Here is a 114,016-nt window from a genome sequence, read left to right as displayed (position 1 = left end):
GGACCGCGGCCAGGCCTTGCGGCTCTGCAGCCAGCGCGTGCTGGGCCACCTGTTCACCGAGGAGGCCGAGGCCATGGCCCGGGCGCTGTCCGCGCTGGAATCGGCCACGCTGTGGCCTCAGCGCCAGGTGCTGCTCGGACGCTAGACTCGGTGTCGGCCGGCTGCCGTCAGGGCGCCGGCGGTGGAGCCCGGATGGAATGACGACGGCGGTGCCCGGCTCCGCGGGTCCGCCTGCGGAACGTGGGAGGCAGCATGGCCGGCGGCAGCCGCGAGTCGGGGCGTTCGGTCACGTCCCGCGTCCTGGCCATCCTTGAAGCTTTTGAACAATCCCGGACCGCGCTGAGCCTGACCCAGATTGCCGAGGGTTCCGGCCTGCCGCTGAGCACCACGCACCGACTGGTTGCCGAACTGACGGACTGGGGCTTCCTCTCCCGCGGCGCCAACGGCCGGTATCAATTGGGCATTCGCCTGTGGGAGTTGGCGCAGAACGCCGGCCGCCAATTGCGCGATGCCGCGCGGCCGTTCGTGCAGGACCTGTTTTCGCTCACCGGAGAAACCTCCCAGCTGGCCGTCCGGGAGGGCCATGAGGTGCTCTACATCGAGCGCATCTACGGAACCAAGCGCGTCCCCCGTGCCTCCAGGGTGGGCGGACGGCTGCCGATGCACGCCACCGCCGTCGGGAAGGTCATCCTGGCGTACGAGGAGGAATGGGTCCGCACCGCGTATCTGAACCGGCAGTTGGAGCGATCCACGGCCCACACCCACATTGTCCCCGGCCGGCTGGCCGAGGAGCTGGACCAGATCCGCGAGCAGGGTTATGCCACCACGCTGGAGGAAGTCCGGCTGGGCTCCTGCTCCATCGCCGTGCCGGTCTTCCATACCGGCAGGATTGGTGCCGGCCTGGGGCTGGTGCTGCTGACCTCCCAGGCCGGGACGATGACCCGGCACCTTCCGGCCCTGCGCGGGGTTTCGGCGCAGATTGAGCGGGCCACCGCGCATATCCCGCTTGAATCGCTGTTGGGCAGCCATGCCGCACGGAAAACCTGAACCGCTCGGGGCGCTGACGGCGCATCAACTGGGCCCGTCAGGCTAAGCAAGCAAGAGACGCTAAGCACTATTGGTTTCCACTCAGTGGAAGCGGTAGGTGTGCGTCACATGGTGACGTAGGCAACACTGGAGTCAGATCAACCCGCTGGTGTCGGAAACGGCTGCCGCGGGAGCCGACCCCAAGGAGTTCCAGATGTCATCCTCAACCGAAACGGCAGCTTGTCCGTTTGGCCACGGTGCCCAGGCCCCTGCCGGACACCACGGCTACGAGCCGTTCCAGATGAAGGACCCGTTCCCGGCCTATGCCGAGCTGCGGAACGAACAGCCCGTCATGTTCGACGAGCGGGTCGGCTACTACGTCCTCTCCCGCTACGACGACATCAAGGCGGTTTTCGACGACTGGGAAACCTTCTCCAGCGAGAACGCCCAGGCTCCCGTGCGCAAGCGGGGCCCGCAGGCCACCAAGATCATGGAAGAGGGTGGCTTCACCGCCTACTCGGGACTGTCCGCCCGCCGGCCGCCGGAGCACACCCGGATCCGGGCGGTGGCCCAAAAAGCCTTCACCCCGCGCCGCTACAAGGCGCTGGAACCGTTCATCCGGCAGAACGTGGTCGACCAACTGGAAGCGATGCTGGCCCGCCCGGAGCACCGCGGCGAACTGGTCAAAGACCTGGCCTACACCGTCCCGACGGTCACCATCCTGACCCTGATCGGCGCCGACGTCTCCCAGGTGGACACATTCAAGCGCTGGTCCGATTCCCGCGCGGCCATGACCTGGGGCGACCTGAGCGACGAAGAGCAGGTCCCGCACGCCCACAACCTGGTGGAGTACTGGCAGGAATGCCTGCGCCTGGTCCGCGTGGCCCATGAAGAAGGCGGCGACAACCTGACCGCCGACCTGGTCAAGGCCCAGCAGGACGGCGCGGAGATCAGTGACCACGAGATCGCCTCGATCCTGTACTCCTTGCTGTTCGCCGGGCACGAGACCACCACCACCCTGATCGCCAACTCGCTGCGCGTGCTGCTGGCCCGCCCGGAACAGTGGCAGCAGCTGGTGGAGGAGCCCAAGAAGATTCCGGCCGCCATCGACGAAGTGCTGCGTTTCTCCGGCTCGATCGTCGGCTGGCGCCGGAAGGCGCTCAAGGACACCGAAGTGGGCGGGCTCAAGATCCCGGAGGGCGGCGAGCTGCTGCTGCTGATGGGCTCCGCCAACCGCGACGGCGCCCGCTTCGAGGAGGGCGAGGAATTCGACATCTCCCGCGGCAACGCCCGCGAGCACCTGTCCTTCGGCTTCGGCATCCACTACTGCCTGGGCAACATGCTGGCCAAACTGCAGGCCAAGATCGCGCTCGAAGAAGTGGCGCGGCTGGCACCCAACCTGAAGCTGGAGAGCCCGGAGGGCATCGAGTTCCGCGAGAACATCTCCTTCCGCGTCCCCGAAACCGTTCCCGTTAGCTGGGAGGCCTGAACACCATGCACAGCAATGAATTCATCCAGTTTTTCGACGGCGGCGTCGAACCCAAGCTTGAGAACCTCGGCGGAAAGGGCGCATCCCTGGTCACCATGACCTCTGCCGGCATGCCGGTGCCCCCGGGCTTTGTGGTCACCACCGCCCAGTTCGACCGCTTCATGCAGGAAGCCGGCATCACCGGCCACATCAACCAGCTGCTGGCCGGCCTCGACCCCGAAGACGTTGCCCAGGTGGACACGGTGTCCGCCGCCATCCGCGAAGACATCTGTTCCCGGCCGGTTCCGGCCGACATGCGCGCCCAAACCATTGAGGCCTACGAGGACCTGATGTCCCGCTTCGACGCGCCGGTGCCGGTGGCAGTCCGTTCCTCCGCCACCGCCGAGGACCTGCCGGACGCATCCTTCGCGGGCCAGCAGGACACCTACCTGTGGCTCGAGGGATTCGCTGCCGTGGGCGAGCACATCCGACAGTGCTGGGCATCGCTGTACACATCCCGCGCCATCATCTACCGGCTGAAGAACAAGATCCCGGACGAAGGCCTGTCCATGGCCGTGGTGGTGCAGAAGATGGTCAACGCCAAGGTCTCCGGCGTCGCGATGACGCTGGATCCAGCCAACGGGGACCGCTCCAAGATCACCATTGACGCGTCCTACGGGGTCGGCGAAATGGTGGTCTCCGGGCAGGTCACGCCGGACAACATTGTGCTGGACAAGGTCACGCTGGTCTCGGTCTCGGAACACGTGGGCGACAAGCATGCAGAACTGGTGCCGGATGCCTCAGCCCGCGGCCTGGTCGAACGGGAAGTTGATGCCGGACGGCGCTCCCGCCGCTGCCTGACCGACGACGAACTGAAGGCCGTCGCACAGATGGCCAAGCGGGCGGAGAAGCACTACAAGTGCCCGCAGGACATCGAGTGGGCGCTGGACCACGACCTGCCCGACGGCGAAAACCTGCTGCTGCTGCAGTCCCGCCCGGAAACCGTTCACTCCACCAAGAAATCCGCTGCCCCCTCGGCAACGCCGGGTACCGGCGGCTACGCATCGGTGCTCGGTGCCGGCATCCCCTCGACCAAGGCCCCGGACACCCCCGAAAACTCCGCGTCCGGAAACCCGGACTCCGGCAACCCCGCCTCCGGCACGTCAGGCTTCAGCCTGGGCAGCATCACCGCCTCGCTGACGAAAGCCTCCATCTGATCGTTCCACTGCACTACCGTTCCACCGTTTCCACTGCGTCACCAGCAAGGTTCCACCGTTCCACCGAACCGCCCACTGAAGGCTCAGTGCAGAGCCCTCCACCGAAAGGACCGCAATGTCCATGAAGTCCTTCCCGAAGCCGTCCGAACTGCCGGTGCCTGCCGGCGCCGAGGGCTGGGAGAAGATCTACCCCTACTATCTGGTGTTCCAGGACAAGCTCAAGGAACAGGAAGACGCCAAGTTCTGGTTCTGTGACAGCCAGCACTGGCCCACCGTGTTCAAGCCGTTCGAGACCATCGGCGGTGAGTTCGCGGTCAAGTGCCTGGGCCAGTACAACGCCCGGCACCTGATGATCCCCAACGCCAACGGCATCGAGTTCCGCGTGCACCTGGGCTACCTGTACATGTCCCCGATCCCGGTTCCGGAGGACCAGATTGCCGCCCGCGTCCCAGAGTTCGAGCAGCGGGTGGGCCACTACTTCCAGAACTGGGAGGAACTGCTCAAGCAGTGGCATGTGAAGGTCCGCGGCACCATCGACGAGATGGAGACCCTCTCCTTCAAGAAGCTGCCGGACATGGTGCCGATGGACGACATCACCACGGGCAAGGCGATGGACGGCTCCGAGGTGCTGCTGGAGAACTACGACCGGCTCATCCAGCTGGCCTACCAGAACTGGCAGTACCACTTCGAGTTCCTGAACCTGGGCTACATCGCCTACCTGGACTTCTTCAACTTCTGCAAGGAAGTGTTCCCGAACGTCCCGGACCAGTCGATCGCCACCATGGTCCAGGGCGTGGACATGGAATTGTTCCGCCCGGACGACGAGCTCAAGCACCTGGCCAAGCTGGCGGTGGAGCTGGGCCTCCAGTCCGCCTTCGCCAACACCGACGACGTCGATGCCACCTTGGCCTCGGTCCGCGCCTCGGCGGGCGGCGAGCGCTGGATCGCCCGGTACGAGGAGGCCAAGGACCCGTGGTTCAACTTCACCGTGGGCAACGGTTTCTACGGGCACGACAAGTACTGGAACGAGCACCAGGAAATTCCGCTGGGCTACATCGCCGACTACATCCGCCGGCTGGACGAAGGCCAGAACATCATGCGCCCGGTCGCAGAGCTGGTGGCGGAGAAGGAGCGGATCGTGGAGGAATACCGCGACCTGCTCGAGGGTGAAAACCAGACGGTGTTCGACGCGAAGCGCCAGCTGGCCGCCACCGCGTATCCGTACGTGGAGAACCACAACTTCTACATTGAGCACTGGACCATGGGCGTCTTCTGGCGCAAGATCCGCGAGCTCTCCCGGATGATGCACGCCGAGGGCTTCTGGACCGAGCCGGAAGACCTGCTGTACCTGAACCGCAACGAGGTCCGCGACGCGCTCTTCGACCTGGTCACCGGCTGGGGTGTCGGCGCCGAACCGATCGGCCCCACCTACTGGCCGGAGGAAATCGAACGCCGCCGCGGAATCGTGAACGCGCTCAAGACCGCGCGTCCGGCGCCGGCGCTGAACACCCCGCCGGAAATCATCACCGAACCGTTCACCCGGATGCTCTGGGGCATCACCACCGAGCAGGTCCAGCAGTGGCTGGGCGCAGGCGAGGAAGTCGAAGGCGGTGGGCTGCGCGGCATGGCCGCGTCCCCGGGCGTGGTGGAAGGCTATGCGCGGGTGGTCCATGATTCCGACCAGCTCGCCGAGGTGCAGCAGGGCGAGATCCTGGTGGCCACGGTGACCGCGCCGTCCTGGGGGCCGATCTTCGGCAAGATCAAGGCCACCGTCACGGACATTGGCGGCATGATGAGCCACGCCGCGATTGTCTGCCGCGAATACGGGCTGCCGGCGGTGACCGGCACGGGCTCCGGGTCCACCACCATCAAGACCGGCCAGCGGCTGCGGGTGGACGGCACCAAGGGAACCGTACAGATCCTGGACGCTGAAGCCGAACCGGCCGTCGCCGGCCCCGGTGCGCACAGCCACAGCCACGTCTGAGCACCCTCGCCACTAAGGCGCTCCCAGTGCCGGGTCGGGGCGAGCCCCTTCTCGGGGCCCCGGCCCGGCACATCCCAACACGAAAGTTAGACCATGACACAGCCTCCACTGGACCCCGCAGCCACTCCCGACGACGGGAACCCCACCGCGGGATCCGGCACCCGGACGGTGCTGATCACCGGCGCCGCCGGCGGACTCGGCCGGGCCTTCGCCCTGGGCTTCGCGTCCCGCGGCTACCGGGTGGCGGCGGCCGACACCAACCTGGCCGGCGCCGAGAAGACCGCGGCGCTGGTCCGCGAAGCCGGAGCGGATGCCGAGGCCTTCGAAGCCGACGTCACCGACGTCGCCTCCACCGAGGCCCTCGCCCAAGGGTGCGCCGACTTCGGGCAGGGGAGCATCGACGTCGTGCTTAATAACGCCGCCATTTACGCCACGGTGACCCGCACTCCGTTCGAGGAGATCGACCCGGCCGAATGGGACCTGGTCATGAACGTGAACCTCAAGGGTCCGTGGCTGGTGACCCGTGCCGCGAGCCCGTACCTGCCCGACGGCGGCCGCGTCATCAACCTGTCCTCCGCCACCATCTACTCCGGCTCGGAGCAGTGGCTGCATTACGTTGCGTCCAAGGGCGGCGTGGTGGCGATGACCCGGGTGCTGGCCAAGGAACTGGGCCGGCGCAACATCACCGTCAACGCGATCGCGCCGGGCTTTACCCTCACCGAGGCCAGCTACGGGCTGATGGAGAACGCCGAGAACTATGGCGTGGACCGCGGCGCACTCAAGCGCGCCAGCCAGCCCGAGGACATTGTGGGCGCGGCGCTGTTCCTGGCCGGGCCGGACAGCTCCTACATCTCCGGACAAACCATGGTGGTCGACGGCGGCCGCCAGTTCATCTAGCACTGCAACCGAAAAGGAGAACCCATGCCTACGGTTCATTTCACCGACGCTGAAGGCGCCGTCCGCGACGTCGAAGGCAATCCCGGCGACTCGGTCATGGAAACCGCGGTGCGCAACGGCGTGCCGGGGATCGTCGCCGAATGCGGCGGCTCGCTGTCCTGCGCCACCTGCCACGTTTTTGTCCGCGAGGACACCCTCGACCAGCTTCCGGAAATGGAAGAAATGGAAGACGAAATGCTCTACGGCACGGCCGTGGACCGCGAGGACAATTCGCGGCTGTCCTGCCAGCTCAAGCTCTGCGAGGGCCAAGACATGTACGTCAGCACCCCGGAAACCCAGGTGTAGAACCATGGATACCACCACCACAACGACGGCGGTGCCCGCCGAGACGGCCGACGGTGCCGTGCGCACGGGGCTGCTGATCATCGGCGCCAGCCAGTCCGGGGTCCAGCTGGCCGTATCGCTGCGGGCGCTGGGCTTCGACGAGCACATCACGCTGCTGGGCGAGGAAGACCACCGGCCCTACCAGCGCCCGGCCCTGTCCAAGGAGTTCCTGCAGGGCACGGTGGAGAGCGAGTCGCTGATCTTCCGGTCCAACCAGTACTGGGAAGACCACAACGTGGCCCTGGTCAAGGGCGAACGGATCGAGCGGATCGACAAGGAGGCTGACGGCTCCGGCGTGGCCCACGCGGCCTCCGGTGCGGAGTTCCGGTTCCGTCGGCTGGCGCTGACCGTGGGTGCCCGGGCCCGCAGGCTGCAGGTGCCCGGCGCGGATCTGGCCGGCGTGGTCTACCTGCGCAACGCGGACGACGCGCTGGCACTGAAGGCCCAGCTGGGCGGTGTTCAGGACGCCGTGGTGATCGGCGGCGGTTTCATCGGGCTGGAGGCCGCCTCGAGCCTGCACAAGATGGGCAAGAACGTCACCGTGCTGGAATACGGGCCGCGGCTGATCGGCAGGGCCGTTGGCGAAGAGACCAGCGAGTACTTCCTCACCGCGCACCGCGGACGCGGTCTGGACATCCGGCTGAATGCCCGGATCCAGGAGCTCGTGCCTGCGGACGGCGGCGGCCGGGTGGCCGGCGTCGGGCTGGAGGACGGCACCGTGGTGCCCGCCCAGCTGGTGCTGGTGGGCATCGGCGTGGTGCCGAACACCGAGCTGGCCGAACAGCTCGGCCTGGAGGTGGACAACGGCATTGTGGTGGACCGGCACGCGCTGGCCTCCGATGGCACCACGGTGGCGGTGGGCGACGTGGCGAACATGCCGAACCCGCTGCCGGGCTCGCCGGAGGCCGAACGGATCCGGCTGGAGAGCGTGAACAACGCGATCGAACACGCCAAGGTTGCCGCGTACTCGCTGATGGGCCGGCGTGAGGACTACGCGGGCATCCCGTGGTTCTGGTCCAACCAGGCGGACCTGAAACTGCAGATCGCCGGGCTCACGCTCGGCTACGACCAGACCGTGGTCCGCCGCGACGAGGAACGCGGCAAGTTCTCCGTGCTGTACTACCGCGGCGGGCAGATCATCGCCGCCGACTGCGTGAACGCGCCGCTGGACTTCATGGCGGTCAAGAACGCCCTGGCCAAGGGCCAGAACATTCCCGCGGACGCCGCAGCGGATCCCGCCGTCGTCCTCAAGACCATTGCGACGGACGGCTGAGGCGCCTTTCCGGGCACCGCCGTACCCCTAGGAGACTTACCCATGAGCACCCCCGAGACACAGACCCCGGAGGCCCGCGGCACGACCCCCGCGTGGGCCGGAAGCCAGACCGATCCGGCCGACGACCCGCGCGCTGTGGCTTTTGCCGCCGCCCACCCGGTCCGGCCGCTGCCGGCCACCGGGACCGTGGACACCACGCCCATTTCCGTAACCCCCGCCGCCCTAGGCGGGCTGGACCCGCTCTGGCAGGCGGTGGTGCCGGAGACCCGCACCCGGGCCAACGACATCCATCTGCCGATTTCGCTGGCTTTTGCCGAGCGGCTGTGCCGGGCCTACCCGGAAGCGGACGCGGAACTGGTCCGGGTTGCCCTGGTGCTCCATGACACCGGTTGGGCGCACGTGGACGAGGAACGGATCCTCTCCGAAGGGTTCACCGGCGACTGGCGCAAGGCGGCCATCCGGTTCGAGCACGAGGCCGAGGGCTGCAAGGTGGCCCGCAGGGTGCTGCCCGATCTGGGCTACTCTGCGGAGTTTGTTGACCGTGTCTGCGAGATCATTGACGGCCACGACACCCGGCATGTGGCCTACTCGCTGGAGGACGCCCTGGTCCGCGACGCGGACCGGCTGTGGCGGTTCGACCACGCCGGCATTGCCGTTGCCGCGACCTGGTTCGGCATGACACCGGCCGTCTACACGGACCGGTTGGGCGAGGAGATCATTCCGGAACTGATCACCGAGGCGGCCCTGGCGATGGGAAGCGCAGACCTGGAGCGGTCCAGGGCGCTGCTGAAGACGGGAGTCATCCGATGACCACAGCGAACACCGCAGCCGCGGCAGCCGGGGGAGCCCCGGCGTCGTCCGCCGCCGACGGAGGGGCCGCCGTGCCAGCCACGGCACCGGCGCTGGCCGCCCGCGAGGCCCTGGACTTGCCCTACACCCATGTGGACGACGTGTTTGTTGACGGCGCGTGGGTTTCGGCCCGGGGGACCGGCCGAAATCCCGTAACGGACCCGGCCACCGGACAGGTGTGGGGATCCGTGCCGGACGGGACCGTCGAGGACGTCGACGCCGCGGTGGCCGCCGCCCGGCGGGCCTTCGACGCCGGCCCGTGGCCCAAGCTGGCGCCCTCCGAGCGCGCGGCGTATTTGCTGCGGATCGCGGACGAGGTGGAAAAGCGGGCCGGGGCGCTGTCCCTGACCAATACCCGCGAGAACGGCTCCCCGGTCTCCGAATCCTCCGGTGCCGCGGCCAACGCGGCCGGCATCTTCCGCTACTTCGCCACGCTCGCGGAGTATCTGGAACGCGAGGACGTGCGCCCGTTCCCGCGCGGCGGCGGCGAGTCGGTGGTGCGCCGCGACCCGGTGGGGGTGTGCGGGCTGATTGCGCCCTGGAACTTTCCGATCAACCTGATGGTGATCAAGCTGGCGCCCGCACTGCTGGCCGGCTGCACGGTGGTGATGAAACCTGCATCGCCCACGCCGCTGTCCTTCCGGCTGATCGTGGATGCCGTGGCCGCCGCGGGCGTGCCGGCCGGCGTGGTCAATCTGGTCACCGGGTCCGGGCGGCTGGGCGACACCTTGGTCAAGCACCCCGGCGTGGACAAGGTGGCCTTCACCGGATCCACCCCGGTGGGCCGCAAGATCGCAGCGGCGTGCGGGGAGTTGCTGCGGCCGGTCACGCTGGAACTGGGCGGCAAGTCCAGTGCCGTGGTGCTCGAGGATGCCGACCTGGACGAAATGTCCAAGGTGCTGGTGCGCTCCTGCATGCGCAACACCGGACAGACCTGCTACATCTCCACCCGCATCCTGGCCCCGGCCTCGCGTTATGACCAGGTAGTGGACATGGTGACCGCGACCATCGCCGCCGGGGTGCAGGGCGATCCGCTGGATCCGGGCACCGTTTTCGGACCCGCGGCCACCGAGTCGCAGTACCGGACAGTGCTGGACTATCTGGATTCGGCCACGTCGGAAGGCGCCCGCGCCACCACCGGCGGACGGGCTGCGCGGCTCGGCGGCGGACTGGAAGGCGGCTTCTTCGTGCAGCCCACGGTCTTCGCCGATGTCAGGCCGGAGATGCGGATTTCCCGCGAGGAGGTCTTCGGGCCGGTCATTTCCGTGTTGAAGTACGCGGACGTGGACGCCGCCGTGGCACTGGCGAACAACACCGAGTTCGGCCTGGGCGGCATCGTCTTCGGCCGGGACCAGGACGCCGGGCTCGCGGTTGCCGACCGGATGGATACCGGCTCGGTGGGCATCAACTTCTTCGCCTCCAACCACTCCGCCCCGTTCGGCGGCCGACACGACTCCGGCCTGGGCACCGAGTACGGGATCGAGGGGCTCAACGCCTACCTGAGCTACAAGTCCATCCACCGCCGCTAGGCCGCGCGCTCCACCGGCCCGGCCCGGCCCGTCCGGCCGGCGGCGCGGCTGTCCATGTTCAGCGATGACTGTCCACGTTCTGGGTGAACTGCCACCGTCTGACTAGGCATGATGCTTAAGCATCCGGTAAAACGTGGACAGTTGCCTCAGCGGTGAGCGGGTACCGGCACCCTGACGGCGCCGATGGCCGCTGAACCGGCCGGCGCGGCGCGGCTAGAGTTGAGGGATGCCGTCTTTCCGCGCCCAGTTGAACATCACCGGCCTGCGGCCCGGGAACCAGCCGGAAGCAGTCATGGAGGCCGCGGTGGCGGCGGTGGCTTCGGCGCATATCGTAGAGGCCAACCAGTTGGACGTGGTCGCCGGCGTCGCGCGGATCACCGTCCGGTTCACCGTTGACGCCAACGCCTACGCCGCCGAAAACCGCCAGGCGCTGCAAGCCGGCGCCAATATGCGGCATGCCGTCGAAGAAGTCGCCACCACGGCAAGGCTTGCGGTGTTGCGGCGCTCGCGCGGCAAATGGGCGCCCGTCGGCTGAGACCGTCCCGGGGCAGCGTCCCCGCAGAACCCGGCGTAGCCCCCGCAGAACCCTGCCGTCCCCAAGGGAACCCGGCCGGTGCCCGCAGAACCCTGCCGTCCCCAGTGGAACCCGGCCGGCCGTCGTCGTTGTTCTGCCTGATCAGTCCAGCGGTTCACCACGCCGCAGCGCGCGGCGTTCCGCGTGGCCCACCTGGAAATGGCGGGAGATGCCGCAGACCAGCACGAAGAACAGTCCGAAGCCGGCGGCCATCGCCACCGGAGCGGACTGCGGCTCGCCCAAAAAGCGGTCGTACGTCAGCCAGCCCAGCCCCCAGGTCAGGGCCAGCACGGTAGAGATCCGGCCGCGGCCGGTCATCGCCATCACAGCTCCGGCCAGGGAGACCACGGCCACCGCGATGACGGCCCAGAGCTCGCCTCCCCAACCCAACCAGTCGATCCCGCGGACGGTCAGCCAACTGCCGGCATTCAGGGCGGCCGCCAGCAGGACCCAGCCGGCGTAGAGGCCCAACGGCCCGTCCACCAGCAGCGCGTCCACCCGGTAGGGCGAGGGATAGCGGGACAAACCGTCAATGACCCAGACCAGCGCGGCCGCCAGCATCAGGATCAGGACCAGGGTCAGGCCGACGTTGCCAGCCTGCGCGGCCACAATCCAAGCGGCGTTGAGCAGCATCGAGGCTGCCACCGCCCAACCGATGGTGCGTTGCCGCTGTGACGCGCGGTCGGCCGGCCACCACTGGAAGATGGTGTAGCCGAGCAGGCCCAGATAGATCACGCCCCAGATGCCGAAGGCCCGCGACTCCAAGGCCAGCAGCGTGAAGTCCGGGGCAAAGGCACCGGAAGCGGCGTCTTTGATCGCGGTCCCGCCCAGCAAGCCGGCGCCGTGCATACCGGCCAGCAGGCAGAGCAGCAGCGAGGCGGTCACTGCGCATTGCCTGGCCAGGTCCGTCGCCAGTGCGGCACGGATGCTGAGAGCCAAGGGCTTCGCGGATTTGATGACGGGCTGGACCAGGTCAGTTTCCGGTTTCACTCGGCTCCTAGATCGGGGACAGGATTGGCTGCGGACTCGCGGACCGGGAGCGCGCTGCGGCCGCTATGGCGCCGTCGGAAGCCGATCACCATGGCGATCACCGAGCCCACCACTATGCCCACGCCTGTGCCGATGAGGACGTTGACCCAAAACGGGAACGCGGACACCCGCCCGGCGGCGAAGCCCAATCCGATCATCCACGTGGCCCACAGTGCTGAACCGGCGGCCGAGGCGAGCAGGAACGGCTTGAACGGCACATCTGCCAGCCCGGAGGCCGCCACCGCCGCCGTCCGGCCGCCCGGGATGAAGCGGGCCGCCACAACTGCAGCATAGGTGGAGGATTCGCCGGCTTTGCTCAGCGCCAGGGTGACGCCCCGATCGATCCTCCGGCCCCAGCTATAGCGATTGAGCCAGGTGTTGATGCCGCGCTGGAAGAGCAGGAACAGCAGCAGGTCGCCAAGCCAGCTGCCCAGCATCACGGCCAGGAACACCAGCGGCAAGATCAGTTCGCCGTTGGCCAGCAGCGTGCCTCCGCCGATCACCATGAATTCCGACGGCGCCGCCGGCACCGCGGCGTCGAGGATGACCAGCAGCAGCGTCATGGGATAGTACACCCACTGCAGCGGCCCCTCGGGAATCTCCATCCGCCCAATCTATCGGGAATTGTCACCCGGTGGCAGACTGGCAAACGTGGAGATCCGCATCCTCGAAGGCGACATCACCCAGCGTCAGGTGGACGCCATCGTGAACGCCGCCAATTCCAGCCTGCTGGGCGGTGGCGGCGTGGACGGTGCCATCCACGCGGCGGCCGGCCCGCAACTGCTTCAAGCGTGCCGCCGACTGCGCGCCACCGAGTTGCCGGACGGCCTGCCGCCCGGTCAAGCGGCCGCCACCGAGGGGTACTTCTTGCCGGCCAAATGGGTGATCCACACGGTGGGACCCAATCGACGCGCCGGCCAGACCGACCCGGAGCTGCTGGCCGGGTGTTTCCGGGAATCGCTGCGGGTCGCCGAGGGATTGCGCGCCGAGACGCTGGCCTTCCCGGCGATCGGAGCCGGCGTGTACGGCTGGGATGCCGAGACGGTCGCCCGCCGTGGGATCGGCCAGGTCCTGGCGTACGACGGCGGTGTGCAGGTGGTCGAATTTGTGCTGTTCTCTGCCGGGCTGGCAGAGACCTTCCGTCGGGTGCACCTGGAATTGTTGGGTTAGCCCTGCACCGTCCGCCGGCGGTCACGGCGGCGGGGAATCATTTCTCTCCCGCTGAACAGTCTGCTTAGTATTGACGCAAGCTGTTGATGGCCGTCGTTTTCGTTTCTGGGGGAGCTGCATTCGTATGGGGAGCGAATCGTACGGTTCGTCCGGCGCACTGACCATTCTCTGCAACGTGCCGTGTCGCCGGGATGCCGAGCGGGCCCTGACCCTGACCATTGTGGAGTTGCTGCCCAACCGGATCATCGCCCGCTTCCGCGGTGAGGATCCGCTGGTCCCCTGGCTGCTGGCCCGCGCGCAGATGTCCGCAGTGGATGACACCGGCCGCTGTTTCCCGCAACTGTACGAGGTCAGCGGGGACCGGGACCTGGAGGACATCGTCAGCGTCGTGTTCGAAGGCGCACCTTTGTCCGATGCCCGCACGCTGGCATTCCATGTTGACGGCAGGCGGGAGCCACTGGCTGTCATGGCGTTGGACCCGCTCGCCGCAGCTGGTGCCCGCAGCAAGACGCTGGTGTCGGGCTGAACTAGCCCGACGGGACGGTCGCTTTTTAACTACTCGGCTTAACTACTCGGTCGCGCCTCGGACCGCCCACTCGGACAGGTCCAGCCGGCTACGGTATTCCACCGGTTCGCCGCTGATCGGATCGGTGAAGGAGATCCCGCGGGCCAACAACTGCAGCGGCCGCCCGAAGTCGTCGGGCGCCTGGTCCAGCAACACCGGGTAGAAGGGGTCGTGCAGGATGCCGATGCCCAGCGTGGCCAGATGCACGCGCAACTGGTGGGTCTTTCCGGTATGCGGTTCCAGTTTGTAGTGGCCCATCCCGCCGCGCTGTTCCAGCAGTTCGATCCGGGTCTCAGTGTTGGGTTCGCCGTCGACCACTTCGGCCAGCAGGTAGGTGCGGGACTTGGTCATGCGGTTCCGCACCGTCTGCGGGAACCGGAGTTGCGGATCCACCGGCGCGATGGCTTCGTATTCCTTCTGCACCAGGCGCTTTTCGAAGAGCACCTGGTATTTGCCGCGGGTGGCGGGGTTGGTGGAGAAGAGCAGCACCCCGGCGGTGAGGCGGTCCAGCCGGTGCATGGGAATCAGATCCGGGATATCCAGTTGGCGGCGCAGCCGGACCAGCGCTGACTCCTGGATGTACGTGCCGCCGGGGGTGGTGGGCAGGAAGTGGGGCTTGTCCACCACCAGGACGTTCTCGTCCTGGTGCAGGATGTTGATCTCCACCGGCAGCCGCTTTTCGCGCGGCAAGGTGCGGTAATACCAAATGAAGGTGTGGGCATCCAGCGGAGTGGTCCGGCTGAGCACGGCGCCGCCTTCGCCCACGATCTCGCCGCGGTCGAACCGGTCCATGATGCCGTCCGGATCCACGTGGCCCCAGCGGTGCAGCATGTAGTCCATTGCCGTTTCCCACGGGCCCTCGCCGGGCAGCCGCAAGCGGGTGGCATTGACGCCGTCGCGCACCGGGAGCGGGGATTCCATCACCCATCAAGGGTACCGGCTGACTGGCACCCGCGAACCGGCGCTGCGACGGAACCGGCTCCACGGCGGAACCGGCACTGCGACGGAACCGGCTCCACGGCGGAACCGGCTCCACGGCGCCGGAACTGGCACTGCGACGGAACCGGCTCCACGGCGCCGGAACTGGCACCACGGCGGAACCGGCACGGCTCAGGGACAGCCGGTGATCTGATAGAGCTTCGCGTCGCCTTCGGAGTCCACCAGTTTGAAACCGTTGGCCTCGGTCAGCTCCTGCAGGCCCGGTACCGAGGATTTCTCGCCGGGATGGACGGAGCGGTTGCCGAAGTCCAGCACGTACTGCACGTTTTGTGCCTTCACGGCCGGGCAGACCGCCGGATCGGTCCGCATCTTGTCCAGTTTGTCCATGATGAGTTTGCCCTCCACGCTGGGGGACGTGGTTCCCGAGGGGACCAGCGCGGGACGTCCGGTGTAGGCGTAGGACAGTGAGGCTCCAGTCAGCGGATCGCCGGCGATCACCGCCCCTTCGGGCACCCGGTCTGGAATCCGCTTGATCAGCGCGAGTTCATCGATGCTCAGCAACTGCGATCGGTCCGAAAACCGGTACTTGGCGGCGGCCTCGGAGATGCCGCGCTGCACCGCGAACAGCGGTACCACCGCGAGGCTGATCACCACCAGCACGCCGGTGGCGGCGGGGCGGATCCACGAAGGCGCCTTCTTCTCGCGGCGGGCCAGCGAGGCCCTGAAGAAGGAGCGCGCAGTCCCGGCCAGCGCCACACCGCCGATGGATGCTATCAGCAGGCCGGCAACCGGAAGCATGGCGCTGATGCGGAAGAAATCGTTGTACCAAATGCCGGCCACCCACCAGCGCAGGGCGGGCATCGACTGCAGGTTACCGATCACGTACAGGGCGGCGCCCACGGCATACATGCCCAGCGCAAAGCGGTTTTTGCGCAGATTGAACACGACGGCGGCGCCCACGATCGTCAAGGCGGTCGCCAGGATGGAGATGGGCCGGCTGAGCGGCGAATTCAGCACCACTTCGCCCAGGGCCGCCGCGGCATTGCCCATGTTGTCCCAGTTGGTGCTGCTGCTGCGGGCAGGACGCAGGGTGATCCACAGCGCCACCAGCACCACCAGAAAGGCGCCGCTGCCCACCCAGGCGCGCAGCCGCCGTCGTTGTTCTGTGGCGCGCAGTGCCGGGTAAGCGGCCGCGACGACCGGCGGCACGGAGAGTGCCAGCAGTCCCATGATCGTGGCCGGATGGGACAGCGCCATGCCCGGCAGCAGCCCGATCAGCAGCAGTACGTTGCCTTCGGTGGACACGCGGGTGTGCACGCCCAGGCGGAGCAGCTGGAACACCACGCCCAAGGCGGCCGGAAGCATGGCGATGGAGAGCATGAACGGATAGACGACGCCGAATTCCAGCAGCAGATAGGGGAAGCTGCTGTAGGAGAGCGAGACCACCGCAGCGACCAGCAGCGGCATGGTGCGCTCGCCGGTGATGCGGCTGACCATGAAGAGGCAGCCGGTGCTCCAGATGCCGGTGATCAGCACCAGGTTGGTGATGTTGATGGCGGCCGCCGGCTGCAGCCCGGCGGTGATCATCACCAGCGAGACCACGTCGTGCCAGCCCGCCGGGTAGAAAACGCCGCGGTCCGTGGTGCCCAGGTAGCCCAGCGTCAGCGAGGAGGCGTTGCCCGAGTCGGAAATGTAGCGCAGCGCGTTGAGATGGAAGATGTTGTCGTGCGACTGCGCGATGTTGTCCGGGGCGCCAAAGATAAAGATCATCGCTGCGGCCAGCGGCACCGCCGAGACCGCCCAAGCCAGCGCCACCGAGCGCCAGGGCGCCGGGACGTTCGGTCTCTCGGGATCCCGGTGCAGGCGGTGGCCCAGGCTGCGGCGCAGCAGCCAGAGCATGGCGGCGACCAGCACGGTGACGGCCAGCAGTTGGGGCCAAGCCCACCGCAGGCCGATCAGGCGGCCGAGTTCGGCGGCGAGCACGATGGCGGTGACGCCAAACGGGCCGGCCAATGCCACCAGGGACAGCCGGCGCAAGCCGAGCACGGCGCCCCACAGCAGGCCGGGTCCGAAGACGAGGACGATGGCCACCAACACGGCCGGAATCGTCTGCAGCCAGCTCATGGGCCCCCTTCGTCTGTTGTCGTCACCATATTACGGTTCGTACCCCGCGGCCGACGCCGGTCCGGGCCGTAGGGCTCTGCACGGGCCGCGCGAGCGGGGCAGATCCACGAGGCCGGGGCAGGTCCGCGAGGGCGGGCAGCTCCGCGAGGTCGGGGGAGATCCGTGAGCGCAGACAGCTCCACGAGGCCGGGGGGGATCCGTGAGGGTAGGTAGCTCCACGAGGGCCGAGTAGATCCTTGAGTGCAGGCAGTTCGACGAGGTCGGGGGAACGCGCCGAGGTATCCCCTTGCAACCCCGGTTCGGACGCTAAGGGGTGATCTCGGCTCGACGGCGGGGGTAGTGGAGGGTGATCTCGGCGGCAGCCCCTGACCTCGGCGTAAAGGACCGCCAGGCGTGAAGGCCCAGAGGCCATCAAGTGCGCAGGCCCAGCATGCAATCAGGAAGCCAGCGGCTGGCAGTGCGGGCAGTAGTACACGTCGCGTTGGTCGGCGTCGGTATTGCCTTGGAGGTCGTGGACAATCGGTGTACCGCAGCGTCCGCACGGACGGCGGGCCCGGCCGTAGACCCAGAACGATTCGCCCCGGGCGGGCGACCCGATGGTGCTGCGCCTGCCGCGATCCTTGTTTACCTCCAGAAGTTGCTTGGACTTCAGCACCATGGCCGGGAGATCCGTCACCCGTCCCACCGGGGTGGACGGGTGCACCCGGGCAATGAAGCAGAGCTCACAGCGGTAGACGTTGCCAATCCCGGCGAGATTGCGCTGATCGAGCAGGGCCAGCCCGATCGGCCGGTCGGGCTCCTGACGGAGCCGGCGCAGGGCTTCGTCGGCGTCCCAATCCGGCCCCAGCAGGTCCGGGCCCAGATGCCCCACCAGCGTGTCCTCGTCGGCCCGCGACACCACGTCCAACGCGGCCAGCGCGAAGCCGACCGCCGTCGTCGTGCTGGTGGAGAGGATGAGGCGGGCCTGGAAGGCGGGTTTCCGCCAGCGCTCGCCGGGCTGGTAAATCTGCCAGCTGCCGTCCATGCCCAGATGTGAGTGTACGGTCAGCGCGCCGATCCGCATCAGCAGGTGCTTGCCGCGGGAGCGGATTTCGTCCACGGTCTGCCCGGATAGGTCCAGCGTGGCATAGCGCGGCACGCGGAAGTCGCTGCCCGTGAGCTCCTGCCCGGCCAGCGCCGCATGCAGGCGCCGGGCGGCACGCCAGACTGTGTCCCCTTCAGGCACGGAACCTCAGTCCCCGCGGGGTGGAATAGAAGCCGGCATCCATCAGCGCACGGGCCAGCGGCGTGTCCAGGATGGGGCCGCCGTTGACCTTCTCGACGGCCATCTTGTCCGCGGCGCCGCGCCGGATCACCTGTACCAAGGCCCGGCCGCACAAGGCCAACAACTCCTCGTCCTCGGTGAAGGCCAGCAGCGTCTTGCCCCCGCGTTCGGAATACAGAGCCAGCTCGCCGTCCACCAACACCACCAAGGCCCCCGCCTTCCGCCCCGGCCGATGGCCGGATTCCTGCGCCGGCCACGCCAAGGCCGCCCCGTAGGGATTGGCCGGGTCGGTCGCGGCCAACGCCACGGCCGACGGCGCCCGCTCGCCCAGCTGTGCATCGCGGCTGAAGGAACGCAGTCGGTCAACCGTGGGGGAGACGGCGAACTGGGCCGCCCCCAGATGCTCGATGAAGTAGCCGCGGCGGCAGCGACCGGTCTCCTCCAGCTTGCCCAGCACCTTGTACATCAGGCCGAAGCCGCCGGGCACCGATTCGGCGGCAACCGAGCCGCGGGTGACCACGCCGTAGCGGTCCAGTAGCAGTTCGGCGGTGGCGTGCGCCCGCACTGTGGGATCGGCCTCCGGGGCCGGCAGCAGGGACCACCGGCCGGCAGCGTTCGGCGGCGCGGTCCGGGAGTGGCCAGCGCCGGCGCCCGCGGCGGCGGCCCCGGTGCCCGGACGCAGGCCGGCCCCGCTCAGTCCGTGCATGCGTCCGATCCGTCCCAGCCGTGCCGACCGGGCCCGCGGCGGCGCGTTGCGCTGCCGGTGGGCCGTGGTGCCGCCGGCCAGCAGCGTCCGCACCGGGGCGAACGTGTCGTTGGTGATCCGGCCGGCCCAGAGCAAGTCCCACAGGGCGCTGACGACGGCGGTGTCCCCCGGCTGGGTGCCGTTGGCCGCCAGCACGTCGGAGAGCTGTCGGAAGAAGTAGGCGCCGCCGTAGCCTCCGGCTCCGGAGAGTGCGCTCAGCAGTTCGTACTGCAGCACGCTGGGCTCGAAATCGGACTGGGGATTCAGCGTTAGCGGGGCGGTGTCGGCCAGATGCAGGCTGATCCAGCCGTCGTTGCCGGGCATCGAGCCAGCGCCGGCGATCAGGATTTCGCCGGTGGCGGTCAGCTCGTCCAGCATGGCCGGCGCGTAGTCGGATACGCGCGACGCCAGGATGAGCGGTTCCCACGCCGACGCCGGGATAGGGACCCCGGAGAGCTGATCCACCACCGTGACCACGCCGTCCAGTCCGTGCAGCTTGGCCCCGACATTCTGCCAGGCCGGGAGGAACCGGCCGTAGGTGGCAGGGTCCACCGGTTCGACTTCCCGGCGCAGCGCCGCCAGCGACCGGCGGCGGATCTTGCGCAGCACCTCGACCTCGCACCACTCGGTTTGGCGATGGTCCGGCGCGCCGGTCGCAGCACGCTCCCCGCCGGCCAAGGCGCCGCCGTCGTCAGCATCCGGCGCGCCGCCGGGGCGGAATTCTCCTTCCACCACGCGGCCGTCCTTGAGCAGACGCTGCAACGCAGTAAGCACGACGGCGGGGCCAAGCCCCAGCCGGCGGGCGCACTCGGCGGCCGTGAACGGCCCGTGGGTACGGGCGTAACGGCTAACCAGGTCGCCGAGCGGGTCTGCCACCGGCTCGATGAAAGCCAGCGGCACGCCCACCGGCAGCGGAACGCCGAGGGCATCGCGCAGCCGGGCGGCGTCTTCCACCGCGGCCCAGCGCTCGACGCCGGCCACGCCCACCTTCAGGGCGCGGTTGGCTCTGGCCAGTTCGGCCAGCAGGGGCTCGACCTCGGTGGTCGATGGAGGCGCGCCAGCGCCGAGTAGAGACCCGGTCTCCACGCGCTCGCTGGCGCTCGCTTGGTCGACCACCGGTTCGCCTTCTTCGGTGGTCGATGGAGGCGCGCCAGCGCCGAGTAGAGACCCCGCTTCAGGAGGCTGGAGGCGGGCGGCGATCTCCGCCGTCGTGAGCGGTCCCAGTAGACGCAGCAAGTCCGCGATGCCTTCCGCGCCCTTAACCTTCCGGTCCTCGGTGAGCCGCTGCAGTTCCTGCTCGGTCTGGGCGATGATGCCCTCGTCGAGGAGTTCGCGCAATTCGGCACGGCCCAACAGATCGTTGAGCAGGCCCGGGTCCAGGGAGAGCGCGGCGGCCCGGCGTTCGGCCAGTGGGGAGTCGCCCTCGTAGAGGAAGCTCGCCACGTAGCCGAAGAGCAGCGAACGCGCGAACGGCGAGGGCTGCTGCGTGGTGGTCTCCACCAGGCGGAGCTCGCGGCGTTCAATGCCGGCAGCAATGTCCTTGAGCGCGGGCAGGTCGTAGACATCCTGCAGGCACTCGCGCACTGTTTCCAGGATGATCGGGAACGTTGGATACTTGCGCGCCACATCCAGCAGTTGGGCCGAGCGCTGGCGCTGCTGCCAGAGCGGGCTGCGCTTCCCCGGGTTCTGCCGTGGCAGCAGCAGCGCACGGGCGGCGCATTCGCGGAAGCGCGAGGCGAAAAGCGCCGAGCCGCCGACCTCCGCCGTGACAATCTGGTCCAGTTCCTCGGGATCGAAGAGGAACAGCTCGGCACCAGGCGGTTCGTCCTCCATCATCGGCACGCGCAGCACTATGCCGTCATCGGCGGCCATCGCGGAGCCATCCAGGCCGTAGCGCTGGTGCAGCCGCGCGCCGACGGCCAGCGCCCACGGAGCGTGGACCGGCATGCCGAACGGGCTGTGCAGCACCACCCGCCAGTCGCCGAGCTCGTCGTGGAACCGCTCCACCACCAGCGTGCGGTCGTTGGGCACGTCGTTGGTCGCCTGCTGCTGTTCAGTGAGATAGGCCAGCAGGTTCCCCGCGGCCCAATCGTCCAGCCCGGCGCTGGCCAGCCGCTCGCGCGCCGGTTCCTCCGCGGTGCCGGATAGTTCCCGGACAAAACGGCCCAGCGCCCGCCCGAGTTCCACCGGCCGGCCCAGCGAATCACCCTTCCAGAACGGCAGCTTGCCCGGCTGACCGAACGCCGGCGAGACCAGCACCCGGTCGTAGGTGATGTCCTCGATCCGCCAGCTGGTCGCGCCCAGCGCGAAGACGTCGCCCACGCGGGACTCGTAGACCATCTCCTCGTCCAGCTCGCCGACCCGCCGCCCGCCGCGGTTCTTCTGGTCCTCGGACCCCACCAGGTAGACGCCGAACAGCCCGCGGTCCGGAATGGTCCCGCCGGAGGTCACCGCCAGCCGCTGCGCGCCCGGACGGCCGGTGATGGTTCCGGCGAGCCGGTCCCAGACTATGCGTGGCCGCAGCTCGGCGAACTCGTCGCTGGGGTAGCGCCCGGCCAGCAGGTCCAGGGTGGCCTCGTAGGCGGAGCGCGGCAGCGTGGCGAAGGGCGCGGATTTGCGCACGATGTCGAACCATTCCTCCACATCGACGGCACCGAGCGCTGTGGCCGCCACGGTCTGCTGGGCGAGGATGTCCAGCGGGTTGGCCGGGATGAACAGCGGCTCGATCCGGCCGGCGAGCATCCGCTCCACCGTGACGGTGGTGTTGACCAGATCCTGCCGGTGTTTGGGGAACAGCACACCCTGTGAGGTTTCGCCGACCTGGTGCCCGGCACGGCCCACCCGCTGCAGGCCGCTCGCCACCGACTGGGGCGATTCCACCTGTACCACCAGGTCCACGGCGCCCATGTCGATACCCAGCTCCAGGCTGGAGGTGGCCACCACGCAGCGCAGCCGGCCGGACTTGAGGTCATCTTCGATCTCGGCGCGGGCCTCCTTGCTGACCGAGCCGTGATGGGCGCGGGCCAGTATGGTGTCCGCGCCGGACATAGACCCGGCCTGCGCCATGATCTGGGCAGGCGGCTTGGTCTGGATTCCGGCACCCGAACCGGGGCCTGAACCGGTGCCGGAACCGGGATTTGTACCGGCACCCGTACCGGCACCCGAACCGGGGCCTGAATCGGGGGCAGCGTCCCAGACATCGTCGCCCGCCTGGGACAGGGCCTGGCGTTCGCCCCAGATTTCGTTGAACCGGGCGGTGAGCCGTTCGGCCAGGCGGCGGGAATTGGCGAACACGATGGTGGACTGGTTCTCGGCGATCAGGTCGACGATCTTCTCTTCGACATGCGGCCAAATCGACGCAGGCTGGGCGCCCGGGCCCAGTTCTTCCTGGCTGGGCGAGGCCAGCGCCGTCATGTCCTCCACCGGGACCGTGATCGTGAGGTCCCACGACTTCTTGGCGGGCGGGGCGACAATCTCCACCGGTGCGTTGCCGCCCAGGAACCGGGCCACGGTATCCAGCGGCTCCACCGTGGCGGAGAGGCCGATCCGCTGGGCCGGCCGCGTCAGCACCGCGTCCAGCCGCTCCAGCGTGAGCGCCAGGTGTGCGCCGCGTTTGGTCCCGGCCACGGCGTGCACTTCATCGATGATCACGGTGTCCACCGAGGCAAGGGTCTCCCGTGCCTTGGACGTCAGCATCAGGAACAGCGATTCCGGGGTGGTGATCAGGATGTCCGGCGGATGTGTGAGCAGCCGGCGGCGCTCGTTGGCGGGAGTGTCGCCGGAACGGACGCCCACGGTGATGGACGGGGCCGGCAGTTCCAGCCGTTTGGCGGTCTGGGTGATGCCGATCAGCGGCGCGCGCAGGTTCCGTTCCACGTCCACGCCCAGCGCCTTCAGCGGGGAAATGTAGAGCACGCGGGTGCCGCGGGATTCCTGCTGGCCCCGTCTGCGCTTCGGCGCCGGCTCCGGGATGTCAAGCGGAAGCGCCGGCTCTGACTCCGCGGTGGAGATGAAGGTGTCCAGCGCCCAGAGGAAGGCCGCCAACGTCTTGCCGGAACCGGTCGGCGCCACCACCAAGGCGTGGGAACCGTGGGAGATGGCGTTCCAGGCGCCGGTCTGCGCGTCCGTGGGCGCGCTGAACGCTCCGGCGAACCACTCGCGGGTCGCCGGGCTGAAGCGTTCGAGCACAGACGTCGTCATACCGATGGTTTGAGCCTAGCGTCCGCCGCCGACAGCGTGCAGTCCCGGGGCGGCGGAACGGCGGTTACGGGGCCTGGAGCGTGCCCACCGTCATCAGCACCACCGAATCATCCGAGCAGCCGACGGTCTCCTGCTCGGCGATCAGCGAATCCTTGCGGTTCGGCGGGTACACCTTGACGCCCGCCACGTCTGTCAGTCCGCATTCTTCGCCGTAGTTCTGCGCGTTGGTCTGGCGCAGCTGCGCCACGGCGGTGCCGCCCGATTTCAACGTGACGGTAGCCTTTTGGGCGTCCGGATCCCGGTCAGCCGGAGCGCCGACCTGCTTGCCCTTGGCATCGACGTAGGAGACACCGGGGTAGCCGGCCAACGTGCAGGACTTGTCGCCGGTGTTGGTGAGCATCAGCGTGCGGTAGACGCTGCCAGCGGCGCCGCCGCCGGGTTCGGTTTCGATGGCAGCGGCCAACTGGCCGGCGCTGCAGGAGCCGTCAGCGGCGCCGACATCGGCGCTGTTGGTGGCCTCCGGCGACGCGGCGGCGCTTTCGGTTCCCGTGGCGATTGCGGTTTCCGGCGCTGGTGCAGAGGACGACGGCGATGCGCCGCCCAATGGCCCGGCGGATGCCGGCGCGGTGCCGGCTCCCGGGCCCGACTGGCCGCACCCGGCCAGCAGCAGGGCGGAGCCAACGAAGAGGGCCGCGGCGGCCGGCCTCAACCGGAAACGATTCATCATGCTCACATTAAACACCTCCGGCCGGTGGTCTGTCCGCAACGAACATCCCATCGGCCGGCGGCGGCACTGCATCTGGAAGGATCAGCCCTTCTTGCGCGTCCTGGCCAAGGCTGTCACGCCGGCCGCCAGGCCCAGTACGCCGGCACCAAGTCCGGCCCAGCCGGCCACCGTCGCCGCATCCGTGCCCGATGCCCCGGTGCCCGACGACTCGGCGGCCTGCGCGCCGTCGGAGGCACCGCCGTCGTGCCCTCCGTGGCTCTCGGCGGAGGCTTCGCCGATCACGAACGAGGGAGCCGGAGACTCCAGTTCATGCGGGTCCTGGCCCTCCGCCGGGAGGTCGGCCCAGTTGGTCTCGCCCTTCTCGCAGGTCTGCAGGACGGGGAAGGCCAGGGTCTCGCCGGCGGACTCGGGCAGCAGCACCTGCAGCTGCAGCGTGTCGCGCAGCCCGTCGGCCACCGGTTCCTTGGCGGTGTAGACAATCTGGCTGACCCGCTCGGTCACGGTGGCTCCGCTGTCCAGCGTCTTCGGCGTATCGAGGGTTTCACTGACCTTCTCCACGTCCCAGCCGGGGTGCACGGTGGGCGTGGCGTCGACCAGCTGGTCCGGCAGCGAGATGGCGATCTTGCTGGTCGGCGAGCCCTCGCAGCCGTGGGCGAAGCCGAAGGTCAGCACGGAGCTGCCGCCGGCGGCGTTGTCCTCCGGGGTGACATTGACATGCGCGGAGGCTGCGCCGGCGCCGACGGCCAGCAGGCCGGCCGTGGCTCCAGCGGCGAGGACGGCGCGGAGGGAAGTGCGATGGATGGTTTTCACTAGGGTGCCTTTCAAGAGGCGCTGGGCAGGTTGCGGCCACAGCACCGGAAGAAGTGGGAATTCACAGCGGGCCTCAGCCCGGAAGCGGAACATTCACCGGCACCGGTGGTCCGCGCAGCGGCACCACCGTGACCAGATACGCAGTGTGCAGGGGCGCCGGACCCTGGTCCGCGAGCGGCAGGTACGCGCGGACCGGTGCCGCAGGAACGGCGGGAAGCTGGACCAGCGGGCGCAGCCAGGCGGCCAGCGCCCAGAGCGCGGCCTCGCCGCGGGCCAGCATCAGCGCGGTCACGGCGGTTGCCAGCAGGTGGGCGGCGAGCATGCCCGGCGAATCTCCGGCGTGTGATGCGGCCACACAATCCAGTGCGACGGCGGCATGGCCGGCATGGCCCGCGTGGCCGGCGTGTTCGGCCGCTGGGGACGGCGCGCACTGGACCGTTCCGAACAGTTCAAAGGCCCGGTGGAGGGCCAGCTGTCCGCCGGCCAGGACCGCCAGGATGGTTGCCGGTTCCAGCCTGCGCCCGGCCAGGATCATCACCGGCAGCCAGGTCAGCGCGCCCAGTGCCAGTACGACGGCGGGGGGCGGCAAGGCGCCGGCGGCGGCGGTATGTGCCGCGGCGGCGAGGCAGAGCACGGCGGCGGCCACGACGGCCGACCGGCCGAAGCGCAGGGCGCTACCCATGGTCATTCATGGTGGTAGGGCCGTCCACCGGCAATCTCCTGGGCGCGGTAGAGCTGCTCCATGACGATCAGCCGGACCAGTTGGTGCGGAAAGACCAGTTTGGACAGGGACCAGACAAAGTCTGCGCGGCGGTGGACCGAGTCGTCCACGCCGTACGCGCCGCCGATGATCAGCGTGACGTTGCGGGAGCTGTCCAGCGGCTGCTGCAGGGTGCGCGCCAGCGTGGGTGAGTCGATGTTCTTGCCGCGCTCGTCCAGCAGGACCACGAAGTCGTTCGCGTGCTTGCCGGCGAGCTTGGCCAGCAGGGTCTCGGACTCTTCCCGGCGGGCGGCGTCATGCTCCCGGGAGGAATGCGGAATGGCCTGCCAGGTGACGTCGAAGGGCTTCTTCATCCGCCTTTCGTAGCGGTCTATTCCCTCTACCACCCACGACTCATGCTTGCGTCCGATGGTGAGGATGCGCAGGCTCATCCGTCGGCTGCCGGGAACTTGCGGACGGTCAGGATTTGCGCGGCGCGGCCCACCGGGCCTTGTTCATCGAACAATTCGGTGTCGGTCATGCCCACACCGCCGGCGCCGAAGGTGACCCGGGTGTCCAGACCGGTCCATTCGCCGTGCGGTTGGCGGAACAGGTGGATGGTCAGGTCCAGGTTGGGGAACATGTACTCGCGCGGGTCCTGCCGCACGGCCACGCCGTTCGCGGTGTCCACAATGCTGACGAAGCAGGCCAGCGGGTGGATGTCCTCGCCCAGCACCAACGGGTGCAGTGGACGCGCCCACACCGTGCGGTTGCCGGGCCCGCGGTCGGCGACGGTACGGAACTCCGTGGCGCGGATGAAGCCGCCGTCCCAGACGCTCTGCATCGGCGCCGGCGGGCAGTCGTCCGGACGCGGCAAGCCCGGATGGGCGGGACCGGCGACGTCCGCGGTGTCGCCGGACAGCAGCCGCCAGGCCTGGGCACGGATGGCGGTACGCCCCTGGGCCGTGAAAGTGGCCTCCAGCAGTTCGATGGTCCGGCCCGGGCGAAGCACCCGGGTCTGGATCTCGAACTCGCCGCCGTGGATGATGCCCAGGATCTCGAAGTTGATCCGGCCCATCACCATCTCCGCGCGGGGATGGTTGCGCAGCAGCTCGTGCACCATCAGCCCCGAAGCCGGGGCCATGTGCTGTTCGTGGTCGTTCCACGCACCTTGCGAATGCAGCGTGGAATGGAAGCGGCCGCCGTCCAGACGGACGTAGTACGCGTCCGGGACCGCACGTCCATCGGCGCCCAGGTGCTCAACGGCGGCTGTGGCAGTGGAATCGACCATGCCACCACTCTAACTAAATCCGAACGGCCCCCTGGGCATCCGGACTCTGCGGCCGTAGCGCTGGTCCCTAGCGCTGGTCCCTAGCGCTGGTCCTTAGGGCGGGGATCGGCGGGGGTGGCCGGTGCAGTAGGTTCGGCCGGGGCCGCCCAGTTCAGGATGCTCGGCGGCTGGATCGCAGCGTCACAATCCACGGGCTCAGGCTCTGCGGGCCGCTCCGGCGGGTCCTCGTCCTCGTCTTCCGCTTCGTCCACGGCGTCCTGATAGTCCCGCTCCGCTTGGCGGTAGTCCTGCACCGCTTCACGGTTGCCCGCCTGGCACTCGGCCAGGGCGTCGCGGTAATTGGCCTCGGCGTTGTCCCGCCGGGCGAAGAATGTCGAACGTTCCGCCAGTGCCTGCTGGTAGGCGGCATATTCGCTCCAGTAGTCGTCCCACTGCGCCGCGATCTTGTCCCAGGCCTTGTTCACCTTGGCCACGGCGGCGGCATAGTCCTTGTACTCCTTCACCTCCGTCCGATACTGGTCGTAGGCGGCCCAGTAGTCCAGCACGCTCTGCTGCCATTTTTCGACGCCGGCGGCCAGCTTCTCCTCCGCGGCGCTGGTACGTTCGCGGTTGGCTGCCGCAGCGTCTTCGGCGTCGAAAGGCACCGGGGCCATGCCGGTGAAACTCCAGCCGCAGCCCGGGCCGGCGGGGTCATCGGCCAGCACCCTGACCTTGGCCGCGGTGGCAGGTTCGTCCGCCGGACTCTTGGGCGGCTTGGGCACCTTGCGGGCCTCGGGCATCAGCGGCCAGACGGGATAGCTCGGCTCAGCCGCCGGGGTGGCAGCCTTGACCTTCAGCGTGGGAGCCGGCATCGGTACGGCGCGGTCGCCGGCGTCGGCCGGTGCCTGCGGGGGTGAAACAGAGCGGATGGCCACCGTGCTGGTGCGGGTGAACGGCTTGTAGTCGTCCGTCGACCAGGGGGAGCGGGCGGCGTCCTCGGCGTCGGACTTCTGGTCGGCGCAGACGCGTTCCAGCGTGCCGGCCAGGTTCTTGTCGAGTTGCTTAGCCAGCTTCCGCAGCTTAGCGTCCGCCTTACCCACCACGAAGGTCAGCACGTCCCCGCGCCGGAAGGTCACCACCTGCATGGTGCGGCCGCTCTTGTTGGTGTAGTCCCGGTGCGCCTGAACACCGGGTGTGTCCAGATCCTCGCCGTCGACGCCGACCGAATTCCCGGCACAATCGGACGCGTTATCCAGCAGGTTGTCCATTGCTTCGGCGCCAAGGCCGGCGGTGTAGGCGGCGCTGACCACCTGCACCCTCACCTTGCCCACCTTGAACGAACGCGCCAGCGCCACGGACGGCGCCGCCCCGCTGTCGCACGAATAGGGCACTGGCAGCGCCACTCCGCGCTGCAGCGGGCCGTCCGTCTTCCACTTTGCGGGCGGTTCCTCCAGCAGCGCGGTCAACGACGTGGACGCCGGGCTGTCCGCGAGCACGGCGCTGATCGCCACCGGGGATGCGGCCTCGGCCACCGCGGGCGCCGGTTCGCGGGGGAGGACCATGGGCATGCCGGACAATTGTAGGACCGCCAGTCCGGAGGCGGTGATGGAAGCCAGGCAGAGCGCGCCGACGGTCAGGGCCACAGTCGGATGCTTCTCGAAGATGGACATCGGGACTCCTACGGCTGTCCGGGGACCGTGATGGCGGTGTTGCTGCCGGCACTGAGCGTGATGGTCACTTCCTGCCGGAAGGCCAGGCTGCTGCCCGGCGGGGCCGACTGTTTTGTCACCACGTTCTTGCCGATTCGCGGATCCGGTTTGGAGGTCTTCTGCCCGATCACGGGCACCAGGTTATTGCGCAGCAGCGCCGTAATGGCCTCGTTGACACCCAGCCCGCGGAGATCGGGCATCGACCGCGACGCGGCCACGCTGCTGGTCAGCGGATCGGCCTCCGGCATCGGCTCGGCCGGCAGGCCCTTGTGGAGGCCCTCCATGGTGTCCTTCCACACCGGGCCGGCCAGCTCGGAGCCGGTGAGGTCTCGGAAGGTCTTCCCGTAGGCTTTCACCTTCTTCAGCGGGTGCTGCGCGCCGCCGCGCGGATCGCCCAGCCACACCGCCGTCGCATACTGCGGCGTGACGCCCACAATCCAGTTGGCGGCGAAGTCGTTGGTGGTACCGGTCTTGGCGCCGGCTTTGCGCCCCTTCGGCATGCCCAGGACGCCCAGGGTGCCGGCGGGGTTGAACGGTTCCTTGAGCGCGTCGGCTACCGTGGCCGCCACCGAGGGATCGATGGCCTGGTGGCAGCCGGCTTCGGGAACCGGGATCTTCTCCCCGGTGTCGCTGCGGATGCCTTCGGTAATGGTGACCGGCCGGCAGAGCACCCCGCCGCTGACGAACGTGGAGTAGGCGTTGGCCATCTCCAGCGGCGATATCTCGTAGGACCCCAGAGCCAGCGACGCCTCCTTGCCGTGCAGTTTCTTGGTGGGGATGGTGGTGATGCCCAGCTTCTCGGCAAGCTTGGCCACTTCCTTCACGCCGGTCCGCTCGATCAGCCGCACGAAGTAGACATTCACCGACGCGCGAACCGCCTGGTAGGCATCGATGTTGCCGTAGTTCTTGTTGCCGTAGTTGTGGAAACCGCCCGGCGGGTTGTCCAAGCGGGAGTAGTAGGGGCCGTTGGCCAGCAGCTTCATCCGTGGCGAGATTCCTTGGGACAGCGCGGTGGCCAGCACAAGCGGCTTCATCGCCGAACCCACTTGGAAGGGGCTGTCGGCGAAGACCACTTCGGTCTTGCCTTTGCCCTCGCCCCACGCGCGGTTCTGCACCACTGCGGCAATGTGCCCGGTGCCGGGTTCGACGACGGCGGTGCCCAGCGCTACTCGGTTCTTGTTGCCCATCGCTTTGCTCACCGCTTTTTGCGCCGCGGCCATCGCCTTGCGGTCCATCGCCGTGGTCAGGGTCATGCCGCCGCGGGAGAGCCGGTCCGCGCGTTCTTCCTGGGTCTTGCCGAACGCCGGATCGGAGAGGATTTCGTCCCGGACCAGGTCGCAGTAGAACGGGTAATCGGAATCGGCGCAGCCGGACGGCACGGAGCCCGGGTCAAGGCCGAGCCCGCTCTGCCGCGCCGTTGCGGCTTCGTCCGGGGTGATCGCCCCGCGCCGCTGCAGCACGTTCAGCACGGTGTTGCGCCGGTCAAGCGCACGGTCCGGGTATGTCATCGGATCGTAGTAGACCGGCCCCTTGAGCAGGCCGACGAGCAGCGCCGACTGCGGCAGGTTGAGTTTGTCCGCCGTCGTGTTGAAGTAGATCCGGGCCGCCGCCTGGACTCCGTACGCGCGGTGGCCGAAGTAGACGGCGTTGACGTACATGTTCAGGATCTGGTCCTTGTCCAGCCGTTGTTCCAGTTGGACGGCGTACTTGGCCTCGCGGATTTTGGCGTTGTAGGTCTCGCCCACCGCTACCGACTGCTCGGTTTCGTCCCGCGCGTTGTTGACCAGGATGTTCTGCACCAACTGCTGGGTGATGGTGGAGCCGCCTTGGCGCTCGCCGCCCAGGGAGTTGGTGACCATGGCGCGGGTGACTCCCATCGGGTCCACGCCATGGTGTTCATAGAACCGGGAATCCTCGGTAGACAGCAGGGTGTCCCGGAACGTCTCCGAGACGTGGTCCAGGTCCACGTCGATCCGGTTCTCACTGTAGAAGCGGGCGAACTCCTTGCCGTCCTTGTCCAGCAGGACCGTGTGCTGCGGCAAAGCGGTGTCCATCGGCAACTCGCCCGGCAGTTCCTCCCACAAATCGAGGACGGAATCAGTGGCTGCCGAGAGGGCGATCGCCCCCGGTGCCACCAGCGAGCCGGCGCTGAGTGCCACCACGGCCACTGCCCCGGCCCAGGCGACGAAACGCACCGCGGTGCAGTGCCGGCGGTCCGGTGCGCAAGGCACCATCAGGTCGTCGAGCCCTAGCGTGTCCTTCCGGCGGCGCCACCATGGTTTCGGTTTGCTGCGCAGGTGAGCGGCGTCCCGGTCAGGCCGCGCCGGTGCTTGCCCGGCAGCCGCTGCCCCTGCGTCCCGGTTGGCGTCGTCGCCCTCCGGATCGGCCATTGATTCGTCCACCTGCGGTCCCCCGTCCCCCTAAGCAGGCCCCCGGACGTCCCCCAACGCCACCGATCCCAACCTGCCGACGAATTACCTCCGGGAAGCCGCTTGATGCACGCCGCCGCAACCAGAGGTGGTCTTAGCGTACGGCTTAACAGCCGTGCCGCAACCCCTTTTTCGGGCGGTTTGCGATCGCTGCAGAAATGTGACGCGGATTACCTTTTGTGACTGATGTGAAAGGTCAGATGTGGCCCGAAAACGTTGACAGGGCCGCTGCCTGGTACTACGGCAGCGGCCCTGTCGGCGAGGGTGGGGCGGGTATTAGCGGCGTGCCGCCGGGCGGAGCGAGCGGGCCTCGCGGTAGGCCTTGACCGTGGCCACCTGGTCCCACACGGTGACCGCCCAGATCAGTACGACGGCGGCGCCCTGGTACCAGCCCGGCTCACCTCCGGTAGCGGTGAAGAGTGCAGGGTCGAGCACCTCCTGGCTCAGGAAAGCGATGGTCAGGAAGACGGCGAAGGCAGCGTCAGCCACGATCATCGTGGCGAGCATCGCCGTCGACCATCTGCCGGAGGTTAGCCGCCAGGCTTCGATCAGTGCGAACACCATCAGGAAGCCGAGGTAGGCCGGAATCCAGCCGTCCCACAGGGCCGGGTTCAGGAATCCGCCGTCGTCGTTGAGGTGGCCCACGTAGAAGAAGGAGGTCGGCAGGAAAGGCAGCAGTGCCATGACGGCAAGGATCACCAGCGAGGCGACCGGCTCCGGACGGGCGATCTCCCGGACGGGCCGCTCGCGGACCAGGTCATCAACACTCCATCCGGACCGGGTGGCCGGTGCTGTGAGTTGGGCCTTGTCCTTCTCCGGCAGAATGCGTTCGGCCAGCGCCAGTAGGACAGTGACAACGGCAATGGCGATCAGAACCGCCAGGACGCCGTTGCCGACCATCACTCCGATCATGCCGCCGACCGCTGGCTCCGGAGTTGCCAGGACATAAACCAGGGCGTTCACCGCTAGGGCGGAGGCTGCCACAATCGGCAGCAGCCACGCCATCAGCCGGGTGAAGACAGGAAAAAGTTCGGGCCCGATCAAATACCGCGGCGATTCGCTGTAGCGCAGGGCCAAGCGTGAGGGATCGCCGAGTTCTTCAAGGGCCGCCCGCTCGGCCGCTTCGGCGGAGGCGGGCGACGCGTATTCGTCCCCGCCGAGCCGGGCGTCGGCCATGTCGGACAAGGTGGCGGTGATCTCGCGGGCAATATCTGCCCGGCTGTTCTCGGGCAGGCGGCGCACCACCTGTGCGACATACTTTTCGGTCAGGGAGCTCATGCGGGATCGTCCTTCCACAGTGTGGTCAGGCTTCTGGTGAGGGCGGCCCATTCGTCGCGCAGTGAATCGGCCATCTGGCTACCGAGGTCGGTCAAGGTGTAGTACTTGCGCGGCCTGGCCTCGTCGGTGTTCCACTCCGCTTTGAGCAGTCCCTGTTTCTCCAGGCGCCGCAGCAGCGGGTAGAGGGTGTTCGCTTCGATCTGGAAACCGGCGTCGGCGAGGGTGCTGAGCAGTGCGTAGCCGTAACGCGGCGTCCGGCAGGCCGCTAAGCTCGCCAGGACGATGGTGCCGCGCCGCAGTTCCTGTTCGTGGGTGGCAAGCGTGGCGGCGTCGTCGGTGTCCATGTGTCACACCATAGCGTGTGACACACACTAATGCAACAGGTCCGCTGGTGGTCGTTGTCCGGCTGGCAGAGAGGTGCTGCCTGGATCCGGGCAGCAAAAACCCCGCCGGCCGTGACGGCTGGCGGGGGCATCTTGCGCGACTGTGCCCGCTAGACCCGTTGATGGACTGATACAGACCCTTCGGCCGTGACTTCAACGGGTTCTCCAACCCCCTGAAGGTAGACCAGGAATCCCTCGCCGTCCGCGCTCCGGCGGAAAGCAGCCAGGGCACCTACGTACTCGTCCCCGTTGGCGGTGGTCACCGAAACAACCCGGCCTATAGCGGTCGGCTTCAATGTATTGGCTGGGTTGGCCACTGTCCTACCTCCTGAACCCACGGATTTTTATGGACCAAGGCTACGCCCGTTATAGCGGGTGGAATCAGCCTGGTGGCGGGAGTTCCAACTCGGCCGTCCGCGGCTCGCCCCTCCGGAGGGTAGGGGCCCGGTGTGACCAATCAGATAGCGATCAGGCTGGACAGCACCGTCTGAGCAAGTGCTTCAATTAAAAGGAACTATTCGCGACGCCAGCACGAAACGGCGGGGGCCGAGCCGCCCGGATTTTGTGAGCCGGCCTGCGGGCCGGGCATCCTGGCTTATCCACAGGGCTATCACTACCTTCCCTAGGCCTTCGCGCGCCAGGAGCACCTCCATGGACTCGATGTACTACTACGACAACTACGGCCATACCCATACACGGCCCGCCCTGGTCCGGGTCTTCCCCGACGTCGCGCCCACTCCGCCGACTCCCGCCCCGCGCCGGTGGAATCATCCGGTCGGGCTCCTGCTCACCGCGATGGCCTGCGCGGTCGCGCTCACCTACATCCCGGTCCTTCCGCCCCTGATAGGGGTGTTCACCGGTCTGTTCGGTTTCGTCATTGCTGTCCTGAGCTTGGTCAGCCGGTGGTGGTGGTGGGCCGACAGCCGGGAACGTGCGGTTGCCGAGGGTGTGTGGGTAGCCCGTCAGTCCGGCTACAGGGCAGACGCGGACGGCGACCACCTGCGGTGGCTCGATCAGGACGGCAAGGTCAAGCGCGCGACGGTCGTCCCCGGCGACCGCGGCTGGAACCTGATGCTTTACAGTCTCGCTGCCGACGGCGCCCACCGTGGCTGACCGGCCGCTCTGGATCCCGGATCCGACGTCCCCGCTCCTATCACGAGGCTTTGAGAAACCGCGAGGAAATACAGACGCCTTCGCCACGCAGGTATAAAATTCCCCTAGAGAACCGAAGTGGGGCGGAAACGCCCGTTCGAAGCCGGTGCGAGAATGCCACGCTTTCGTTCTCGCCGCGATTCATGTCCTCCTGTCCGGCGACGCAATGAGCGCCGACGGCGGGTGCAACCGGCGGTTTGCGTAGCGAACCATCGCGGTGAGGACCGGCTTAGAGCCGGCTTCCTCACATATAGTCGAACACCTGTCATGGTCGAGGAGACTCCGGGAGCCTCGAGGTGCACGTCGATCGACTGGAACATAACTTCCGGTCGGCCCCTGAGCGAGGGCGCGGGGGAACGGCCTCTTCACCTTTGGACATCACATGCGACCTCTCGTCATTCGCAGTGCTATCGTCGCCGCGCTCGGCGGCCTGATCTTCGGTTTCGACACCGCCGTGATCTCGGGGACCACCGTAGCGCTCGCCCAGGAGTTCAACCTCAGCCCGGCGGGCCTCGGATTCACCGTGGCCACCGCGCTCATCGGTACCATCCTGGGCGCCCTGACTGCTGGGATACCGGCGGACAGGTACGGGCGCAAGAAAATGCTCTTCGTGATCGGCGCGCTGTTCGTGGTCGGCGCGGTGGGCTCCGCACTGGCTACGGACCAGATAATGTTCATCATCTTCCGGTTCCTCGGCGGTGTCGGGGTGGGCATGGCCAGCGTGTGCGCCCCGATCTACACTGCCGAGATTTCTCCGGCCGCCCACCGAGGGCGTCTGGTGGGCCTGGTCCAGTTCAACATCGTGCTGGGCATTTTGCTGGCGTATCTGTCGAACTTCCTCATCCGGGCAGCACTGCCTGCCGATGTTGCTTGGCGCTGGATGTTCGGTGTGATGGCGATTCCGGCGATCGTCTTCCTGCTCCTGCTGTTCACCGTGCCCGAAACGCCACGCTGGTTGATCAGTGCAGGCCAGGACCAGAGGGGCAGCGAGATCGCGCGCCGGCTGACCTCCACCCAGGCCGAATTCGACTTGGAGATCAGTGAGCTCCGCGCCTCGCTGGCTGCAGCCGAGAATGCCCCCAACGTCCCGTTCTTCACCGCCCAGCACCGCAGGGTCATCCTGATGGCCGTGGCCATCGCCGCGTTCAATCAACTGTCGGGCATCAACGCGATCCTGTACTACGCCCCCGAGGTGCTCATCAGGGCGGGTGCGTCCACGGACGCCGCCTTCCTGATGGCGGTGGCAGTGGGCGTGATGAACCTCATCGCCACCATGGCTGCGCTGGCAGTTATCGATCGGTTCGGACGGCGCCGGCTGATGCTGGTCGGGTCGATCGGCTACCTGGTCAGCCTTGGCTTCCTCGCCGCCGTGATGTTCTACTACGAGCCGGTCTTCACGCCTACCTCCAGCGTCCTCGTGCTGGTCGGCCTGCTGGTGTTCATCGCTGCCCACGCCTTCGGCCAGGGCGCAGTGATTTGGGTGTTCATCTCCGAGATCTTCCCCAACCGCATCCGCGGCCGCGGCCAGTCGCTGGGCAGCCTGACCCATTGGGTGTTTGCGGCAATCACCTCGTGGGCGTTCCCTCCGGTGATCGTGCTACTGGGCGGCGGCTGGGCCTTCTCGCTCTTCTTCATCTGCATGATCGGGCAGCTGATCTGGGTCCTGAGGGTAATGCCGGAAACCAAGGGCGTGCCGCTGGAAGAGATGGAAGAACAGCTCGGGGTCGCCCACTGGCGCACCACCGCCTGAGCAAAATATAGGAGGCAGCCCATGAAAAATCCCCAGGTCCTGTCCCTAGGCGAGGCTCTCATCGACGTGGTTCGGCACGACGGAAAGTCGGAGGAGCATGTAGGGGGTAGCCTGCTAAACGTCGGCTGCGGCTTGGCACGGTTGGGCCATGACACGACAGTTGGAACGTGGTTCGGTCGAGACAACAGGGGCGAGCGCATTGTCCAGTGGGCACGCGCCGCGGGCGCCCGGCTGCACGAGGGCAGTGACAGGGCCGAACACACCTCGGTGGCTTATGCGACGCTGGACGCCGCAGGCAGCGCGTCCTACGACTTCGACCTGACCTGGCAACTTCCTGCCCTGGAGGACCTCGACGCTGTCAACCACCTGCACACCGGGAGCATTGCGGCAACTCTCGAACCCGGTGGCAGCCAGGTGCTGCAGACCGTGCGCGCCGTCCGGGACCATGCCACCGTTTCCTACGACCCAAATGTCCGTCCCGCGCTGATGCACTCCCCGGAGGCCACGAGGCGGCGCATCGAGGAGCTGGTCTCGCTCTCGGACCTGGTTAAGGCGTCCGATGAGGACATCGAATGGCTCTACGCGGGGAAGCCGCTGCAGGCGGTCATACGACGCTGGCGCGACTTGGGGCCTGCCATGGTCGTGATCACCCGTGGTCCGTGGGGAGCATGGGCGGCATTGGGGTCGGACAGCGACATGCTGGTCGTGGACCAGATGAACGTCGAGGTCGCCGACACCGTAGGCGCCGGCGACTCCTTTATGGCCGGGCTCATCTCCGGGTTGCTGGACGCCAACCTGCTCGGCGGCAGCCAGGGACGCGACCGGTTTCGTCAGGCTCGCTGGGCCGACGTCCAACCGGCCCTCCACCGGGCCGTCGCCACCTCAGGCCTGACCGTCAGCCGGCCCGGGTCCTACGCTCCGGACCGGGCCGAGGTGCAGGAGATGATTGCCCACCCGCCGGCATTCGACGACTGACATGCGGGCGTAGATCGGCGCAACAGCGCGCAACCGATCGGAGCGCATCGTATTGGCGGTCGTGCGCCGGCGATCTTTGCGGAATCCCGGTACGCGGGAAGGTGTGCTTTCGTGCCTGAGTGGATCGTATTCCAGGTGGTGCGCCGCATCGCGATTCTCGGCACGGACACCGAGCGGCCGTCAGCCGACGTGAACCCACGGTCGTTTGGTGACGTCGTGTTCTGCTTCGCGCAGCACCTCGCGCGTCACGGGTGCGATCTCGCCCTCGCCCAAGAAGAGGAAACGCAGGAGGTTGATGACGGGGTTTCCCTCGGTCCAGCGGAAGTAGATGTGCGGCATCAGGCCGGTGACGTCCCTGATGTGAAGCAGCACGGAGGCGATCGTGTTCGGGACCACGGGCCCGTGCACTTCCAGGATGGGGTAGCCGTGCCGGATGACCCCGCGGACCTCCAGTGCTGTTTCGAAGTCGGAGGAATCGTCCACGATCACTTCCAGGAACAGTGCCTGCTGGTCCACGGGCAGGTGGCTGACCTCGATGGCCGAAGTTAGTTTGTCCCGGTAGGCATCGGCGCTCAGGCGCTGGGGCTCGTGGGCGATGATGCCGATGGGCCCTTCGTCGGCTTTCGCGACGAATTCCAGTGCCTGGCGGTCAAGGTGGACGTGGGTCGCGTGGAGTTCGAAGGAACGCAGGATCCGGGAGAGCAGCGAGATAACGATGATGCCCAGGATGAAGAAAGTGGCGATTCGGATGCCTTCGGGCCGTTCGAAGATGTTGGTGATCGTGGTGTAGATGAACACCAGCGCGATGGTCCCGAAACCGGCTGTTCGCCGGTGTTGTTGACGTCGGCGGGCCGAAAGCGTGACGGCGATGGCTGCGGAGGTCATCAGCACGAGCACGCCGGTGGCGTAGGCGCCGCCCTGGGCATCGACGTCGGCCTTGAAGAGATAGGTGATGAGGAACCCGATCAGAGTGAAAACCAGCACCAGCGGTCGCACGGCCCGGGCCCATTCGGGGGCCATTCCGTATCGGGGCAGGTACCGTGGGACAAGGTTGAGCAGCCCTGCCATGGCGGAGGCGCCGGCGAACCAAAGGATGGCGATGGTGCTCAGGTCGTATATGGTGCCGAAACCGTTCCCTAAGTATTCATGGGCCAGGAACGCCAGGGCCCGGCCGTTGGCTTGGCCGCCGGGCTCGAATTCCTGGGCCGGGATCAGGATCACGGTGGTGAAGCTTGTGGTGATCAGGAACGAACTCATGATGACGGCAGCCGTTGTTAGCAGGCGTCTGGCACCCTTGATCCGGCCGGCCGGGTTCTGCTCGGTGTCGCCGGCATGTCCACGGATCTGCGGCATCACGGCCACTCCGGTTTCGAAGCCCGACAGGCCCAGGGCAAGCTTTGGGAAAACCAGCAGGGCGATGCCGACGACCATCCAGGGACTGCCATGTGAAGTGGTCAGGGCGAGCCACCAGTTCTCGACGGCGACCGGATGGGTGAGAGCTTCGACTACTGTCGTGGCAACCACTACTACGTTCAGGCCCAGGTATATGGCCACCAGAGCCACGGCGACGCGGATGGCTTCCATGAAGCCGTGAAGGAATACCGCCGCCAGCAGAGCCAGCAGGAACAGCGTGACAGCAACGTTTTGTCCCTGCATCCAAGCCGGGGCCAGGGGATTTTGGATCGCGTGGGCCGTAGCATCGGCGGCGGAGAGAGTCATGGTGATCATGAAGTCCGTGGCGGCGAACCCCAGCAGGACCAGAACCAGGAGCTTCCCGCCCCAGCGCGGCAGCAGCCGCTCGAGCATCGCAATGGATCCCTCGCCCCGGGGACTTTCGCCGGCCACTCGGCGGTAAACGGGAAGGGCGCCGAGCAGCGTGACGGCCACCAGCACCAGGGTGGCCAGCGGCGAGATCACGCCCGCGGCAAGTGCGGCGATGGCCGGCTGGTAACCCAAGGTGGAAAAGTAGTCGACGCCCGTCAGGCACATCACCTGCCACCACGCATGCTTCTTCAGGTGAGAACCGCCCACCGCGCCCGGCCCCTGATGAGAGCCCTTGGCATCCTGCAGGCCGAACAGCAGCCAGCTTCTGAATTTCTCCCCGGCCCCGGGGCCTGGCGCCGAGGGATCCACCGGGGGAATGCTGAGCGTGGTCATCTGATCCTCTCCGCAAATCACAGCACCGCGGTCACGGCGGCGACAACATCGGCCGCTCCGTGGTCCGCGGCAAGTCTGCTGCTCCAATGACACCACCGGCTGGGCCGTGCCGTAGCGGTCCTTAACGCTTTCTTTATGCGGACCGGCCGGGTGACAATTCGGCGGAGCTCTCGGGGAATACCCGGGTGGCCGGGCCGCCCGCCGCCGTCCACTGGCGTCTCTGGAACGATTCCAGGAGGCGTATCCCGATTCTCGGCTCCCGCTCCGCCATCGACTGGACCGGATCACCACCAGCCTTGGGCCCTACCCGGAAGAGACTGGCAGGCCTACTGTAATGCTTACCCAAGACGAGGGAAAGGAACGAGGATGTTCACCTTGCAGATTGGCTATCCGGTCCGGGACTACGCGGAATGTAAGAGAGTCTTCGACAGCGATCCCGCAGGCCGCGCCGCGTCGGGCGCCCGGTCTGTCCGGGTATTCCGGAATACCGCTGATGACGGCATCGCCGACAGCCAGGATTCTGGAGGAGGTGGCCCGCGAGGGTCAGGCCGCGGGCTGACCTACTAATCGACCAGGGTGAACAGCCAGACTTCACACGCCAGGCAAGCTGCGCGGCGCTGATCACACCAACGATGCTCTGTCCTTGGGTAGGCTGCGGGCATGACGTTTCGTCCAGCTTTCGGTGCCTTGGCCGCGACCCTGCTCCTCTCGGTGACGGCCTGCGGCCCACTCGGGATGTCCTTGGATGCAGAGGATACTCAAGACCAGCGCGACCCCGAAGAGTGGGCGAACCAGCAGTTCGGCGAAGAGCAGTGGCGAGCGCCCGGCGTCCACCGCGCCTCCGGTGGCATTGGGCCCGGCGCGGGCCTGGAGTTCACGCCGGAGAAGGCAGGCTGGTACAGCATCGGGATGGTGTGCGAGGGCGCAAGCTCCATGACCGTAACAATCACAGCGGCAGACGGTGACCTCGGAACCGGGAGCACTGACTGCGGTTCCGAGGTCACGACCACCATGGAGTTGCCCGTCAGCAAGGTCACGATTGCGGTCGAGAATGCCGAGGCCAAGGGCCTGTGGGCCCTTGCAGTGGCGCCGGCCGAAGCTCCCTAGCTCACTCCGGCCTGATAGGTGGACCGATCCGCCTCGGCATCGCAGCGACGGTGCGGTGAGCGGTATCCGAACTCGAGGCACTGCACGGCCGATTGCAATTCGTTCGGAACCCGATGACTCAGCCCAGGACTGTCCCCCCTCCGGTGCCGGAGGGCTTGGGATCGGGCAGTCGCATCATGCGGAAGGAGATCAGGAGGCCAGTGGCACTGGCGAGGATCGGAATGAGCAGGCCTATCTGCAAGGAGATGGGCCGGGCCTCGGTGTTGATCCGGATGATTTCGGCCTGGATCTCCGGTGTCTGACCGGCGAGGAGTTCAGCGAGTTGGGTGTTGCTGAGTACCTGGGCATCTTCTTCGAGGACCTGCGCGACCTGCTGCTGCTCGGCGGGCGGGAGCACCGTGCTTGACGTCGCCAAGCTGGTGAAAATGATCGAGAGCGACGCGAGCATGATGGCCCCGGCGAAGGCGAGCCCGAACGAGAGGCCGAACGAGCCAGCGGCCGAGTTCACGCCGGCGGCTTCACTGACGCGCTCGTCAGAGATGGGGGACAAGGTGTAGTTGTTCAGTTGCGACACCAGTAGCCCGAGACCGCACCCGGCGATGACCATCGGGACCAGGAGCCACCAGCCGGAGTCCGCGCGGGGCACGACCGGCAGGACCGCGAGCAGCCCCGCCATCAGCAGGATGAAGCCCCACCTGATGATGCTGGCCGGCCGTCGCGCCCCCGACATTTTGCCGGCGAGCAGGGCGATTGCGAACATGCTGAGCGAGAGTGGCGAAATGGACAGTCCTGCCTGCAGCGCGTTGTACTCAAGCACCATCTGGAGGTAGATCGGCAGCACGATCATGGTGCCGCCGAGGGCAATCTGCTGGAGCATCTGCTGCGTGGCGCCCAACCGGAAGGCGTGCGACCGGAACAGTCCCGGGTCCAGGAGTGTCGGCTTATGAAGGCGCTCTCGCCGCGCGAGCCAATAGAAAAGACTGACCAGGCCGGCGGCACCGACGATGATGAGGGCACCGACGGCCTCCCCGCCTTCCTGCCAGACCAGAATGCCGAGGACGACGCCGCCCATACCCACCACGGAGAAGACCGAGCCCACAACGTCGAACTCCCGGGGTCCCGTATATGGTACGTCGTGAACGATCTTGATGCCGGATAGGACAACTGCGATGATGACGGCTTCCAGCAGGAAGGCAACGCGCCAGGACAGGAAGGTGGTGATGAAGCCCCCGAGCAGGGGGCCGACGGCGGCTGCGATCGCCGCCGATGCCCCGACAAGGGCATAGACACGGGTCCGGGCGTCTCCGTCGAAGTTGCCATGGATGAGGGACTGCATGGCGGGAAGCAGGAGGGAAGCGCCGAGGCCGCCGATCAGTGCCCAGCATATAAGGATCGGCACAATGCTCTGGGCCACTGTCATCGCGATGGCGCCGACGGCATACCCGCAGAGCCCCAGGATATAGGCGCGTTTGCGGCCGATCAGGTCTCCCACTTTGCCGCCGATCAGGATGAAGGCGGCGGACACTAGCGCTTCCAGCGCGATTGTCGCTTGAAGGTCGCTGACGGTGCTGTTGATGTCCTTGACTACGGCGGAGATCGAGACGTTCATGATCGACGTGTCGACAACGAGCACGAACATGGCCATCGCCAGCAGCAGCGCGAGTCTTTGGTTGAACGGCACCGGCTGGGCGCCGGAGTTTGGCGGATTCATCGTTGGCCGCCGGTTCCGCCCGCGATGTGTGGATTCATTTTTGGGGCGGACATGTCGCCTCCTCAGGCGTCGCCCCGGCAGGTTCACCGCCGAGGGGCCGGTCCCGCGCAAAACATACAATCAACACCCTACCGACGGCGGAAAGGTCTGAACAGAGACCAAGGATCCGCCTTGCAATGCCGGTGCGGACAGGGCGACACCAGTTTGCAGGTTTCAACGGACACCCAGGGCCTCACTGCAGCATCTGCCGCGTCTCTCGCCAGCATGCGGCACGAGGGCACGCGGCCCGGCTTTCGGGCCGGTCGGGATCAGGCCACGACGAAGAACTTCAGGAAGGGCGACCGGGTCCGCCAAATGGCCGTGGACCCGTCCGTGAAGGAGTAGACACCCCCCGCGACGAGCATGATCTTCCCACCGTCGGGAGTTTCCAATTCCGCCTCGTCCTCGATGACGTGGAATGAGTCGGAGTCGTGGACGTTGTAGGGGACCTCTGCGCCGTTCTCGCTCCCGATTCTCCACAGCCCCGACAACGGCATAACTTCTCGGCCCCGCATGCCAAGTTCAGTCTTCGGCCCGGGCCTCGGTGTCGGTGTCGGATTCGGCTTCTGCCTCAAGCCCGATCTCGAGCCCGATGGCGAAGCCGAGCGCCTTTGCGAGGTCACTGGCGGCCGCCACGACACGGGGCGTGCCGACGATAGGCGCAACGGCGATGAGGACACCCTGGACATCCTCCAAGGTGATGCCGACCTCCATCGCGCTACCGGCGTTGAGCAGGTAGGAGGCGGGCGGGGCATCGACTGCCACGAGTGCCGCGATCCGAGCCAGCATCAGCTCCCGAGAATCGAGGTTGGAGTGATCGAGTGATGCGGTCGTGATCTCGACGAGTGTGTCGAGGACTGGGTTTTCTTCTTCGGCCATGGTCATGTCTCCATCCGGTTGCGGTGTTGTGTGCAGAGGGACGCGACGGAACCGAACGCCGCGGCTCGGCCAAACCTATTCCACCCAAGGAGAGGACGACATCACCCGCGGGGGATGAAGCTCGCGCCAGCAACCCGGCAGCCTCCGAAAAGTCTGCCAACACGATTGACGGTCGCGCCCCAATTTCCGGTATCGGCGGGTTGCGAGAGCACGGGCTGGCGCCAACAGCCGGCATGGCCGTTGTGTACCGAACGATACTTTCGGTGGATGAGAGGAGCCCGCATGTCGAAAACCGCCGCCTGGTTCACCGCAGCCGAAGTGGCGGCTGCTGTTATCGCAGCGCTTCTCTTCCTCGCTTCGATGCGATACTCCGTGGCGCCCGTCGACCCGCCGCTGCCCGTCCCCGACTATGAGCTGCAAGCCATCATCGCCTATGCCGGAAGCTTGCCCGCTGTAGCAATTTTCGTCGCAACCGGCGTCGCAGCTGACAAGAGCATTGACCGATGAGGGGGCATCGGCGTGATCGGCAGAGCTGTCAAGCCATCGGGCGGAGCAGCAAGACTTGGGCCCGTCCTTTTCCTTATTTGGAGCCTGACCTGAAGCATCTGCAGAGGGGGAACCGCAAAGGGGCAGATGGTGTGGCCTAACCGCGGTAGAAGGTCATCGACGTCATCTCCCAGCAGGAAATCCACTTTAGTTTCTTAGACCGAACGCGACGGGCACAAGGAGAGGCAAGAAGTCCGAGCATCATCGGAGGGCCGCCGACGTTACCGACGAACCCGGCGTGCGCGAACACTCATGGCTGGGGAGACCCTGCGGTCGGACTCCTGATTTCATCCTGTTGCGCCGCCCGGCAAAGCTGTTCCTGCTGTTCTTGCGGTGACAACTTCTTCCAGGATTCGGTCTGGGCCCTGATCATGCTTTCGGGCATGCCCATGTCGCGCATTTCTGCCGGCGACACCACGACGCTGTTCTCCGCGCCGATCATGGTGCGCTTGTCCATGTCGGCACCAGGGCCAGTGGCATAGTCGGGTGAGCATGCGGCGAATCCCTCGTTCACCTCGCCGTTGGTGCCGGCCGCTGTCGGAGAAGTCGGCTCCGTACCTGGCAATGAGGGGGCGGAAGCCGTTGGCTCGATCGAGGGCTCGCTCAAAAGCGAACCCGCACCCACAACCATTCCTGCCGTCAATAGCAAAACAGTGGTCAGTCCGACCGATGACCTTTTCAAGCAGAACCCCCATGCATCAGGCCCCTGTTGACGTGAGCGGGGCGACCAGTATCACCATCAGACTACGACAGAGCGGCATATAGAGCCTCCGGCACCTGCCTCTGGTCAGCCTCCGGATACGGAGGGCGGGCGACAGCCCGTCCCGTTCCCGCGCCTGCTGATCGGCCGGCAGCAGAGCAGTTAGGCTGGCGCTCAACTGACATAGTCTCGTCAGTTTGGGCGGCGGGTACCTGCCGGGAGACGACATCGGAAAACTGCTGGGTCGTGCACCGGATCAGTGTCTCCGCGAGGAGACGTTTTACGTTCAGACTTTCTAGCATTGATTCGGCTTGCAGGCTTCGGGTATGGAGAAGGACGGGCGCCAGTCCGTCCTATTCCGTCTGCTTGGCCAGGATTGGCTCTAGCTTTCCGGGCTGCTGATTGATACTTCGCCGGTTTTCAGGGTCTGTCTCAGACAGTCTGCGATTCGCTGAGCATCTTCTGCCGTTGCTGATGCCACAAGTTTGATGCCCAAATGCGAGGAAGGCATGTCCGCAGATTGAAAGGCTTCTTCAATGCTTCGGTCATTCACGCATTGGTCGTAGGGGCCGGATCGCGGACCGAGCACGCCTACATGCCACCGGTTCGATGTCCCATTCGTGGCGCTCGGGTCGGCATCGGCACCACTGGCCCCGCATCCCGCCATGGACATCACGAGGACGCCCCATAGCATTGCGGCTACGACCCAACGTCTCATCGTTCCTCCTGGCCCGCCCGATGGAATGAACATACCCGACCGCTTTGCTGGGCCGGTGACGGTTAGGCCAGTGAATAGGCAACGTCCTAGGCGGCGCTCCTGTTGACGTTGCGGCAGCCGGACTGGATGGGAGGGGGTCGCGTAGCTCCAGCGGAACGGCCACAGCTAAGCAGTTGTCGGTTATTAACCTTTTGGAAGTTATTGCTTCGCAATCTCAGAACACTTCCGACCCAACCGCGGCGCCATTAGCGTGAGACAAACGTTGCTACACGGGACAGGGGCACCATGCGGACGCTGACCAGGTTGATTGCTGGCGCTGCGGTACTGCTGGCGATGGCCGGCTGCACCAGCGGACCAAAGCCGGCACCATCGGAACCTGAAGGTTCCGCCGGTTCGACTGGTGCTGTTTCAACTGAAGCCGCCGCCAGCGATGTCGAAAGCCTGGCAGCTCAATCGACCAACAAGCATCTGTTGGCCGAAAAGGACGGCTACAAGTTCTACTCCCTGGTGCCCGTCAACCCCGAGGACGGCCGCCTCTGCGTGGTCATCCAGAGCGAAGGGGGTGCCGAAGGTCGTGGGTGCAGCGACTCCACCCCTTATGTGGGCACGGGGGTCGAAATCACCAACCTCGTGGAAGCGAAATTGGTATTCGCCGGCTACAACGCCGGTAAGGACCTGGCCGAAGGCTGGCGCTACCTGCACAACAACCTGCTGGTACGCGGGTTGAATGATCCCAAGTCCAGCAGCTAGGCACTCGATCTTTACCGCGTCTTCAGTGCATTTTTAGTGCATTTCCACTGCGCCGCGGACGAACGTGCGGGTGAAACCCTGATCCGCTGACACCGCAGGGGGTCGCGCGGCGCCAGCGGAGCGACCAGCCAGATGATCTTCACATAGGTGGCGATTGCCTCTTTTTGAAGGGCCTCATGTCCACTCTTCGTCGGAGACGTGCACGAGATGCCATCCATCCCAGCCCGGATGCTTGCGCACCTCCAGCGTCCGCAGGGGCGAGGTCGAGGTGGCCCGTACCTGTAGGCGCCAGAATTCGACGTCAACAATGTTGCGCTGGCCGCGCCCGGCAGGCATGTTTGCTTCCCGCCAGTAACACCGGCTGAACCAATGCAGCGGCTGGGCCGCTACCGGCCAAAGCCGGCCCTGCCATCGCACTGCCAACGGCACGCCTTGGGGCGTGAAGCGAATTTCGACCGGCTCATTGAGCGTTCGCTGGCCCGTTTGTTCCTGTACCGCTGTCATTGGTCTTTGCCGTCCTGTCGCCCAAAGCCGTCTTCCGTACCTGATCGTTTCGCCGCCGCACCGCGGACGCCCACACCGGCACGCAGGGCCCCACAAGGGACAGATCGCTCTCGCGAGGAACAGAACAACGAGAGGTACGAGGACCATGACGGTTCCCCAGATCAACGACGACGATGACCGTGGACGCTGGGACGACGAGGGCCGGGCGAAAAACGAGCATGCCTCCACAGCACATTCACAGTTCCGCCACAGTGCGGGCGTATGGCCGGGCTCGACGGTGGAGCTATGACGAGTAAACTTGAAAGAGCTCACCGTAGCCACCATCGTGAAGCAGCAACTCCGGCAGCCTGACCCCCGGCCCATTCCGCCGCCTGTTCAGCCGTGCCTTCCCCAACTCATTCCTCCGCCACAACCCCTATGGACGAACAGGCAGACACTAGGGCCGACCGCCGGTGTTGAATCATTCTCGTCGTCCTGCTGAATGCCCGATCCTCACGATCTGCAGCCCAAACTTGCAGCTTCATGGGTTCATTTGGGCAGAAAAGCGTTGCTCACTAATCTGGGCTCTAAGGAGTTTTGTCCAGTGAAAAAGCACGTGGACGACCTGCAGGAAGCTCCCCGTTCCACAACTACGACGAATTCTCCGGTTCCCGCTGCACCCTCGGCTCCGGCGGGGAACGGCTCTCTAGGCATGCCGGCCACGGATGTGGTCGCTGACCTGGAGCGCCGGCTGTCGGGCATTCTCGCATCAGTGGTGAAAAAGGACGACATTCCTGTTGCCGCCAACTTTTTCCAGGACCTGGGTGCGGATTCGCTGGTCATGGCGCAGTTCTGCGCCCGTGTTCGCAAGCAACCGGACCTGCCGTCGGTGTCGATCAAGGACATCTACCAGCACCGCACGATCTCGGCGTTGGCCGCTGCCCTGGCGCCGGCGCAAGAGGCACCGGCGCCGCAGATGCAGTTGCAAGTCCGGCTGGCCGAGGTGCTGTCCGGTGTGCTCGGCGGCAAGCCGGTTCCGGCGGATAGTCACTTCTTCCAGGACCTGGGTGCGGACTCGCTATTGATGGCGCAGTTCTGCGCCCGTGTGCGCAAGCAGCCGGACCTTCCGAAGGTGTCCATGAAGGAGATCTACGGCAATCCGAATATCTCGGCACTCGCCGCGGCCCTGCAGGTTCCCCCGCAGCAGGACAAGCAGGAGGAGCCTTCGCCAGCCGTGGCGTCGGTGCCGGAGACAACGCCGCCGATGGACGCGCGGACGGGGGAGTACATAACGTGTGGCGCTTTGCAGACGCTCGTCTATCTCGGCTACTGCTTGGCTGCCGGCCTGATGGCGGCCGTGTGGTACCAGTGGGTGTTCCCGGCCGCCGGGCCTGGCAACCACGAATGGTTGGAGCACGGTATGAGCTTCCTGGAAATCTACCTGCGGTCGACGGCCTACGCAGCGGTGGTGTTCGTGGCCCTGTGCATCCTGCCCATTGCGGCGAAGTGGATCATCGTCGGGCGCTTCCGTCCCCAGGAGATCCGCATTTGGAGCCTCGCCTACTTCCGCTTGTGGCTCGTCAAGACTTTGATGCGCACTTCGCCCCTCACGCTGATGACCGGTACCCCGTTGACGACCTTTTACCTGCGGGCCATGGGCGCGAAGGTAGGCCGCAACGTCACGATCCTGACCAACCGGCTGCCGGTCTGCACCGACTTGCTCACCATCGGGGAGGGGACAGTGATCCGCAAGGACGTGCTCGCCAACGGCTACCGCGCCCACGGCGGTGTCATCCAGCTCGGTGCGGTGACGCTTGGCCGCGATGTCATCATCAGCGAGGGCAGTGTCCTGGACATCGACTCGTCAATGGGAGACGACTCGCAGTTGGGCCACCGCTCCTCCTTGTACACCGGCCAAGCCGTGCCTGCGGGCGAGCATTGGCACGGTTCCCCGGGCAGGCGTACAGATGTGGACTACAGCAGGGTCGAACGGACACCCTACCGTCCGTGGCGCCGGGGATCGTTTGCCGCGACCCAGCTCGTCGCCGCACTCGGACTGGGCCGCATACTGGTAGGGCAGGCGGTGATCCTGTTCGTTCTGGCAGATCCGAACGTGGCGGCGCTCCTGGAGACGCAGGCTCTGGCGTTCACCAGCTGGGTCTTCTACGGCGACGCTCTTTTCTACGCCGGCTTGACCGTCTTTGGCGGGACGGTCGTTGGGCTGCTCCTGATCACGACCGTGCCACGGGTGCCCCAGCTCGCATTGAAGCCGGACACGGTGTATCCGATGTTCGGGCTGAGGCATGCCGCCGAGCGGGCGGTGGCGAGGATGACCAACAGCCGCATGTTTCCATCGTTGTTCGGCGATAGCTCATACGTCGTGAACTACGTGCGGGCCCTCGGCTACAAGCAGGGCACGGTCCAGCAGACCGGATCGAACCTGGGCACGATGTTCAAGCACGACAATCCGTTCCTGTCGGAGATCGGCACCGGCACGATGATCGCCGATGGGGTGTCGTTCATGAACGCCGACTATTCGGCGACTTCGTTCAAGCTCAGCCGGACGTCGGTCGGCGCGCGCAACTTCCTGGGCAACTTCGTGCTCTACCCGGCCGAAGCCAAGACCGGGGACAACTGCCTGTTGGCGACCAAGGTCATGGTTCCCATCGACGGACCGGTCCGCCACGACGTGGGCCTGCTCGGTTCACCACCGTTCGAGATCCCACGCTCGGTCCTGCGGGACGCCGTTTCCGAAGAGCATGCGGACCGCGCCACATTCCGCCGTGACCTCGCGGCCAAGAACAGGCACAATCTGCGTTCGATGGCCCTCTTGATGCTTGTCCGCTGGGTCCTCGCGTCGCTTGCAATACTGGTGTCGTTTGCCGGCCTCGAACTGTCGGACCAATTTGGTCTCCTGGCCCTCAGCGGATCGTTCGTCGTAATGCTCGTTGTTGGCGTGCTGGCCCCCATCGGCATCCAGCACCTCCTGCTCGGGACCCGGCGGCTGAAGCCTCAGCTCTGCTCCATCTATCACCCGTACTTCTGGTGGCACGAGCGGTACTGGAAGCTGCAGGCCAATAGCCGATACATGTCGATCCTTAACGGGACCCCCTTCAAGCCGCTGGTATGGCGTCTGCTTGGCGTGCGGATTGGCTCCCGGGTGTTCGACGACGGCTGCGCAATCCCCGAGCGGACACTGGTGACGATCGGCTCCCGCTGCACACTGAACGTCGGCACCCTGATCCAGTCCCACTCCCAAGAGGACGGGATGTTCAAATCCGACCACGACGTCATCGGCGACGACGTCACGCTGGGCGTCGGCGCACTGGTCCACTACGGCGTAACCATCGAAGACCGCGTCGTCGTCGCCGCCGATTCCTTCGTGATGAAGGGATCAACGCTCACCCTAGGATCCCTGTGGGGTGGCAACCCGGCCCAAGAGGCCCGTGCCGCCACTATGTCCACCTCCGCCGCTCTGGAGAGGCCTCTTTCATGAGGTCCTTTAAGTAGTTGGCTGCACAATCGCCGGCGAAGTGAAGCTCCGGGTCGGCTAAGGTGCACCCTGGGCACTTTCAGCCGACCCGGGACAACATCATTGAACCGGATGCGGGTTTCATTCCGTGGAATACGACGGTGCGCAGCCGATAGTGCCCCCAAGCTGCGATCACCTGTAGCCGAAACGCCACCTCAGCGACATCATCCGGACCGGCCGAGCCGTTTGAAGCTACTTCCAGCCCGGATCAGATGCTCCGCACGGCCGCTGATTGGCGCTCAGGCTGCAATCGGTAGCGCGCGCTGTGAGCCGTCGACAGCTGAATCACAGGTTGGTCACAGCCTCTCACAACAGAGCGCCCCAATGATTGGGTGCAGGCGACCCGGTGGCCCTCGGCGGGTTACTTCGAGTCCCATCGCAAAGGAAATAACCATGAAGGCAGACAACCAGCCAGCCGGCCGCGTTCCGGCACTCCGAGCAGTTTCCGTGGTTCGTCCTGGGCACGGCCGTGGTAACCGTCGTGTTGGCCTCGCTGGTAGTCCTGTGGTTCACCCGGATAGAAGCAATGGTTTTCCGACTGCTGGCGTCGCTGTAACCATTCCGACACCGCTGCCGCGCAGGTACTATTCGAGACAGGCCGCAGGAGAACGACTGATTGTTTCGCAGCCGGGCCACGTCCTACCAGTTTAACGACGACCTGTGAGAGAAACAGCCGATGCGGAATGTCAAGGTACCGCCCTTCCCGTCGACGGCTCCGCAGCTGGCCCAGGCCGGGTCGTCCCAGATGGGGTGGTCCTGGGCGGGAGCCAACACCAGCGGGTCTGTGGCTGGATCCGGCGCAGCGCAGCGTCGGGGACGAGGCCCACATCGTGGCAGCCCGCTTAATTCCTGGCCGCTGCGCGCCAAACTTCTGCTGGCCACGCTGACCCTGCTGGCCATCATGTCCGCAACGGTGGGGGTTGTCGGGTATGGAGTCATGAGTGTTTATCTGACCGGTCAGTTGGACCAGCAGCTCGAGGAAGCCTCAAACCGCGCCATCCGCTTCGGGATGCTATATCGCGGAGCGCCTGAGGCGGACTCCCGAGACCTGCTGAACATTCCCGCACAGGGCGCCGGCACCCTTAACGCCCGTATCCGCGACGGTGAGGTCAGGCGCGCCGGGCTGCTCTCGGCAGACGGACGCAGGCAGGATCTGCCTGCGGCGGATATTGCGATCCTCACCACCTTGGCGGTAAATGCGCCGCCGACTGACGCCCCGCTCTCTGTCGGCGAATACCGTCTGGTTGCCGACAGAGACCCGGAAGACGGCAGCAGCATCGTTACCGGACTGCCCCTGGCGGGCAAGGAGAACACCCTGGCTTCCCTGACGGCCACAACCGTGATCGTGTCCGGCGCGGGGCTGATCGCCACGGGGCTGCTGGGCATGGTCATCATCCGGCGGACGCTGCGCCCCTTGGAGGACTTGTCCGCCGTCGCCACCCAAGTATCGGAGCTTCCGCTGGATAAGGGCGAAGTGGCCCTGGCCGTACGTATCCCCCCGGATGCGGCCCTTCCGGTCACGGAGGTGGGCCGGGTAGGTCAGGCATTCAACCTCATGCTTGACAATGTTGCCAGTGCCCTTACAGTGCGCCAACAGAGCGAAACCAACGTAAGGCAGTTTGTGGCCGACGCCAGCCACGAGCTCCGGACACCGCTGACCTCGATCCGGGGATACTCCGAGCTGCTCCGGCTCACGGAGAAGCTCAGCCCGGAGGGCCGGCTGTCCTTGGAAAGGGTCGAGTCCGAGTCCAGGCGGATGACGTCCCTGGTCGAGGACCTGCTGCTGCTGGCGCAACTGGATGAGGGCCATCGGCCGCAGGAAAGCGAGGTCGACCTGACCCAGGTCGTGATCGAATCCGTCAGCGACGCCCAGGTTACAGCTCCCGCCCATGCCTGGCGGCTGGAACTGCCAGAAATGCCAGTGACCGTGCGCGGGGACGAGGGCCAGCTCAGGCAGGCGCTCATCAACCTGCTGGCCAACGCGTACCGGCACACCGATCCCGGAACCTCAGTGGTAACCTCCCTGTCCCAGGAACCGGGCGGCGGCGCCGTCGTCACTGTCGCCGACAACGGACGCGGCATTGCGCCCGATTTCATCGACCGGATATTTTCACGCTTTACCAGGCCGGATGCGGCCCGCTCGGGAGGAACGCACGGACTGGGTCTGTCGATCGCTGCGGCGATTGTCGCTGCGCACGGTGGTCGCATTGGTGTGCGCAGCAGGCCGGGTGAAACCGAATTCACCATCCGCCTTCCCGGTCCCGAACCGGGTCTCCGGCCCACAATCCTGCCGGATACCTCCTGACCAGGCCGGCGCTCTTGACCGGCATCCGGAACCGCGACGGTGAAAGGCATGCACATGAACGAAAACCCCGCACACTCCTTTGTGGACAGCCTCCCCCGGCTGAGGCACCCGGATGGAATGCCGATACGCGCACTCGTAGTCGATGATGAGGCAAGTCTCGCCGAGTTGGTCAGCCTGGGCCTGCGGATGGTCGGCTGGGACGTGTCCGTGGCGGCCGATGGCGACGCGGCTATCCGACTCGCCCGCGAACGCCGCCCCGATGTCCTGGTGCTCGATGTCATGATGCCCGGTATCGACGGAGTCGAGGCGCTCGGCCGGATCCGTGCCTTCGCACCGGACGTGCCCGCGCTGTTCCTCACCGCCAGGGATGCAGTGCCTGACCGGATCGCAGGTCTGGCCGCCGGAGCTGACGACTACGTAACAAAGCCCTTCAGCCTGGAAGAGGTGATGCTCCGGCTGCACCGGCTTGTCCAGCGATCTGGCGCAGCCGCGGCGGATAGCTCGACGTTGGTGGTCGGAGATCTGACCCTGAACCTGGATACCCGGGAAGTCATCCGCGCAGGGGAGGACATCCAGCTCACCACCACCCAGTTCAAACTGCTCCGGTTCCTCATGGAGAATCCCCGTCGCGTGGTGAGCAAGGCGCAGATTCTGGACCGGGTCTGGGACTACGACTTCGGCGGGCAGGCCAACGTTGTGGAGCTGTACATTTCCTACCTTCGCAAGAAGATCGACGTCGACCGTGAGCCGATGATTCACACCGTCCGCGGTGCCGGCTACGTCATCAAACCGGCAAACTGACTCCGGCGTCGGCCCTGTATCTGCCGGCCGTACTTTCGAGGACTTTTGAGTACGCCACTGAGTCACTCGTCCCATTGAAGTGGCGATGCCCCGGAATGGCCCAAAATCAATCCACGCCGCGTTAATGCCTCTGTGCGCGCCACTCTGTTGGGCAAAGAGCGCGGACAAAGCAAGCCACAGATCTTTCACAGCCGGCTCATAGTCAGACTGCTTACGGTCGGATCAGCAGGTCGGGAAACAGTCCGTGACCAACGTCGACTGATGGGAGGGGTGCCAAACAGTGTCTAATGACAATCTTCCCGCGACAGGTACTATCACCACGTTGGTGATCCGTGTCTGGCATGAAGCGATCAACGACGGCTTTCGTGCCCGAATGATCGCCACTTCACGTCGGGGCAAGAGTTCGGTGATTGTGGCGACATCGGATCCCGGACATGTATTGAGCGCGGCAGCTGAATGGCTCTCTGGCCTTCAGCCAGAGGCAACTGCATCTGCCTTTCCTGGACACAGCTTCTCCTCGGACTCAGTTCCGAAATAACAACCCCTCAGACGGGGAACGACTTCGATACGAAATCCGGCGCGGTCCTATGGGGTGACTCCAGCGCAGGCTAGTTTATTTAGTCGGACTGCTTGCTCAGCGCTGCCCAGGCTTGGAAACCGCCGATGAGGTCGGTCGCCCGGGTCAGTCCCAGCCGTTGCAGGGTGTGTGCAGCGAGGCTGGAGCTGTAGCCCTCATTGCAGACGACGACGATCCGCCGAGCTTGGTCGTCAGCGATCGGTAGCCGGTGGGGGCTGGAAGGATCGAGCCGCCACTCGAGAACGTTTCGGTCAATGACGACCGAACCCGGAAGATCACCGTCGCGGTCACGCTGATCGGCCGGTCGGGTGTCAACAACAAGGGCGCCCGCTGCCATCTCCCGCTCAAGATCCGAGGCGTGAACACGCTCGAGCCCGCTGCGGCTCTCAAGTAGTAATTGGTTGATCGTCAGAGTCCTGGGGGAATCGCTGGGATCTAAACTGCGCTGGCAGGTCGCGGCGCCGTCGTCGGAGATAGGACACTGCTTCACCGTTTTCCTCGCTTTGCCTGCTGATCGGTCGGTCGTTCCACTATGAAGCGAAATGATGAGCTACTTTGGTCGTCAATTTCAAGGGTATGGAGGGAGTCAGGTCAACGGGAGATGCGATCGAGACTCCAGGTTGGGCACCGAACCCTAGGGTTCTTTGGTGACTCCATTGCCCCACGAAGCTGTACGGGCAATATCCTGGCCAGCCTCAAGCAACCGCCCGTCTCGCGACGAATCCCCTCACCGGTGAGCCTTTCCCGCCGTCGTTGCAGTCCTGTTCCATAGCTTTTTCACAGTTTGGCCACAGTAGGGTCCTATGGCCCGGCCCGACAGTGGAGGTATTGCAAGCAACCCTGCTAGATCCCATCGTCCGCACCATGGTGTAACAACGGCTCCGGCCGCCGGTTCCGCTGCGGAGTCGACGGCGGCCGGGTCTGCCAAACAAGCGACCTGCGTCCAAGACGCAGGATTGGGGGAGTCGACATGCGACGTGCAGAATCCGTTCCGCAGCGTTTCCAGAACCATCCTGATCGAGGCACCCGGCTATGGGCCGTTGCGCTGTGCGCGGTACTGGTCGGCGGCGTTGCCGCCTGTTCGGACGAGCCGCGGCCGCCGGTGCAGGTGGATACCCCGCCGGACCCGTCTTTCGTGCGGGAAGTGGTAGATCCCAGTGGGCTGAGGCGGCACTTGGAGGCGCTGCAGGCGGCGGCAGATGCGAACGGCGGGAACCGGGCCGACGGCACCGGGGGCTACGAGGCATCCGCGGCGTACGTCGAGGAGCAACTTCGTGCGGCGGGGTACGAGCCGCGGCGGCAGGAGTTCAGCTACGGCCGGCGCAACCCCGTGGATGCGTTCAACATCCTGGCCGACACCGGCAGCGGCTCAGGGGGCGTGCTGGTGCTCGGCGCGCACCTGGATTCGGTGGAGGAGGGGCCCGGACTCAACGACAACGGCAGCGGGGTCGCCGCAGTGCTCGAGGTCGCGCTGCGGCTCGCGGAGCAGGGCGCCGTGTCGCGGGACCGGATCCGATTCGCGTTCTGGGGCGGTGAGGAAGACGGAATGCACGGCTCGGAACACTACGTCGAGGAGCTCTCCGGCGCGGAGGCCGCCGCGCACGTCGCGTACTTGAACGTGGACGTGGTGGGCTCGCCGAACGGGGTCGTGTTCGTGTATGACGGCGACGGCTCGGACAGCGAGGAGGCCGGGCCCGAGGGGTCGGGCGCCGTCGAACAGGCCTTCCTCGACATCCTGAGCGCCGAGGGGGTCGAGGCGCTGCCGTTTGGGTTCATCGAGGATTCGGACTACGACGCGTTCGTACAGGGCGGCATCCCGGCCGGGGGCCTGTTCACCGGCGACGCGGGGACCAAGAGCGAGGCCGAGGCGCTCACGTTCGGCGGGCAGGCCGGGGACCAGTACGACGAGTGCTACCACCAGGCCTGCGACACCATCGACAACGTGGACATGGCCGTGCTGGAGCAGATGACCGAAACGCTCATCAGCGCGACCGTCTCGCTCGGCGGCATCGAGGACGGCCTCGCCGAGGGCGCGGCAACGGGGGAGGGCGCCGGCTGAGCCGCTTGCACGTGCGGGTCCTCGGCGGATGAGGATGAACAGATCGGCGTGCCCGAAGGATCTGTACTAAACACCAGCGTGTCCAAATTTCTGGCGGCTGTTCCGCAAACACTGGGAGTCACTAACCGGCCAGGCGATAACGATGAGCGCAGGGCTGGGTTTCAGCTGCATTCTTGAAACTCATCCTCGTGCCGACTCCCGCGGGAGACTCCTTGTCGACTGGCTGGACGGCCGGATGAGGATGCGCCCCCTCGCCTCCGACAAATAGCTGGCATGGACTGGAGTCGGTACGGCTTCAACTGGTGAAAGCACCGAACCTGCGGGCTGTCCCCGAATCTCTGTTACTGCTGCGTCACTGCTGTGTAGTCTTGAAGACAAAGCAAAGGCCCCGGTTCCCTTTGTTTACAAGGGAACCGGGGCCTTCTCAGCTGGCGGTGACGGTGGGATTTGAACCCACGTTGGCTGTTACACCAAACAACATTTCGAGTGTTGCACCTTCGGCCGCTCGGACACGTCACCAACGCGTCAACTTTACCCGCTGTTGGCCCTGAGCCCCAAAACGGTCCGGCGGGACGGCTGAATCAGAGCGGGAGATCGCCGCGGTGGCCCGCAAAGAAGGCTCGCAGCATGGCGGCCGACTCTTCGGCCCGGACGTCGGGGTAGACCTCCACCCAGTGGTTCAACCGCCGTTCCCGCAGGATGTCGAAGACGCTGCCGGCGGCGCCTGCCTTTTCGTCCCAGGCGCCAAAGACCACCCGGGGGATCCGGGCCAGCACAATGGCGCCGGCGCACATGGCGCACGGTTCCAGCGTGACCACCAAGGTGCAGCCGTCCAGCCGCCACGTTCCGAGCTTGCGCGCAGCGTCCCGAATGGCCACCATCTCGGCATGGCCGGTGGGGTCGTGGAGCGCCTCCCGTTCGTTGCGTCCGGAACCCAGCACCTCGCCGTCGGGCCCCACCACCACCGCGCCGATCGGGACATCGAAAGTGTCCAGCGCCAGGCGGGCCTGGTCCAGGGCAAGGCCCATCCAGTGGTGGTGCTGCGGATCAATCGGGCCCATGGCACCATTCTGGCAGGCCGAATGTTTGTCCCTGCTATCCGGCTGCCGGTAGTTTTGTGGAATGCGCGTACTCGAAGTGGACCATCCTCTTGTTGCCCACAAACTCACCGTTCTCCGCGACAAGACCACTCCGTCGCCCGTCTTCCGCCAACTCACCGAAGAGCTGGTGACCTTGCTTGCCTATGAGGCCACCCGTGAAGTCCGCACCGAGCCGGTGGAGATCGAGACACCCGTAACCCGGACCATCGGCACCGCTTTCACCAAGCCGACCCCGCTGGTGGTGCCGATCCTGCGCGCCGGCCTCGGCATGCTCGAGGGCATGACCAAGCTGGTGCCGACCGCCGAAGTCGGTTTCCTGGGTATGGCCCGCAACGAGGAAACCCTGGACGTGATCACCTACGCCGAACGGCTGCCGGCCGACCTCACCGGACGCCAGGTGTTCGTGCTGGATCCGATGCTGGCCACCGGCGGCACGCTGCGCGAAGCCATCAAGTTCCTCTTCGCCCGGGGCGCCGCCGACGTGACCTGCATCTGCCTCCTCGCCGCACCCGAAGGGCTGCAGGCGCTGCGCGACGAACTTGAGGAAACCAACGTCTCGATCGTGGTGGCCTCCATCGACGAGAGGCTGAATGAGAAGGCGTACATTGTGCCCGGACTCGGCGACGCCGGCGATCGGCTCTACGGCGTGGCGGGCTGACCTCGGCCCGAAATCGCGGCGTCTGCAGACGCTGCTCGGCCCCTGCCCCACGTCCGCGGCTGCTACGCGACATATGTCCACATTTTGGACACCTTGCGAACGCAAGCGTTTTCGTTCTAACCCGCCCTCCAGACGGCCACAGAGCCTCTTTCGTGAATATTTATGCGGCGAAAGCCTGAAGCAATCACTTTGGATTGATATTTATTCACCCCGGATGGTGTGATCCCTCGCACAAAAGTGCCGGTTCGTCTCAGTATGTGAGATAAGCAGGCTTATATTACTTGCACGTAAGCTTTGTTACGAGGAAACTCATGGTTGTGAACAACAACGCAACAGCATCTGCAGCCGCAGCCTTCAGTTACGGGGTGTCTCCCGGCGGACTGATGGACTGTTGCCGAATGCAGGCCTAACTCACCACCCCTCGAGTTATCCAGGCAATTCAACTGTCCAACGGCGGGCGCCAGAAACACATCCCGTGCGGGCATGCCATGCATTCGCGCCGCGATGACGGCCATTCACACATGAGGTTCTCAATGTCAGTTTCATCCGGATACGTCCACATCTCCGTCCGTAACGCACAGAACCGTGCGGCCGCCGCCCAGCGTCAGGCCGCCGGAGCGCACCAGCAGTTCGCCGGACAACCGCACCACCAGGGGGAGCAGCAGCCCTACCGCGTGCTGCGTGCGGTTCCGGGCCAGTACGACGCCGGCGCCGCCAACCCGACCACGGCACCGACTCCCGTGGTCACCCCCAATGGAATTCCAGGTCCGCAGGCGGTCTCCAACGACACCGTTGCCCGCGGGTTCGTTCTCTATGTGGGCCTCGACGAGGAAGCCGCCGCTGCCCAGGGAACCACGCTGAGCAAACTGGCCGCCCAGGTCCGCGCCTATGTGCAGTCGCTTGCCGCGGATGCCCAGACCCACGGGGCAGTAGCCCTGGCCCCGGTCGACGCGCCGGGCGAAAACATCGACGTGGTCCGCCAGGCCCTTGGTGACCCCACTGTCAGCCGCCGTCCGCGCACGCCGGCGGTGGAGATCCAGCGCCAGCCGCAGCAGGCTTCGCATGCCAGCCGGCCCAGCGGTGTGCTGATCGATCTGTCCCGCCGCGAGGTGCACCTGGACGGCGAGACCCTCAACCTGACGTTCAAGGAATTCGAGCTGCTCAACTACCTGGTGGAGAACGCCACCCGTACCGTGGGCCGCGAAGAGCTGCTCTCCGGGCTGTGGAAGAACGCCGAGGAAGTTCCGAACGAACGCACCATCGACGTGCACATCCGCCGGCTTCGGTCGAAGCTGGGCCGCTTGGCCAACACCGTGCGCACCGTGCGCGGCCAGGGCTACCGGTTCTACGAGCATCCGGAAGTAGTCGTCTGGGCTGCGCCGGAGTACTCGATCTAGTTTTCCCACCTTCGCACCCCGGCTCCCGGATTCCCCGGGAGCCGGGGTGTTTTTTGTCCCCTCACCACTCGTGGCCGCTCCGGTCGCCGGGGCTAGAGACCGTATTTTTCGAGGAGGCGGAGCCAGACTTCGCTGATGGTGGGGTAGGAGGGGACTGCGTGCCAGAGGCGGTCCAGCGGGACTTCGCCGACCACGGCGATGGTGGCCGCGTGCAGCAGTTCGCCGACGCCGGGGCCGGCCAAGGTCATGCCCACGATCACCTTGCGCTCCTCGTCCACCACCATCTGCGCCCAGCCTTGGTAGCCGTCGGCGTAGAGCGAGGACCCGGCGACGGCGATTGGCAGCTCGGTGGTCGAGATGCTCAGCCCGCGCTCCCTGGCTTGGGCTTCGGTCAGGCCGACGAACGCGACCTCCGGATCGGTGAAAACCACTGAGGGAACCGCCGCGTCGTCGGCCGTGCTGGCATAGCGGCTCCACGGTTCCGGATCGCCGTCCAGTTCGCCGGCCGCGCGGGCCGCGATCGCCTCTCCGGTGGTGCGTGCCTGGTATTTGCCCTGGTGAGTCAGCTGCGCCTTGCCGGCCGCATCGCCCACCGCATAGAGCCAACCACCGTCCACGCCGGGGACCCGGCCGCTGGCGTCCACGCCGAGATGCTTTGGATCCAGTCCCAGCCCCTCGAGGCCGAGCCCGGAGAGGGCCGGATGCCGGCCGCTGGACACCAGCAGTTTGGCTCCCGTGACCGTGTCCGCCGTCCCCGTCTCCCCGTCCGCACCCGCCGCAGTCAGCGTGAGGGTGACGCCGCCGTCGTACGCGTCCGCACGGGAGCTCGCGGTGCGCAGGCGGATCCGCACCCCGTCGCGGCGCAAGCCGGCTTCCACCAGCCGTCGGGCCGGTTCGGGAAACTTCGCCAGCAAATCGCCGCGGGCCACCAGCGTGACGTCGGTGCCCAGCCGGGCATAGGCCTGGGCCAACTCGCAGCCGGAGACGCCGCCGCCCAGCACCAGCAGGCTCTCCGGGACCTCCCGCGCAGAAGTGGCCTCGCGGGTTCCCCAAAAATCGATCGCGTCCAACCCGTCCACCCGCGGCACCGTGGGGACGGATCCAGTGGCCAGCACGACGGCGTGGCGCGCGGTAATGCGCGTCTGCGTCCCGTCGTCGTCCGTGACCGTCACCTCACGCGGACCGCTGAGCGCGGCGGTGCCGCGGATCAATTCGATGCCCGCCCCGTCCACCCACTTCACCTGGGAGGAGTCGTCCCAGTTGGAGGTGAACGAATCTCGGCGGGCCAGCACCGCGTCGGTGTCCAGGCTGCCGGTCACGGCCTGGGCGGCGCCCTGGACGCTGCGGGCCGCCTGCAGCAACGTGCCGGGACGCAGCAGGGCCTTGGACGGCATGCAGGCCCAATAGGAGCATTCGCCGCCCACCAGTTCCGATTCCACCAGAATGGTTTTGAGTCCGCCGCTGGCGGTGCGCTCCGCCGCATTCTCGCCGACCGCGCCGGCACCAATCACCACAACGTCCGCTTCACGTGTTTGCTCAGGCATGTGCCGAGCCTTGCACCGCGGCGTTGCGGTGGCAAGGGGGCTACTACACTCGTGGTGTGAACGACCACCACCTGAAGAAGCTGATGATCATGCGCCACGCCAAGGCCGCGTGGCCGCTGGGGGTCGAGGACCACGAGCGGCCGCTGGCCAAGCGCGGGCACGACGAGGCGCCGCTGATCGGACGCTGGATGGTGGAGCACAACTCCATCCCGGACTTCATCCTGTGCTCTTCGGCGCTGCGTACCCGGCAGACCTGCACCTGGGTGTGCAACGAGCTGGGCGAGAAGGCACCGACGCCGATGCTCTCGGACGAGCTGTATGACTCGCCGGGGGCGCGGGTGCTGTCCGAGATCAACCAACTGCCGGACACGATCACCTCGCTGCTGGTGGTGGCCCACATGCCGGCGGTGCAGGATCTGGCGATGCGACTGGCGTCGGTGGAGTCGGACGAGGAGGCCGTAATGGACATGGCCACCCACTACCCGACGTCCGGCCTGACGGTGCTTCAGCATGCCAAGAGCTGGGCCGAACTGGACGGACGCGACGCGGCGGTCACCAATTTCGTGGTGCTGCGCTGACCGGACCCAATCAACTGCGCAGATAACGCCCATTCCTAGCGCTGAAAAGGGCGTTATCTGCGCAGCCGAATTTCAGAGGGGCAGTGGCGCAGGTCAGACACGGACGCGGCGCAGCTTGTCCGGGTTCCGTACCAGATAGATTTCCCGGACCAGGCCGCCGTCGATCCTGAAGCTCGCCACCGTATCCACCGCGCCGTCAGCATCGACCGCGACCAGCGCAGGCAGCCCGTTGACCTCGGCCACGTGCAGTTGGACCGGGGTGTCGGGTTTGCTGGTGACGCCGAGCAGGAAGCGAAGCACCTTCTCCACCCCCAGGATGGGCCGCAGCGCCGCCGACTTCTGCCCGCCTCCGTCGCTGGTGAGGACGACGTCGGGTGCCAGCAGTCCCAGCAGCGGCTCGACCACCCCGGTGCTGGCCGCGCGCAGGAACTGCTCGGTAATCCGCCTGTGCAGGGCCGGATCCACCTGGTTCCTGGCCTGCCGGCTGGCCACGTGGGCGCGGGCGCGCGACATTAGCTGCCGCACGGCGGCCGGAGAGCGGTCCAGCGTGCTGGCGATCTCCGGCGCCGGATAACCGAACACCTCGCCCAGGATGTAGGCGGCGCGCTCCAGGGGTGAGAGCTGTTCCAGGACCACCAGCATGGCCAGCGAAACATCGTCGGCCAGCACAGCGGCCTCGTCGGGTGCAGGGGATGCCGTCGTGCCCGGCGGGCTGCTGACCGGTTCGGGCAGCCATGGGCCCACGTACTCTTCCCGACGCCGCTGCTGCGTGCGGATTTGGTTGAGCGCCAGGTTGGTCACCGTCCGCAGCAGGTAGGCGCGCGGCTCCCGGACCTCCTCGAGGGGGACCTCGGCAAAGCGCAGCCAGGCCTCCTGGACCACGTCTTCTGCGTCCGCCGCGCTGCCCAGTAACCGGTAGGCCGCCCCAAAAAGCAGCCCTCGGTGTTGTTGGAACACGTCAAGGTTGGGCTCCGTCGTCGTCACTTCAGCCTCCAATGCTGCACGTTTCCTTAAAGCCCTGGCTCGTCAGGCCCATGGCGGCATTCACTCTGGAACGCTGGTTCTCCACGCCAATCAGGTACGTCAGTTCGGCCAGCTGCGCCGGGCTCAGGTTTTGCCTCAGCCTATCCACAAGTTCATCGGTGACGGTCGGCGGCGTGGCCGTCATGGCTTCGGCATATTCAAGTACGTCGCGCTCCGCTTCGTTGTACACGGTGGCCGTGCGCCACTGGGGGACGGACCGAAGCTTGGCCGGATCAACGCCTTGGTGGTGATACTCCCAGTAGCCAAAGTCCATGCACCAGCTGCACCCGACCGCGGCGGAGGCGCCCATCACGGCCAGCGCGCTCAGCGTGGGTGGGACGGATCGGAACTTGCCGACGGCGGTTTCGTGCCGCAGCCAGGCGAACAGCACCCGGCGGTTGTGCATCATGGCCAGGCCGGGATCCAGTACCTTGCCGTACTTGTGCCTGCTGTAGCCGGTCATGATTCGCAGGAACAGGCTGGGCTCGTGGTCCAGCGGGATGCGTGCCATGTGGTCCTCCTCGTCGCTTCCCCGTGAACTGGGGGTTTCAAGGAAGACACCGTAGGGCCGGTCCGGTGTGACATCGCCGCAAAGCGGGCATAAAAAATGCGGCCCGGTCAGTGACCGGGCCGCATCATGTGGTGCGCCCAGAGGGATTCGAACCCCCGGCCTTCTGTTCCGTAGACAGACGCTCTATCCAGCTGAGCTATGGGCGCTTGGCCTCGCGGCCGGATACAACTGTAGCGTGTTTACCGGGCGGTCGCCAAATCGAGGCGCGGGTGCCCGGCTCCGGCCCGGAATTCCGGGCCTTTGGGGTCCTGGGGCCCGGCCGACTCCGCGAGAACGCCATATGAACTAGACCGGTCTATATGACCTTAATCACATATTTGACGGCGGTCACATCTAAAATCCGCGGATTCGCGGGGCTCAACCTACTCGACCCCGCCGAGATGGGTTCACGGGCCCCCGACTGGTCTAGCCGGTGGCCCATAGCATCGATACACACCACTGGCCCAAGAAAGGGATGAGTCATGGGCGATACAACGCGTCAGCCGGTTCTTGAGGAAACACTTGGGGACGCCCCAACTACACATGCAAAGCTTCTGGCCTGGGTTGCCGAAGTTTCCGAGCTGACGCAGCCCGACTCTGTGTATTGGGTGGACGGCTCCGAAGAGGAATACGCACGTCTGACCGACCACCTGGTCGAGGCCGGAACGCTGCAGCGATTGAACCCGGAGCTGTTCCCGAACTCGTTCGTCGGTTCTTCCGACCCCAAGGACGTGGCCCGCGTTGAAGAGCGGACCTTCATCTGCTCCGAGAAGGAAGCGGACGCCGGGTTCACCAATAACTGGATGGACCCCGCCGAGATGAAGGCGATCCTCCGGGAACGCTTCGCCGGCAGCATGCGCGGACGCACCATGTATGTGATCCCGTTCGTGATGGGTCCGCTGGACGCCGAGCAGCCGCAGTTTGGCGTGGAGATCACCGACTCCGCCTACGTGGTCGCCTCCATGCGGATCATGGCCCGGATCGGCACCGACGTGCTGCGCAAGATGGAAGCCGAGGACGCGTTCTTTGTCCCCGCGCTGCATTCCGTCGGCGCCCCGCTGGAGCCCGGCGAGGCGGACGTCGCCTGGCCGTGCAACGAGGAGAAGTGGATCGTCCACTTCCCGGAAGAGCGCTCCATCTGGTCCTACGGCTCCGGCTACGGCGGCAACGCGCTGCTGGGCAAGAAGTGCTACGCCCTGCGTATCGCCTCGGTGATTGCCCGTGACGAAGGCTGGCTGGCCGAGCACATGCTCATCCTCAAGCTCACCAGTCCGGAAGGCAAGGCCTACAACGTTGCGGCCGCCTTCCCCTCTGCTTGCGGCAAGACCAACCTGGCGCTGCTGGATCCCACCGTCGAAGGCTGGAAGGCCGAGACCCTCGGCGATGACATCAACTGGATGCGCATCGGCAAGGAGGGCGAGCTGCGAGGCGTGAACCCGGAGTACGGCCTGTTCGGCGTTGCACCGGGAACCGGCTGGGGCACCAACCCGAACGCCATGCGCGCCATCGCCAAGGGCAACTCCATCTTCACCAACGTGGCATTGACCGACGACGGCGGTGTCTGGTGGGAGGGCATGACCGAGGAAGTGCCGGCTCACCTCACCGACTGGGAGGGCAACGACTGGACGCCGGATTCCGGCCGCCCCGCCGCCCACCCGAACTCGCGCTTCTGCACCCCGATCTCGCAGATCGACATGCTGGCCCAGGAGTACTACAGCCCGGACGGCGTGGAGATCCACGCAATCCTCTTCGGCGGCCGCCGCAAGACCACCATCCCCCTGGTCACCCAGGCCCGCTCCTGGACCAACGGCATCTTCATGGGCTCCACGCTGTCGTCGGAGACCACCGCGGCCGCATCCGGCGCCGTCGGTGTGGTCCGCCGCGACCCGATGGCCATGCTTCCCTTCATCGGCTACAACGCCGGCGACTACCTCAAGCATTGGGGCACCATCGAAGCCAAGGCCAACCCGGAACGACTGCCCAAGGTCTTCCTGGTCAACTGGTTCCGCCGCACGGCCGACGGCGGCTTCGCCTGGCCGGGCTTCGGCGAGAACTCCCGCGTGCTCAAGTGGGCCATCGAGCGCATCGAGGGCACCGCGGATGCCAAGGAGACCCCGATCGGCTACATCCCGACCGGGGAGTCGATCGACCTCACCGGACTGGACATGACTCCGGAGCAGGTGGAAGAAGCCGTCAAGGTGGATCCGGCCGAGTGGAAGGAAGAGCTCAAGGGCATCGAGGAGTGGTACGCCCGCTTCGGCGACGCGCTGCCCGCCGAGCTGGCCGCCGAACTGAAGCAGCTGCAGGCCCGCTTCGCCTGAGCGAATAACCAGCGGCCTCCCCGGAGGCCCACGGATGAGACCCCGCGCCGATGCGCCGGGGTCTCATCCCTTTTAACCCGCATCCCGCGCGCCATCTGATCGTCAGGACCTTTGCGGTCTAGACCACCGAGGCGTGATGGTGTCCGCGCTGCAGGCGGGGGCACCCGTTCCCGCATCCGGACACCAAAAAGCCGGCGGGCCGGTGGCTTCCGCCGGACCGCCGGCTGGGTGTGGCATCGCAGCCGCCGCACCCCGGGAGAAAGGTGAAAGGGAACTCCCGGGATGCTTTCGAGGTAGCCGGCCTTGATCCGGCAGCAGGTGCCTTAGTTGGCCGAAGCCAGCCACAGGTCCGGGCCGAAGACCTCGTAGTGGACCTTCGTGGCAGGGATGCCGGCGTCGATCGCCTGGCTGCGGATCGACTTCATGAACGGCAGCGGACCGCAGACGTAGACCGATGCGTCGGTCGGCAGCACCACATCCTGCAGGGTCATGAAGCCGGCGTTGAAGCCTTCGGTCGGCTCTTCCAGCCAGAGCTGGAGGTTGGCACCGTCCAGCTTCTCGACGTCCGCGGTCATCTGTTCGCGCAGGGCCCACGCGTCCAGGCTCTTCTCTGCATGCAGCACGATCACTTCGCGATCCGACCCCTGCATGGCCAGCAGCCGCAGCGCGGAGGCCGACGGAGTGCAGCCGATGCCGGCGGTGGCGAAGACCAGCGGCCCATCGCCGTCGTCCAAGGTGACGTCCCCGTAGGGGTTGGACAGCTCCAGCACGTCGCCCACCTGCACGTCGTTGTGCAGGACCGGGGAAACCTCGCCGCCGTCGTCGCGCTTGGTGGTTAAGACACGGCGGGTGGTGGATTCGACGTCCGAGCTGAGCGAGTACTGCCTGACCTGGCGCAGCCCGTCTGAAAGCGTGACCTTGACCGAGACGAACTGGCCCGGCACCGCAACGGTGGCGCGGGTGTCGTCGGCCGGTTCCAGCACGAAAGTCATGCAGCCGATGCCAGCCGGGTTCTTCTCCACGACCTTCCATGGGGTCCACATCTTGTCATTGGCCTGCCGCGCGTAGAGGCCCTTCTCCAGCTTGATCAGGGCGTCGGCCATCAGCCAATAGACCTCGGTCCAGGCTTCGGCGATTTCTGCCGTGATCACGTCGGCCAGCTCTTCGGCAATCGCTTCGAAGAGGTACTTGTAGACGATCTGGTACTGGTCCTCGGTGATGCCCAGCGAGGTGTGCTTGTTGGCGATGCGGCTGAGCATTTGCTCCGGCACCAGGTCCGGGTTGGCAACCAGCGCGGAGGCGAAGGCCGCGATCGAGCCGGCGAGGGCTTTCTGCTGCTCGCCGTTGCGCTGGTTCGCGCGGCTGAACAGGCCGTCCAGCAGTTCCGGATGGGCGGCGAACATCCGCGAGTAGAAGTTGGGGGTGATGCTCCCGAGCCGCTCGCCGACGAGGGGCAGGGTGGCTTCGATGATGGGGCGGGATTTCTCCGAGAGCATTGCTACTCCTTGCTGAGGGAATCGTTACGAGATCAAAGTAGCACCGCAAATGCCGATTTAAATCCATATTTCTACGCATCGTAGAAAAGATCGGCGGAACAGTGCGGATCAGGCCGGCCGACGGGTGAGCAAGGTCACAAACACCGGCTCCATTTGTGACTGGTGCGGCAGTGCTGACACCACTACGGAGTCGAGTTCGCGGTAAAAAGCTTCGCGCGCCCGGCGCAGCGCCCCGCGCAGCCCGCAGTTGTTGTTCAGGGGGCAATCGCCATGGGCGGACTCGCAATCCACCAGGTCCTCGCGCGCATCCAGGGTGCGCAGCACGCCGCCCACCGTCGCCGCCCGTCCGGCTGGGCTGATCCGCACGCCGCCCGACCGGCCCCGCACCGCCTCGATGAGCCCCATCCCGCGCAGCTTCAGCACAGCCTTGCTGACGTGGTTGTACGGCGTTCCGACGCCGTCGGCAATGGCCTGCGTGGTCATCAATTCTCCGTCCGGGGCCGCGGAGAGCAGCATCAGTGCCCGCAGGCACACATCGGAGAAGGCATTGATACGCATGCTTGCAATATTAGCCGTCCGCTCTTGACAAAAGCTGCGGCTGTGCCGCCAGTCACGGGGTGGGCGCGTTGGCGCGGTGGCGTCAGGCGCTTGTCATGACGACGACGGCGGAGCGCGGCAGGCTGCTCAGCCCTCCGCCGGTCCGGCTTCTTCGGCGGGTTCCTGATCGGGCCAGACGAGGCGTTCCTGCGGATCCACGAAGGGGTCCGGGTAGCTCCACTTGCCATCGTCGTCGTGATGGTAGGGCTGGATGGCGGAGACGGCTACGCCCGAGGAATGCTCCACGGCGATCTGGATCGCGTCTGCGTCCTCTTCGGGCAGGAAGATGTCGCTGATTACCGCGACGGCGCGGAAGTCGCCGCGTTCCTGCCGGAGCGTGGCATAAAGATCCTCGATCATGCCGTCCACATTGACCTCGTCCGCTTCGGTTGCCTCCGCGTCGAGGTCATCGGGGGAGACCACCACCAGGCGCAGTCCGCCGTCGCGCGTGGTGACCAGCGCCGCGGGCAGGAACGCTCCGTGGTCGGCCAACTGCTCCTGCGCCACGCCCAGCCCGGTGCCGAACAGGGTGTCGATATCGGCAAGCACTTCGGACGGAATGCCGTCGCGCCACGACGCACTCATGCTGCTTCCCGGACCCGGGCCAGGACGTGTTCGCGGAGGGTGTTGAGCAGGGCCGGGTTGGTGGCCTCGGCGTTCAGGCGCAGGAACGGTTCGGTGTTGGAGGGGCGCAGGTTGAACCACCAGGATCCGTTGTCGGCAATCACGGTGGTGCCGTCGAGGCGGTCCACGTTCACTCCTGTTCCCGCGTAGGCGGTGGGGCAAGTGGCGGCGGTGGCGGCAGTCCCGCCAGCGGCCGGGTGGGCGGCCAGCGCGGGCGCAAAGTCGGCCAGCACGCGGGCGACGGCGGCGGCCTTGTCCTCGACCTGCGAGTTCAATTCGCCGGTGGCGTGATAGGGGTCGTATTCGGCGGCCAACTCGGACAGCGGCGCCCGCTGTTCGCCGAGCGCGGCCAGCACATGCATGGCGGCCAGCATGCCGGTGTCGGCGTTGTAGAAGTCACGGAAGTAGTAGTGAGCGGAATGTTCGCCGCCGAACACAGCCTTTTCCTCCGCCATGTGCGCCTTGATGAACGAGTGGCCCACCCGGGTGCGCACGGCCCGGCCGCCGGCGGCGGAAATGGTTTCGGGTACGGCGCGGGAGGTGATCAGGTTGTGGATCACGGCCGGGTGCTCTTCGCCGGCGGCCTGGGCGCGGGCAATCTCCCGGCGGGCCACCAGTGCGGTGACCGCCGAGGGGGAGACCACGGTCCCGGTGTCGTCGATGACAAAGCAGCGGTCGGCGTCGCCGTCGAAGGCCAAGCCGATGTCCGCCCCGTGCTCGCGGACTGCTGCCTGCAGGTCCACCAGGTTTTCCGGTTCCAGCGGGTTGGCCGGATGGCTCGGGAAGGTACCGTCCAGCTCAAAGTACAGCGGCACAATCTCCAGCGGCAGCGCCGGCAGGAAGCTGTCGCCGAGCACAGCGGGTGTGGTCATTCCGGCCATGCCGTTGCCGGCGTCGACCACCACTTTCAGCGGGCGGATGCCGGTCAGGTCCACCAGGGAGCGCAGGTACCCTGCATAGCCGGAGAGCACGTTGGTTTCGGCGATGGTCCCCGTTTCGGTGCCGTCGGGAATGCCGGTTTCCAGGTATTTCTGCGCGCGGTCGCGGATCTCGAACATGCCGGTGTCGGAGGAAACCGGCACGGCGCCGGGCTTGGCCATCTTCATCCCGTTGTACTGGGCCGGGTTGTGGCTGGCGGTGAACACCACGCCGGCTGCGTCGAGGGATCCGCAGGCATAGTAGAGCTCGTCGGTGGAGATCAGTCCCAGCATCAGGATGTTGGCACCCCTGCCGGCCGCGCCGTGGGCGAACGCGGCAGCGAATTCCGGCGAGGACGGGCGCATGTCCCCGCCCACCAGCACCGTCTGCCCGGCCAGGGACAGCACGTCCACAAAGGCCGCCCCGGTCGCCTCGACGGTTGCGGCGGTAATGGTCTCGCCCACGATCCCACGGACGTCGTAGGCCTTGAAGGACAGGCCAAGATCTATGCTGCTCACCCCACCAGCTTATAAGGGGCTCCTGTGGAAAAGGGACAGGTTGTCAGCTGCGGCTGGAATACTGGGCAGCATGGCTGAGCGGATCGACGGGACAACGGACATGGCGGCGACGGACATGGCGGCGACGGACATCGCGGCGACGGACATCGCCACACTGGAAACGGCGGCGGCCGGGCCGGACGGCGGTGCCCTGCGCCAGGAGGCCACGGCGCTGCTGCGGGCCCTGGTGGGCCATGACGCGGCGGAGTTCCACGACGGCCAGTTCGAGGCCGTGGAGGCGCTCGTCTCCGGCGGACGCCGGGCCCTGGTGGTGCAGCGCACCGGCTGGGGCAAGTCGGCGGTCTACTTCGTGGCGAGCCTGCTGCTGCGCCGGCGGGGCGCCGGTCCCACGCTGATCGTCTCGCCGCTGCTCGCGCTGATGCGCGACCAGGTGGCCGCTGCCGAACGCGCCGGCGTGCGGGCCGCCGCCATCAACTCGGCCAACCAGCTGGAATGGGGGCAGATCCAGGAGCAGCTGGCCGCCAACACGGTGGATGTACTGCTGGTGTCGCCCGAGCGGCTGAACAATCCGCGCTTCCGGGACGAGCAGCTGCCGCAGCTGGTGAGCAGCTCGGGCCTGCTGGTGATCGACGAGGCCCACTGCATCTCCGACTGGGGCCACGATTTCCGTCCCGACTACCGGCGGATCCGGGACCTGATCGGCCAGCTCCCGGACCGGGTGCCGGTGCTGGCCACCACGGCCACCGCCAATTCGCGCGTGGTCCATGACATCGAAGAGCAGCTCGGCGTGCGTTCCACGGGGGAGCACGACGGCGGGGTGCTCACCATCCGGGGGCCGCTCGCCCGAGCCTCGCTGCGGCTGGGAGTGCTCCGGCTGGCCAGCCCGCGTGCCCGGCTCGGTTGGCTGCTCACCCATCTGAATGACCTGCCCGGCAGCGGAATCATCTACGCGCTCACGGTCTCCGCCGCCGAGGACACGGCCCGGCTGCTGCGTGAGGCCGGCCATGAGGTGGCCGCCTACACCGGCCGCACCGATCCCGCCGAGCGGGAGCAGGCGGAGGCGGCGCTGAAGGAGAACCGGGTCAAAGCGCTGGTGGCTACCAGTGCACTCGGGATGGGCTTCGACAAGCCGGACCTGGGCTTCGTGGTCCACCTAGGTGCACCGAGCTCACCCGTGGCCTATTACCAGCAGGTGGGGCGTGCCGGCCGCGGTACCCCCAACGCCGATGTACTGCTGCTGCCCGGCACCGAGGACCGGGACATCTGGGAGTACTTCGCCACCGCATCGATGCCCAACGAGGGGACCGCCACCGCGGTGCTGCGCGAACTCGCCGCGCCCGGCACGGTGCTGTCCACCGCGGCGCTGGAGACGCTGGTGAACCTGAAGCGGTCCCCGCTGGAGCTGCTGCTGAAGGTCCTGTCCGTGGACGGCGCGGTGCGCAAGGTCAGCGGCGGCTGGGAGGGAACCGGCCAGCCCTGGGCCTATGACGCGGAACGCTATGGGCGCATTGCGCAGGCCCGGGTGGCCGAACAGAACGCCATGCTGGACTACGAGAACACCTCCGGCTGCCGGATGGAATTCCTGGCCAGCGCGCTGGACGACCCGGCCGCTGCTCCGTGCGGGCGCTGCGACAACTGCGCCGGGTCGTGGTACTCGGACAGCATCGCGGCCGAAGCCACCGAGAGCGCCGGCGCCGCCCTGCAGCGAGCCGGCGTCGAACTGGAGCCGCGGGCCATGTGGCCCAGCGGGATGGACAAGCTGGGCGTGCCGGTCAAGGGCAAGATCCCGCCGGCCGAGGCCAACGGCAGCGGCCGGGCGCTGGCACGCCTGACGGATCTGGGCTGGGGCGGGCAGTTGCGGGAGGTCTTTGGCACCGATGCTCCGGACCGAGAGGTGCCCGCCGGCATGCTCAAAGCCTGCGTGCAGGTCCTGGCCCAGTGGGGTTGGGCGCAGCGGCCGGTGGCCATCGTGAACGTGCCGTCGCGGAGCCGGCCGCTGCTGGTGCAGTCGCTGGCCCGCGGCCTCTCGGACATTGGCCAGTTGCCGTATCTCGGCGAACTCGCTGTCCCGCACGGCGGCCCCCGCAGCGGCCCCGGCGGCAACAGCGCCTTCCGGCTGGCCGATGTCTGGGACCAGTTCCACGTCCCCGACGGCGGTGAAGCATGGCTGGCGCAGAATCGAGGCCCCGTGCTGCTTGTCGATGACCTCGCCGACAGCCGCTGGACCCTCACCGTGGCCGGCCGCGCGCTGCGCCTGGCAGGGGCGGAAGCGGTGCTGCCCTTCGTGCTCGCGCTCAAGGGCTGAACCCTCCTCGTCGGCACGAGGCGCCGGAGGTGCAAACGCGCCGCCGGCGCATGCCACGTGCGGTGGAATATCGTGGTGCCATGACCAGCCGGATAGCTGCCATAGCCATCGACGCGGTTCGCCCCCGGGTGGTGGCCGACTTCTGGTGTGCCGTCCTCGGCTGGCACGTTGTCGAAGAGGAGGACGGCTTCATCAGCATTGCGCCCCAGGATGCAACATGGCCCACCATCGACGTCGCGCCGGTGCCTGAAAGCAAGACCATCAAGAACCGGCTGCACTTCGATCTGCGGGCCGACGGCGTGTCCACCGCGCAGGAGCTTGAGCGACTGCTCGCCCTGGGCGCCCGGCGCGCGGAAGTGGGCCAGGACCCGGACGTCAGTTGGGTGGTCCTCAGTGATCCCGAGGGCAACGAATTCTGCCTCCTGTCCCGTTCCGTCCAGGACGTCGAAGACCAGGAATGACCTCGGCGCCATGACCTTGGGTGGGTGCCGACGGCGCCGGCACAATCCCATAGATCCAGTGAAGGCGGCGGCACGTTGACGATTGGCCTCGCCGGGGCCACAATCACATCAGCACGCTCAGCCTGGAACGGCCCTGACCACTAGTGCTGGTGTGTTGGTGGCGGTTCCTGGCATCAAAGGGAGGTCGCCGGGCATGGCCGAGAAGATCGTCAAGCACCTGAGCGTCGAGGAGCGTGCATCCCAAGGCAAGGAATGCCGCCAGAAGACGCCCGTCTCCAGCCACACGGACTGGGTTCCCGCCGCCGACCGACCCGATCCCATTGCACTCCTCGAGGAACAGAACCAAACCAGGGAACAGGACCTCGTGCCGGTGCGCCACGGCCGGATGCTCGCCTCACCGTTCACGTTTTACCGGGGTGCTGCCAAGATCATGGCCGCCGACCTGAAGGACACGCCGCGGGCCGGCCTGATCTCCCAACTGTGCGGGGACGCCCACTTGTCCAACTTTGGCGTGTTTGCCTCGCCCGAGCGAAACCTGCTGTTCGACCTGAACGACTTCGACGAGACACTTCCGGGGCCGTTCGAGTACGACGTCAAACGCATGTCCGCGAGCTTCACCATCGCAGCCCGGAACAACGGGTTCAGCAAGGACGAAACACACGACGTGACACTCACGGCGGTTCGGGCTTACCGCGAAGCGATGGCCCAGTTCGCGCAAATGGGCGACCTGGACATTTGGTATGCACGCCTGTCCGAGGAGCAGTTGGTGGAAGCCATCGACCTGGCCGCGGCATCTCAAAAGGGCAAAGCCCTCAAGAAGGCAGCCAAGGGCATGGGAAAGAAGGCCCGACAGGGCCTCGCAAAGGCCCACGCTCGAGACAGCCTGCATGCACTCTCCAAGCTCGCCGAGCTCGTGGACGGGAGGTACCGCATTGTCAGCCAGCCACCCATAGTCATTCCCGCACGGGACCTGCCAGCTTCGTATGGCATGTCTGGCGATGAGGTCCAGCACCTGATTCGTGAACAGCTCCGGTCCTACCGGGCCACGCTGCAGGACGACAGGCGTCACCTGCTGGAACAATTCGAAGTCATCGACATCGCCCGCAAGGTCGTGGGCGTCGGCAGTGTCGGTACGCGGGCGTTTATCGCCTTGCTCCAGGGCCGCGACCAACAGGATCCGCTTTTTCTCCAGGTCAAGGAAGCTACGGGATCGGTGCTCGAGGACCATTTGCCGAAGAGCAAGTTCCGGCAGCCGGGCGAGCGCGTGGTGCAGGGGCAGCGGATGATGCAGGCAGCCAGCGACATCTTCCTGGGCTGGACCAAGGGCGCGCAGGACAACCGGTACCTGTATTGGCGCCAACTGCGGGACATGAAGGGTTCAGCCGTGGTGGAAGTGATGAAGCCGCGCGGCCTGACGTTCTATGCCAACGCCTGCGGCTGGACACTGGCACGCGCACACGCCCGATCGGGTGACCCGATCGCGATCGCCGCCTATCTGGGCAAGAGCACCAAATTCGACGTCTCGATCACCGATTTCTCCGAGCGTTACGCGGACCAGAACGACAAGGACTACCAGGCCTTTACCGAAGCGGTTCGGACCGGCCGGCTCGAAGCGGTCGAAGGCGTCTAAGAGGTTCCGCAGGACCGTGCGGGCCACGTTCAATGCCGCGCCATGTGTCCCCGCCACTTCCAATGTATCGCGCAGAAGGGGGCTTGCGGCAAGGCCCCCTTCGTGCCCCAAACTAGCTCGGATGTGCCCGGGAAGCGGTGTACGGAAAAGCGTGGAGAGGCGGTGGTTGCGGTGGCCGCTGTGATCGTTGCGGGAAGCGGTCCGACCGGGATGATGCTCGCCGCAGAGCTGACCCTGGCGGGAGTGGATGCGGTGATGGTGGAACGCCGCGCCAGTCCGGAGTTGGTGGGCTCGCGTGCGGGCGGGTTCCACTCGCGGACCATCGAAATCCTCGATCAGCGCGGGATCGCCGACCGGTTCCTCGCCGAGGGGCAGCGCGTCCAGGCAGCGTTCTTCGGAAACACGAAGCTGGACGTGAGCGACTTTCCTACCCGGCACCCTTACACGCTTGGCCTATGGCAGAACCATATTGAGCGGATCCTGGCCGGCTGGATCGAGGAGCTGGGCGTGCCGGTCCAACGGGGGCTCGTGGTGGCGGGTTTCGGCCAGGACCACAGCGGGGTGGATGTGCAGCTCGCCGACGGCGGCCTGATGCACGCGCAGTACCTGGTCGGCGCCGACGGCGGGCGAAGTACGGTCCGGAAGGCAGCCGGCATCGAGTTCCCCGGTTGGGATGCGACGAGGAGCAGCCTGATCGCGGAAGTGGAAGTGACCGGAGAGACGCCGCTGGGCGCGCGCATCGACGAGGTGGGGATCCACGGGCTGCACCTGATGGAGGACGGGCGAACCACGCGGGTGATCGTGACCGAGAAGGAACTTGGGCCGGCAACCGAGCCCACCCTGGCCGACCTCGCCAAGGCGCTGACCGAGATCTATGACACCGACTTCGGGGTCCACCATCCGAGCTGGATTTCCCGGTTCACCGACGCCACACGGCAGGCCGCCGCCTACCGCAGCGGCCGCGTGTTGCTGGCCGGCGACGCCGCGCACATCCATGCTCCGTCCGGCGGGCAGGGAATCGGGCTCGGCATCCAGGACGCCGTGAACCTCGGCTGGAAGCTCGCCCAGGTGGTCAAGGGCACGGCGCCGGACAGCCTGCTGGATACCTACCACGCCGAGCGGCACCCGGCCGGAGCCCTCGCGCTGAAGCACACGATGGCGCAGTCGCTGATGCAGCGGGCCGACCCGCGGATCGGCGCGTTGGCCGATACGGTGGCCGGACTGTTGACGATCGACGAGGCAAGGAAACAGGTGGCCGGGCTCATTACCGGATTGGACGTCCATTACGACCTCGGCGAAGGGCACCCGCTGCTCGGGCGGCGGATGCCCGATCTCGACGTCCTCACCGCCAACGGCCCGCTGCGTGTTTTCACCTTCCTGCACCAAGCCCGTGCGGTACTGCTCAACCTCGGCACGCCGGGCAGCATCGAATTGGGTCCGTGGGCGGATCGGGTGCAGTTGGTGGATGCCACGTACGACGGCGAGTGGGAGCTGCCGGTGATCGGCCCGGTCGGCGCCCCCGCGGCCGTGCTGATCCGGCCCGACGGGTATGTCGCGTGGACGGGAGACGGGGCTCAGCCCGGGCTTCAGGAGGCACTGGCCAGTTGGTTCGGGCCCGCGCGCTAACACCCCTCACGCAAAAACTCCCCCGGTTTCCCGGGGGAGTTGACGCGGAGACGGGGGGATTTGAACCCCCGGTCGAGTTTAACCCCGACCCTTCATTAGCAGTGAAGTCCATTCGGCCGCTCTGGCACGTCTCCATACGCTATTGCTAGCCACACAAGACTACCCAGAACCAAGGGTCAAGAGCAAAACCGCCGAACGGCCTAACTTCTCAGCGCCCGCCACAGGAAGGTGTGCGAGAGCGCCTGCAACCGGGCGGTTTGCTTGTTGTCGCTGGCGCCGGCGTGGCCGCCCTCCAATGCCTCGTGGAACCAGACGTTCTCCACACCCAGCTCCAGCATCCGCGCGGCCATTTTCCGTGCCTGTACCGGGCCCACCCGGTCGTCCGAGGTGGCGGTCCAGATCAACGCATCGGGATACTCGGTGCCCGGCTGGAGCAGGTGGTAGGGCGAGAAGGTGCGGATGAACTCCCACTGGGCCGGATCCTCCGGGTCCCCGTACTCGGCAATCCAGGAGTAGCCGGCGGAGAGCTTGGTGTAGCGGGCCATGTCCAGCAGCGGCACCCCGCAGGACACCGCGCCAAACAGGTGCGGGTAGCTGGTCAGCATGTTGCCCACCAGCAGGCCGCCGTTCGATCCGCCCGCACAGCCCAGCCGCTCCCGCCGCGTGACGCCGCGGTCCATCAGGTCCTGCGCCACCGCGGCGAAGTCCTCGTAGGCCCGGTGCCGGTTGGCCTGCAGCGCCGCCCGGTGCCATCCCGGACCGTACTCGCCGCCGCCGCGGATATTGGCCACCACGTAGACACCGCCGCGGCCGTCCGCGGTGCGCTGTTCCAGCCATGCCCGGCCCACGGTGCCGCTGTAGCCGGGTGTCCTGGCGATCTCGAACCCGCCGTAACCCGAGAGCAGCACGGGATTGCCGCCGTCGTGCTTGAGGTCTTTGGGCGCCACCTGGAAGTAGGGCACCTGGGTGCCGTCCTTGGACGTGGCGAAGTGCTGCTGGACCTCGTAGGCAGAAGCATCAAAGTACGACGGCGAAGCCTTGACTTCCGCTGCCGGCCCGCCGATGGTGCCGCGCGAGAGGGTGGACGGCGTGAGGTAGCCGGTGGCCACCAGCCAGTAGTCGTCGGAATCCTCGTCATCCACCGCCGAGGCATCCACGGCGTGCAAGGCCGGGCAATCCTGCAGCTCCGAGGCGGACCAGCCGGCCGCCGGATCAAGCACGCGCACCTGCGAGGACACATCGTGCAGCAGGTTCAGCAGCAGGTAGTTCATCGTCCAGCTCCAGGACTGCAGCGAGGTTGCCGCATCCGGGGCGAACAGCACCCGCACGCTGCGGTCACCGGCCAGGAAGGCCTCCAGATTCGCGGCCAGCAGCGAGCCCGCGGGGTGGACGGTGCCGCCGAGCTCCCAGTCGCCCTGCGGCCTCATCAGCAGCCACTGGTAATGGATGTCCACGTTCACATCGGTGGGCACGTCGATGGGCAGCCAACCGCCGTCGCGCCGGAGGTAGGTGCGGTAGTTGAAGAAGTCGACGACGTCCACCGCCACGTCGCGTTCGAAGCCGGGGGTGGAGTCGTGGCCCACCTGGGCCAGCATGTGGTCCTCGGGGACGGCGAAGTATTCTTCGGCCGCAGCGGGAGACTGGCCGCGTTGCAGGATCCGGCTGGTCCGCGGGTAGGAGGACGTGGTCAGCGAGCCGGGGCCGAAGTCGGTGCCCAGCAGGATCCGGTCCTGGTCCAGCCAGGAGACGTAGCTCTTGGCTACCGGGATGTCGAAACCTCCGGTGACGAAGGCGCGGTCCTCGACGTCGAACTCTCGCAGCCGCACGGCGTCGCCGCCGTCGGGCGAAAGCCGCAGCATGGCCCGCCGGTAGCTGACGCCGTCGGCCGGCCGCAGGAAGGCGGAGCCGGCGTAGACCCACTCGATGCCCTCGGCCGCGGCCAGCGCATCCACGTCCAGCAGGATCTCCCACGCGGGGGAGTCGGTCAGGTAGCTCTCCCAGGTGGTGCGCCGGAGCAGCCCGCGGGGATTCGCCTTGTCGCGCCAGAAGTTGTAGTAGTAAGCGCCGCGCTTGGTGACGGCGGGGATCCGGTCCTCCGCGTCCAGGACCTCCAGGATGCCGGCTTCCAGTGCCGTGAACTGCCCGTCCACCAGCTTGTCCTCGGTGCGCCGGTTCTGTCCCTTCACCCATTCCAGCGGCTTCTCACCGTAGATGTCCTCTAGCCAGATGAAGTCGTCCTGGGGCAAATGCGTGCTGTCCTGCGCGGGATCTTGGGCCATGCCTCCATCCTAGGCATGCAGCCGCGGCCGCTCCGGCGCCCTCGCGGCTGAGAGCCAGCGCCATGACCTCCGGGCGGAGCCCGCTGTCTCCGACCTGCGTTACGTTGTCCTCCGGCCGGAGCGCTCGCCGGGCATTGACCTGCGGGGCTTGTGACCGATCGGCGGACAGTATGCGCCACATCATCCTCCACTGGTAAGCAAAGCTGGCGCTGCTTCGCTCCGATGGGCCGGGACCACTGGGGTCGCCCAAGCAAGCAAAAGGAATGCTGGCCCTTCCACGACGAATGTGGCGCCCACTGTACAAGCGGGGGAGTTTGGCGCCCGCCCACTGTACAAGCGGGGGAGGATTTCGCTCATTGTCCAAGCCGACGAATGTGGCGCCCACTGTACAAGCGGGGGAGGATTTCGCTTATTGTCCAAGCCGGGGAATGTGGCGCCCACTGTACAAGCGGGGGAGTTTGGCGCCCGCTAGCCAGGCCTCGACCAGGTCGCGCGGTCCCAGTTCCCTTCCGCGAGGCAGCCCAATCGGGTTCCCGCGGCCGGGCCCGGCCCCCGCCCGACCGGCCGCCCGGCAGGCCGTAGGCTAGAAAGCGTGGATAATCCGGGCATTTTTCGAGTAGCGATCGTGGGCGCCGGCCCGCGGGGAACCTCCGTGTTGGAACGATTGTTGTCCAACCAGCAGGCACGCGGCGGAGCCCGGCTGCGGATCCATCTGGTGGATCCGTTCCCGCCCGGGCCGGGGCATGTCTGGCAGCCCGGCCAGTCCCGATTGTTCCTGATGAACACGCCCTGCCTGTTCCCCACGGTGGTGCCGGCACCCGGGACCGAGCACGTGGGACCCGAGCCCGTAGCCGGGATGACTTTCGAGGCCTGGCGCTCCGCGGTAGCGGCCGGCAGTCTTCCGGAGGTGCCGCCGGACGACGCCGAGGAGGCGGCGGCGCTGGGACCGGCCGATTTTCCCAGCCGCGCGCTCTATGGGCGCTACCTGGCCTGGACCTTCGCACACCTGGCCTCCCGAACCGGAGCTGATGCCTCGCTGACCGTTCATGCGGCGGAAGCCACCGGCCTGGCCCGGCACGACGGCGGGTGGCAGCTTGAGCTGAGCGACGGCACCACCCTGCCGGCTGACGCCGTGGTGCTGGCGCTGGGGCATGTGCCTGCTGCGCTGAACCCTGAGCAGCAGCAACTCCAGGATGCGGCGGCGCGGAATGGCCTGCACTACCTGGCGCCCAATGTGCCGGCCGACGTGGACTGGGGCCGGCTCCCGCCAGGGCGCACCGTGTTGGTACGCGGAATGGGCCTGAACTTCTTCGACCTGATGGTCCAAGTGACCGAAGGCCGCGGCGGCCGGTTCGTGCCCGCAACGGACAGCGAGCCGCTGACCTACCTCCCGTCGGGAAAGGAACCGCGGCTGGTGGCCGGGTCCCGGCGCGGCACCCCCTACCGGGCGAAGGCCAGGATCAAGAGCTACATACCGGCGGGCGTGGAGCTGCGGCACTTCACCACGCACGCGGCCCGCCTGTTTGCCGAAGCCGGCGTGCAGCCCGGCTTCGACCACGACCTGTGGCCCATGCTGCACCGCGACGTTTATTGGACCTATTACTCCACCCTGGCCCGGGTGGCACCGGAGTGCCTGAAGGTGGCGCCGCAGGAGCTGCTGGCAGGGCTGGACCAGTTGCTGGCGGAGAAATTGGAGCCAGGAAACCGCACGCTGCTAACGCGGGTTCGGGCGTACCTGGCCGAGCGGGTCAGCGAGGACAGGTTGCTGGACGTGGAGGCGTTGGCCAAGCCCTTCAGCAGCCGCAAATTCAGTTCCGCAGCGGAATATCAGCAGGCGGCGCTGGACTATCTGGACGCCGACGCGGAGGGCTCTGCGCGCGGCACCGAAGATCCGCTCAAGATGGCAGTCGGGGCCCTGAACGCCGGCCGCTCGCTGCTCAAGAAGATTGTGGCCGACGGCGGGATCACCGAGGAATCCTGGCTGGCGGAGTTGCGCGGCTGGTTCGAACCGCTGGTCGAGGGGCTGGCCAGCGGACCGCCGGCCCAGCGCATCGAGCAGTTGGCTGCCCTGGCGCGGGCCGGCATCGTCCAGTTTGCGGGCCCTGAGCCGGTGTACCAAGTGGATCCGGACACCGGCCGCTTCCGGGTCACCTCGCCGTGGGTCGACGGTGCCGAATACAGCGCCGCCTACCTGGTGGAGGCGATGATGCCGGCCAACCGGGTGGCGCATAACCGGTCGCCGCTGCTGCGCCGGATGTTGGAGGACGGCCTGGCCAGGCCCAAGCTGATGATTGGACCCAACGGAGCGCCGGTGACCGGCTCCGGCCTGGACGTCACGCAGCCGCCGTACCGTCCGCTGGACCGGAACGGGCAGCCGGTCCAAAACCTGTACGTGATCGGACTGCAGCTGTCTTCGGTGCAGTGGGGAACGTCCATTGCCGCCGAAGCCGGAGCCTCCGGCGAGACCGGCGGCCGGACGTTGCAGGACGCCAACCGGATAGCCCGCGCCATCTTGGACACAGCCGAGACCAGAAGCCTGGCCGAGCCGGCACAGGCGGGCACCGCCGTCGTTGGCAGCGGGAGCAAGGGCCGCTGACGCAGCCCTTCCCCGGAAAAGGCCGCTGCCGCCGCCCTTGCCGGCGAACAAAACAGGCCCTCCCGGGTGGGGAGGGCCTGTTCGTCTACCTGGGTACTAGCGCTTGTTCCCGCCGTTGCCGCGGTCCTTGTCCATGTCCAGGCCCACGATGATCGGATCGTGGTCGCTGGCCCGGAAGGGATCCGGGGCGTAGAAGTTGGTGGCGTTGTAGTTGTACCGGCTGTACTCCAGCGCGATCGATTCCACCGAGTTGATGTTCCAGATGTCGGCGCCCTTGACCTTCGCGTCCGCTGCGGGCGAGGCGAAGATGTAGTCCAGCGAGCCGACCATGCCGCCGAAGCTGTAGCTGTGTTCGCCGGTCTTGGCACCCTGGTCCACGTAGCCGGCCTTGGTGAGGACCTTGATCGGGTCCTCCTTCGCGTAGGAGTTGAAGTCGCCGGTTAGCAATACCTTGCCGGTCCGGAACTTCTCCTGCATCTCCTCCGCGAAGTCCACCAGCGAATGCGCCTGTGCGGTGCGGGCTGCATTCCAGGCGCCCTGGCCGTGGTCGGCGTTCTCGCCCGAGTTCGGGCCGGAGCCCTTGGACTTGAAGTGGTTGGCGATCACGACGAAGGTATCCGAGGGTCCGTTCTTGGCCTTGAACGCCTGGGCCAGCGGCTTGCGCGCGTTGGCGAAGGCTTCGGTGTCGTTGTGGATCACCGACTCCTGGACCGTCTTCACCTCGTCCTTCTTGTAGATGAAGGCCGTGCGGATGAAGTCCTCATCCGCCAGCGCCGGCAGCTCCTCCGGCGAGCGGACGTAGTCCCAGCCGCCGTGCTGAGGCCCCTTGCCCGAGTGCTTTCCGTTGTGGCGGGTGTCGCCCAGATCCGCATTCAGTGCCTTGGTCAGCGCGGCCAGGCCGGCGTCGCGGTCCTTGCCGAACTGGGCGGAGTTCTCGATCTCCTCCAGCGCCACGATGTCCGCGTCCAGCGCGTTGATGGCTGCCACGATCTTGTCCTGCTGGCGTTCCAGGTTCTCCGCGTCCCAGGCGCCGCGGGCATCGCAGTTGCGGGCCGTGATCGGGTTGCCGTCGCGGTCCGTGAAGGAGCCGCATCCCGCCACCTGGTCGCCGGTGGTGCTGAAGTAGTTCAGCACGTTGAACGAGGCCAGCTTCACGCCGCCGACCTGTTCCGGAGAGTCGGTGCGGGTGTTCCGGAACGACGCCGGCTGGACGCTTTCCGCGTTCTCCACCGTCAGGTGGTTCAGCGGCTGGAAACGCCAGAGATCGAACCGGTAATCCAGCACCACGTTGGTGGCGAAGGTGGCCGGGGAACCCACCCGGACCGGATCCTTGGCGGACAGGTAGGGCAGCGGGATGTCCTTGTTGGCGTCCGCGCCCAGGTAGTTGACGCTCGAGCCGTCGTCCAGCGTGACGGCCAGGGCGGCGTTCTTCTCCGTCTCGGCCCAGAACTCGTCCGAACCGTAGGCTCCGACGGCGGTGGGCTGCACCAGCGCGGAGTCCCCGGCGGCAAGCCCGATCTCGCCGTACTGGTTCAGGGCGAAGTTGTCGGTGACGGTGAAGCCGCCCTGGGGGCTGAGCAGCATGCCCTCGAACTTCTCGCGCTCCGCCTCCGTGGCCGGCCAGCCGATGGCAGCTGCCTTCGGCGCCTCCGCGGCCTCCTCCAGGACGGTCAGTCCCTCGGCGGAGACGGTGATCTCGGTCAGGCCGTGGAACTCGCTGACCTTGCCGGAAACCTCCACGAAGTCGCCGGCCTGCACGTCACCGACGGTCTCAGGGGAGTAGACGAACACGGCGTCCGACGCGGTCCGGTCGCTGGTGTTGGTATCGCCGCCGGTACCTTCGGTCTGCAGGTAGTAGCCGTCGAAGCCGCCGGTGGCGTAGGCGGCGGTCACCACGCCGCGGGTGGTCACGGTCTTGCCGGCCAGCGGGGACTGCGTGCCCGTGCCCTGGATTTCGGCGATGGTGGCCGCCTCCGGCTCCGGATCACCGCCGCCGTTGCCCTCGCCGGAACCCTGCGGGGTGATGTCTTGGCTGAGGCTGAAGTCCGCCGCGTTGTTGTTGGTGTCGGTTCCGTCGGCGCGGTTCATCGACCGCACGTCCGTGTTGTTCCTCGGCGACTGGGCCGCTTCGGTCTCGAAGGTGTTCGAGGTGCCGTAGCCCAGCAGGTCCACCACCGTGCTGCGGTCGACCACCGAACCGGTACCCAGATCGGCCACCGCGCCGGCCTGGTTGGCCAGCACCAGGGTGCCGTTGGTCCCGGACGGGGCCAGGCTGGTCACCAGGTCCGGTTCCGGCAGCTCCTCGCCGTTGGCACCGTTGGAGTTAGCCTGCACCAGGTAGTGGCCGCCGGCTTCAATGCTGCCGGACAGCGCTGCCACTCCGGTGGGGTTTCCGGTTCCACCGGCCGAGCGGTACTGCAGCGACCAGCCGTCCAGGCTGATCTCGGCGTCGGTGGGGTTGTACAGCTCGATGAACTTGTTGGTATAGGCAGCGCCGGCGCTGCCGCCGGACAGGTAGGCCTCGTTGATCACCACATGATCGCCGCCGTCGCTGCCGCCGGCCTCGATGGCGGACGGCAGCCGGAAGGTGGTTCCGGATGCCGCGGCGCTCAGTTCGAAGTAGCCGCCGTCCAGCGCGGAAGGAGCGGTGAACTCGATGGAGGCACCGCCGTCGGCCACTGGGAAGGTGCCCAGTTTGGTACTGGTGCCGGCAGCGTCAACGTACGCGAGCGACACCTCGGTGTTCAGCGGAGCGCCCAGCGACGTCAGGTCCAGCTTGGCTAGCTGCACGCTGACCTGTTGGCCGGGTCCGATGGATTCCGGTGCCCCGGTGACCTGCACGGTGCGGCGGGCGAAGTCCGGGGAGAGCGGGCTGTTGTCCTGGAGGTAGTCGATCCAGGCGTCCCGGTCCACCAGGCCGGAGTCTCGGGTGTCCGCGCCCTTGGTGAAGATGTGGAAGTTGTCGCCGCCCTGGGCCAGGAAGCTGAAGGTGCCCACCCGGTAGCCGCGTTCCGGGTCCAGCGGTTCGCCGTTGACCCAGACGCCGGTGATGCGCTCGCCTTCGGGCAGCGCCGCGTCGTAGGTGTAGTTGACGTTCTTGCTCAGGCCCAGCTGCAGGTAGGCGCGGCTGGGTACCTCGCCGGCTGCGGTGCGCTGCCACTGCTGCTCCAGCAGGGTCTTGACCTGGGCGCCGGTCAGCGTGGTGGTCCACAGGTTGTTCAGGAAGGGCAGCACCCCGTTGGCCTCGGCGTAGGTGACCGTGCCGTCGGGCGCGTAATAGAGCTCGTTGCGCAGCCCGCCGGGATTCACCACACCGATGTCAGCACCGCCGCGTTCGGTGGAGGCGAGGGACGTCAGCAGCGAATCGGCCACCAGGTTGCCCAGCGTCGATTCGGAGCCGCGGTCGTCCCGGTCCGGCGCCGTATCCGCGTCCGGCCCGTCGGGCAGGAAGGCGGTGGTGATGTCGCCGGTGACCGAGCCAACCGGCTGAGCGCCGACTTCCTCGGCGTTATCCAGCGCGGCCTGGACAATCGAAGATACTTCGGCCACCCGCGGATAGGCGGACACCAGCTCCCCATCGGCGGTGCCGGTTCGCGGCACGACGGCGGCGGTGTGCGTCAATACCTCGTCGGCCTCGGCGTCGTAGCTCAGCTGGACCTGGCCGATGTTCGCGCCGTAGGAACCGGTCTGGACCACGGGCCGGGTCTTGCCGTCGGTACCCGGAACCGGGGCGTCGAAGCTGTAGGCCTGGTGCGTGTGGCCGTTAAAAATGACGTCCACGTCCGGGCTGGTCTCGTTGACAATCCGGTTGAACACGGCGCTCGCCGCCACGGCGCTGGCCAGGTCCGCGTTCGTGTTGGCGCCCTCGTGGTAGGACGCCATGATGACGTCGGCTTCGTCGCCGGCGCCGTCGGTCAGCTGGGCCGCCACCCGGTTGACGGCGTCCACCGGGTCGCCGAACTCCAGATCCGCGATCCCGCCAGGGGACACCAGCGAGGCAGTCTCCTCGGTGACCACGCCGACCACGCCGACGGTCACGCCGTTGACCGGGACCAGTTCATACTCGGGCAGGGCCGGTTCGGTGGTGCCGGCCCGGTACACATTGGCGCCCAGCTGCGGGTACTTGGACGCCGGGGCCACGCGGTCCGTCAGGTCCGCGAAGCCGCGGTCGAACTCATGGTTGCCCACCGCCGTCGTCGCCAATTCCAAGGCGTTGAGTACATCGATGGTCGGCTGGTCCTGCTGCGTGGACGACGCAAAGACCGAGGCCCCGATGTTGTCTCCGGCGGAAGTGAGCAGCGTTCCCTCGGGGTTCTGCGCCCGGAGTTGTTCCACGGTGCCCGCGAACTTGACCGTGTTCGCGTCGATCCGCCCGTGGAAATCGTTGATGCTCAGGAGGTTGAGGTCGACCGGATCGGCCGCATGCGCGGGCAACGCCGCGAAAGGCGCCGCCACCAGGCCTGCGGTCAGGACCGCGGCCAGCGCGGTCTTCGGTGATGGAGTAGCCATGTGGCCCTATCTCTCAAGGTGGAAGTGATGATCCGCGCACCCAGGGAACGGCTGCGGCACGGCTGCACGGTGCAAGCACCGCTCCCCAGTTCAACTGGCAGGGATGAACGGGAGGTTACCCGAGGACCAGAAGCAGCGGAACACTTCTATGAAAGAACAGCTTCAAAAGGGGTGAAACGTTCGCCAGGCCATGACAGGAAGGGCCGTGACCGTTGCGCAGCGGGACGACGGGGGCCGAGAGAAGGCCGCAACGCCTGGGTTTAGCCGCTGGCAGCGGGGCGCGAGAGATGGCCGCAACGCCTGGGCCTAGCGGCGGCGCAGCGGGGGCCGACTGGGTTTAGCGGCGGCTGTCCTTGAGCGTACCGGTGGTCGGCTCGCCCTTGGCGCCCACCAGGCAGAGCAGTTCACGGTCCTGCTCGCCGCTCCAGCTTTCCTCGGTGGGGTTCAAATGGATCAGCTCCAGCGCCGAGTCGTCGTAGGGAATGCCGGCGAAGGCCTTGAACTCGGCCAGGCAGAACTCTTCGGCCTTGGCGGCCACTTCCGTGTCGCCGGGAAAGTCGCCGTCGGGCAAGTTGCTGGCCGCGAACGCCTCCAGCTCGTGGGGCTGATCGCACGGCACAAACTCCACCTCGGTGAGGCGTTCGGCGCGCGGGTTGTTCAGGCAGTCGCCCACCTTGATGGCGTACGCGCCGGCGGAAGCGGCTTCGGTCACCGCACCGGATTCATCCCGCGGCGGTTCCTGTGCGTCGCCCAATCCGCAACCGCTCAGCGCTGCCAAGAGGACGACGACGGCGGCCGCCTTGAGTGGGCGGCGGCGGACGGGCGCGGACTGGCTGGGCACGGGGTCTCCTCGGGCTTTTGATGCAACGGCTCCTAGCCGAGGTTATACCGGCGGCGCGGGGGAGGCAGAATGCACGCCCGTCTTGTCCGGCAGGTCGCCGCGTCCTCATGCCGTGCAAAAGCAGCAGGTGTCCGGGCCTCACGGCCAAGACACCCGCTGGTGAAGCGGAAGGTATGGGATTTGAACCCATGAGACGGGGTTACCGCCTACTGGTTTTCAAGACCAGCTCCTTCGGCCGCTCGGACAACCTTCCTCACCTTGTAGTCTGACACGGAGGGGCGTACCCGGGCAAAGCGCGCATCCTCAAGGTTTCTGCGTCCCGGACTAGGTGAGCGAGGCTGGCATGAGAGCGGTTTTTTACGAGGGAGCAGGCGGCCCCGAGGTCCTGCGGCTGCGGGAGACTGACGCCCCGCAGCCGGCGGAGGGCGAGGTAGTAATCGATGTGGCTGCCGCAGGGGTCAACCGCGCCGATGTGCAGCAGCGCATCGGCGTTTACCCGCCGCCGCCGGGCGCGTCCGAGATCCCGGGCCTGGAAGTGTCCGGCCGCGTGTCCTCGGTAGGTGCCGGCGTTACCGCGCCACGGGTCGGCGACGAGGTGTGCGCCCTGCTGGCCGGCGGAGGCTACGCCGAACAGGTTGCGGTCCCGGCGGGCCAAGTGCTGCCGGTGCCGCGAGGCGTGGACCTGGTGACGGCCGCGGCGCTGCCGGAAGTGGCGGCCACGGTCTTCTCCAACCTGTTCATGACCGCGGGCGTGCAGGCCGGCGAAACCGTCCTGATCCACGGCGGGTCCGGCGGAATCGGCACCATGGCGGTTCAGCTGGTCGATGCTTTCGGAGCGGTCCCGGCGGTGACGGCCGGCAGCCAGGAAAAGCTCGACGTCGCGCGTGAACTGGGCGCCGAGGTGCTGATCAACTACCGCGAGGAAGACTTCGTGGAGCGGATCAAGGAGGCCACCGGGGGCCGCGGCGCGGACGTCATCCTGGACGTCGTGGGTGCCAAGTACCTGCAGCGGAACGTGGACGCCCTCGCCACGTCCGGCCGGCTGGTCGTGATCGGCCTGCAGGGCGGGGCCAAGGCGGAGCTGAACCTGGGCCAGCTGATGGCCAAACGCGGTGCGGTCATCGGCACCACCCTGCGGGCCCGCCCGGCGGAGGAAAAAGCCGCGATTATGCGTGCGGTTGCCGAGCACGTCTGGCCGTTGGTGGTCTCCGGGGACGTCAAACCACAGGTGCACCGCACGTTTGCCTTGGCGGACGCTGCGGCCGCCCACGAGTACTTCGATTCGGGCGCCCACACCGGCAAGATCCTGCTCACCACCTCCTGAAACGGACGGCTCCGTTCCCTGTAGACGGCGGCGCTGCTACGGTGCATCGTTAATAGCATCGGCGTTCCACGAAGGGGGAGCATCATGAGTGAGAAATCCACCGGACCCCTGCCCGGGCAGTCCGGCAATGATCCGGATTCTGACCTGCTGGTCCAGGACCCCAACCTGCCGCCAGTAGCGCTGGATCCGGCCGCGGATGCCGAGCAACACAAGTGGACGCCTACCAAGATCGTTGTCTGGGTAGCCATCGCCCTGCTGGGCGGCGTGAGCTGGAGCATGCTCGCCTTTTCGCGTGGTGAAACGATCAATGCGATTTGGTTCGTCTTCGCCTCGGTGTGCACGTATTTCATCGGCTTCCGCTTCTATTCCAAGTTCATCGAGAACAAGCTGACCCGCCCCAACGATCGGCGCGCAACGCCGGCGGAGTACAAAGCGGATGGCAAGGATTACGTGGTCACGGACCGCCGCGTGCTCTACGGCCACCACTTCGCCGCCATCGCCGGCGCCGGTCCGCTGGTCGGTCCCATCCTGGCCGCGCAGATGGGCTACCTGCCCGGCACGCTGTGGATCATCGTCGGCGTCGTCCTGGCCGGCGCCGTGCAGGACTACCTGGTGCTGTTCTTCTCGATGCGCCGCGGCGGCCGTTCGCTGGGCCAGATGGCGCGTGAGGAACTCGGCCGCGTCGGCGGCACGGCTGCCCTGATTGCCACCCTGGCCATCATGATCATCATCGTGGCGATCCTGGCCCTGGTGGTCGTGAACGCCCTGGGCGAGTCGCCCTGGGGTGTCTTCTCGGTCACGATGACCATCCCGATTGCCCTCTTCATGGGCATCTACCTCCGCTTCCTGCGGCCGGGCAAGGTCAGCGAGGTCTCCATCATCGGCTTCGCGCTGCTCATTGCCGCCATCATCGGCGGCGGGGCGATTGCCGATACCGGGTGGGGCGCGGCGATCTTCACGCTGGATAGGACCACCATCGCCTGGGGCATCATCATCTACGGCTTCATCGCGGCCGTGCTGCCGGTCTGGCTGCTGCTCGCGCCGCGCGATTACCTCTCCACCTTCATGAAGATCGGCACCATCCTGATGCTGGCACTGGCCATCGTGCTGGTCCGGCCGGAGATCACCGTCCCGGCCTTCAGCGAATTCGCCAGCCGTAGCGACGGACCCGTCGTCCCCGGTTCGCTGTTCCCGTTCCTGTTCGTCACCATCGCGTGCGGCGCGCTCTCGGGCTTCCACGCGCTGATTGCGTCCGGCACCACACCAAAGATGCTGCAGAAGGAGAAACAGAGCCGCTTCATTGGCTACGGCGGAATGCTGATGGAGTCGTTCGTGGCCATCATGGCGCTGGTCGCGGCCATCTCGATCGACCGAGGCATCTATTTTGCGATGAACTCATCCGCAGCGGCGACCGGTGGCACGGTGGAAGGCGCGGTGGCCTTCGTCAACAGCTTGGGCCTGGCCAACGTGAACCTGACGCCGGACATGCTGACCGAACTGGCCCGCAACGTCGGCGAGGAGTCGATCGTGTCGCGGACAGGCGGCGCTCCCACCCTTGCCGTCGGGCTGTCGCACATCATGCAGGGGCTGATCGGCGGCGTGGCGATGATGGGCTTCTGGTACCACTTCGCCATCATGTTCGAGGCGCTGTTCATCCTCACGGCCGTCGATGCCGGAACCCGCGTCGCCCGCTTCATGCTGCAGGACACCATCGGCAACGTCCTGCCGAAGTTCAAGAACATGTCGTGGCGCCCCGGTGTCTGGATCTGCACAGCCATCATGGTGGCTGGCTGGGGGTACATACTGATCCTGGGTGTCACCGATCCATTGGGCGGTATCAATACGTTCTTCCCGCTCTTCGGCATTGCCAACCAACTGCTGGCTGCCATCGCGCTCGCGGTCTGCCTGGCTATCGCGGCCAAGCGCGGAGCGTTCAAGTACCTGTGGATTATCGCGCTGCCGCTGGCCTTCGCCTCCGTGATCACCATCTGGGCTTCCATCCTGAAGATCTTCAGCCCGGACATCAAGGTGGGTTACTGGGCCAACAACATCGCCAACCGCGAGGCCCTTGCCGCTGGCCAGACCAGCTTGGGGAACGCCAAATCGGTAGAGGAAATGGAGGCGGTGGTCCGCAACACCGCGGTGCAGGGCACGCTGTCCATCATCTTCGTAGTCCTGACCATCATCGTCATTGGAGCCGCCCTCATCGCCACCTTTAGATCCTGGCGGCTGGGCGGGGAGCCTTCGCACGAGGACCCGGCAGTGGTGTCCGCCACCTACGGGCCGGCGGGACTGTTTGCCAGCCGGCCTGAGAAGGAGCTGGAGAAACAATGGAACGCACTGCCCGCAGCGACCAGACGGGAACATGATGTCGAGCGTTAACTGGCCCCAAGCGCGGCGCGGCTGGCACCGCTTCGCCTGGTACTTCAAGGGGGTCATGGGCGAGCACGCCTACCAGGACTACCTGGAGCACCACCGGCGAGCACATCCCGGCACCGAGCCCATGAGCGAACGCGAGTTCTGGCGGGACAAGACGGACCGGCAGGAGAACAACCCGCAGGGCCGCTGCTGTTGACTCGAAGTACGACGGCGGTGCCCGCACCTGGGTGTTGGTCAGCAACGGTCCGGTGCGGGTACCGTTGCGCCTGCATGGCTTGGGCCCCGAGGACGGGGATGGCTGGCGGCCAGAGGGCAGGGCGCCGGTGCCCGGTAAAAAGTTGCGGCACTCCGCTGGGGAACAGGAAGGGTCTGCCCTGCGGCGGATGGCTGTCTCTGGCAAGATAAAAACATGAGTGAAGAGCAGACGTCGCAGCCCGAAGAACCGGTCATCGTCGGCGCACTGTCCGGCCGGAGCCAGGAAGGCGGCGAGCCGCAGCCCGAGGACGGCGGCATCGACGCTCCGCGGTCCAGCCGCGGTTCCAAACTTGCCGATCTGGTTGACGAACCGGCCAAGGTGATGCGGATCGGCACCATGGTTCGCCAGCTGCTGGAAGAGGTGCGCAGCGCCCCGCTGGATGACGCGGCCCGCACCCGCTTGGCCGAAATCCACGAGCGGTCCGTCAAAGAGCTCGAGGACGGACTGGCGCCGGAGCTGATCGAGGAACTGCACCGCATCAACCTGCCCTTCACCGACGATTCCACGCCCTCGGACGCCGAGTTGCGCATTGCCCAGGCACAGCTGGTCGGCTGGCTGGAAGGCCTGTTCCACGGGATCCAGACCGCCATCGCAGCCCAGCAGGCGATGAATCAACAGATGGCCGCGCGGATGCAGATGCGGCAGCTGCCGCCCGGCACCATGATTGCGCCAGGCGTTGTGATTGGCGACGACGGTGAACCGCGCCGCGCTCCCGGAGCCGAGGGGGAGAACGCCGGCCAGGGCGGCGAACGCCATGTCGGTCCCGGGCAGTACCTCTAGGACCGTGGCGCTCTTCGGCGCTGCCCGGCAGGCCCGCCGGGACGACAAGGACCTCGGCAAAGGCATCTGGCGCCGCGCGCACGACCGCTTCCGGCGAGCCCTGGAGCGCTACCATCAGATCCTCGAGGGCGTGCAGGACGACGGACTGTACGGCGAACTGCTGCCGATCGCCAACCAGGTGGCCGAGCTGCTGCCCCGGGTGCGCGACTGCTGTGTGGCAGCGCAATCCATGCACCCAACCGACGGTTTGGACATCCCGGGCGGCCCCCTGGCCGAGGTGCACCGAAGCCTCTCCAAAGCCGGCAACTCGCTGGCGGCGACCGCGCAGGCAGCAGCCATGACCAGGCTCGGCGGCACCCAAGGCTATGAAGTCGGGGTCGAGAACGTGCGCCGCCACGCCGCCGTCGTCCTGTCCGATCTTGCCGAGGCGGAGCGCCTGTTGGCTGGCCTGGGGCGCGGCGGCGCAGGGAAGCGTTAGCCGGCATCAGCCCGGCGCGCCATGGCCTCCTGAGTCCGGGCGTGCCATCATGTTGGCAATCAGGTGCCAGTGTCGACGGCCCGGTTCCGGGCGGAACGGACGCACGCTCATGGCCTACGTCAAGCATTTCGACGATGTGGGAGAAGGGGATCTTGCCGCGGTCGGTGGCAAGGGCGTTGGCTTGGGCGGCCTCATTCGGGCCGGGGTGCCAGTGCCTGCTGGATTTGTGTTGAGCACCGCGGCCTACGCGGCCTTTGTGGAGGCCAATCACCTTGCGGCGGGCATCCAGGAGCTGGCCGCCCTTGGACCGCAGGCGGCGATGCAGGACTACCAGCAGGCCTCGGATCGGATCCGTACCCTGTTCACCGGCGGCACCATGCCGGCCGAGGTCGCCGCCGAACTCGGCGCCGCCTATCAGAGTCTCGGTCATGGGGATGCGGCGGTGGCGGTGCGTTCCTCCGCCACCGCGGAGGACCTCGCCTCGGCCAGCTTCGCCGGCCAACAGGATAGCTACCTCAATGTGCACGGGAGGGAGTCCCTGGCCACGGCCGTGACCGGCTGCTGGGCTTCGCTGTGGACGGCCCGCGCCATGGCCTACCGCGCGCGTGAAGGCATCGGGCCGGCGTCGGTGCGCCTGGCAGTGGTCGTCCAGCGGATGATCGGGGCCGACGCGGCCGGGGTGATGTTTACCGCTAATCCGGCCAACGGGCGCCGCGACCAGATCGTGATCAGTGCCGCCTGGGGCCTGGGCGAATCAGTGGTCAGCGGAACGGTCACCCCCGACAACATCGTCGTCGACGCGGTGACGGGCCACGTGCTCTCGCGGCGGACAGCGGATAAGGACGTCATGACTGTCTACGCGGAACAAGGCACCCGGGTGCAGCCGGTGCCGCAGGAGGGCCGCAGCCAGCAGGTGCTGGATGATCCGGAGGCGGCCGCCCTGGCCCGCTACGGCGCACAGATCGGGGATCACTTCGGCGCGCCGCAGGACATCGAGTGGGCTCGAACGGGTGACGGATTCTTCTTCCTGCAGTCCCGGCCCATCACGGCGCTGCCGGAGCCCGCGGCCGACCCCCCGGACAGCTGGCCCGTGCCCTACCGGAACGGGCTCTACTTCCGCGCAAGCATCGTGGAACAGCTGCCGGACCCGCTCTCGCCGCTGTTCGCCGACCTGATCGACGGCGCCGTGTCCCGGTCGCTCAGAGTCCTGATGGGCGAGGCCGTGGGCAAGAACGTCATTCACGACGGCGACGTTGGGCTGCCCACCGTCAACGGCTACGCCTACTACTACTACCGCAATCGGGCGATGGTGCGGATGTTGGGCCGGACACCGGCCGCGATGGCGGCACTGGTTCGCGGCAAAGCACACATGGGAGTCACCGGGTGGCGCGAATTCTCGCACCCCCGCTATGAGCGGATCGTTGCGGACTGGTCGGCGAAGCTGGTAGGAAAACTGTCGGGAGCGGAACTGCTGGAGGGCGTGCAGTCCTTGGTGGATGCCTGCGCCGTGTACTACACGGCGGTACAGTCCATCATTCCCATCGCCGCGACCAGCGAAATCTCCTTCCGGGCGTATTACAACAAGGCCGTCCGCCGCAAGGAAGATCCTCCCGCCGTGACGTTCCTGCTGGGCTATGAAAGCGAACCCATCCGGGCGGAAAAGTCTCTCTACGACCTCGCAGCCTGGGCCCGCGGGGTGCCGGGCCTGGCCGCGGCGCTCCTGGGCGCATCGGCAAAGATGCTGGCCGACGCGCAGCGCACCGGGTCCCCTCCTGCCGGGGTGGACCCTGCACTGTGGCTGCAGTGGCAGCCGCGGCTCCAGGCCCACCTCGACCGGTTCGGCCACACGGTCTACAACCTTGACTTCATCCATTCGGTGCCGGCCGATGATCCTACCCCGCTGCTGGAAACGGTGAAGTTCTACCTGCGCGGCCAGGGCCAAGACCCGCACGAACGGCAGAGAATGTCAGCAGCCCGCAGGGAAGACCACACCAACCGCATCGCCGCCCGGCTCGGACGGACCCGCAGGGGCGCCGCGTTCCTCCGGTTGCTGCGGTGGGCGCAGAAAGCCGCACCCATCCGCGAGGACGCCTTGGCCGACGTCGGCCTGGCCTGGCCGCTGATCCGCCGGATGCTGCTGGAGCTCGGACAACGGCTGGTCGAGGCGGCGGTGATTGCCGAGCCTGCCGACGTGTTCTGGCTGCGCCATCGGGAACTGGCCAGCGCCGTCGACTTCGGCCTGGCCGCACCACGGACCCGGGAAGCCCCGGAAAACTCGGGAATTCAGAGCGTGCCCGAGCAGCCGGACGTACGGGCGGTAGCCATTACCGGAGCAGACCGCCCCGTCCGGGCAGACGCCGTCGAGGAGCGCAAGATGCTGTGGCGGGGCCAGCTGAAAGCCGCCGCTCCGCAAATGCTGCCCGAGAGCAGGCTGATGGAACGAGCCTTCGGGTCAATGATGCCCGCGCGGTCCCAGCAGGCCGACGGCATCATCAAAGGGATCGGAGCCAGTCCCGGCCGGATCACCGCTGCCGCCCGGGTCCTGGCTGGGCCGGAGGACTTCGGCCGGATGGCGCCCGGGGACGTCCTGGTCGCCCGCATCACCACTCCCGCCTGGACGCCGCTGTTCGCGATGGCCTCGGCCGTGGTCACCGACGTCGGCGGCCCCTTGAGCCACAGCTCCATCGTGGCCCGGGAATACGGCATCCCCGCCGTGCTCGGCACGGGGGTGGCCACGCAACGCATCACCAGCGGCCAGCGGATCCACGTCGACGGCGACGCCGGCACCGTCACCACCGAACACCCGCCCGCCACTTAGAGGGCATTAGATGCCGGCGGACGGGGTGTGCGTTCGCCGCATTTCCTCGGTGATGGCAGGATTGCGCTCCGCCAGGTGGGCGATCACGTTCTGCACGATGTTGGGCTGCTTGTTCTGGCTGAGTTTAGCTCTCGCATCAAAGCGTTCCACGTGCATCCGCAGCCCGACGGTTCCCTTGGCTATGCGGCGGGTTCCCTGCTCGTCTTCGCTGAGGTGCCGGCCGCCAGGGTGATGCTGCTCAAAGTGGTCAGTGAGACGGGTGAGCACTTCGTAGTTCTCGTCGTCGGTAAGGATTTCCGGAGTTCCGTAAAGATGCGCGGTGACGTGGTTCCACGTGGGTACCAGGTCACCGGGTGCGTACCAGCTGGGCGAAACGTAATCATGCGGACCTTGGATGATGACCAGAATCTCGTGGCTGCCAAGCTCGTGCAACGCGTCGTCGGGGCGGCCGAAGTGACTGACGATGGTGATCTCGTCACGGTCCTCCTCAAGCAACACGGGGTAGTGGGAGGCAACCAGGCCGTTGCTTGTCGCGGACACGAAGGTGGCCCAGGGGCTGTTCCGGATCAGCCGCTTGACCTCGTCGGGGTCCGTCATCAGGTAAGCCGGGGTGTGCCGCATCGGGGACTCCTTTCGGGTAAGGCGCCGGCAAACAGTAGCTAGGATCAAGGTATGGGGGAGCATGCGGATCCGTACAGGAGAGTCCGTCGTCGGCGCTGGACTCTAGGGCTGATAGCAGTCTTCATCCCCGTACTGGCGCTGCTCCATGGAACCCTTTTCAACCGCTGGTACCTGACCCCGGGCCTTGCCGCCGAGGCGTTTGGCCATGCAGGACTCCCGGTGACGAAAGCCCTTGATACGACCAGCGAAGAATGCGGCGCGCACCTCCGATGCAGGGAGGCCCTTCAAGCTCAGGAGTTGTCCATCTACCAGTTCTGGTTCCGTGAGGACGCCCGGGAGTTTGCCGAATCCCTGGGCGCGTCCGCTCACCAGTCAGATTGGATCGTTCTTCGCTACGAGGACGCAAACAACAACGAACCCAGCGAGCCATCTTACGCAGGCATCATCGATGGGATGTGGACCAGCAACTGAGCGCACCGACATGCTGACGCCCCGCTCTTTGAGCTGAGCAAGCAGTCGCTCATAACCGATGACCGAAGCGGAGGAGATTGCCGTCTGGATCTATGTGCGCGCCCTCACGGATTCCGTAATCGGTATTAGTGGGTTCGACGTTCGTGCCACCTGAGACGCTGGACCAGCGTCGCCACACGGTGTCCGCGTTGCTGACATCCAGATAGGCGCAGCCCGCCGTAGTGCGCGGGTCATGGTCCGGATTGCGCGAGACATGCAGTTCGACGGGTCCCAGCGCTGCAAATCCGTAGTCCTCGTCATGGGCTTCGACGTCGAACCCGAGGTTGCGATAGTGCTCCAGCCATTGCCTCAGATTGGCAGTCGAGAACACAGGCGCTATCGAGCGCAGGATTACCGTCTCCTCAGCGGCGCCGGTGTGGTTTTCCTTCATTCCCCGATGCTCACTGAGGGGACGCGACGCGTCAAGTTTCCGCACCGCACGCGGCCCCGGCAACCAGAGCCATCAGCGGCGAGTGCTGGCAGACATGGAAAAGCCCGTCACATCGCTGTGACGGGCTTTGCGCTGGAGCCCCCTGCCAGAATCGAACTGGCGACCTTTTCATTACGAGTGAAACGCTCTACCGACTGAGCTAAGGAGGCGGGACGCTGCACCGTTGCCGGGCTGAATCCACGAAGAACCACTATATGGGAGCCGTGGCGGGCCGGTCAAAACGGACCGGACCGCCGTGGCCTAGGAGCAGACGGTGCCGTCGGCAGGCAAGGTCCCGTCGGCGAAGTAGCCGTCCACGGCCTCGCGGATGCAGGTGTTCCCGCGCCCGTAGGCCGTGTGTCCCTCGCCCTCGTAGGTCAGCAGCGTGGCCGACTGCAGTTGCGCGGCCATCGATTCGGACCACTCATAGGGGGTGGCAGGATCCCCGGTGGTGCCGACTACCAGGATGGGGGCGGCGCCCTCCGCGTGGATCGGGGCGCGTTCACCCGTTGGTTCGTACGGCCAGTCCCGGCAGTTCGCCCCGCCGAAGGCCAGGTAGCGGCCGATGGTGGGGGAGGCCTGCTCCAGTTCCTTGGCGTCCTGGCGCATGCCGGCCAGATCGGTCACCATCGGGTAGTCCAGGCAGTTGATCGCCATGAAGGCGTCCGTGGTGTTGTTGGTGTAGTGGCCGTCCTGATCGCGTCCGGCCCCGGCGTCGGCCAGCAACAGCATGCTGCTTGGATCGCCCCGGAACGCGGTGGTCAGGGCCTGGGTCAGGACCGGCCAACTGGCGTCGTCGTACAGCGGGACCAGCAGGCCGGACACAAAGGTGCCCACGGGCACCAGGCGGCCGTCGGGCGCGGTGAGCGGGCTCTCTTCGACAGAGCGGATCAGATCCCTCAATTGGCCGACGGCGGTGTCCACACTGCCGCTCATCGGGCAGCCGGCATTGTCCAGGCAGTACGCCGTGTAGGCGTGGATGGCATCCTCGAAAGCGGCCGCCTGGCCCAGCGTGACCTGCTCGTTGCTCAGCGCGGGATCCAGCGCGCCGTCGAGCACCATCCGTCCCGTCCGTTCCGGGAAGAGCCCGGCATAGGTGGCGCCCAGGAACGTGCCGTAGGAGAAGCCCAGGTAATTCAGCTTTTCATCACCGACCACTGCGCGGAGGATGTCCATGTCCTTGGCTGCGCTGACCGTGTCCACTTGGCCCAGCACCGGACCGGTCTTCTCGGCGCACTTGGCCGCGAGCTTGGCGGCGTCCTCGATGGCACGCTCAATATCAGCATCCGAGTCGCGGTTGTAATCCGTCTCCCGGGCCTGATCGCGTTCGGCATCGGTCTGGCAGGTGACCGGAGCGGACCGCTGGACCCCGCGCGGGTCGAAGCCCACCAGGTCGTAGTCGCTGCGGAGCCGCTCGGAGAACATCGTCTGCAGGCCGTCGCGCAGCAGGTCGTAGCCGGAGGCTCCGGGACCGCCCGGATTCACCAGGATGGACCCCTGGGCGGAGCCGCCGGCGTCGCTGCGGATCGCGGCGATCTTGATTTTCTCGCCGCCGGCGTCCGCGTAGTCCAGCGGCACGTCAATGTCGGCGCATTCCAAACCGTTTTCGCAGGGCTTCCAGTCAACGGCCTGCGTGTAGAAAGGCATCAGCTCTTCGGCCACACCGTTGGTCACCTGGGCCGGATCCGCGGGCTCGCGCGCCTGTTCCGGCGCGATGACCGAACAACCGGTGCCCAGCAGAAGGACGACGGCGGCCAGCACCGCCGCAGCGGAATGGCGCAGCTGTGACGAGGGGTGCCTGTGGCTGGTGCTGGGCATGCGGGCGGCTCCTGGGTAGTTGCTGCGGGCGAAGTCCCGGTGGGGACTCAGAGCAGGCTGACGGCCATGGCTTCCATGGCCAGGACGGGGGCAACGTTGGTGCCCAGGCGCTGCCTGGCCTGGGCGATGGCGTCCATCCTGCCCAACGTCTGTTCGGGGGTGGATCGTTCCGCGTAGCTGGTGAGGTCCTGGCGCAGGTATTCGTTGACCAGCTCGGTGCCCGTTCCCAGTTGCACCGTGAGCACGTCGCGAAAGAAGGTGCTCAGGTCGATCAACACCCGGTCCAGCGAGTCGCTGAGGCTGCGCTTGGCGCGGCGTTTCTGGTCTTCTTCCAGCCGCTTGAGCTGGCTGCGGATGGCCGGCGGCATGGCGCCCTTTTCCGGTGCACCCAGCGCGATCAGCAATGCTTCGCGCTCGGATTCGTTGCGCTGTTCGGAGGCGGCCGCGGCGTCGGCATTGGAAATGTCCACCAGCTCGCCGGCGGCGGTGACGGCATCGGCCACGCCGCGCAGCCGCAGCGGCAGCCGGACAATCGTGTCGCGTCGGTGGCGCGCGTCGGCGTCGGCGGCCAGACGGCGGGCCACACCGATGTGGCTCTGGGAGACCCGGGCGGCGAAACCGGCCAATTCGGGATCGGCGCCGTCCCGGCGGACCAGCAGCGCCGCGACGTCGTCGGCCGGCGGAATGCGCAGGCTGACCGGGCGGCAGCGCGAGCGGATGGTGACCAGCACGTCCGCCGGGCTGGGAGTGCACAGCATCCAGATGGTCCGCGGCGGCGGTTCCTCGATGGCCTTGAGCAGCACGTTGGTGGTGCGTTCGGTCATCCGGTCCGCGTCCTCGATGATGATCACGCGCCAGCGTCCCGAGGACGGCTTGTCCTGCGCCTTGCCGACCAGCTCGCGCATCTCCTGGATGGAGAAGGTCACGTTCTCGGTCGCCACCAGGGTGGCGTCCGCGTTGGAGCCGGCCAGCACCGTGCGGCAAGCGTGGCAGGTTCCGCAGCCGCGCTCGGCCGGATCCTGCTGTTCGCACAGCAGCGCGGCGGCGAAGGCCTTGGCGGCGTTGCTGCGACCGGATCCGGGTGGGCCGGTAAACAGCCAGGCGTGCGCGGGGCGTTCGGCTGCCGCCGCGCGGCTGAGCTGTTCGATCACCGCACTCTGGCCGGGCAAATCGGACCAGACGCTCATGCGATCAGCTCCTGGACACGGTCCATGATGGCCGCGGTGAGTTCTTCCCGTCCGGCGCTCGCGTCCAGGACCAGATATTTCTCCGGGGCAGCTCCGGCCAACTCCAGGAACGCCCCGCGGATCCGCGAGTGGAAGTCGTCGGGTTCGGACTCCAGCCGGTCTTCGGCGGCGTCGCCGGCCGTGCGGCGGTCGCGGCCCTGCTGCGGGGCGACGTCCAAGAGGACGGTCAGGTCCGGCAGCAGCCGTTCCGTGGCCCACAGGTTAAGCTCCCGGACTTCCGTCAGGCCGAGTCCGCGTCCGGCCCCTTGGTACGCCACCGAGGAGTCGATGAACCGGTCGCACAGCACCACGTCGCCGCGTTCGAGCGCCGGCCGGATGACCTGTTCAACGTGGGCGGCGCGGGAGGCGGAAAAGATCAACGCTTCGGTGCGGGCATCAATCTGGCCGTGGCCGTGTTCGAGCACCAATGCGCGCAGCTTCTCGCCGACGGGCGTGCCGCCCGGCTCGCGGGTCCGGAGCACCGTGCGGCCCATGGCCCGCAGGCGGTGTTCGACGGCGCTGGCCTGGGTTGATTTTCCGGCCCCGTCCCCGCCTTCGAATGCGATGAAGAGGCCGCTGGCGTTGGCGGGCTGGCGGTCGGAACTCACCTGATTAGCCTAGCCGGAATCGTCGGTGCACGCGGGACGGTCACAGTTAGCGTGTGGATCACGGCCGGTACTAATCTGCTGTCATGACCGACGCCTCCTCCCGCGACCTACAGCATGCCGCGCATCTTGCTCCGGACACCGTGGTGGTGTCTGCCGGACGGCCGCCCCGTGACCACGACGCCCCGGTCAATCCGCCGGTGGTGTTGTCCTCCACGTTCTTCGGCCGCGGCGAAGTGGTCCAGGGGGACCGCGCGTACGGGCGGTATTCCAACCCCACTTGGGACCCGTTCGAAGAGACCTTGGCCGAGCTGGAAGGCGCCGCGCTGCCCGGCCTTGTTTTCGCGTCGGGCCTGGCCGCCGTCTCGGCCGCGCTGTCGCTGATTCCGTCCGGCGGCGTCCTGGTGATGCCGAGGCACAGCTACCAGGGCAGCCTGGCCATGGCCGAGCAAATGGCCGAGCGGGGCGAACTGAAGCTGCGCACGGTGGACATTGCGGACACCGCTGCAGTAACGGCTCAGCTGGGCGGCGCCGACATGCTGTGGCTGGAAAGCCCGACCAACCCGATGCTCGAGATCGCCGAAGTGGAGGCGCTGGCCAGCGCCGCGCACCAGGCCGGCGCACTCGTGGTCGCCGACAATACCTTTTCCACCCCGTTGGGCCAGCGTCCGCTGGCGGCGGGGGTCGACGTCGTGGTGCATTCGGTGACCAAATATCTGGCCGGCCATTCGGACGTGGTGCTGGGCGCCGTCGTGACCTCCAACGAAGAGCTGCGCTCTAAGCTGCTGGTGCACCGGTCGCTGCACGGGGCCATCGCCGGACCGTTCGAGACCTGGCTGGCGCTGCGCGGCGTGCGGACCATGGCGCTGCGGATCGAGCGCTCCCAAGCCACCGCGGGTGAGCTGGCGCGCAAATTGCAGCAGCACCCGGCCGTGGAGGCCGTGCGGTACCCCGGCCTGCCCGAAGATCCGGGCCACGCCCGTGCCGCCGCCCAGATGGATGGCTTCGGCTCCATCATCGCCATCCAGGTCAAGGGTGGTGCCGCCGCCGCGGACAAGGTCATCGACGCGCTGCAGCTGTGGCTGCCGGCAACGTCGCTGGGCGGGGTCGAATCCCTGATCGAGCGGCGCCGGCGCCATGTCAACGAGCCGGAAAGCGTGCCGGAGAACCTGCTGCGGCTGTCGGTGGGAATCGAGAACCCGGCAGACCTGTGGGCGGACCTGGAACAGGCCCTCACCGCCGCCGACGTGTGAGGCTGCCGAAACATACCCCCACCAGTTAGGCTTAAGGCGTGCAACTTGCCTACGACATCCAGTACTGGCTCTACATGGCCCTGGGGCTGATCGCCCTGGTTATTGAACTGTGGGCGCTGGCGGACTGCGTGGGCCGCAAGGCAGACTATTTCCAGGCCGCGTTCAAGAAGACCAAGGGCTTCTGGGTAGGCGTGCTGGTGGCCGCCACGGCAGTAGGGGCACTGGCCGCACTGGGGGCCGGCGGCCTGGGGACGTGGATGATCTTCCAGCTGGCAGCCGTGGCCGCTGCAGGCGTCTACCTGGCGGACGTCAAGCCCGCCCTGATCGAGGTCAAGGGCGGCGGATCGGCCTACCCCTGGTGAGCGCCGCGCCAGCCTGATAACAGGCGTGCTCCCCGCTCCTGCGGAGGGAGCGACTGCGTCACGCCGAGGGCGCGACGGCCCGCCACGCCACGGTGACCTCGCCCAGGCGCCAACGCGAGGGGCCATCCAAAACAGGCCAACCGGCGTCGTGCATTGATGTGCACATGGCCAGCCAGCGCTGCCGGTAGCCGAACGCTGCCAGCGGTGCCGCGTCCGCCCACGCCCGGTCCAGCGCCTGAAGGTAGCGGTGCACTGGCTCGCCCGGGATGTTGTGGTGGATGAGGGCCTTGGGAAGCCGCTCGGCCACCTCCGACGGACGGGCGAACGCGCCGAAGCGCAGCGAAATGCTCAGCGAGAGCGGGCCTTCCGGGGCGACCGCGATCCACGTGGCCCGGCGCCCGATCTCATCGCAGGTGCCGTCGATGAACAGCCCGCCGGGTGCCAGCCTGGCGCGAACCGTGTCCCACGCTGCGCCGAATTCGGATTCCGGGTACTGCCGCAGCACGTTGAACGCGCGGACCACCGCGGGCCGGCGGCCGGATACCGGGATTTCGAACCCGCCCTGGCGGAAGCTCAGGCCCGGACGTTCCAGGGGCTTGGCGACGGCGACGCGGGCCGGCTCGATCTCAATGCCGATCACTTCCACATCGGCGCGCACCCGGCAGAGGCGCTGGTGGAGTTCGACGGCGGTGGTTGGCGCTGCCCCATAGCCCAGGTCGATGACCAACGGATCCGCGGCCCGGCGCAGGCGGGTGGCCTCTGGGCCAGCCAGCCAGCGGTCCATCCGTCGCAGCCGGTTGGGATTGGTGGTGCCCCGGGTGACGGTTCCGATGGGTCGGCGGACCGGCCGGGTGGCGGTCGCGGACGTCTGGGGCACGAGAAAAAAGAATAAGGGAACCGCGGCCCGCCAGATGCCGCTGCGGGGCTGATTGTGCCGAAGCTCACGGGGGAATTTCCTCCACGCTCCGGAGACATCCGGCAGCGTAACGTCCCGCCGGAGCCGCCGGTGCCGGGGCGGTACTCCGCTAGGATTGCAGCCATGACTTCCACTTCGAAACACACGCTGGTCCTGTTGCGCCACGGGCAGAGCGACTGGAACGAAAAGAACCTCTTCACCGGCTGGGTCGACGTCCCGCTGACCGATCTGGGACGCAAGGAAGCGCACCGCGGAGGCGAGTTGCTGGTCGAGCACAACCTGCTGCCGGACGTTCTGTACACTTCCCGGCTGAAGCGCGCCATTGTCACCGCCAACATTGCGCTGGAGTCTGCGGACCGCAGCTGGATCGATGTCAAGCGCAGCTGGCGGTTGAACGAACGCCACTACGGTGCCCTGCAGGGCAAAGACAAGGCGCAGATCCGCAACGAGTTCGGCGAGGATCAGTTCATGATGTGGCGCCGCTCCTATGACACCCCGCCGCCCGCCTTGGACGACGCCAGCGAGTGGTCGCAGGTCAACGACCCGCGCTACGCGGATCTGGGGGACAACGTGCCACGGACCGAGTGCCTCAAGGACGTGCTGGATCGTTTCCTGCCGTACTGGGAGTCGGACATTTCGGTGGACCTCGCAGCTGGCAAGACCGTGCTGGTGGCCGCGCACGGCAACTCGTTGCGCGCGCTGGTCAAGCACTTGGACGGCATCAGCGACGACGACATCGCCGGGCTGAACATCCCCACCGGCATCCCGCTGGTGTACGAACTGGACGAGAACCTGAAGCCGGTCAACCAGGGCGGCACCTATCTGGACGCCGACGCCGCCGCGGAAGCCATCCAGGCCGTGGCGAACCAGGGCAAAAAGTAACCGCGACTTAAACCGGAAGGTCGGCTCCCCGCGGGGAGCCGACCTTCCGGTTTAAGTCTGCGCCTAGACGGACTGGCCGTTGGGCCGCCACTCGCCGGTCACCAAATAGGTCACCTTGCGGGAGACCGAGACGCCGTGGTCGGCGAAGCGCTCGAAGTAGCGGCTGGCCAGCGAGACGTCCACCGTGGTCGGTCCGGACGAGTCCCAGGCCGGATCGGCGATGGCCTTGAAGACGCCGGCGTGCAGTTCGTTGACCCGGGAGTTGATCATGTCGATCTCGGCGGAAAGGTCCAGGTCGCGGGCCTCGAGGAGTTCGGTCAGCTTCTCCGAGATCGCAATGTCCTTCTCGGCAAATTCGCGGAACGTCCCGCGCATTGACTCGGGGATCACGGGGTCCGGGTAGCGCAGGCGGACCAACTGGGCGATATGCCGGGCAAGGTCGCCCATCCGCTCCAGCGAGGTGCTCATCCGCAGTGCGCCCACAATCATGCGCAGGTCGGAAGCGACCGGTCCTTGCAGCGCCAGAATGTCGATGGAGCGCTCGTCCAGATCCGTCTGGAGGAAATCGATCCGGGCGTCGGCGGCAATGACTTCCTGGGCCAGCTCGATGTCTGCAGTATCGAGCGCAGTGGTTGCCTTTTGCATCGCCTCGGTGACCAGCCGGGAAATCTCGACCAGCTGTTCTCCGACTTGATGGAGCTCGGCCTGGAAAACCTTGCGCACTGGCGTCCTTTCGGTTGTGTTCGTGAGCATACGGGACCTAGCATCCCATTCGCATCACACCTTGTCAGGCTGTGGTTAACTATTACGTCGCCTCAGGTGAACGTTAGTTGAACGGACCTGCGATTACTACTGGATGCGCCTGAAGCTGGGCGGGGCTGCGCCTAAGCTAGAGGCGTGGACCCACTGACTATCGGCTTGCTGGCAGGCCTCATCGGCTTGGCGCTGGGCAGCTTCGGCGTGCTCGCGTTCGGCCTGAGCGACCGCCAGCGGCGACGGCTGCAGGAAGTTGCCGAGCCTACGCTGCCGGATGGCGCCGCCGAGGTGCTGTCCGTCGTCGGCCGCGCCTATGTAGTGGTGGACGCGATCGACGGCGTGGTGCGCGCCAGCCCGGCCGCCTACGCCTTCGGGCTGGTCCGCGGCCACACGATGGTGCACTCCGAACTGTTGGGCCTGACCGCCCGGGTGCGCCGCGACGGCGTGATCGAAGAGCGGCAGCTTGAACTGCCGCGCGGCCCGCTGGGCCAAGGCACCATCGTGGTGCAGGTGCGGGTGGCACCGATCGGCGAGGAGTACATCCTGCTGCTGGCCGATGACCGGACCGAAATTACCCGGACCGAGGCGATGCGCAACGACTTTGTGGCCAACGTCTCGCACGAGCTGAAGACTCCGGTCGGCGCCATCTCGCTGCTGGCCGAAGCCATCGACGACGCGGCGGACGATGCGGAAGCCGTGCGGCGCTTCGCCGGCCGGATGCACAAAGAGGCACGCCGGTTGGGCGCGCTGGTGCAGGACATTATTGAGCTGAGCAGGTTGCAGGGTGCGGACGTGGTGCAGGGCGGCACCGAGGTGGACCTCAACGCAGTGGTCGCCGAAGCCGTGGACCGCAACAAGCTCACCGCGGAAAGCCGCCACATCGAACTGTCGGTCGGCGGAAACATTGGCGTACCGGTCTACGGCGATGCCGAATTGCTGACCACCGCCCTGCGGAACCTGATCGACAACGCCATCCGATACGCCCCGGAACGAAGCAAGGTGGGCGTGGGCCTGCGGGTGCGCGAAGGCCTCGCGACCGTCTCGGTGACCGACCAAGGCCCGGGCATCACCCCCGACCAGCAAGACCGGATCTTCGAGCGCTTCTACCGCCTCGACGACGCCCGCTCGCGGCAGACCGGTGGAACAGGCCTAGGCTTGAGCATTGTCAAACACGTCATCTCCCAGCACGGCGGGGAAGTATCGGTGTGGTCGCAGCCCGGGCAGGGCTCCACCTTCACCGTGCGGCTGCCGGAAATGGAGCAGGAAGACGGCGGCGCCACTGAATCCGTGGAGCCGCGTACGCAGGGCGCCGGTGTGGCGCATGAACAAGGAGTCGGTGCTTGACCCGCATTCTGGTCGTCGAAGATGAAGAGTCGCTGAGCGATCCGTTGAGCTATTTGTTGGGTAAAGAAGGCTTCGAAGTCGAAGTGGTGGACAACGGCCTGGACGCCATCGTGGCGTTCGACCGGGCCGGCGCGGACTTGGTCCTGTTGGACCTGATGCTGCCGGGACAGTCCGGAACGGAAGTATGCCGACAGCTGCGGCAGCGTTCCACGGTCCCGGTCATCATGCTCACCGCGAAGGACTCGGAAATCGACAAGGTCGTGGGACTCGAATTGGGCGCCGACGACTATGTCACCAAGCCCTATTCCTCGCGCGAGCTGGTGGCCCGGGTGCGGGCGGTACTCCGCCGCCAGGGCGAGCCGGAGGAGTTGGTGCCGAACACCGTTTCCTCCGGCCCGGTGCGGATGGATGTGGAACGGCACGTGGTCAGCGTGGACGGCGAACCGGTGTCGCTGCCGCTAAAGGAATTCGAACTGCTGGAGATGCTGCTGCGCAACTCCGGCCGGGTCCTGACCCGCGGTCAGCTGATCGACCGGGTGTGGGGCTCCGACTACGTCGGCGACACCAAGACCCTTGACGTGCACGTCAAGCGGCTCCGCAGCAAGATCGAGCCCGATCCTTCTGCGCCGCGATACTTGGTCACCGTTCGCGGGCTGGGTTACAAATTCGAGCCGTAGGCCTACCCCGCTAGAGAACCAAAAGGCCGGGCCGCTTCCTGGAAGGGAAGCGGCCCGGCCTTGTCTGTCTATGTCTGTGGGATCAGGCGCCGGCCTGATCGGTGGGCTCCTCCGACGGCGCCGGGGTTTCCGTCGGCGCGGCGGATTCGGTCGGTGCGGGGGTGGGAACGTAGCTGCTGTACTCCGGCAGCGTGCCGTCCAGAACAGGCACCCGCACGTCGGCGGATTCGTTGTTCACCCGGACGGTGACATTGGCCAGGGCGCCCGGAGCGGCTCCGGGACGGTCCACGGTGGTCTCGTTCGCCTCGTCCTCGAAGCGGATCTGCCCATCGGCCGGAACGGTGACGGTGGCGGTGGTGCCCGAGCCCGTCAGGCTCAGCTGTACGGGGGAGTCCGAGGTGTTCACCACGGTACCGAGGAGGCGGCCGGTGGAATTTTCGTTCTCGGCGACAACCAGCAGGTTGCGCAGCCCGATGGGGCCGACGTTGGCCACAATGCCGTCGCTGGCCGAGTAGGACTTGGTGGTGGCCTGTTCATTGATTGCGCCGCATCCGGTCGATGCGAGCAGGGTGAGCGCGGCGGCGCCTGCTACAAGGGTGCGCTGCACACGGTTCTTCGGCGCAATCTTCACGGCAGAAACTCCTCAGTATCAATCAGGTGCGGTGCTGCAGATCTAGGCAGCTTGCCTCGCCTAGCCTACCGGCAAACCGGTGAAAAGCTGGATTCGACGTTTGTAAGAATCCGCTCAAATGCACCAAATCGACGATCCGTCAAGGGGGTCGGGGGCTGTATTTTAGCCCGCAGAAGGGCCGTCAGCCCCGCAAACTCGCGGAAGTGACTGGATTATCCATGGTAAACTAGAGGTCGGGAAAGGGGATACTACACATGGTATTTGAGGTCGGCGAGACGGTTGTTTACCCTCACCACGGTGCAGCAAAGATCGAAGAGATCAAAATGCGCACCATCAAGGGTGAAGAGAAGATGTATCTCAAGCTCCGGGTTGCCCAGGGCGATCTGACTATTGAAGTTCCGGCGGAGAATGTGGATCTGGTCGGGGTCCGCGATGTGGTGGGCAAGGAAGGCCTCGAGCATGTGTTCGATGTGCTCCGTGCCGAGTTCACCGAAGAGCCGACCAACTGGTCCCGCCGTTACAAGGCGAACCTGGAAAAGCTGGCCTCCGGCGACGTCATCAAGGTAGCGGAAGTTGTTCGCGACCTGTGGCGCCGGGACCATGACCGCGGCCTCTCCGCGGGCGAGAAGCGGATGCTGGCCAAGGCACGGCAGATCCTGGTTTCCGAACTCGCGCTGGCAGAGAAGACCGACGAAGACAAGGCAGCAGAGGTCCTCGACGAGGTCCTCGCCTCCTGATTGTGCTCCAAGCGGCCGGCGTCCCGAACGGGATGCCGGCCGCTTTTTGCTTGCCGGCGGACGGCCCGCGCCGCCCGATTAGGCTAGGGGGATGGGCACAGCACAGGCATCAGTAGGCGTGATCGTAGTAGCGGCGGGCTCCGGCACCCGGCTGGGCTACGGCCTGCCCAAGGCTCAGGTCCCGCTGGCCGGCGAACCGATCCTCGCGCATGCACTCCGGGGCGTCCTGGCAGCCGGGGTCGCAGCACGGATCTGCGTGGCCGTTCCCGCCGGGGATACGGTGCTGCGGAAGCTCTGTGCCGGCTTTGCCGCGCAGCATCCGGACGTAGTGATTTCAACGGTCGACGGCGGTGCCTCCCGGGCGGCCTCGGTCGCCGCGGCGCTGCGCGGACTGGGGGACGGCGTCGACGCGGTCCTGGTGCACGATGCCGCCCGGGCACTCACCCCGCCCGAGGTGTTCCAGCGGGTTGCGGCCGCGCTGGCGGCCGGCGCCCGCGCCGTCGTTCCTGCGGTAGCGGTGGTGGACACCATCAAGACGGCCAGGCCGAGCACCGGTGCGGAGGCGGATATTGCCCCCGAAAAGGTGGCGGCTACGGTTGACCGCGCGCACCTGCGGGCCGTGCAGACGCCGCAGGGCTTCGATGCCGCGGCGTTGGCGCGGGCGCACGAAAGCCTGGCCGGCCTGGGGCCGGGAGAGGCCGACGGCATCACCGACGAGGCACTGCTGATGGAACGCGGCGGCGTGGACGTCATGCTGGTGCCCGGGTCAGCGCAGGCCCTGAAGATCACCACGCAGCTGGACCTGGCCGTGGCCGAAGCCCTGCTGGCAGCCCGCCAGCCCCGACGCATCATGGAAGGCTGATTGTGCCCGACTTCCCGTATCCCATCCCGCGCACCGGAATCGGTGTGGACGTGCACGCTTTCGCCACCATGGCCGACCCTCAGCCGTTGTGGCTGGGCGGCCTGCTGTGGGAAGGGGAGCAGGGCCTGGCCGGGCATTCCGACGGCGATGCCGCCGCGCACGCGGCCGCCGACGCGCTGTTCTCCGCGGCCGGGGTCGGCGACCTGGGCACGCACTTCGGCACCGACCGGCCGGAGTACGCGGGCGCTTCCGGCGTGCGGCTGCTCTCCGAGGCTGCCCGGATTGTCCGCGAGGCCGGCTTCGAGATCGGCAATATTGCGGTCCAACTGGTCTGCAACCGGCCCAAGTTCGGCCCGCGCCGGAGCGAATCCGAGGCTGTACTCAGCGAGGCAGCCGGCGCACCGGTCAGCGTTTCCGCCACCACCAGCGACGGGTTGGGGTTCACCGGCCGTGGCGAGGGGATCGCGGCGGTGGCCACCGCCGTCGTTGTTTCCGTCCGCTAGGGGCCAACACCGGACGGATTGCCGGCTCCGTGCTCCGCGCTGGGGCGGTGCGCAACGGGGCTCAACGGTTCGCACCGGTACCGCGGGCGCGGCTACGCTAGAGCGGTGAGCCTGAGATTCTATGACACCGCCACCGCGCAAGTCCGCGATTTCGTCCCGCTGGTCCCGGGCAAGGTGGGGCTCTATTACTGCGGCGCCACGGTGCAGGGGGATCCGCACGTGGGCCATATCCGCTCGGCCATCGCGTTCGACCAGCTCACCCGCTGGCTGCGCTACAGCGGCTATGACGTCACGGTGGTGCGCAACGTGACGGATATTGACGACAAGATCCTGGTCAAGTCCGCCGATTCCTTCCGCCCGGACGCCGCCGAGGACCCGATGGTGCCGGTCCCGAACGAGCCCTGGTGGGCGCTGGCCTACCGCTATGAGCAGGAGTTCGCCAAGGCCTACGACGCGCTGGGCGTGGAACGGCCGACTTACGAACCGCGCGCCACCGGCCACATCCCGGAGATGCACCGGCTGATCCAGCAGCTGATCGACCGCGGCCACGCCTACCCTGCGCTGGACGACTCCGGCGACGTCTACTTCGACGTGCGTTCCTGGCCGGAATACGGCTCGCTGACACACCAGCGGATCGAGGATATGCAGGCCGCGCCCGACGCCGGCCCGCGCGGCAAGAAGGATCCGCGCGACTTTGCGCTCTGGAAGGGGCACAAGGAAGGGGAGCCGGAGACCGCCAGCTGGGCCAGCCCGTGGGGCGCCGGCCGGCCGGGCTGGCACCTGGAGTGCTCGGCCATGGTCACCAAGTACCTTGGCACCGAGTTCGATATCCACGGCGGCGGGCTGGACCTGCGGTTCCCGCACCACGAGAACGAAGTGGCGCAGTCCCGGGCGGCCGGTCAGGGCTTCGCCAACTTCTGGATGCACAACGGCATGGTCACCTTCGAGGGCGAGAAGATGTCCAAGTCAATCGGCAACATCATCACGCCGGCGCAAATGCTCCAGGACGCCAGGCCGCTGGTGGTCCGCTACTACCTGGGCCAGGCGCAGTACCGGTCCGCGCTGGACTACAACCCCGGTTCGCTGGTGGAAGCGGCCGCCGCGGTGGAGCGGATCGAAGGCTTCATGCAGCGGGCGCTGAAGTTCCTCTACGGCGAGCAGTTCGGGTTCGTAGTGACCGAACGCGTGCCGGAGGCGTTTGCTGCCGCGATGGACGACGACCTCAACGTGCCGCAGGCGCTGGCCGCGGTGCACGAAACGGTCCGCGCCGGCAACACCGCGCTGGACGCCAAGGACAAGGAAGCGGCCACCCGCGCGCTGCATCAGGTCATGGCCATGACCGACGTGCTGCACATCAACCCGCTGGATCCGCACTGGCATTCCGGCGGCGCGGACACCGCCGCGCACCAGGCCCTGGACACGCTGGTGCGCGCCCAGTTGGAGGAGCGCCGTGCGGCCCGGGCGGCCAAGGACTGGTCCCGTGCCGACGCCATCCGCGACACCCTGGCCGAAGCCGGAATCGTGGTGGAGGACTCGGCCGAGGGCGCGAGCTGGAGCCTCGGCTGACGGCAGCCGGCACGGTTGGCGGTACCCTTTAAGCTAGACGGTTCCCGTCTGGCTAGCCGGCCACCCCCGGTGTGCGCCAGCGGGAACCCACCTTCCCCAACACCAAAGGTAGTTTTCGATGGCCAACAAACCTCGCCCCGGAGCGGTGCGCAAGTCCAAGAAGGGACCCACCACAGGAACCGGCGGCCACGGGCGCAAGGCGCTCGAAGGCAAGGGGCCGACGCCGAAGGCCGAAGACCGCCCGTACCACAAGGCGTACCGCACCAAGCAGCTCTCCGAACGCTCGGCCGCCAAACACCAGGGCGGCCAGCGCACCGCCGCCCGCCGGGGCAAGACCGCCGGCGAGATGGTGACCGGACGCAATTCCGTGGTGGAAGCCCTGCGCGCCGAGGTGCCCGCCAAGGCGCTGCACGTGGCAGTCCGGATCGAGATGGACGACCGGGTCAAGGAATCGCTGAAGATCGCCGCCGAACGCGGCATCCCGGTGCTGGAGTCGCACAAGACCGAACTGGACCGGATGACCGACGACGCCGTCCACCAGGGCCTGGTCTTGCAGATCCCGCCCTACGAATACCAGGACGCGCTGGAGTTGGCCGAGGAAACCATGGCCAAGTTCAAGAAGGGGTACATCAACAATGCCCCGCTGTTCGTGGCACTGGACGGGATTACCGATCCGCGCAACCTCGGAGCCATCATCCGCTCCGCGTCCGCCTTCAGCGGCCACGGCGTGGTGGTGCCCGAGCGCCGCTCCGTGGGCATGACGGCCTCCGCCTGGAAGACCAGCGCCGGCGCGGCCGTTCGCGTCCCGGTGGCCAAGGCGAACAACCTGAACAACACGCTCAAGGCCTTCCAGCAGCTGGGCATCTTCGTGCTGGGCTTGGACGGCGAGGGCGACGTGTCGCTGCCCGACCTGTCCCTGGCCACCGAGCCGGTGTGCCTGGTCGTCGGTTCCGAGGGCAAGGGCCTCTCCCGGCTGGTCCGGGAGAACTGCGACCAGATTGTCTCCATCCCGATCGATTCGGCGATGGAATCGCTCAACGCCTCGATGGCCGTGGGCATCAGCTTGTACGAGATATCGCGGCAGCGCGCCCGCTAGGAGCAGGTGGACCGTTTGGCCCGTCACGCCAAGAGCATTTCCCCCAAGCTGCCGGTCCGCCCGCCACAGCTTTCCCGGGCCTTCCCGCTGGGGGTCAGCGCCACGGCACCGGGGATGCCGGCGATCCCCGGTGCGGTGAATGTGGCGGTGTTCGCCCCCGGGCACGCCACACTGGACGTGCACTTCCAGGACGCAAGCGGCGCCTGGCAGCGCGTTGAACTGAAGGCCTTCACCGACGGCGTCCACCACGGCACGGTCAAGGGCCTGGACGCCGGCAGCCGTTACGCCTTCTGGCCGCACGGCCAGGCGCTGCCGGCCTCGGGGCAGCTGCTGCTGGACCCGTATGGGCGTGCCATTGACGACGACGGCGGCGTGCTGCGTTCCGTGTACGTCACCGGCGGCTTCGACTGGGGAGACGACTCGCGCCCGCACGTGCCCTGGCGGGACACGGTGGTCTACGAGTGCCACGTCAAGGGCCAGACCATGCTGCACCCGGAGATTCCGGAAGAGCTGCGCGGCACCTACGCCGGCCTGGCGCACCCGGTGATGGTCGATTACCTGCTGGAACTGGGAATCACCACGCTGGAGCTGCTGCCGGTGCACTACCACCTGGACGAGCCGCACCTGCAGGACCTGGGCCTGGCCAACTACTGGGGCTACAACACGCTGGGCTTCTTCGCGCTCTGGCCGGGCTACGCCACCGCGGCCGCCCAAGCCGCGGGCCCGCGCGCCGTGCAGGACGAGTTCCGCGCGATGGTAAAGAAGCTGCACTCGGTGGGGATCGAGGTGCTCCTGGACGTGGTCTACAACCACACAGCCGAGGGCGGGAAAGACCAGGACACATATTCCTTCCGCGGTCTGGCGGACCACGTGTACTACCGGCACGATGGCCACGGGAACTACCTGGACACCACCGGCTGCGGGAACACGATGAACTTCAACGAGCCGCGGGTGATCCAGTTAGCGCTGGACTCGCTGCGCTACTGGGTGGAAGAGTTCCACATTGACGGCTTCCGCTTCGACCTGGCCGTGTCCCTGGGCCGCGATGGGCAGAACCACTTCAATCCCCGCCATCCGTTCCTGGTGGCCGTCGGCGCCGACTCCGTTTTGTCCGGAGCCAAACTGGTCTCCGAGCCGTGGGACGTGGGCGACGGCGGCTGGCAGACCGGCCACTTCCCGCCTGGCTGGACCGACTGGAACGATAACTTCCGCGATACCGTCCGTGATTTTTGGCTGGCGGACCAGGCCGCAGCGGCCTCCGGCGGGCAGGGCGGGACCGTGGCCAGGCTGGCCAGTTGCCTGGCCGGGTCCACCGAGCTGTTCGTCGGTTCCGGCCGCACGGCGCTGGCTTCGCTGAACTTCGTCGCCGCCCATGACGGTTTCACTCTGGCCGACCTGACGTCGTACCTCCGCAAGCACAATGAGGCGAACGGCGAAGAAAACCGCGACGGCCACGACCACAACCGCAGCTACAACCACGGCGTCGAGGGGCACACCGGGGACAGCCGGATCCTGGATGCGCGGGAGCGGACTGCGCGGAACCTGATGGCCACTTTGCTGCTGTCGCTGGGGGTGCCGATGATCTGCGCCGGGGACGAGATCGGGCGCAGCCAACAGGGGAACAACAACGCGTACTGCCAGGACAACGCCCTGGCCTGGACCAACTGGCAGCTGGATGAGCGCGAACACCGCATGTTTGATGTCACCCGCCGGCTGATCCGGATCCGCCGGTCCTTCCTGGCGCACCAGCCCTACAACTATCCGGCGCGGGAGGAGAGTTCCTACCTGCTCTGGTTCAATGCCGACGGCGAACCGATGACGCCGGAGGACTGGAACGACCCCGACAGCCGCATGGTCCAGCTGCTGATGGGGTCGCCGCAAGGCGTGATTGACGGTCTGGTGGTCATCAACGGGGGGCGCCAGCCGCAGAAGATCGTGATGCCCGATCCACGGTCGCTGCAGGAGTTCGGCAAGCACCGCGGCGAAAAAATTCCGTTCGAGCTGCTCTACACCACCTCGCACGTCGACGATCAACGACGCGGGGCCAAGATCCGCAGCGGCGAGAAGGACATTGTGGGCGCCAACGCCATCTCGATCTACCGCCTGACATAAATCCAGCGCCGGGGGCCCAAGGGGCTCTCCCGGCGCCGGACTACCGCGCGGTGGGACGCGATCCGAGACGGATCAGACCTCGGATCAGACCTGCCGTGGCGGCTCCTGCACATTCCCGCGGGCCTCCTGTGCCCGATCCTTGACGTCCTGGGCGGCGGACGTGCCTTCGGCCTTGACCCTGTCCATCGAGTCCTGGGCCGAGTACTTCAGATCCTCGGCGGCCTCCCGGGCGGGCTCCTTCATGTCCTGCGCCACCTCTTGGGCAGAGTCCTTGACCTGCTGGACCACCGGCTGGGCTTCTTCCTTGACCCGTTCGGCTGCCTGCTGCTCCATGCGGCTCGCGGGGAACAGCGAGGACAGCAACCAGCCGGCGCCGAAGGCGATCAGGCCGGCCGCCAGGGGGTTGCCCTCCGTCTTGCGCGCAATCCGGTGCGGGAAGTCGCTGGCCATCTCGCCGGCGTCGTGCATCATGGACTTCGTGTTGCTGCCGGCGTCGTCGGCAGCGCCCATGACCTTGTCCTTCACCCGGCCGACGGAATCTTTCACCTTGTCCGTCTGCCGGTGGACGATGTTCGACGGCGAGGCTTTCTCCGCGACCGCGTCCACGTCGGTGCCCAGCCGTGCGCGTGTCCGTTCGATATCGGCTCGAATTTCTTCTGGTGACTGGCTCATCGTGCTTCCTCACTTGGCTTCAATGTTTCCGGAATCTTCTTCACTGACTCGGCGGTGCGGGGCATCCCTTGAACGGTCTTGAGTTGCTTGCGGCCGACCGAGTAGAGGATGGCGGCAATGATGGCCCAGATGACTGCCACGATCAGGGCGGACCAAGCCAGGCCGATGAAGTAGGCCATCAGGGTCCAGAGGGCCAGGGAGAGGAATAGGAGGACGAAATGGCCGGCCACACCGGCTCCGCCCAGCATGCCTGCTCCCTTGCCGGCGCGTGTGCCGGTCTCCTTAAGCTCGGCCTTCGCAAGCTCCAGTTCCTGCCGCATCAGCACGGAGATGTCCTTGCTGACTTGGCTGAGCAGGTCGCCGAGGGACTCATTCTCGGCCTTGATTTCCGCCCGTGTCGGTTCGGCGGAATCCTGGCCGGGCACCCGCTGGTTACCGGGCACCTGCTGATGACTCATCGTGTTCCTCCGTCGTCATAGGGGTTGCGGTCCGGGATCGCGGTGCCGCGACCGCCAAGGGGCGGTTCGCCGACCGGGTAGGTGGTCTCAGGCTGTGCCGGTGCACCACCAAGGGCCGACCCCGTCTGCGCACCCGGTGCCGCGTAGCCCGCTGCGCCTTGGGCTTCATAACTGCCGGCCGTCGTCTCCGGCGAGGCGTAGACCGGTCCGGCGGTGGCGCGGTGCGTGCCCATTCGTTGACCCGTTCCGACGCCGCTGCCCGTTCCGCCGCTGTCGGCGGTCAGGCCCTTGGCCAGCCTGCCGGCCAGGATGCCGGCGCCTGCCGCGATGGCCAGGAAAGCACCGGGACGCTGGCGGGCAAAGCGCTTCACCTCGTCCAGCAGGGAACCGGGGTCGCGGTTTTCCAACCAGCCGGCCACGGAGTCCGCCCTGTCTGCGGCGCGGCTCACCAGATGCGTCGCGGTCCCGGACTGGTCGGAGTTGCGGGCCATAGAGCTCAGCTCTTCACCGATCGACCGCAGCCCGGAGGCCACGCGCTGTTGCTGGGTGTGGGCCTGGCCGTAGACATCGTCGCCCAGTTCGGACATCAGGTCCCGGGCCTTCTCCTTGGCCTCGTGGGCCACCTGCTTTGCCTCGCCCTTGGCCGTCTGCGCCACATGCTGGCCGGCTTCGACTCCCTCGCGACCTACTTCCTTCGCTTCGGTCTTGGCCGTCTCGCTCCTGGGCTGGCCGGTGGCCGGCGGAGTCGTGGGTGGCGGGACTGCCGCGCCTCCGGCCGGGTAAACGGGAACTCCCTCGTCGTAACTGCCGGAACTTGAATTCGTGGTCATGGCAATTCCTTTTCTGTGTCGGGTTTCTTCCTGTCAGGCCTGGTGATTTCAGGTGCGTTCACGGGATTCCTCCTCCTGCCCGTAGGCATGACGGAGCTTGCGGCCCCGCGCGATGTCCTCCTCTTCCTTCTCGGCGTTCTTGTCGCTCTTGCGGCTGTCACGGACCGGAAGCTGAATGTTTTCTTCGGCGGCGATGCCAGCCTGGAGTTGCCGGCCGCGCTCGGTCTCTGCGTCGAACTCAGCGCCGAACAGCAGGGCAAGGTTGGCCAGCCAGAACCACAGCAGCAGCACAATCACACCGCCAATGGCACCGTAGGTCTTGTTGTAGTTACCGAAGTTGGCCACATAGAAGGCAAAGCCGAGGGTTGCCAGAGCCAGCACCAGCAGCGCGATCAGGGCGCCGAGGCTCATCCAGCGGAATCTCGGCTGTTTCACGTTGGGCGTCGCGTAGTACAGCACTGCGATCATCACCACCGCGAAGATGACCAGCACCGGCCACTTGGCGATGTTCCAGACGGTCAGTGCCGCTTCGCCGAGACCGATCAATGAACCGACGGCCTGTGCGACCGGCCCGGACAACACCAGCATCAGCATCATCAGCACCGCCAGCATCAGCACCACAATGGTGATCAGCAGCATGACCGGGCGAAGTTTCCAGAACGGCCGGCCCTCGTCGACCTCATAGATCCTGTTCATGGCCCGGCCGAAAGCGTTGACGTAACCGGAGGCAGACCAGATGGCACCCACCAGGCCGATGAC

General features: G+C 66.8%; 96 protein-coding genes and 5 tRNA genes (2 of these 101 only partly in view). 51 read left to right on the top strand and 50 right to left on the bottom strand.

Going from position 1 to position 114,016, the window contains the following annotated elements:
* The 11 genes from MNQ99_RS16525 to MNQ99_RS16475 form a co-directional block, all read left to right on the top strand.
* On the top strand, window positions 1-145 hold the end of the coding sequence (locus MNQ99_RS16525) for an HD domain-containing protein (RefSeq protein WP_241913709.1). The gene continues 539 nt to the left of window position 1, outside the view; only the last 145 of its 684 coding nucleotides appear in the window; its start codon lies beyond the left edge, outside the window; it ends in the stop codon at window positions 143-145.
* 107 nt (window positions 146-252) lie between these two features.
* Window positions 253-1,047 (top strand): IclR family transcriptional regulator, encoded by a 795-nt coding sequence (locus tag MNQ99_RS16520; RefSeq protein WP_127513351.1) that lies wholly within the window; start codon window positions 253-255, stop codon window positions 1,045-1,047.
* A gap of 193 nt (window positions 1,048-1,240) precedes the next feature.
* The gene (locus MNQ99_RS16515) at window positions 1,241-2,515 is read left to right on the top strand and encodes a cytochrome P450 (RefSeq protein WP_241913708.1); all 1,275 of its coding nucleotides are present in this window, start codon (window positions 1,241-1,243) and stop codon (window positions 2,513-2,515) included.
* 5 nt (window positions 2,516-2,520) lie between these two features.
* Entirely contained in the window at window positions 2,521-3,711 is a 1,191-nt protein-coding gene (locus tag MNQ99_RS16510; protein WP_241913707.1) for a PEP/pyruvate-binding domain-containing protein, read from the top strand.
* 115 nt (window positions 3,712-3,826) lie between these two features.
* Entirely contained in the window at window positions 3,827-5,695 is a 1,869-nt protein-coding gene (locus MNQ99_RS16505; protein ID WP_241913706.1) for a PEP-utilizing enzyme, read from the top strand.
* Between the two features lie 93 nt (window positions 5,696-5,788).
* Entirely contained in the window at window positions 5,789-6,592 is an 804-nt protein-coding gene (locus MNQ99_RS16500) for an SDR family NAD(P)-dependent oxidoreductase (RefSeq protein ID WP_241913705.1), read from the top strand.
* Between the two features lie 24 nt (window positions 6,593-6,616).
* The gene (locus tag MNQ99_RS16495) at window positions 6,617-6,937 is read left to right on the top strand and encodes a 2Fe-2S iron-sulfur cluster-binding protein (RefSeq protein ID WP_127513346.1); all 321 of its coding nucleotides are present in this window, start codon (window positions 6,617-6,619) and stop codon (window positions 6,935-6,937) included.
* Window positions 6,938-6,941: 4 nt separating this feature from the next.
* On the top strand, window positions 6,942-8,249 hold the full coding sequence (locus MNQ99_RS16490) for an NAD(P)/FAD-dependent oxidoreductase (protein WP_241913704.1): 1,308 nt from the start codon (window positions 6,942-6,944) through the stop codon (window positions 8,247-8,249).
* A gap of 42 nt (window positions 8,250-8,291) precedes the next feature.
* Window positions 8,292-9,059, top strand: a complete 768-nt coding sequence (locus MNQ99_RS16485) for an HD domain-containing protein (protein WP_241913703.1) — start codon at window positions 8,292-8,294, stop codon at window positions 9,057-9,059.
* Window positions 9,056-10,627 carry an aldehyde dehydrogenase family protein gene (locus MNQ99_RS16480; RefSeq protein WP_241913702.1) on the top strand — a complete coding sequence of 524 codons (1,572 nt, stop codon included), beginning with the start codon at window positions 9,056-9,058 and terminating at the stop codon, window positions 10,625-10,627. Before MNQ99_RS16485 ends, MNQ99_RS16480 begins: the two co-directional genes overlap by 4 nt.
* Before the next feature lie 226 nt (window positions 10,628-10,853).
* Window positions 10,854-11,162: a hypothetical protein gene (locus tag MNQ99_RS16475; protein ID WP_241913701.1), complete on the top strand. Its 309-nt coding sequence runs from the start codon at window positions 10,854-10,856 to the stop codon at window positions 11,160-11,162.
* Between the two features lie 141 nt (window positions 11,163-11,303).
* Here the strand turns inward: MNQ99_RS16475 and MNQ99_RS16470 are convergent, their stop codons facing one another.
* Together MNQ99_RS16470 and MNQ99_RS16465 are read right to left on the bottom strand one after the other, a co-directional pair.
* Window positions 11,304-12,191 carry a tryptophan-rich sensory protein gene (locus MNQ99_RS16470; protein WP_241913700.1) on the bottom strand — a complete coding sequence of 296 codons (888 nt, stop codon included), beginning with the start codon at window positions 12,189-12,191 and terminating at the stop codon, window positions 11,304-11,306.
* Window positions 12,188-12,835 carry a DedA family protein gene (locus MNQ99_RS16465; RefSeq protein ID WP_127513340.1) on the bottom strand — a complete coding sequence of 216 codons (648 nt, stop codon included), beginning with the start codon at window positions 12,833-12,835 and terminating at the stop codon, window positions 12,188-12,190. Before MNQ99_RS16465 ends, MNQ99_RS16470 begins: the two co-directional genes overlap by 4 nt.
* Before the next feature lie 46 nt (window positions 12,836-12,881).
* Here MNQ99_RS16465 and MNQ99_RS16460 point away from each other — a divergent pair, with 46 nt between their 5' ends.
* Both MNQ99_RS16460 and MNQ99_RS16455 read left to right on the top strand, forming a co-directional pair.
* Window positions 12,882-13,400: an O-acetyl-ADP-ribose deacetylase gene (locus tag MNQ99_RS16460; protein ID WP_127513339.1), complete on the top strand. Its 519-nt coding sequence runs from the start codon at window positions 12,882-12,884 to the stop codon at window positions 13,398-13,400.
* A 124-nt stretch (window positions 13,401-13,524) separates the two neighbouring features.
* Window positions 13,525-13,926, top strand: a complete 402-nt coding sequence (locus MNQ99_RS16455; protein WP_241913699.1) for a hypothetical protein — start codon at window positions 13,525-13,527, stop codon at window positions 13,924-13,926.
* 42 nt (window positions 13,927-13,968) lie between these two features.
* Here MNQ99_RS16455 and MNQ99_RS16450 read toward each other — a convergent pair whose 3' ends face one another.
* The 13 genes from MNQ99_RS16450 to MNQ99_RS16390 form a co-directional block, all read right to left on the bottom strand.
* A complete protein-coding gene (locus tag MNQ99_RS16450) occupies window positions 13,969-14,886 on the bottom strand; it encodes an RluA family pseudouridine synthase (RefSeq protein ID WP_241915407.1) in 918 nt (305 codons plus the stop codon).
* A 189-nt stretch (window positions 14,887-15,075) separates the two neighbouring features.
* Window positions 15,076-17,028: a DUF6541 family protein gene (locus MNQ99_RS16445; RefSeq protein ID WP_241913698.1), complete on the bottom strand. Its 1,953-nt coding sequence runs from the start codon at window positions 17,026-17,028 to the stop codon at window positions 15,076-15,078.
* A 436-nt stretch (window positions 17,029-17,464) separates the two neighbouring features.
* Window positions 17,465-18,253 carry an Fpg/Nei family DNA glycosylase gene (locus MNQ99_RS16440; protein ID WP_241913697.1) on the bottom strand — a complete coding sequence of 263 codons (789 nt, stop codon included), beginning with the start codon at window positions 18,251-18,253 and terminating at the stop codon, window positions 17,465-17,467.
* Complete coding sequence (locus tag MNQ99_RS16435; protein ID WP_241913696.1) at window positions 18,246-23,237, bottom strand: Lhr family helicase; 4,992 nt, start codon at window positions 23,235-23,237, stop codon at window positions 18,246-18,248. Before MNQ99_RS16435 ends, MNQ99_RS16440 begins: the two co-directional genes overlap by 8 nt.
* A 64-nt stretch (window positions 23,238-23,301) precedes the next feature.
* On the bottom strand, window positions 23,302-23,964 hold the full coding sequence (locus tag MNQ99_RS16430) for a DUF4232 domain-containing protein (protein WP_241915406.1): 663 nt from the start codon (window positions 23,962-23,964) through the stop codon (window positions 23,302-23,304).
* 81 nt (window positions 23,965-24,045) lie between these two features.
* Complete coding sequence (locus MNQ99_RS16425; protein ID WP_241913695.1) at window positions 24,046-24,774, bottom strand: YcnI family copper-binding membrane protein; 729 nt, start codon at window positions 24,772-24,774, stop codon at window positions 24,046-24,048.
* 73 nt (window positions 24,775-24,847) lie between these two features.
* Window positions 24,848-25,456: a hypothetical protein gene (locus MNQ99_RS16420; RefSeq protein WP_241913694.1), complete on the bottom strand. Its 609-nt coding sequence runs from the start codon at window positions 25,454-25,456 to the stop codon at window positions 24,848-24,850.
* 2 nt (window positions 25,457-25,458) lie between these two features.
* On the bottom strand, window positions 25,459-25,926 hold the full coding sequence (locus MNQ99_RS16415) for a 23S rRNA (pseudouridine(1915)-N(3))-methyltransferase RlmH (RefSeq protein WP_241913693.1): 468 nt from the start codon (window positions 25,924-25,926) through the stop codon (window positions 25,459-25,461).
* Entirely contained in the window at window positions 25,923-26,765 is an 843-nt protein-coding gene (locus MNQ99_RS16410) for a thioesterase family protein (RefSeq protein ID WP_241913692.1), read from the bottom strand. The genes MNQ99_RS16415 and MNQ99_RS16410 overlap by 4 nt, the downstream gene beginning before the upstream one ends.
* Before the next feature lie 80 nt (window positions 26,766-26,845).
* On the bottom strand, window positions 26,846-28,414 hold the full coding sequence (locus tag MNQ99_RS16405; RefSeq protein ID WP_127513328.1) for a hypothetical protein: 1,569 nt from the start codon (window positions 28,412-28,414) through the stop codon (window positions 26,846-26,848).
* A gap of 8 nt (window positions 28,415-28,422) precedes the next feature.
* Window positions 28,423-30,855: a transglycosylase domain-containing protein gene (locus MNQ99_RS16400; RefSeq protein WP_241913691.1), complete on the bottom strand. Its 2,433-nt coding sequence runs from the start codon at window positions 30,853-30,855 to the stop codon at window positions 28,423-28,425.
* Between the two features lie 303 nt (window positions 30,856-31,158).
* Window positions 31,159-32,160, bottom strand: coding sequence for an HAAS signaling domain-containing protein (locus MNQ99_RS16395; protein WP_241913690.1), 1,002 nt, complete (start codon window positions 32,158-32,160; stop codon window positions 31,159-31,161).
* A complete protein-coding gene (locus MNQ99_RS16390) occupies window positions 32,157-32,504 on the bottom strand; it encodes a PadR family transcriptional regulator (protein WP_127513326.1) in 348 nt (115 codons plus the stop codon). The genes MNQ99_RS16395 and MNQ99_RS16390 overlap by 4 nt, the downstream gene beginning before the upstream one ends.
* A gap of 690 nt (window positions 32,505-33,194) precedes the next feature.
* Here MNQ99_RS16390 and MNQ99_RS16385 point away from each other — a divergent pair.
* From MNQ99_RS16385 to MNQ99_RS16375, 3 genes are all read left to right on the top strand, one after another.
* Window positions 33,195-33,656 carry a hypothetical protein gene (locus MNQ99_RS16385; RefSeq protein WP_241913689.1) on the top strand — a complete coding sequence of 154 codons (462 nt, stop codon included), beginning with the start codon at window positions 33,195-33,197 and terminating at the stop codon, window positions 33,654-33,656.
* Between the two features lie 421 nt (window positions 33,657-34,077).
* Window positions 34,078-35,445: a sugar porter family MFS transporter gene (locus MNQ99_RS16380; RefSeq protein WP_241913688.1), complete on the top strand. Its 1,368-nt coding sequence runs from the start codon at window positions 34,078-34,080 to the stop codon at window positions 35,443-35,445.
* A 21-nt stretch (window positions 35,446-35,466) separates the two neighbouring features.
* Window positions 35,467-36,420 (top strand): carbohydrate kinase family protein, encoded by a 954-nt coding sequence (locus MNQ99_RS16375; protein WP_241913687.1) that lies wholly within the window; start codon window positions 35,467-35,469, stop codon window positions 36,418-36,420.
* 180 nt (window positions 36,421-36,600) lie between these two features.
* Here the strand turns inward: MNQ99_RS16375 and MNQ99_RS16370 are convergent, their stop codons facing one another.
* Window positions 36,601-38,577 carry an APC family permease gene (locus tag MNQ99_RS16370; protein WP_241913686.1) on the bottom strand — a complete coding sequence of 659 codons (1,977 nt, stop codon included), beginning with the start codon at window positions 38,575-38,577 and terminating at the stop codon, window positions 36,601-36,603.
* 660 nt (window positions 38,578-39,237) lie between these two features.
* Here MNQ99_RS16370 and MNQ99_RS16365 point away from each other — a divergent pair.
* The gene (locus MNQ99_RS16365; protein ID WP_241913685.1) at window positions 39,238-39,684 is read left to right on the top strand and encodes a hypothetical protein; all 447 of its coding nucleotides are present in this window, start codon (window positions 39,238-39,240) and stop codon (window positions 39,682-39,684) included.
* Window positions 39,685-39,802: 118 nt separating this feature from the next.
* On the opposite strand, the gene MNQ99_RS16360 is transcribed toward MNQ99_RS16365, so the two are convergent.
* The 3 genes from MNQ99_RS16360 to MNQ99_RS16350 form a co-directional block, all read right to left on the bottom strand.
* Entirely contained in the window at window positions 39,803-41,395 is a 1,593-nt protein-coding gene (locus tag MNQ99_RS16360; RefSeq protein ID WP_241913684.1) for an MFS transporter, read from the bottom strand.
* A gap of 308 nt (window positions 41,396-41,703) precedes the next feature.
* Entirely contained in the window at window positions 41,704-41,931 is a 228-nt protein-coding gene (locus MNQ99_RS16355; protein WP_241913683.1) for a hypothetical protein, read from the bottom strand.
* 25 nt (window positions 41,932-41,956) lie between these two features.
* Window positions 41,957-42,313 carry a carboxymuconolactone decarboxylase family protein gene (locus MNQ99_RS16350; protein ID WP_241913682.1) on the bottom strand — a complete coding sequence of 119 codons (357 nt, stop codon included), beginning with the start codon at window positions 42,311-42,313 and terminating at the stop codon, window positions 41,957-41,959.
* A gap of 282 nt (window positions 42,314-42,595) precedes the next feature.
* On the opposite strand from MNQ99_RS16350, the gene MNQ99_RS16345 reads away from it, so the two are divergent.
* Window positions 42,596-42,820: a hypothetical protein gene (locus MNQ99_RS16345; protein WP_241913681.1), complete on the top strand. Its 225-nt coding sequence runs from the start codon at window positions 42,596-42,598 to the stop codon at window positions 42,818-42,820.
* A 289-nt stretch (window positions 42,821-43,109) separates the two neighbouring features.
* Here the strand turns inward: MNQ99_RS16345 and MNQ99_RS16340 are convergent, their stop codons facing one another.
* A complete protein-coding gene (locus MNQ99_RS16340; RefSeq protein ID WP_241913680.1) occupies window positions 43,110-43,316 on the bottom strand; it encodes a hypothetical protein in 207 nt (68 codons plus the stop codon).
* A gap of 1,246 nt (window positions 43,317-44,562) precedes the next feature.
* Between MNQ99_RS16340 and MNQ99_RS16335 the strand changes: the two genes are divergently transcribed.
* A complete protein-coding gene (locus MNQ99_RS16335; protein WP_241913679.1) occupies window positions 44,563-45,027 on the top strand; it encodes a hypothetical protein in 465 nt (154 codons plus the stop codon).
* A 174-nt stretch (window positions 45,028-45,201) separates the two neighbouring features.
* Here the strand turns inward: MNQ99_RS16335 and MNQ99_RS16330 are convergent, their stop codons facing one another.
* Window positions 45,202-45,531 (bottom strand): hypothetical protein, encoded by a 330-nt coding sequence (locus tag MNQ99_RS16330; protein WP_241913678.1) that lies wholly within the window; start codon window positions 45,529-45,531, stop codon window positions 45,202-45,204.
* Window positions 45,532-45,676: 145 nt separating this feature from the next.
* Between MNQ99_RS16330 and MNQ99_RS16325 the strand changes: the two genes are divergently transcribed.
* The 4 genes from MNQ99_RS16325 to MNQ99_RS16310 all read left to right on the top strand — a co-directional run bounded on the left by MNQ99_RS16325 (window position 45,677) and on the right by MNQ99_RS16310 (window position 52,148).
* A complete protein-coding gene (locus MNQ99_RS16325) occupies window positions 45,677-45,820 on the top strand; it encodes a hypothetical protein (protein WP_241913677.1) in 144 nt (47 codons plus the stop codon).
* A 294-nt stretch (window positions 45,821-46,114) separates the two neighbouring features.
* Window positions 46,115-49,006, top strand: a complete 2,892-nt coding sequence (locus MNQ99_RS16320; RefSeq protein ID WP_241913676.1) for a Pls/PosA family non-ribosomal peptide synthetase — start codon at window positions 46,115-46,117, stop codon at window positions 49,004-49,006.
* A 712-nt stretch (window positions 49,007-49,718) separates the two neighbouring features.
* Window positions 49,719-51,347 (top strand): sensor histidine kinase, encoded by a 1,629-nt coding sequence (locus MNQ99_RS16315; RefSeq protein WP_241913675.1) that lies wholly within the window; start codon window positions 49,719-49,721, stop codon window positions 51,345-51,347.
* A gap of 54 nt (window positions 51,348-51,401) precedes the next feature.
* Entirely contained in the window at window positions 51,402-52,148 is a 747-nt protein-coding gene (locus MNQ99_RS16310) for a response regulator transcription factor (RefSeq protein ID WP_127513315.1), read from the top strand.
* 617 nt (window positions 52,149-52,765) lie between these two features.
* On the opposite strand, the gene MNQ99_RS16305 is transcribed toward MNQ99_RS16310, so the two are convergent.
* Entirely contained in the window at window positions 52,766-53,215 is a 450-nt protein-coding gene (locus MNQ99_RS16305; protein WP_241913674.1) for a rhodanese-like domain-containing protein, read from the bottom strand.
* A gap of 480 nt (window positions 53,216-53,695) precedes the next feature.
* On the opposite strand from MNQ99_RS16305, the gene MNQ99_RS16300 reads away from it, so the two are divergent.
* Entirely contained in the window at window positions 53,696-54,784 is a 1,089-nt protein-coding gene (locus tag MNQ99_RS16300) for a M20/M25/M40 family metallo-hydrolase (RefSeq protein WP_241913673.1), read from the top strand.
* 429 nt (window positions 54,785-55,213) lie between these two features.
* Here MNQ99_RS16300 and MNQ99_RS16295 read toward each other — a convergent pair.
* Both MNQ99_RS16295 and tadA read right to left on the bottom strand, forming a co-directional pair.
* Window positions 55,214-55,303: transfer RNA gene (locus tag MNQ99_RS16295), tRNA-Ser, on the bottom strand.
* 62 nt (window positions 55,304-55,365) lie between these two features.
* Complete coding sequence (tadA, locus tag MNQ99_RS16290; RefSeq protein WP_241913672.1) at window positions 55,366-55,845, bottom strand: tRNA adenosine(34) deaminase TadA; 480 nt, start codon at window positions 55,843-55,845, stop codon at window positions 55,366-55,368.
* A gap of 61 nt (window positions 55,846-55,906) precedes the next feature.
* On the opposite strand from tadA, the gene upp reads away from it, so the two are divergent.
* Together upp and MNQ99_RS16280 are read left to right on the top strand one after the other, a co-directional pair.
* Window positions 55,907-56,542 (top strand): uracil phosphoribosyltransferase, encoded by a 636-nt coding sequence (upp, locus tag MNQ99_RS16285; RefSeq protein ID WP_241913671.1) that lies wholly within the window; start codon window positions 55,907-55,909, stop codon window positions 56,540-56,542.
* Window positions 56,543-57,075: 533 nt separating this feature from the next.
* Window positions 57,076-57,939 (top strand): winged helix-turn-helix domain-containing protein, encoded by an 864-nt coding sequence (locus MNQ99_RS16280; RefSeq protein ID WP_127513312.1) that lies wholly within the window; start codon window positions 57,076-57,078, stop codon window positions 57,937-57,939.
* Window positions 57,940-58,031: 92 nt separating this feature from the next.
* On the opposite strand, the gene MNQ99_RS16275 is transcribed toward MNQ99_RS16280, so the two are convergent.
* The gene (locus MNQ99_RS16275) at window positions 58,032-59,483 is read right to left on the bottom strand and encodes a dihydrolipoyl dehydrogenase family protein (protein ID WP_241913670.1); all 1,452 of its coding nucleotides are present in this window, start codon (window positions 59,481-59,483) and stop codon (window positions 58,032-58,034) included.
* A gap of 56 nt (window positions 59,484-59,539) precedes the next feature.
* On the opposite strand from MNQ99_RS16275, the gene MNQ99_RS16270 reads away from it, so the two are divergent.
* Complete coding sequence (locus MNQ99_RS16270; RefSeq protein WP_164745446.1) at window positions 59,540-60,061, top strand: SixA phosphatase family protein; 522 nt, start codon at window positions 59,540-59,542, stop codon at window positions 60,059-60,061.
* A gap of 93 nt (window positions 60,062-60,154) precedes the next feature.
* Here MNQ99_RS16270 and MNQ99_RS16265 read toward each other — a convergent pair whose 3' ends face one another.
* The 3 genes from MNQ99_RS16265 to MNQ99_RS16255 form a co-directional block, all read right to left on the bottom strand.
* Window positions 60,155-61,045, bottom strand: coding sequence for an RNA polymerase sigma-70 factor (locus tag MNQ99_RS16265; protein WP_241913669.1), 891 nt, complete (start codon window positions 61,043-61,045; stop codon window positions 60,155-60,157).
* A gap of 1 nt (window position 61,046) precedes the next feature.
* The gene (locus MNQ99_RS16260) at window positions 61,047-61,595 is read right to left on the bottom strand and encodes a carboxymuconolactone decarboxylase family protein (RefSeq protein ID WP_241913668.1); all 549 of its coding nucleotides are present in this window, start codon (window positions 61,593-61,595) and stop codon (window positions 61,047-61,049) included.
* 129 nt (window positions 61,596-61,724) lie between these two features.
* Window positions 61,725-61,801 (bottom strand) — tRNA-Arg (locus tag MNQ99_RS16255).
* A 315-nt stretch (window positions 61,802-62,116) separates the two neighbouring features.
* Here MNQ99_RS16255 and MNQ99_RS16250 point away from each other — a divergent pair.
* Entirely contained in the window at window positions 62,117-63,955 is a 1,839-nt protein-coding gene (locus MNQ99_RS16250) for a phosphoenolpyruvate carboxykinase (GTP) (protein ID WP_241913667.1), read from the top strand.
* 323 nt (window positions 63,956-64,278) lie between these two features.
* On the opposite strand, the gene MNQ99_RS16245 is transcribed toward MNQ99_RS16250, so the two are convergent.
* The 4 genes from MNQ99_RS16245 to MNQ99_RS16230 form a co-directional block, all read right to left on the bottom strand.
* Window positions 64,279-65,451, bottom strand: coding sequence for a globin domain-containing protein (locus MNQ99_RS16245; protein ID WP_241913666.1), 1,173 nt, complete (start codon window positions 65,449-65,451; stop codon window positions 64,279-64,281).
* A 108-nt stretch (window positions 65,452-65,559) separates the two neighbouring features.
* Complete coding sequence (locus MNQ99_RS16240) at window positions 65,560-66,009, bottom strand: RrF2 family transcriptional regulator (RefSeq protein WP_127513306.1); 450 nt, start codon at window positions 66,007-66,009, stop codon at window positions 65,560-65,562.
* A 126-nt stretch (window positions 66,010-66,135) separates the two neighbouring features.
* Window positions 66,136-66,633, bottom strand: a complete 498-nt coding sequence (locus tag MNQ99_RS16235; protein ID WP_241913665.1) for a hypothetical protein — start codon at window positions 66,631-66,633, stop codon at window positions 66,136-66,138.
* Window positions 66,630-68,108: a phosphohexomutase domain-containing protein gene (locus tag MNQ99_RS16230; RefSeq protein WP_241913664.1), complete on the bottom strand. Its 1,479-nt coding sequence runs from the start codon at window positions 68,106-68,108 to the stop codon at window positions 66,630-66,632. Before MNQ99_RS16230 ends, MNQ99_RS16235 begins: the two co-directional genes overlap by 4 nt.
* A gap of 115 nt (window positions 68,109-68,223) precedes the next feature.
* On the opposite strand from MNQ99_RS16230, the gene MNQ99_RS16225 reads away from it, so the two are divergent.
* From MNQ99_RS16225 to MNQ99_RS16210, 4 genes are all read left to right on the top strand, one after another.
* On the top strand, window positions 68,224-70,413 hold the full coding sequence (locus tag MNQ99_RS16225) for a RecQ family ATP-dependent DNA helicase (protein ID WP_422387541.1): 2,190 nt from the start codon (window positions 68,224-68,226) through the stop codon (window positions 70,411-70,413).
* An 80-nt stretch (window positions 70,414-70,493) separates the two neighbouring features.
* Window positions 70,494-70,874: a VOC family protein gene (locus tag MNQ99_RS16220; protein WP_241913662.1), complete on the top strand. Its 381-nt coding sequence runs from the start codon at window positions 70,494-70,496 to the stop codon at window positions 70,872-70,874.
* A gap of 193 nt (window positions 70,875-71,067) precedes the next feature.
* Window positions 71,068-72,504: a DUF2252 domain-containing protein gene (locus tag MNQ99_RS16215; RefSeq protein ID WP_241913661.1), complete on the top strand. Its 1,437-nt coding sequence runs from the start codon at window positions 71,068-71,070 to the stop codon at window positions 72,502-72,504.
* Window positions 72,505-72,666: 162 nt separating this feature from the next.
* Window positions 72,667-74,130: an FAD-dependent monooxygenase gene (locus MNQ99_RS16210; RefSeq protein WP_241913660.1), complete on the top strand. Its 1,464-nt coding sequence runs from the start codon at window positions 72,667-72,669 to the stop codon at window positions 74,128-74,130.
* Between the two features lie 45 nt (window positions 74,131-74,175).
* Here MNQ99_RS16210 and MNQ99_RS16205 read toward each other — a convergent pair.
* Window positions 74,176-74,264, bottom strand: a tRNA-Ser gene (locus tag MNQ99_RS16205).
* Between the two features lie 66 nt (window positions 74,265-74,330).
* Window positions 74,331-76,409 carry a prolyl oligopeptidase family serine peptidase gene (locus tag MNQ99_RS16200; RefSeq protein ID WP_241913659.1) on the bottom strand — a complete coding sequence of 693 codons (2,079 nt, stop codon included), beginning with the start codon at window positions 76,407-76,409 and terminating at the stop codon, window positions 74,331-74,333.
* Window positions 76,410-77,001: 592 nt separating this feature from the next.
* Between MNQ99_RS16200 and MNQ99_RS16195 the strand changes: the two genes are divergently transcribed.
* Window positions 77,002-79,005 (top strand): FAD/NAD(P)-binding protein, encoded by a 2,004-nt coding sequence (locus tag MNQ99_RS16195; protein WP_241913658.1) that lies wholly within the window; start codon window positions 77,002-77,004, stop codon window positions 79,003-79,005.
* A 96-nt stretch (window positions 79,006-79,101) separates the two neighbouring features.
* Here the strand turns inward: MNQ99_RS16195 and MNQ99_RS16190 are convergent, their stop codons facing one another.
* The 3 genes from MNQ99_RS16190 to MNQ99_RS16180 form a co-directional block, all read right to left on the bottom strand.
* Window positions 79,102-83,514: an ExeM/NucH family extracellular endonuclease gene (locus tag MNQ99_RS16190; protein WP_241913657.1), complete on the bottom strand. Its 4,413-nt coding sequence runs from the start codon at window positions 83,512-83,514 to the stop codon at window positions 79,102-79,104.
* A gap of 337 nt (window positions 83,515-83,851) precedes the next feature.
* Complete coding sequence (locus MNQ99_RS16185) at window positions 83,852-84,355, bottom strand: septum formation family protein (RefSeq protein WP_241913656.1); 504 nt, start codon at window positions 84,353-84,355, stop codon at window positions 83,852-83,854.
* 165 nt (window positions 84,356-84,520) lie between these two features.
* Window positions 84,521-84,608, bottom strand: a tRNA-Ser gene (locus tag MNQ99_RS16180).
* A gap of 90 nt (window positions 84,609-84,698) precedes the next feature.
* Between MNQ99_RS16180 and MNQ99_RS16175 the strand changes: the two genes are divergently transcribed.
* From MNQ99_RS16175 to MNQ99_RS16150, 6 genes are all read left to right on the top strand, one after another.
* Entirely contained in the window at window positions 84,699-85,679 is a 981-nt protein-coding gene (locus MNQ99_RS16175) for an NAD(P)H-quinone oxidoreductase (protein ID WP_241913655.1), read from the top strand.
* Window positions 85,680-85,763: 84 nt separating this feature from the next.
* Window positions 85,764-88,061, top strand: a complete 2,298-nt coding sequence (locus MNQ99_RS16170; RefSeq protein WP_241913654.1) for a carbon starvation CstA family protein — start codon at window positions 85,764-85,766, stop codon at window positions 88,059-88,061.
* Window positions 88,045-88,254, top strand: coding sequence for a YbdD/YjiX family protein (locus MNQ99_RS16165; RefSeq protein ID WP_241913653.1), 210 nt, complete (start codon window positions 88,045-88,047; stop codon window positions 88,252-88,254). The genes MNQ99_RS16170 and MNQ99_RS16165 overlap by 17 nt, the downstream gene beginning before the upstream one ends.
* A 213-nt stretch (window positions 88,255-88,467) precedes the next feature.
* Entirely contained in the window at window positions 88,468-89,094 is a 627-nt protein-coding gene (locus MNQ99_RS16160; RefSeq protein ID WP_241913652.1) for a bacterial proteasome activator family protein, read from the top strand.
* Between the two features lie 4 nt (window positions 89,095-89,098).
* Window positions 89,099-89,572, top strand: a complete 474-nt coding sequence (locus tag MNQ99_RS16155) for a hypothetical protein (protein ID WP_241915405.1) — start codon at window positions 89,099-89,101, stop codon at window positions 89,570-89,572.
* 109 nt (window positions 89,573-89,681) lie between these two features.
* Window positions 89,682-92,390, top strand: coding sequence for a PEP/pyruvate-binding domain-containing protein (locus MNQ99_RS16150; RefSeq protein WP_241913651.1), 2,709 nt, complete (start codon window positions 89,682-89,684; stop codon window positions 92,388-92,390).
* A gap of 6 nt (window positions 92,391-92,396) precedes the next feature.
* Here MNQ99_RS16150 and MNQ99_RS16145 read toward each other — a convergent pair whose 3' ends face one another.
* Window positions 92,397-93,011 carry an FMN-binding negative transcriptional regulator gene (locus MNQ99_RS16145; protein WP_241913650.1) on the bottom strand — a complete coding sequence of 205 codons (615 nt, stop codon included), beginning with the start codon at window positions 93,009-93,011 and terminating at the stop codon, window positions 92,397-92,399.
* Between the two features lie 51 nt (window positions 93,012-93,062).
* Between MNQ99_RS16145 and MNQ99_RS16140 the strand changes: the two genes are divergently transcribed.
* Window positions 93,063-93,482, top strand: a complete 420-nt coding sequence (locus MNQ99_RS16140) for a hypothetical protein (protein ID WP_241913649.1) — start codon at window positions 93,063-93,065, stop codon at window positions 93,480-93,482.
* Between the two features lie 49 nt (window positions 93,483-93,531).
* On the opposite strand, the gene MNQ99_RS16135 is transcribed toward MNQ99_RS16140, so the two are convergent.
* From MNQ99_RS16135 to tmk, 5 genes are all read right to left on the bottom strand, one after another.
* Window positions 93,532-93,912 (bottom strand): bleomycin resistance protein, encoded by a 381-nt coding sequence (locus MNQ99_RS16135; RefSeq protein ID WP_241913648.1) that lies wholly within the window; start codon window positions 93,910-93,912, stop codon window positions 93,532-93,534.
* A gap of 133 nt (window positions 93,913-94,045) precedes the next feature.
* Window positions 94,046-94,121: transfer RNA gene (locus tag MNQ99_RS16130), tRNA-Thr, on the bottom strand.
* Between the two features lie 91 nt (window positions 94,122-94,212).
* On the bottom strand, window positions 94,213-95,769 hold the full coding sequence (locus MNQ99_RS16125) for an alpha/beta hydrolase (protein ID WP_241913647.1): 1,557 nt from the start codon (window positions 95,767-95,769) through the stop codon (window positions 94,213-94,215).
* 47 nt (window positions 95,770-95,816) lie between these two features.
* The gene (locus MNQ99_RS16120; RefSeq protein ID WP_127513290.1) at window positions 95,817-96,956 is read right to left on the bottom strand and encodes a DNA polymerase III subunit delta'; all 1,140 of its coding nucleotides are present in this window, start codon (window positions 96,954-96,956) and stop codon (window positions 95,817-95,819) included.
* Complete coding sequence (tmk, locus tag MNQ99_RS16115; RefSeq protein ID WP_241913646.1) at window positions 96,953-97,603, bottom strand: dTMP kinase; 651 nt, start codon at window positions 97,601-97,603, stop codon at window positions 96,953-96,955. Before tmk ends, MNQ99_RS16120 begins: the two co-directional genes overlap by 4 nt.
* Window positions 97,604-97,686: 83 nt before the next feature.
* Here tmk and MNQ99_RS16110 point away from each other — a divergent pair, with 83 nt between their 5' ends.
* On the top strand, window positions 97,687-98,853 hold the full coding sequence (locus MNQ99_RS16110; RefSeq protein ID WP_241913645.1) for a trans-sulfuration enzyme family protein: 1,167 nt from the start codon (window positions 97,687-97,689) through the stop codon (window positions 98,851-98,853).
* 38 nt (window positions 98,854-98,891) lie between these two features.
* Complete coding sequence (locus MNQ99_RS16105; protein WP_127513287.1) at window positions 98,892-99,215, top strand: DUF2516 family protein; 324 nt, start codon at window positions 98,892-98,894, stop codon at window positions 99,213-99,215.
* A gap of 58 nt (window positions 99,216-99,273) precedes the next feature.
* On the opposite strand, the gene MNQ99_RS16100 is transcribed toward MNQ99_RS16105, so the two are convergent.
* A complete protein-coding gene (locus MNQ99_RS16100) occupies window positions 99,274-99,999 on the bottom strand; it encodes a class I SAM-dependent methyltransferase (RefSeq protein WP_241915404.1) in 726 nt (241 codons plus the stop codon).
* 255 nt (window positions 100,000-100,254) lie between these two features.
* Between MNQ99_RS16100 and MNQ99_RS16095 the strand changes: the two genes are divergently transcribed.
* Window positions 100,255-101,013: a phosphoglyceromutase gene (locus MNQ99_RS16095; RefSeq protein ID WP_241913644.1), complete on the top strand. Its 759-nt coding sequence runs from the start codon at window positions 100,255-100,257 to the stop codon at window positions 101,011-101,013.
* A 63-nt stretch (window positions 101,014-101,076) separates the two neighbouring features.
* Here the strand turns inward: MNQ99_RS16095 and phoU are convergent, their stop codons facing one another.
* Window positions 101,077-101,736 (bottom strand): phosphate signaling complex protein PhoU, encoded by a 660-nt coding sequence (gene phoU, locus MNQ99_RS16090; RefSeq protein WP_241913643.1) that lies wholly within the window; start codon window positions 101,734-101,736, stop codon window positions 101,077-101,079.
* Between the two features lie 174 nt (window positions 101,737-101,910).
* On the opposite strand from phoU, the gene MNQ99_RS16085 reads away from it, so the two are divergent.
* Both MNQ99_RS16085 and MNQ99_RS16080 read left to right on the top strand, forming a co-directional pair.
* Window positions 101,911-103,113, top strand: a complete 1,203-nt coding sequence (locus MNQ99_RS16085) for a sensor histidine kinase (RefSeq protein ID WP_241913642.1) — start codon at window positions 101,911-101,913, stop codon at window positions 103,111-103,113.
* Window positions 103,110-103,790, top strand: coding sequence for a response regulator transcription factor (locus tag MNQ99_RS16080; RefSeq protein WP_127513282.1), 681 nt, complete (start codon window positions 103,110-103,112; stop codon window positions 103,788-103,790). Before MNQ99_RS16085 ends, MNQ99_RS16080 begins: the two co-directional genes overlap by 4 nt.
* A gap of 82 nt (window positions 103,791-103,872) precedes the next feature.
* Here the strand turns inward: MNQ99_RS16080 and MNQ99_RS16075 are convergent, their stop codons facing one another.
* Window positions 103,873-104,421 (bottom strand): hypothetical protein, encoded by a 549-nt coding sequence (locus MNQ99_RS16075; RefSeq protein WP_241913641.1) that lies wholly within the window; start codon window positions 104,419-104,421, stop codon window positions 103,873-103,875.
* A gap of 254 nt (window positions 104,422-104,675) precedes the next feature.
* On the opposite strand from MNQ99_RS16075, the gene MNQ99_RS16070 reads away from it, so the two are divergent.
* From MNQ99_RS16070 to glgX, 6 genes are all read left to right on the top strand, one after another.
* Entirely contained in the window at window positions 104,676-105,158 is a 483-nt protein-coding gene (locus MNQ99_RS16070) for a CarD family transcriptional regulator (protein ID WP_127513280.1), read from the top strand.
* 91 nt (window positions 105,159-105,249) lie between these two features.
* The gene (gene ispD / locus MNQ99_RS16065) at window positions 105,250-106,020 is read left to right on the top strand and encodes a 2-C-methyl-D-erythritol 4-phosphate cytidylyltransferase (protein ID WP_241913640.1); all 771 of its coding nucleotides are present in this window, start codon (window positions 105,250-105,252) and stop codon (window positions 106,018-106,020) included.
* Between the two features lie 2 nt (window positions 106,021-106,022).
* A complete protein-coding gene (gene ispF / locus MNQ99_RS16060) occupies window positions 106,023-106,523 on the top strand; it encodes a 2-C-methyl-D-erythritol 2,4-cyclodiphosphate synthase (RefSeq protein WP_277883564.1) in 501 nt (166 codons plus the stop codon).
* Window positions 106,524-106,628: 105 nt separating this feature from the next.
* The gene (gene cysS, locus MNQ99_RS16055; protein ID WP_241913639.1) at window positions 106,629-108,089 is read left to right on the top strand and encodes a cysteine--tRNA ligase; all 1,461 of its coding nucleotides are present in this window, start codon (window positions 106,629-106,631) and stop codon (window positions 108,087-108,089) included.
* Between the two features lie 118 nt (window positions 108,090-108,207).
* Window positions 108,208-109,185, top strand: coding sequence for a 23S rRNA (guanosine(2251)-2'-O)-methyltransferase RlmB (gene rlmB / locus MNQ99_RS16050; protein WP_241913638.1), 978 nt, complete (start codon window positions 108,208-108,210; stop codon window positions 109,183-109,185).
* 114 nt (window positions 109,186-109,299) lie between these two features.
* Window positions 109,300-111,297 (top strand): glycogen debranching protein GlgX, encoded by a 1,998-nt coding sequence (glgX, locus tag MNQ99_RS16045; RefSeq protein ID WP_241915402.1) that lies wholly within the window; start codon window positions 109,300-109,302, stop codon window positions 111,295-111,297.
* 84 nt (window positions 111,298-111,381) lie between these two features.
* On the opposite strand, the gene MNQ99_RS16040 is transcribed toward glgX, so the two are convergent.
* The 4 genes in view from MNQ99_RS16040 to MNQ99_RS16025 are tightly spaced (at most 48 nt apart) and all read right to left on the bottom strand, a layout consistent with a single transcriptional unit that may run on beyond the window.
* On the bottom strand, window positions 111,382-111,969 hold the full coding sequence (locus tag MNQ99_RS16040) for a DUF3618 domain-containing protein (RefSeq protein WP_127513275.1): 588 nt from the start codon (window positions 111,967-111,969) through the stop codon (window positions 111,382-111,384).
* Window positions 111,966-112,427, bottom strand: coding sequence for a phage holin family protein (locus MNQ99_RS16035; RefSeq protein WP_127513274.1), 462 nt, complete (start codon window positions 112,425-112,427; stop codon window positions 111,966-111,968). Before MNQ99_RS16035 ends, MNQ99_RS16040 begins: the two co-directional genes overlap by 4 nt.
* Entirely contained in the window at window positions 112,424-113,257 is an 834-nt protein-coding gene (locus MNQ99_RS16030; protein ID WP_241913637.1) for a hypothetical protein, read from the bottom strand. Before MNQ99_RS16030 ends, MNQ99_RS16035 begins: the two co-directional genes overlap by 4 nt.
* 48 nt (window positions 113,258-113,305) lie before the next feature.
* Window positions 113,306-114,016, bottom strand: the 3' portion of a protein-coding gene (locus tag MNQ99_RS16025; RefSeq protein WP_241913636.1) for a YihY/virulence factor BrkB family protein. It continues 354 nt past the right edge of the window; only the last 711 of its 1,065 coding nucleotides appear in the window; its start codon lies beyond the right edge, outside the window; it ends in the stop codon at window positions 113,306-113,308.

Origin of the sequence: Arthrobacter sulfonylureivorans (genome assembly GCF_022637435.1) — a bacterium.
In the GTDB taxonomy this organism is placed as follows: domain Bacteria; phylum Actinomycetota; class Actinomycetes; order Actinomycetales; family Micrococcaceae; genus Crystallibacter; species Crystallibacter sulfonylureivorans.
Note: the sequence above shows the minus strand (reverse complement) of the source record. Positions and strands in the feature narration are given on the sequence as shown.

What these genes read in the sequence shown, in the direction of transcription:
- MNQ99_RS16200 (WP_241913659.1), bottom strand. Translation starts at nt 76,409, where the DNA reads ATGGCCCAAGATCCCGCGCAGGACAGCACGCATTTGCCCCAGGACGAC.
- MNQ99_RS16240 (WP_127513306.1), bottom strand. Translation starts at nt 66,009, where the DNA reads ATGCGTATCAATGCCTTCTCCGATGTGTGCCTGCGGGCACTGATGCTG.
- MNQ99_RS16280 (WP_127513312.1), top strand. Translation starts at nt 57,076, where the DNA reads ATGTCAGTTTCATCCGGATACGTCCACATCTCCGTCCGTAACGCACAG.
- MNQ99_RS16345 (WP_241913681.1), top strand. Translation starts at nt 42,596, where the DNA reads ATGTCGAAAACCGCCGCCTGGTTCACCGCAGCCGAAGTGGCGGCTGCT.
- MNQ99_RS16035 (WP_127513274.1), bottom strand. Translation starts at nt 112,427, where the DNA reads ATGAGTCATCAGCAGGTGCCCGGTAACCAGCGGGTGCCCGGCCAGGAT.
- MNQ99_RS16190 (WP_241913657.1), bottom strand. Translation starts at nt 83,514, where the DNA reads ATGGCTACTCCATCACCGAAGACCGCGCTGGCCGCGGTCCTGACCGCA.
- MNQ99_RS16235 (WP_241913665.1), bottom strand. Translation starts at nt 66,633, where the DNA reads ATGAGTGCGTCGTGGCGCGACGGCATTCCGTCCGAAGTGCTTGCCGAT.
- MNQ99_RS16455 (WP_241913699.1), top strand. Translation starts at nt 13,525, where the DNA reads ATGGGGAGCGAATCGTACGGTTCGTCCGGCGCACTGACCATTCTCTGC.
- MNQ99_RS16515 (WP_241913708.1), top strand. Translation starts at nt 1,241, where the DNA reads ATGTCATCCTCAACCGAAACGGCAGCTTGTCCGTTTGGCCACGGTGCC.
- MNQ99_RS16170 (WP_241913654.1), top strand. Translation starts at nt 85,764, where the DNA reads ATGAGTGAGAAATCCACCGGACCCCTGCCCGGGCAGTCCGGCAATGAT.
- MNQ99_RS16100 (WP_241915404.1), bottom strand. Translation starts at nt 99,999, where the DNA reads ATGGACCGCTGGCTGGCTGGCCCAGAGGCCACCCGCCTGCGCCGGGCC.
- MNQ99_RS16475 (WP_241913701.1), top strand. Translation starts at nt 10,854, where the DNA reads ATGCCGTCTTTCCGCGCCCAGTTGAACATCACCGGCCTGCGGCCCGGG.
- MNQ99_RS16505 (WP_241913706.1), top strand. Translation starts at nt 3,827, where the DNA reads ATGTCCATGAAGTCCTTCCCGAAGCCGTCCGAACTGCCGGTGCCTGCC.
- upp (WP_241913671.1), top strand. Translation starts at nt 55,907, where the DNA reads ATGCGCGTACTCGAAGTGGACCATCCTCTTGTTGCCCACAAACTCACC.
- MNQ99_RS16165 (WP_241913653.1), top strand. Translation starts at nt 88,045, where the DNA reads ATGATGTCGAGCGTTAACTGGCCCCAAGCGCGGCGCGGCTGGCACCGC.
- MNQ99_RS16245 (WP_241913666.1), bottom strand. Translation starts at nt 65,451, where the DNA reads ATGCTCTCGGAGAAATCCCGCCCCATCATCGAAGCCACCCTGCCCCTC.
- MNQ99_RS16510 (WP_241913707.1), top strand. Translation starts at nt 2,521, where the DNA reads ATGCACAGCAATGAATTCATCCAGTTTTTCGACGGCGGCGTCGAACCC.
- MNQ99_RS16175 (WP_241913655.1), top strand. Translation starts at nt 84,699, where the DNA reads ATGAGAGCGGTTTTTTACGAGGGAGCAGGCGGCCCCGAGGTCCTGCGG.
- MNQ99_RS16365 (WP_241913685.1), top strand. Translation starts at nt 39,238, where the DNA reads ATGACGTTTCGTCCAGCTTTCGGTGCCTTGGCCGCGACCCTGCTCCTC.
- MNQ99_RS16315 (WP_241913675.1), top strand. Translation starts at nt 49,719, where the DNA reads ATGCGGAATGTCAAGGTACCGCCCTTCCCGTCGACGGCTCCGCAGCTG.
- MNQ99_RS16340 (WP_241913680.1), bottom strand. Translation starts at nt 43,316, where the DNA reads ATGGACAAGCGCACCATGATCGGCGCGGAGAACAGCGTCGTGGTGTCG.
- MNQ99_RS16135 (WP_241913648.1), bottom strand. Translation starts at nt 93,912, where the DNA reads ATGAAGGAAAACCACACCGGCGCCGCTGAGGAGACGGTAATCCTGCGC.
- MNQ99_RS16040 (WP_127513275.1), bottom strand. Translation starts at nt 111,969, where the DNA reads ATGAGCCAGTCACCAGAAGAAATTCGAGCCGATATCGAACGGACACGC.
- MNQ99_RS16150 (WP_241913651.1), top strand. Translation starts at nt 89,682, where the DNA reads ATGGCCTACGTCAAGCATTTCGACGATGTGGGAGAAGGGGATCTTGCC.
- tadA (WP_241913672.1), bottom strand. Translation starts at nt 55,845, where the DNA reads ATGGGCCCGATTGATCCGCAGCACCACCACTGGATGGGCCTTGCCCTG.
- MNQ99_RS16350 (WP_241913682.1), bottom strand. Translation starts at nt 42,313, where the DNA reads ATGGCCGAAGAAGAAAACCCAGTCCTCGACACACTCGTCGAGATCACG.
- MNQ99_RS16070 (WP_127513280.1), top strand. Translation starts at nt 104,676, where the DNA reads ATGGTATTTGAGGTCGGCGAGACGGTTGTTTACCCTCACCACGGTGCA.
- MNQ99_RS16110 (WP_241913645.1), top strand. Translation starts at nt 97,687, where the DNA reads ATGACCGACGCCTCCTCCCGCGACCTACAGCATGCCGCGCATCTTGCT.
- MNQ99_RS16435 (WP_241913696.1), bottom strand. Translation starts at nt 23,237, where the DNA reads ATGACGACGTCTGTGCTCGAACGCTTCAGCCCGGCGACCCGCGAGTGG.
- MNQ99_RS16215 (WP_241913661.1), top strand. Translation starts at nt 71,068, where the DNA reads ATGGCCGAGAAGATCGTCAAGCACCTGAGCGTCGAGGAGCGTGCATCC.
- MNQ99_RS16405 (WP_127513328.1), bottom strand. Translation starts at nt 28,414, where the DNA reads ATGTCCATCTTCGAGAAGCATCCGACTGTGGCCCTGACCGTCGGCGCG.
- MNQ99_RS16355 (WP_241913683.1), bottom strand. Translation starts at nt 41,931, where the DNA reads ATGCCGTTGTCGGGGCTGTGGAGAATCGGGAGCGAGAACGGCGCAGAG.
- MNQ99_RS16480 (WP_241913702.1), top strand. Translation starts at nt 9,056, where the DNA reads ATGACCACAGCGAACACCGCAGCCGCGGCAGCCGGGGGAGCCCCGGCG.
- MNQ99_RS16450 (WP_241915407.1), bottom strand. Translation starts at nt 14,886, where the DNA reads ATGGAATCCCCGCTCCCGGTGCGCGACGGCGTCAATGCCACCCGCTTG.
- MNQ99_RS16330 (WP_241913678.1), bottom strand. Translation starts at nt 45,531, where the DNA reads ATGACAGCGGTACAGGAACAAACGGGCCAGCGAACGCTCAATGAGCCG.
- MNQ99_RS16385 (WP_241913689.1), top strand. Translation starts at nt 33,195, where the DNA reads ATGGACTCGATGTACTACTACGACAACTACGGCCATACCCATACACGG.
- MNQ99_RS16250 (WP_241913667.1), top strand. Translation starts at nt 62,117, where the DNA reads ATGGGCGATACAACGCGTCAGCCGGTTCTTGAGGAAACACTTGGGGAC.
- MNQ99_RS16495 (WP_127513346.1), top strand. Translation starts at nt 6,617, where the DNA reads ATGCCTACGGTTCATTTCACCGACGCTGAAGGCGCCGTCCGCGACGTC.
- MNQ99_RS16095 (WP_241913644.1), top strand. Translation starts at nt 100,255, where the DNA reads ATGACTTCCACTTCGAAACACACGCTGGTCCTGTTGCGCCACGGGCAG.
- rlmB (WP_241913638.1), top strand. Translation starts at nt 108,208, where the DNA reads ATGGCCAACAAACCTCGCCCCGGAGCGGTGCGCAAGTCCAAGAAGGGA.
- MNQ99_RS16520 (WP_127513351.1), top strand. Translation starts at nt 253, where the DNA reads ATGGCCGGCGGCAGCCGCGAGTCGGGGCGTTCGGTCACGTCCCGCGTC.
- MNQ99_RS16380 (WP_241913688.1), top strand. Translation starts at nt 34,078, where the DNA reads ATGCGACCTCTCGTCATTCGCAGTGCTATCGTCGCCGCGCTCGGCGGC.
- MNQ99_RS16220 (WP_241913662.1), top strand. Translation starts at nt 70,494, where the DNA reads ATGACCAGCCGGATAGCTGCCATAGCCATCGACGCGGTTCGCCCCCGG.
- MNQ99_RS16275 (WP_241913670.1), bottom strand. Translation starts at nt 59,483, where the DNA reads ATGCCTGAGCAAACACGTGAAGCGGACGTTGTGGTGATTGGTGCCGGC.
- MNQ99_RS16395 (WP_241913690.1), bottom strand. Translation starts at nt 32,160, where the DNA reads ATGAGCTCCCTGACCGAAAAGTATGTCGCACAGGTGGTGCGCCGCCTG.
- MNQ99_RS16120 (WP_127513290.1), bottom strand. Translation starts at nt 96,956, where the DNA reads ATGAGCGTCTGGTCCGATTTGCCCGGCCAGAGTGCGGTGATCGAACAG.
- MNQ99_RS16430 (WP_241915406.1), bottom strand. Translation starts at nt 23,964, where the DNA reads ATGATGAATCGTTTCCGGTTGAGGCCGGCCGCCGCGGCCCTCTTCGTT.
- MNQ99_RS16225 (WP_422387541.1), top strand. Translation starts at nt 68,224, where the DNA reads ATGGCGGCGACGGACATCGCGGCGACGGACATCGCCACACTGGAAACG.
- MNQ99_RS16370 (WP_241913686.1), bottom strand. Translation starts at nt 38,577, where the DNA reads ATGACCACGCTCAGCATTCCCCCGGTGGATCCCTCGGCGCCAGGCCCC.
- MNQ99_RS16490 (WP_241913704.1), top strand. Translation starts at nt 6,942, where the DNA reads ATGGATACCACCACCACAACGACGGCGGTGCCCGCCGAGACGGCCGAC.
- MNQ99_RS16485 (WP_241913703.1), top strand. Translation starts at nt 8,292, where the DNA reads ATGAGCACCCCCGAGACACAGACCCCGGAGGCCCGCGGCACGACCCCC.
- MNQ99_RS16410 (WP_241913692.1), bottom strand. Translation starts at nt 26,765, where the DNA reads ATGGTCGATTCCACTGCCACAGCCGCCGTTGAGCACCTGGGCGCCGAT.
- MNQ99_RS16160 (WP_241913652.1), top strand. Translation starts at nt 88,468, where the DNA reads ATGAGTGAAGAGCAGACGTCGCAGCCCGAAGAACCGGTCATCGTCGGC.
- MNQ99_RS16390 (WP_127513326.1), bottom strand. Translation starts at nt 32,504, where the DNA reads ATGGACACCGACGACGCCGCCACGCTTGCCACCCACGAACAGGAACTG.
- MNQ99_RS16300 (WP_241913673.1), top strand. Translation starts at nt 53,696, where the DNA reads ATGCGACGTGCAGAATCCGTTCCGCAGCGTTTCCAGAACCATCCTGAT.
- MNQ99_RS16335 (WP_241913679.1), top strand. Translation starts at nt 44,563, where the DNA reads ATGCGGACGCTGACCAGGTTGATTGCTGGCGCTGCGGTACTGCTGGCG.
- MNQ99_RS16415 (WP_241913693.1), bottom strand. Translation starts at nt 25,926, where the DNA reads ATGAGCCTGCGCATCCTCACCATCGGACGCAAGCATGAGTCGTGGGTG.
- MNQ99_RS16445 (WP_241913698.1), bottom strand. Translation starts at nt 17,028, where the DNA reads ATGAGCTGGCTGCAGACGATTCCGGCCGTGTTGGTGGCCATCGTCCTC.
- MNQ99_RS16145 (WP_241913650.1), bottom strand. Translation starts at nt 93,011, where the DNA reads ATGCGGCACACCCCGGCTTACCTGATGACGGACCCCGACGAGGTCAAG.
- MNQ99_RS16140 (WP_241913649.1), top strand. Translation starts at nt 93,063, where the DNA reads ATGGGGGAGCATGCGGATCCGTACAGGAGAGTCCGTCGTCGGCGCTGG.
- MNQ99_RS16465 (WP_127513340.1), bottom strand. Translation starts at nt 12,835, where the DNA reads ATGGAGATTCCCGAGGGGCCGCTGCAGTGGGTGTACTATCCCATGACG.
- MNQ99_RS16030 (WP_241913637.1), bottom strand. Translation starts at nt 113,257, where the DNA reads ATGACCACGAATTCAAGTTCCGGCAGTTACGACGAGGGAGTTCCCGTT.
- MNQ99_RS16360 (WP_241913684.1), bottom strand. Translation starts at nt 41,395, where the DNA reads ATGAATCCGCCAAACTCCGGCGCCCAGCCGGTGCCGTTCAACCAAAGA.
- MNQ99_RS16260 (WP_241913668.1), bottom strand. Translation starts at nt 61,595, where the DNA reads ATGGCACGCATCCCGCTGGACCACGAGCCCAGCCTGTTCCTGCGAATC.
- MNQ99_RS16420 (WP_241913694.1), bottom strand. Translation starts at nt 25,456, where the DNA reads ATGGGTAGCGCCCTGCGCTTCGGCCGGTCGGCCGTCGTGGCCGCCGCC.
- ispD (WP_241913640.1), top strand. Translation starts at nt 105,250, where the DNA reads ATGGGCACAGCACAGGCATCAGTAGGCGTGATCGTAGTAGCGGCGGGC.
- MNQ99_RS16125 (WP_241913647.1), bottom strand. Translation starts at nt 95,769, where the DNA reads ATGCCCAGCACCAGCCACAGGCACCCCTCGTCACAGCTGCGCCATTCC.
- MNQ99_RS16375 (WP_241913687.1), top strand. Translation starts at nt 35,467, where the DNA reads ATGAAAAATCCCCAGGTCCTGTCCCTAGGCGAGGCTCTCATCGACGTG.
- MNQ99_RS16325 (WP_241913677.1), top strand. Translation starts at nt 45,677, where the DNA reads ATGACGGTTCCCCAGATCAACGACGACGATGACCGTGGACGCTGGGAC.
- MNQ99_RS16310 (WP_127513315.1), top strand. Translation starts at nt 51,402, where the DNA reads ATGAACGAAAACCCCGCACACTCCTTTGTGGACAGCCTCCCCCGGCTG.
- glgX (WP_241915402.1), top strand. Translation starts at nt 109,300, where the DNA reads ATGCCGGCGATCCCCGGTGCGGTGAATGTGGCGGTGTTCGCCCCCGGG.
- MNQ99_RS16500 (WP_241913705.1), top strand. Translation starts at nt 5,789, where the DNA reads ATGACACAGCCTCCACTGGACCCCGCAGCCACTCCCGACGACGGGAAC.